This is a genomic window from Pseudomonas alliivorans (genome assembly GCF_017826695.1).
Classification (GTDB): Bacteria; Pseudomonadota; Gammaproteobacteria; order Pseudomonadales; family Pseudomonadaceae; genus Aquipseudomonas; species Aquipseudomonas alliivorans.
On the sequence record NZ_JAFFZW010000012.1, the window covers coordinates 1 to 114,521 of the forward strand.

General features: G+C 58.4%; 105 protein-coding genes, 2 tRNA genes, 2 pseudogenes and 1 riboswitch (1 of these 110 running past the window's edge). Of the genes and pseudogenes, 40 read left to right on the plus strand and 69 right to left on the minus strand.

Annotated elements, in window-relative coordinates; genetic code table 11:
- Positions 1-8: 8 nt before the first annotated feature.
- The 4 genes from JTJ32_RS23410 to mksB all read right to left on the minus strand — a co-directional run bounded on the left by JTJ32_RS23410 (position 9) and on the right by mksB (position 6,145).
- Positions 9-1,171, minus strand: a protein-coding gene (locus JTJ32_RS23410; protein WP_210043474.1) for an IS3 family transposase whose coding sequence is annotated in 2 segments (ribosomal slippage) — positions 9-916 and positions 916-1,171 — 1,164 coding nt in all. Because the reading frame shifts where the segments join, the coding sequence is not laid out codon by codon here.
- A gap of 189 nt (positions 1,172-1,360) precedes the next feature.
- Complete coding sequence (gene mksF / locus JTJ32_RS23415; protein ID WP_210043475.1) at positions 1,361-4,180, minus strand: Mks condensin complex protein MksF; 2,820 nt, start codon at positions 4,178-4,180, stop codon at positions 1,361-1,363.
- On the minus strand, positions 4,177-4,878 hold the full coding sequence (mksE, locus tag JTJ32_RS23420) for an Mks condensin complex protein MksE (RefSeq protein WP_004879893.1): 702 nt from the start codon (positions 4,876-4,878) through the stop codon (positions 4,177-4,179). Before mksE ends, mksF begins: the two co-directional genes overlap by 4 nt.
- Positions 4,868-6,145: an Mks condensin complex protein MksB gene (gene mksB, locus JTJ32_RS23425; RefSeq protein ID WP_210043476.1), complete on the minus strand. Its 1,278-nt coding sequence runs from the start codon at positions 6,143-6,145 to the stop codon at positions 4,868-4,870. Before mksB ends, mksE begins: the two co-directional genes overlap by 11 nt.
- A 144-nt stretch (positions 6,146-6,289) precedes the next feature.
- On the opposite strand from mksB, the gene JTJ32_RS23430 reads away from it, so the two are divergent.
- Positions 6,290-7,087 carry an energy transducer TonB gene (locus JTJ32_RS23430; RefSeq protein WP_099226996.1) on the plus strand — a complete coding sequence of 266 codons (798 nt, stop codon included), beginning with the start codon at positions 6,290-6,292 and terminating at the stop codon, positions 7,085-7,087.
- Entirely contained in the window at positions 7,080-7,532 is a 453-nt protein-coding gene (rimI, locus tag JTJ32_RS23435) for a ribosomal protein S18-alanine N-acetyltransferase (protein ID WP_004879887.1), read from the plus strand. Before JTJ32_RS23430 ends, rimI begins: the two co-directional genes overlap by 8 nt.
- A 9-nt stretch (positions 7,533-7,541) precedes the next feature.
- Here rimI and JTJ32_RS23440 read toward each other — a convergent pair whose 3' ends face one another.
- Positions 7,542-7,949 carry a hypothetical protein gene (locus tag JTJ32_RS23440; RefSeq protein ID WP_004879885.1) on the minus strand — a complete coding sequence of 136 codons (408 nt, stop codon included), beginning with the start codon at positions 7,947-7,949 and terminating at the stop codon, positions 7,542-7,544.
- 173 nt (positions 7,950-8,122) lie between these two features.
- On the opposite strand from JTJ32_RS23440, the gene can reads away from it, so the two are divergent.
- Positions 8,123-8,761, plus strand: a complete 639-nt coding sequence (can, locus tag JTJ32_RS23445) for a carbonate dehydratase (RefSeq protein ID WP_004879883.1) — start codon at positions 8,123-8,125, stop codon at positions 8,759-8,761.
- Between the two features lie 58 nt (positions 8,762-8,819).
- Here can and JTJ32_RS26860 read toward each other — a convergent pair whose 3' ends face one another.
- From JTJ32_RS26860 to JTJ32_RS23455, 3 genes and pseudogenes are all read right to left on the minus strand, one after another.
- A complete protein-coding gene (locus JTJ32_RS26860) occupies positions 8,820-9,683 on the minus strand; it encodes a methyl-accepting chemotaxis protein (protein ID WP_408004629.1) in 864 nt (287 codons plus the stop codon).
- A pseudogene (locus JTJ32_RS26865) lies at positions 9,678-10,544 on the minus strand (MCP four helix bundle domain-containing protein); the annotation flags it as partial. The pseudogene JTJ32_RS26865 and the gene JTJ32_RS26860, both read right to left, overlap by 6 nt.
- Positions 10,545-10,626: 82 nt before the next feature.
- Positions 10,627-11,286 (minus strand): HD domain-containing protein, encoded by a 660-nt coding sequence (locus tag JTJ32_RS23455; RefSeq protein ID WP_210043477.1) that lies wholly within the window; start codon positions 11,284-11,286, stop codon positions 10,627-10,629.
- Positions 11,287-11,445: 159 nt separating this feature from the next.
- Here JTJ32_RS23455 and JTJ32_RS23460 point away from each other — a divergent pair, with 159 nt between their 5' ends.
- The 3 genes from JTJ32_RS23460 (at position 11,446) to JTJ32_RS23470 (ending at position 13,799) form a co-directional block, all read left to right on the plus strand.
- The gene (locus JTJ32_RS23460; RefSeq protein WP_180274265.1) at positions 11,446-11,787 is read left to right on the plus strand and encodes a zinc ribbon domain-containing protein YjdM; all 342 of its coding nucleotides are present in this window, start codon (positions 11,446-11,448) and stop codon (positions 11,785-11,787) included.
- Positions 11,788-11,872: 85 nt separating this feature from the next.
- A complete protein-coding gene (locus JTJ32_RS23465; RefSeq protein ID WP_210043478.1) occupies positions 11,873-12,316 on the plus strand; it encodes a thiol-disulfide oxidoreductase DCC family protein in 444 nt (147 codons plus the stop codon).
- Positions 12,317-12,590: 274 nt separating this feature from the next.
- A complete protein-coding gene (locus JTJ32_RS23470; RefSeq protein ID WP_210043479.1) occupies positions 12,591-13,799 on the plus strand; it encodes a sugar transporter in 1,209 nt (402 codons plus the stop codon).
- Positions 13,800-13,861: 62 nt separating this feature from the next.
- Here JTJ32_RS23470 and pcsA read toward each other — a convergent pair whose 3' ends face one another.
- Both pcsA and JTJ32_RS23480 read right to left on the minus strand, forming a co-directional pair.
- On the minus strand, positions 13,862-14,581 hold the full coding sequence (gene pcsA, locus JTJ32_RS23475; protein ID WP_099226992.1) for a phosphatidylcholine synthase: 720 nt from the start codon (positions 14,579-14,581) through the stop codon (positions 13,862-13,864).
- An 88-nt stretch (positions 14,582-14,669) separates the two neighbouring features.
- Entirely contained in the window at positions 14,670-16,679 is a 2,010-nt protein-coding gene (locus JTJ32_RS23480) for a metallophosphoesterase family protein (RefSeq protein WP_210043481.1), read from the minus strand.
- Between the two features lie 280 nt (positions 16,680-16,959).
- On the opposite strand from JTJ32_RS23480, the gene JTJ32_RS26955 reads away from it, so the two are divergent.
- Entirely contained in the window at positions 16,960-18,600 is a 1,641-nt protein-coding gene (locus JTJ32_RS26955) for a methyl-accepting chemotaxis protein (RefSeq protein ID WP_184318417.1), read from the plus strand.
- A 44-nt stretch (positions 18,601-18,644) separates the two neighbouring features.
- Here the strand turns inward: JTJ32_RS26955 and JTJ32_RS23490 are convergent, their stop codons facing one another.
- The 4 genes and pseudogenes from JTJ32_RS23490 to JTJ32_RS23505 form a co-directional block, all read right to left on the minus strand.
- Positions 18,645-19,082 (minus strand): GNAT family N-acetyltransferase, encoded by a 438-nt coding sequence (locus JTJ32_RS23490; RefSeq protein WP_210043483.1) that lies wholly within the window; start codon positions 19,080-19,082, stop codon positions 18,645-18,647.
- Between the two features lie 94 nt (positions 19,083-19,176).
- Positions 19,177-20,373 (minus strand): GGDEF domain-containing protein, encoded by a 1,197-nt coding sequence (locus JTJ32_RS23495; RefSeq protein WP_099226989.1) that lies wholly within the window; start codon positions 20,371-20,373, stop codon positions 19,177-19,179.
- 176 nt (positions 20,374-20,549) lie between these two features.
- Positions 20,550-21,065, minus strand: a pseudogene (locus JTJ32_RS26880) (methyl-accepting chemotaxis protein); the annotation flags it as partial.
- A 1,417-nt stretch (positions 21,066-22,482) separates the two neighbouring features.
- Positions 22,483-22,559 (minus strand) — tRNA-Met (locus JTJ32_RS23505).
- Positions 22,560-23,122: 563 nt separating this feature from the next.
- On the opposite strand from JTJ32_RS23505, the gene JTJ32_RS26960 reads away from it, so the two are divergent.
- Both JTJ32_RS26960 and JTJ32_RS23515 read left to right on the plus strand, forming a co-directional pair.
- A complete protein-coding gene (locus tag JTJ32_RS26960; protein ID WP_210043486.1) occupies positions 23,123-25,180 on the plus strand; it encodes a methyl-accepting chemotaxis protein in 2,058 nt (685 codons plus the stop codon).
- Positions 25,181-25,482: 302 nt separating this feature from the next.
- A complete protein-coding gene (locus JTJ32_RS23515) occupies positions 25,483-26,382 on the plus strand; it encodes a glycosyltransferase family 2 protein (protein ID WP_210043544.1) in 900 nt (299 codons plus the stop codon).
- 77 nt (positions 26,383-26,459) lie between these two features.
- Here JTJ32_RS23515 and JTJ32_RS23520 read toward each other — a convergent pair whose 3' ends face one another.
- The 22 genes from JTJ32_RS23520 to JTJ32_RS23625 form a co-directional block, all read right to left on the minus strand.
- The gene (locus JTJ32_RS23520; protein ID WP_210043487.1) at positions 26,460-28,025 is read right to left on the minus strand and encodes a glycosyltransferase family protein; all 1,566 of its coding nucleotides are present in this window, start codon (positions 28,023-28,025) and stop codon (positions 26,460-26,462) included.
- A gap of 91 nt (positions 28,026-28,116) precedes the next feature.
- Positions 28,117-28,518, minus strand: coding sequence for a GtrA family protein (locus JTJ32_RS23525; RefSeq protein ID WP_210043488.1), 402 nt, complete (start codon positions 28,516-28,518; stop codon positions 28,117-28,119).
- A 4-nt stretch (positions 28,519-28,522) separates the two neighbouring features.
- Positions 28,523-29,476 (minus strand): WxcM-like domain-containing protein, encoded by a 954-nt coding sequence (locus JTJ32_RS26640; protein ID WP_210043489.1) that lies wholly within the window; start codon positions 29,474-29,476, stop codon positions 28,523-28,525.
- Positions 29,463-30,413, minus strand: coding sequence for a glycosyltransferase family 2 protein (locus tag JTJ32_RS23535; protein ID WP_210043545.1), 951 nt, complete (start codon positions 30,411-30,413; stop codon positions 29,463-29,465). Before JTJ32_RS23535 ends, JTJ32_RS26640 begins: the two co-directional genes overlap by 14 nt.
- The gene (locus JTJ32_RS23540; RefSeq protein WP_210043490.1) at positions 30,410-31,513 is read right to left on the minus strand and encodes a DegT/DnrJ/EryC1/StrS family aminotransferase; all 1,104 of its coding nucleotides are present in this window, start codon (positions 31,511-31,513) and stop codon (positions 30,410-30,412) included. Before JTJ32_RS23540 ends, JTJ32_RS23535 begins: the two co-directional genes overlap by 4 nt.
- A 14-nt stretch (positions 31,514-31,527) precedes the next feature.
- Entirely contained in the window at positions 31,528-33,405 is a 1,878-nt protein-coding gene (locus JTJ32_RS23545) for a glycosyltransferase family 39 protein (protein WP_210043491.1), read from the minus strand.
- Positions 33,406-33,468: 63 nt separating this feature from the next.
- Positions 33,469-38,100: a glycosyltransferase gene (locus JTJ32_RS23550; protein ID WP_210043492.1), complete on the minus strand. Its 4,632-nt coding sequence runs from the start codon at positions 38,098-38,100 to the stop codon at positions 33,469-33,471.
- Positions 38,093-39,457, minus strand: coding sequence for an ABC transporter ATP-binding protein (locus JTJ32_RS23555; protein WP_210043493.1), 1,365 nt, complete (start codon positions 39,455-39,457; stop codon positions 38,093-38,095). The genes JTJ32_RS23550 and JTJ32_RS23555 overlap by 8 nt, the downstream gene beginning before the upstream one ends.
- Entirely contained in the window at positions 39,447-40,274 is an 828-nt protein-coding gene (locus JTJ32_RS23560) for an ABC transporter permease (protein ID WP_210043494.1), read from the minus strand. The genes JTJ32_RS23555 and JTJ32_RS23560 overlap by 11 nt, the downstream gene beginning before the upstream one ends.
- Positions 40,274-40,567, minus strand: coding sequence for a hypothetical protein (locus JTJ32_RS23565; RefSeq protein WP_210043495.1), 294 nt, complete (start codon positions 40,565-40,567; stop codon positions 40,274-40,276). The genes JTJ32_RS23560 and JTJ32_RS23565 overlap by 1 nt, the downstream gene beginning before the upstream one ends.
- Positions 40,568-41,069: 502 nt before the next feature.
- Positions 41,070-41,981, minus strand: coding sequence for a glycosyltransferase (locus JTJ32_RS23570; protein WP_210043496.1), 912 nt, complete (start codon positions 41,979-41,981; stop codon positions 41,070-41,072).
- Between the two features lie 45 nt (positions 41,982-42,026).
- Positions 42,027-42,917, minus strand: coding sequence for a glucose-1-phosphate thymidylyltransferase RfbA (gene rfbA, locus JTJ32_RS23575; RefSeq protein ID WP_083185467.1), 891 nt, complete (start codon positions 42,915-42,917; stop codon positions 42,027-42,029).
- Complete coding sequence (gene rfbD, locus JTJ32_RS23580) at positions 42,914-43,819, minus strand: dTDP-4-dehydrorhamnose reductase (RefSeq protein ID WP_210043497.1); 906 nt, start codon at positions 43,817-43,819, stop codon at positions 42,914-42,916. The genes rfbA and rfbD overlap by 4 nt, the downstream gene beginning before the upstream one ends.
- Positions 43,820-44,893 (minus strand): dTDP-glucose 4,6-dehydratase, encoded by a 1,074-nt coding sequence (gene rfbB, locus JTJ32_RS23585; RefSeq protein WP_210043498.1) that lies wholly within the window; start codon positions 44,891-44,893, stop codon positions 43,820-43,822.
- A gap of 262 nt (positions 44,894-45,155) precedes the next feature.
- Positions 45,156-46,256, minus strand: a complete 1,101-nt coding sequence (gene ychF / locus JTJ32_RS23590; protein WP_210043499.1) for a redox-regulated ATPase YchF — start codon at positions 46,254-46,256, stop codon at positions 45,156-45,158.
- A gap of 21 nt (positions 46,257-46,277) precedes the next feature.
- On the minus strand, positions 46,278-46,862 hold the full coding sequence (pth, locus tag JTJ32_RS23595) for an aminoacyl-tRNA hydrolase (RefSeq protein ID WP_099226971.1): 585 nt from the start codon (positions 46,860-46,862) through the stop codon (positions 46,278-46,280).
- A gap of 164 nt (positions 46,863-47,026) precedes the next feature.
- Positions 47,027-47,635 (minus strand): 50S ribosomal protein L25/general stress protein Ctc, encoded by a 609-nt coding sequence (locus JTJ32_RS23600; protein WP_099226970.1) that lies wholly within the window; start codon positions 47,633-47,635, stop codon positions 47,027-47,029.
- A 138-nt stretch (positions 47,636-47,773) separates the two neighbouring features.
- Positions 47,774-48,715 (minus strand): ribose-phosphate pyrophosphokinase, encoded by a 942-nt coding sequence (locus tag JTJ32_RS23605; protein ID WP_002552145.1) that lies wholly within the window; start codon positions 48,713-48,715, stop codon positions 47,774-47,776.
- A gap of 45 nt (positions 48,716-48,760) precedes the next feature.
- Positions 48,761-48,835 (minus strand) — tRNA-Gln (locus tag JTJ32_RS23610).
- Positions 48,836-48,872: 37 nt separating this feature from the next.
- Positions 48,873-49,721 (minus strand): 4-(cytidine 5'-diphospho)-2-C-methyl-D-erythritol kinase, encoded by an 849-nt coding sequence (gene ispE, locus JTJ32_RS23615; protein WP_210043500.1) that lies wholly within the window; start codon positions 49,719-49,721, stop codon positions 48,873-48,875.
- Positions 49,722-49,723: 2 nt separating this feature from the next.
- Positions 49,724-50,341 carry a lipoprotein insertase outer membrane protein LolB gene (gene lolB, locus JTJ32_RS23620; protein WP_099226968.1) on the minus strand — a complete coding sequence of 206 codons (618 nt, stop codon included), beginning with the start codon at positions 50,339-50,341 and terminating at the stop codon, positions 49,724-49,726.
- Between the two features lie 4 nt (positions 50,342-50,345).
- Positions 50,346-52,073: a tetratricopeptide repeat protein gene (locus JTJ32_RS23625; protein WP_210043501.1), complete on the minus strand. Its 1,728-nt coding sequence runs from the start codon at positions 52,071-52,073 to the stop codon at positions 50,346-50,348.
- Positions 52,074-52,299: 226 nt separating this feature from the next.
- Between JTJ32_RS23625 and hemA the strand changes: the two genes are divergently transcribed.
- From hemA to JTJ32_RS23655, 6 genes are all read left to right on the plus strand, one after another.
- The gene (gene hemA / locus JTJ32_RS23630; protein ID WP_099226966.1) at positions 52,300-53,577 is read left to right on the plus strand and encodes a glutamyl-tRNA reductase; all 1,278 of its coding nucleotides are present in this window, start codon (positions 52,300-52,302) and stop codon (positions 53,575-53,577) included.
- Positions 53,574-54,656 carry a peptide chain release factor 1 gene (gene prfA / locus JTJ32_RS23635; protein ID WP_099226965.1) on the plus strand — a complete coding sequence of 361 codons (1,083 nt, stop codon included), beginning with the start codon at positions 53,574-53,576 and terminating at the stop codon, positions 54,654-54,656. The genes hemA and prfA overlap by 4 nt, the downstream gene beginning before the upstream one ends.
- Complete coding sequence (gene prmC / locus JTJ32_RS23640; RefSeq protein WP_099226964.1) at positions 54,657-55,490, plus strand: peptide chain release factor N(5)-glutamine methyltransferase; 834 nt, start codon at positions 54,657-54,659, stop codon at positions 55,488-55,490.
- A complete protein-coding gene (locus JTJ32_RS23645; RefSeq protein WP_210043502.1) occupies positions 55,484-56,254 on the plus strand; it encodes a molybdopterin-synthase adenylyltransferase MoeB in 771 nt (256 codons plus the stop codon). Before prmC ends, JTJ32_RS23645 begins: the two co-directional genes overlap by 7 nt.
- Complete coding sequence (gene murI / locus JTJ32_RS23650) at positions 56,247-57,062, plus strand: glutamate racemase (protein WP_184318464.1); 816 nt, start codon at positions 56,247-56,249, stop codon at positions 57,060-57,062. Before JTJ32_RS23645 ends, murI begins: the two co-directional genes overlap by 8 nt.
- Before the next feature lie 118 nt (positions 57,063-57,180).
- Positions 57,181-57,699: an acyloxyacyl hydrolase gene (locus JTJ32_RS23655; RefSeq protein WP_004879792.1), complete on the plus strand. Its 519-nt coding sequence runs from the start codon at positions 57,181-57,183 to the stop codon at positions 57,697-57,699.
- A 73-nt stretch (positions 57,700-57,772) separates the two neighbouring features.
- Here JTJ32_RS23655 and JTJ32_RS23660 read toward each other — a convergent pair whose 3' ends face one another.
- The 12 genes from JTJ32_RS23660 to JTJ32_RS23715 all read right to left on the minus strand — a co-directional run bounded on the left by JTJ32_RS23660 (position 57,773) and on the right by JTJ32_RS23715 (position 67,971).
- Positions 57,773-58,087, minus strand: a complete 315-nt coding sequence (locus tag JTJ32_RS23660; protein WP_032632501.1) for a YkgJ family cysteine cluster protein — start codon at positions 58,085-58,087, stop codon at positions 57,773-57,775.
- Positions 58,084-58,596 carry a DUF2878 domain-containing protein gene (locus JTJ32_RS23665; RefSeq protein WP_210043503.1) on the minus strand — a complete coding sequence of 171 codons (513 nt, stop codon included), beginning with the start codon at positions 58,594-58,596 and terminating at the stop codon, positions 58,084-58,086. The genes JTJ32_RS23660 and JTJ32_RS23665 overlap by 4 nt, the downstream gene beginning before the upstream one ends.
- A complete protein-coding gene (locus JTJ32_RS23670) occupies positions 58,589-59,857 on the minus strand; it encodes an SAM-dependent methyltransferase (protein ID WP_099226960.1) in 1,269 nt (422 codons plus the stop codon). The genes JTJ32_RS23665 and JTJ32_RS23670 overlap by 8 nt, the downstream gene beginning before the upstream one ends.
- Entirely contained in the window at positions 59,844-60,644 is an 801-nt protein-coding gene (locus JTJ32_RS23675) for a DUF1365 domain-containing protein (RefSeq protein ID WP_210043504.1), read from the minus strand. The genes JTJ32_RS23670 and JTJ32_RS23675 overlap by 14 nt, the downstream gene beginning before the upstream one ends.
- Positions 60,641-61,888 carry an NAD(P)/FAD-dependent oxidoreductase gene (locus tag JTJ32_RS23680; protein WP_210043505.1) on the minus strand — a complete coding sequence of 416 codons (1,248 nt, stop codon included), beginning with the start codon at positions 61,886-61,888 and terminating at the stop codon, positions 60,641-60,643. Before JTJ32_RS23680 ends, JTJ32_RS23675 begins: the two co-directional genes overlap by 4 nt.
- Positions 61,885-62,685, minus strand: a complete 801-nt coding sequence (locus JTJ32_RS23685; RefSeq protein ID WP_099226957.1) for an SDR family NAD(P)-dependent oxidoreductase — start codon at positions 62,683-62,685, stop codon at positions 61,885-61,887. Before JTJ32_RS23685 ends, JTJ32_RS23680 begins: the two co-directional genes overlap by 4 nt.
- A complete protein-coding gene (locus JTJ32_RS23690; protein ID WP_184318472.1) occupies positions 62,682-63,107 on the minus strand; it encodes a nuclear transport factor 2 family protein in 426 nt (141 codons plus the stop codon). The genes JTJ32_RS23685 and JTJ32_RS23690 overlap by 4 nt, the downstream gene beginning before the upstream one ends.
- On the minus strand, positions 63,100-64,548 hold the full coding sequence (phrB, locus tag JTJ32_RS23695; RefSeq protein WP_210043506.1) for a deoxyribodipyrimidine photo-lyase: 1,449 nt from the start codon (positions 64,546-64,548) through the stop codon (positions 63,100-63,102). Before phrB ends, JTJ32_RS23690 begins: the two co-directional genes overlap by 8 nt.
- 9 nt (positions 64,549-64,557) lie before the next feature.
- Entirely contained in the window at positions 64,558-65,460 is a 903-nt protein-coding gene (locus JTJ32_RS23700; protein WP_184318476.1) for a MerR family transcriptional regulator, read from the minus strand.
- A 2-nt stretch (positions 65,461-65,462) separates the two neighbouring features.
- Positions 65,463-66,425 carry a YbgA family protein gene (locus JTJ32_RS23705; RefSeq protein WP_099226953.1) on the minus strand — a complete coding sequence of 321 codons (963 nt, stop codon included), beginning with the start codon at positions 66,423-66,425 and terminating at the stop codon, positions 65,463-65,465.
- Positions 66,426-66,772: 347 nt separating this feature from the next.
- Positions 66,773-66,988 carry a TIGR02450 family Trp-rich protein gene (locus JTJ32_RS23710; protein WP_004879770.1) on the minus strand — a complete coding sequence of 72 codons (216 nt, stop codon included), beginning with the start codon at positions 66,986-66,988 and terminating at the stop codon, positions 66,773-66,775.
- Positions 66,985-67,971 carry an NAD(P)/FAD-dependent oxidoreductase gene (locus tag JTJ32_RS23715; RefSeq protein ID WP_184318480.1) on the minus strand — a complete coding sequence of 329 codons (987 nt, stop codon included), beginning with the start codon at positions 67,969-67,971 and terminating at the stop codon, positions 66,985-66,987. The genes JTJ32_RS23710 and JTJ32_RS23715 overlap by 4 nt, the downstream gene beginning before the upstream one ends.
- A gap of 300 nt (positions 67,972-68,271) precedes the next feature.
- Here JTJ32_RS23715 and JTJ32_RS23720 point away from each other — a divergent pair, with 300 nt between their 5' ends.
- Complete coding sequence (locus JTJ32_RS23720; protein WP_184318482.1) at positions 68,272-69,174, plus strand: TIGR01777 family oxidoreductase; 903 nt, start codon at positions 68,272-68,274, stop codon at positions 69,172-69,174.
- Between the two features lie 23 nt (positions 69,175-69,197).
- Complete coding sequence (hemH, locus tag JTJ32_RS23725; RefSeq protein WP_210043507.1) at positions 69,198-70,220, plus strand: ferrochelatase; 1,023 nt, start codon at positions 69,198-69,200, stop codon at positions 70,218-70,220.
- Positions 70,221-70,339: 119 nt separating this feature from the next.
- Here the strand turns inward: hemH and JTJ32_RS23730 are convergent, their stop codons facing one another.
- Positions 70,340-71,617: a uracil-xanthine permease family protein gene (locus tag JTJ32_RS23730; RefSeq protein WP_099226948.1), complete on the minus strand. Its 1,278-nt coding sequence runs from the start codon at positions 71,615-71,617 to the stop codon at positions 70,340-70,342.
- A 4-nt stretch (positions 71,618-71,621) separates the two neighbouring features.
- Positions 71,622-72,260 carry a uracil phosphoribosyltransferase gene (gene upp / locus JTJ32_RS23735; protein ID WP_004879758.1) on the minus strand — a complete coding sequence of 213 codons (639 nt, stop codon included), beginning with the start codon at positions 72,258-72,260 and terminating at the stop codon, positions 71,622-71,624.
- 213 nt (positions 72,261-72,473) lie between these two features.
- Between upp and JTJ32_RS23740 the strand changes: the two genes are divergently transcribed.
- From JTJ32_RS23740 to JTJ32_RS23750, 3 genes are all read left to right on the plus strand, one after another.
- The gene (locus JTJ32_RS23740; protein ID WP_002552171.1) at positions 72,474-73,031 is read left to right on the plus strand and encodes a hypoxanthine-guanine phosphoribosyltransferase; all 558 of its coding nucleotides are present in this window, start codon (positions 72,474-72,476) and stop codon (positions 73,029-73,031) included.
- A 70-nt stretch (positions 73,032-73,101) separates the two neighbouring features.
- Positions 73,102-73,596, plus strand: a complete 495-nt coding sequence (locus JTJ32_RS23745; RefSeq protein ID WP_210043508.1) for a hypothetical protein — start codon at positions 73,102-73,104, stop codon at positions 73,594-73,596.
- A gap of 66 nt (positions 73,597-73,662) precedes the next feature.
- A complete protein-coding gene (locus tag JTJ32_RS23750) occupies positions 73,663-73,950 on the plus strand; it encodes a PA4642 family protein (RefSeq protein WP_210043509.1) in 288 nt (95 codons plus the stop codon).
- Positions 73,951-74,081: 131 nt separating this feature from the next.
- On the opposite strand, the gene JTJ32_RS23755 is transcribed toward JTJ32_RS23750, so the two are convergent.
- Together JTJ32_RS23755 and JTJ32_RS23760 are read right to left on the minus strand one after the other, a co-directional pair.
- Complete coding sequence (locus JTJ32_RS23755) at positions 74,082-74,909, minus strand: amino acid ABC transporter permease (protein ID WP_099226945.1); 828 nt, start codon at positions 74,907-74,909, stop codon at positions 74,082-74,084.
- A complete protein-coding gene (locus JTJ32_RS23760; protein WP_210043510.1) occupies positions 74,906-75,727 on the minus strand; it encodes an ABC transporter substrate-binding protein in 822 nt (273 codons plus the stop codon). Before JTJ32_RS23760 ends, JTJ32_RS23755 begins: the two co-directional genes overlap by 4 nt.
- A 110-nt stretch (positions 75,728-75,837) precedes the next feature.
- Here JTJ32_RS23760 and JTJ32_RS23765 point away from each other — a divergent pair, with 110 nt between their 5' ends.
- A complete protein-coding gene (locus tag JTJ32_RS23765) occupies positions 75,838-76,734 on the plus strand; it encodes a homocysteine S-methyltransferase family protein (protein ID WP_184318491.1) in 897 nt (298 codons plus the stop codon).
- Between the two features lie 84 nt (positions 76,735-76,818).
- On the opposite strand, the gene mqo is transcribed toward JTJ32_RS23765, so the two are convergent.
- Both mqo and JTJ32_RS23775 read right to left on the minus strand, forming a co-directional pair.
- Complete coding sequence (gene mqo / locus JTJ32_RS23770) at positions 76,819-78,327, minus strand: malate dehydrogenase (quinone) (RefSeq protein WP_184318493.1); 1,509 nt, start codon at positions 78,325-78,327, stop codon at positions 76,819-76,821.
- A 724-nt stretch (positions 78,328-79,051) separates the two neighbouring features.
- Positions 79,052-79,285 (minus strand): hypothetical protein, encoded by a 234-nt coding sequence (locus JTJ32_RS23775; protein ID WP_099226942.1) that lies wholly within the window; start codon positions 79,283-79,285, stop codon positions 79,052-79,054.
- Between the two features lie 204 nt (positions 79,286-79,489).
- On the opposite strand from JTJ32_RS23775, the gene JTJ32_RS23780 reads away from it, so the two are divergent.
- Complete coding sequence (locus tag JTJ32_RS23780; RefSeq protein ID WP_025993200.1) at positions 79,490-80,074, plus strand: YajG family lipoprotein; 585 nt, start codon at positions 79,490-79,492, stop codon at positions 80,072-80,074.
- 73 nt (positions 80,075-80,147) lie between these two features.
- On the opposite strand, the gene JTJ32_RS23785 is transcribed toward JTJ32_RS23780, so the two are convergent.
- Positions 80,148-80,354, minus strand: coding sequence for a hypothetical protein (locus JTJ32_RS23785; RefSeq protein WP_099226941.1), 207 nt, complete (start codon positions 80,352-80,354; stop codon positions 80,148-80,150).
- A gap of 221 nt (positions 80,355-80,575) precedes the next feature.
- A complete protein-coding gene (locus JTJ32_RS23790) occupies positions 80,576-81,739 on the minus strand; it encodes a 1-acyl-sn-glycerol-3-phosphate acyltransferase (RefSeq protein WP_180274262.1) in 1,164 nt (387 codons plus the stop codon).
- A gap of 105 nt (positions 81,740-81,844) precedes the next feature.
- On the opposite strand from JTJ32_RS23790, the gene JTJ32_RS23795 reads away from it, so the two are divergent.
- The 4 genes from JTJ32_RS23795 to JTJ32_RS23810 all read left to right on the plus strand — a co-directional run bounded on the left by JTJ32_RS23795 (position 81,845) and on the right by JTJ32_RS23810 (position 83,925).
- Entirely contained in the window at positions 81,845-82,027 is a 183-nt protein-coding gene (locus JTJ32_RS23795; protein WP_025996322.1) for a CPXCG motif-containing cysteine-rich protein, read from the plus strand.
- Positions 82,027-82,290, plus strand: a complete 264-nt coding sequence (locus JTJ32_RS23800) for a putative signal transducing protein (protein WP_004885160.1) — start codon at positions 82,027-82,029, stop codon at positions 82,288-82,290. Before JTJ32_RS23795 ends, JTJ32_RS23800 begins: the two co-directional genes overlap by 1 nt.
- A 32-nt stretch (positions 82,291-82,322) precedes the next feature.
- Positions 82,323-82,952, plus strand: a complete 630-nt coding sequence (locus JTJ32_RS23805; protein WP_099226939.1) for an SOS response-associated peptidase — start codon at positions 82,323-82,325, stop codon at positions 82,950-82,952.
- A 154-nt stretch (positions 82,953-83,106) separates the two neighbouring features.
- Positions 83,107-83,925, plus strand: a complete 819-nt coding sequence (locus JTJ32_RS23810) for a M48 family metallopeptidase (protein WP_029242107.1) — start codon at positions 83,107-83,109, stop codon at positions 83,923-83,925.
- Positions 83,926-83,984: 59 nt separating this feature from the next.
- Here the strand turns inward: JTJ32_RS23810 and JTJ32_RS23815 are convergent, their stop codons facing one another.
- The 3 genes from JTJ32_RS23815 to JTJ32_RS23825 form a co-directional block, all read right to left on the minus strand.
- A complete protein-coding gene (locus JTJ32_RS23815) occupies positions 83,985-84,569 on the minus strand; it encodes a TMEM165/GDT1 family protein (protein ID WP_099226937.1) in 585 nt (194 codons plus the stop codon).
- Between the two features lie 69 nt (positions 84,570-84,638).
- Positions 84,639-84,777, minus strand: a riboswitch (yybP-ykoY riboswitch).
- A gap of 38 nt (positions 84,778-84,815) precedes the next feature.
- Complete coding sequence (locus tag JTJ32_RS23820) at positions 84,816-85,814, minus strand: methyltransferase (protein WP_210043511.1); 999 nt, start codon at positions 85,812-85,814, stop codon at positions 84,816-84,818.
- A gap of 177 nt (positions 85,815-85,991) precedes the next feature.
- Positions 85,992-86,960, minus strand: a complete 969-nt coding sequence (locus JTJ32_RS23825) for a 2-hydroxyacid dehydrogenase (protein ID WP_184318498.1) — start codon at positions 86,958-86,960, stop codon at positions 85,992-85,994.
- An 86-nt stretch (positions 86,961-87,046) separates the two neighbouring features.
- Here JTJ32_RS23825 and JTJ32_RS23830 point away from each other — a divergent pair, with 86 nt between their 5' ends.
- From JTJ32_RS23830 to JTJ32_RS23850, 5 genes are all read left to right on the plus strand, one after another.
- Positions 87,047-87,676, plus strand: a complete 630-nt coding sequence (locus tag JTJ32_RS23830; RefSeq protein WP_210043512.1) for a LysE family translocator — start codon at positions 87,047-87,049, stop codon at positions 87,674-87,676.
- 183 nt (positions 87,677-87,859) lie between these two features.
- A complete protein-coding gene (locus JTJ32_RS23835; protein ID WP_099226933.1) occupies positions 87,860-89,542 on the plus strand; it encodes a fatty acid--CoA ligase in 1,683 nt (560 codons plus the stop codon).
- 360 nt (positions 89,543-89,902) lie between these two features.
- Complete coding sequence (locus JTJ32_RS23840; RefSeq protein ID WP_184318502.1) at positions 89,903-91,840, plus strand: DUF1302 domain-containing protein; 1,938 nt, start codon at positions 89,903-89,905, stop codon at positions 91,838-91,840.
- Between the two features lie 30 nt (positions 91,841-91,870).
- Positions 91,871-93,235, plus strand: coding sequence for a DUF1329 domain-containing protein (locus JTJ32_RS23845; RefSeq protein WP_210043513.1), 1,365 nt, complete (start codon positions 91,871-91,873; stop codon positions 93,233-93,235).
- A 221-nt stretch (positions 93,236-93,456) separates the two neighbouring features.
- Complete coding sequence (locus tag JTJ32_RS23850) at positions 93,457-96,189, plus strand: winged helix-turn-helix domain-containing protein (protein WP_210043514.1); 2,733 nt, start codon at positions 93,457-93,459, stop codon at positions 96,187-96,189.
- Here JTJ32_RS23850 and JTJ32_RS23855 read toward each other — a convergent pair.
- The 6 genes from JTJ32_RS23855 to rutA form a co-directional block, all read right to left on the minus strand.
- Positions 96,186-97,385 (minus strand): cyclic di-GMP phosphodiesterase, encoded by a 1,200-nt coding sequence (locus JTJ32_RS23855; protein ID WP_210043515.1) that lies wholly within the window; start codon positions 97,383-97,385, stop codon positions 96,186-96,188. The genes JTJ32_RS23850 and JTJ32_RS23855 overlap by 4 nt on opposite strands.
- A 320-nt stretch (positions 97,386-97,705) precedes the next feature.
- Positions 97,706-98,239 (minus strand): NADH-dependent FMN reductase RutF, encoded by a 534-nt coding sequence (gene rutF, locus JTJ32_RS23860; protein ID WP_184318511.1) that lies wholly within the window; start codon positions 98,237-98,239, stop codon positions 97,706-97,708.
- A 12-nt stretch (positions 98,240-98,251) separates the two neighbouring features.
- Positions 98,252-99,031 (minus strand): pyrimidine utilization protein D, encoded by a 780-nt coding sequence (gene rutD, locus JTJ32_RS23865; RefSeq protein ID WP_210043516.1) that lies wholly within the window; start codon positions 99,029-99,031, stop codon positions 98,252-98,254.
- Positions 99,032-99,072: 41 nt separating this feature from the next.
- Positions 99,073-99,456 (minus strand): pyrimidine utilization protein C, encoded by a 384-nt coding sequence (gene rutC, locus JTJ32_RS23870; RefSeq protein WP_004885146.1) that lies wholly within the window; start codon positions 99,454-99,456, stop codon positions 99,073-99,075.
- Positions 99,457-99,466: 10 nt separating this feature from the next.
- Positions 99,467-100,207 (minus strand): pyrimidine utilization protein B, encoded by a 741-nt coding sequence (gene rutB, locus JTJ32_RS23875; protein ID WP_099226926.1) that lies wholly within the window; start codon positions 100,205-100,207, stop codon positions 99,467-99,469.
- A complete protein-coding gene (gene rutA / locus JTJ32_RS23880) occupies positions 100,207-101,289 on the minus strand; it encodes a pyrimidine utilization protein A (RefSeq protein WP_210043518.1) in 1,083 nt (360 codons plus the stop codon). Before rutA ends, rutB begins: the two co-directional genes overlap by 1 nt.
- Positions 101,290-101,573: 284 nt before the next feature.
- Between rutA and rutR the strand changes: the two genes are divergently transcribed.
- The 6 genes from rutR (at position 101,574) to JTJ32_RS23910 (ending at position 107,995) form a co-directional block, all read left to right on the plus strand.
- Positions 101,574-102,317, plus strand: a complete 744-nt coding sequence (gene rutR / locus JTJ32_RS23885; RefSeq protein ID WP_210043520.1) for a pyrimidine utilization regulatory protein R — start codon at positions 101,574-101,576, stop codon at positions 102,315-102,317.
- A 240-nt stretch (positions 102,318-102,557) separates the two neighbouring features.
- Positions 102,558-103,649, plus strand: a complete 1,092-nt coding sequence (locus JTJ32_RS23890) for a BMP family ABC transporter substrate-binding protein (RefSeq protein ID WP_184318521.1) — start codon at positions 102,558-102,560, stop codon at positions 103,647-103,649.
- Positions 103,646-105,160, plus strand: coding sequence for an ABC transporter ATP-binding protein (locus tag JTJ32_RS23895; RefSeq protein WP_210043522.1), 1,515 nt, complete (start codon positions 103,646-103,648; stop codon positions 105,158-105,160). Before JTJ32_RS23890 ends, JTJ32_RS23895 begins: the two co-directional genes overlap by 4 nt.
- Positions 105,153-106,268, plus strand: coding sequence for an ABC transporter permease (locus tag JTJ32_RS23900; RefSeq protein ID WP_210043524.1), 1,116 nt, complete (start codon positions 105,153-105,155; stop codon positions 106,266-106,268). Before JTJ32_RS23895 ends, JTJ32_RS23900 begins: the two co-directional genes overlap by 8 nt.
- Complete coding sequence (locus JTJ32_RS23905) at positions 106,268-107,194, plus strand: ABC transporter permease (RefSeq protein ID WP_210043525.1); 927 nt, start codon at positions 106,268-106,270, stop codon at positions 107,192-107,194. The genes JTJ32_RS23900 and JTJ32_RS23905 overlap by 1 nt, the downstream gene beginning before the upstream one ends.
- A gap of 96 nt (positions 107,195-107,290) precedes the next feature.
- The gene (locus JTJ32_RS23910; RefSeq protein WP_004885138.1) at positions 107,291-107,995 is read left to right on the plus strand and encodes a YiaD family glycine zipper/OmpA-like lipoprotein; all 705 of its coding nucleotides are present in this window, start codon (positions 107,291-107,293) and stop codon (positions 107,993-107,995) included.
- Positions 107,996-108,129: 134 nt separating this feature from the next.
- On the opposite strand, the gene JTJ32_RS23915 is transcribed toward JTJ32_RS23910, so the two are convergent.
- From JTJ32_RS23915 to JTJ32_RS23925, 3 genes are all read right to left on the minus strand, one after another.
- Positions 108,130-109,029 (minus strand): 1-acylglycerol-3-phosphate O-acyltransferase, YihG family, encoded by a 900-nt coding sequence (locus tag JTJ32_RS23915; RefSeq protein WP_184318532.1) that lies wholly within the window; start codon positions 109,027-109,029, stop codon positions 108,130-108,132.
- 62 nt (positions 109,030-109,091) lie between these two features.
- Positions 109,092-111,182, minus strand: a complete 2,091-nt coding sequence (pta, locus tag JTJ32_RS23920; protein WP_210043527.1) for a phosphate acetyltransferase — start codon at positions 111,180-111,182, stop codon at positions 109,092-109,094.
- Between the two features lie 77 nt (positions 111,183-111,259).
- Complete coding sequence (locus tag JTJ32_RS23925; RefSeq protein ID WP_180274261.1) at positions 111,260-111,565, minus strand: DUF3565 domain-containing protein; 306 nt, start codon at positions 111,563-111,565, stop codon at positions 111,260-111,262.
- A 13-nt stretch (positions 111,566-111,578) separates the two neighbouring features.
- Here JTJ32_RS23925 and JTJ32_RS23930 point away from each other — a divergent pair, with 13 nt between their 5' ends.
- The 3 genes from JTJ32_RS23930 to JTJ32_RS23940 all read left to right on the plus strand — a co-directional run bounded on the left by JTJ32_RS23930 (position 111,579) and on the right by JTJ32_RS23940 (position 113,965).
- Complete coding sequence (locus JTJ32_RS23930; RefSeq protein WP_004885134.1) at positions 111,579-112,064, plus strand: FKBP-type peptidyl-prolyl cis-trans isomerase; 486 nt, start codon at positions 111,579-111,581, stop codon at positions 112,062-112,064.
- 131 nt (positions 112,065-112,195) lie between these two features.
- Complete coding sequence (locus tag JTJ32_RS23935; RefSeq protein ID WP_099226916.1) at positions 112,196-112,684, plus strand: glutathione peroxidase; 489 nt, start codon at positions 112,196-112,198, stop codon at positions 112,682-112,684.
- Positions 112,685-112,861: 177 nt separating this feature from the next.
- Positions 112,862-113,965, plus strand: a complete 1,104-nt coding sequence (locus JTJ32_RS23940) for an NADH:flavin oxidoreductase (RefSeq protein WP_099226915.1) — start codon at positions 112,862-112,864, stop codon at positions 113,963-113,965.
- Here the strand turns inward: JTJ32_RS23940 and JTJ32_RS23945 are convergent.
- A protein-coding gene (locus JTJ32_RS23945; RefSeq protein WP_210043529.1) for a glycosyltransferase family 4 protein crosses the window boundary here: on the minus strand, positions 113,934-114,521 show its 3' portion. Its footprint extends 633 nt past the window's final position; 588 of the gene's 1,221 nt are visible here — the last part of the coding sequence; the start codon falls outside the window, past its right edge; its stop codon occupies positions 113,934-113,936. The genes JTJ32_RS23940 and JTJ32_RS23945 overlap by 32 nt on opposite strands.

Sequence of the window (114,521 nt, forward strand, 5' to 3'; positions counted from 1 at the left end):
TGTAGTGGTCAACTGATCCCGGACACGACGTTAAGTCTTTTTTCGGACTGAGCTGGTGCCAGTCCGTTATTGAACTGGTGTGGCCGAATCCAGTTATAGCGATGCATCAGATAATGACTGATATCGCGCTGAGCCTCTTGGGCCGTCATGTAGCCCACGGTCGGTATCCACTCAGTTTTCAGGCTCCGAAAAACACGTTCCATCGGCGAGTTGTCGTAGCAATTACCTCGGCGACTCATGCTCTGATTGATGCGGTATCGCCAGAGTCGCTGGCGAAAGTGGCGACTGCCGTATTGCGAGCCCTGGTCGGAGTGAAACAGCAGGCCTTGAGGCTTGCCCCGTTGCTCATAGGCCATGTCGAGCGCCTTGATCACCAAGTCCGAATCCGGTTTGTTCGACAACGCCCAGCCCACCACCCGGCGCGCGAAGAGATCCATGACCACGGCCAGGTAATGCCATTTCCCTTGTGCCCAGATGTAAGTGATGTCGCCACACCAGACTTGATTGGGCGCGGGCACATCGAACTGTTGATTCAGAATATTCTGAATGTCTGGCCGCTCCACCGTTGCCTTTTTATAGGCATGCGAACCCGGTTGTTTGCTGATCAACCCCAGCTCTCGCATCAGGCCGCGCACCTTGAACCGGCCGATCTGCTCGCCATCTTCTTGCATCATCGAAACGATGCTGCGACTACCGGCAGCGCTTCGGCTTTGCGTGAACAGCTCGTTGACTCGACTGCGTAATCGAACCCGCTCAACGTCTGGAGTCCGGCGTCTGAGGCGATAGTTGTAGTAGCACGAACGTGGCACTTCAAAGGCTTCGCACAACAACTCTACCGACTCACGAGCACTCAGTTGATCAATCAGCGCATGCGCTCGTGTTCTTCCGACATCAAGAGCGCGGTAGCCTTTTTTAAAATGGATTTCTCCCGCTCAAGACGAGCGATCCGAGCTTCCAGCTCCTGGATTTTCTGCTGTTCGGGCGTCAGGGCTTTGCTCTGAGGCGTGACGCCATTGCGCTCTTGCTGAAGCTGGTTGACCCAGCGACGCAGCGCGGATTCGACAACCCCAAGTGAACGGCTGGCTTCGATATGGCTATAGCCTTGATCGAGCACGAGGCCTGCGGCCTCGCGTTTGAATTCAGCGGAAAAGGTACGGCGTTGTTTGGTCATCAGACACCTCTATCTGGCGAGCATTCTCGCCTAAATGGGTGTCCGGTTTCATTAGACCACTACACATACCTGATCAGTAGCTCACAACTCCCGTGTCGATCCTATTCACTACCTCGACGATGAGACCCGAACGCCGCTCACAAAAAAGGCCGCATCCACATGCGGCCTTCTCGTCACAGCTATCCAGACTTACGAAGCCAGCTCTGGAGACTCTTTCTTCACTTCGTCGCGACGCTGGATGTACTTCCAGTCAGCCTCATCGATATAGATCCCGTTAGGGCCGCTGCCGCCTTCCAGATCGATAGCGACATGGGCGGAGACTTGAGGCTTCACACTCGCAAGGATAGGCACAAAGCCCAGTTGCAGGCTTGTTTCCAGCAAAGCTGCCTGGTTCTTCTCGTCGATGTCTGCGGCTTCGTCAAGGTAGTAAGGCAAGCGCACTCGGCCAGCCTGATCGCGATCCATCAAGTGCAGCAACAGGTACATGTTGGTCAGCGCCTTGATGGTCATCGTCGTGCCGTTGGACGCAGCACCATCGATGTCAGTGTGAATAACCGGCTGGCCATTGACCTTGGTGATTTCGAAAGCCAGTTCGAACAGATCCCTGAGACCCAACTGGTTATGGTTGGCCGCCACCAGACGTGCCAGGTATTCCTTGGCCTCTTCGTTCTTGTTGTCCTGTTCAGCGCTTTGACTCAGATCGAAGACCGACAGCGTTTCGCCTTCTTCGTACTGACCTGCGCTGTGGATGATCTGATCAATGTGCTTGAGTGCTTCCTTGTTGGGAGCAAGCACAATACGGAAGCTTGCCAGGTTGGACACCTGACGCTTGTTGATCTCTCGGTTGAACAGGGCAAGCTGATGCTCAAGGCTGTCATAGTCGCTACGGATGTTGCGCAGCGTGCGGGCAATGTCCGTCACGGCGGCGCGACGTGCCTTGCCCAGCGTCAGCGCTTCATCGGTGCGGTGCGCATAAGCATTGATCAGCAACTGCAGACGACGCTCCATGTCGTCTTCACTGTCGAACTTCGCCACGCCTTTGAGGCGCACTTGGGCGTACAGCGCTTCAATCTGACCATCGCTGCGCAGCAAGCCCTGCCAGCTGTCCTGGTAGTCATTAAGCAACGGCAGCAGGTTGTCCATCGAATCGTCGATCGGGTCCATGAAGGGCGTTCCGAACGGTAAATCCGCCGGCAACAGCTGGCGACGACGCAACGCATCGTCCAGCGTGCGTTGCCTGGATTCCAGATCGCCAATCTGCCGTGCAACCAGTTGCAGTTTGGCCGACAGTTGCTGGACCCGCTCTGTGAACGCATCGCTTGAGCGTTTCAGCTCGTCCTGAGCGGCTTCCATCTGCGCCAAGTCTTCAAGCTTGGAAGACTCCTCTGCGCTCAGCGTCTGGCAGCGACGGAAATCTTCCAACGCTTTTTGCGCGTCCAGTACCTGCTGATAAAGCGCTTCGGTCTGTGTCTTGCTCGCCGAGCGATCCGCCGCTACCGCCTGCTGGGTCTTGAGCTGCTTCAGCTCTTTTTCCAGACGCTCTTTCTGGTCACGCAATGCTGCGCGATCGGCCAGCGCCTGAAGAGCAGGAGGCTCAATGCTCGACAGGTTGATCGTCAAGCCCGGTACGGAGAACTGATCGCCCTTGAAGCCATCCAGAATCGTTTCCAGCGATTTGACCCACGCGTCACCATCGTCCAGCGCAATACCCTGTTCGCCAAGCGGCAGACTGAATAGCGAGCTGTTGAACAGGCGCATCAAGCGCTCTACATCCGGTTGCGAGAACTCTTCACGCAGGCGGGCATAGCTGTTGTTGTCCGCATGATCGAGTTGCTGCTTGAGAGACTTGAGGCGTTTTTCCAGGTCCCGCAGCCGCTCGTCCAGATCCTCGGCGCTGAACTGTCGAGACTGTGCCAATGCTCCGGCCAGTTCGTCATGCGCGTCCTTGGCCGCCAGCAACTGCTGTTCCAGCACCTTCACGTCGTCGACCAGAGCAAAACGATTCTTCAGGACCGACAGCTCACCGACCCAGCGCTGGATACCGCTGATCTCGCGCTCCAACCGCATCAGTTCCTGAGTGCTGGAACGTTGTTCGTTCTGCATTTCATCCTGCTGGGCACGGTAGTGCTCGGCCTGGATAACCAGCTCCTCCTTGCGTGCACTGGAGTAGTCCGACCAGGTGCCCAGCAAGGAATCAAGAATCGGTGAAAGACGATGCAGCTTGCCGCGCAACAGATCGCGCTGCTTCACGCCTGCGGCCAGTGCTTCGACCAGCGGACCGGCCAGCACCAGCGAGTTGTAATCCTGTTCCATGCGACGCACGTCGCGGAAGGCCTCTTCACACGCGGCAATGTAGTCGACGCTGCCGGAGCGAAGGCTGTGCTCGAAAGCATCGAGGAACAGTTGCTTGAGCTTGGCAGCAGTGATCTCGCGCATGTGCAGCAGATTGATGAACAGTGCCCGAAAAGTCTTCAGGCTCTGTTCACTGGTCGAGCGCAGCGGAATCAGCGTCAGGTCCAGCGGGATTGAGGTGTGACCACCCACCAGCAAGCGCCGCAGTTCGTCCGGCTTGAGCTCATAGGCCTTGAGGCCTTTGCTTTCCAGGTTGCTGAACAGCTCTTTCTGACGCAGACAGGTGTCGTTCTTCTGGTAATGGCCCAGGTCCAGCTCGCCTGCGTAGGCGAAGAACTGATGCCCGAAGCCGCCACCCGGGCCGCGACCGACCACGCCTATGACATGCGGGCCATGAGGCAGAGAGACTTCCACCAGAATGTAGCTGGTGTCCGAGGCGAAGTAGAAGCGTCGGGATTGTTCCAGGCTGTACTTGCCGAAGCTCATGTCCGACATGCGCGCCAGAATCGGGAATTGCAGCGCGTTGATCGATGCACTCTTGCCGAGGTTGTTCGCGCCGTACACCGACAGCGGATTCTCCAGCGGAAACAGACCCAGGCTGTAGCCTGCGGTATTCAACAGGGCGAAACGGCGAATGCCAAAGCGTTCCTGGCTCATGCGTCCAACTCCTGTTCATCGGCGATGGCACGAGCCAAGGCCTCTTCTTCGGTTTCTTCGCTGAATTCGGCGAGGTCCAGGGGATCATCGGTTTCCAGCAGCTTTTCATCGCTGTCGTCATCGATGAGTACCGGAGTCGGCAAGGGCAGGGCGCTGTGCAGGCTGGCCGCCAGATCACGGTCCTGCTGCACGGAAAGGCACACGTCGAGAAAGCGATGCATGGGCGGCAGGAATCGATAGATACCGACCTCTTCACTGGCGAAGCCGAGCTGGGTCATACGGCGCATGATTTTCTCCTCCAGCTCTTCCTGGGTCTGAACCTCGGCCTGCAGAAACAGATCGCGGTACTTCTCCAGCATTGATGGCAGCTCGTCGCGGCCCAGACTGCCGCCATCCAGCACGGCCATCGGATCGCGGCCCTGATCGGCCAGATGCTCGACCAGGATGAAGGTAAACAGGGCCAGACGCTGTGCAGTCTTGTTCACCTGCGCCGCAGCAAGATCCGGCACAAAGTAATAGAAGCCTCGGGTGTCGCACACCAGTTCGAAGCCCAGCGCCTTGAACAGCGCACGGTACTGGTCCTGGAAGTTGGAAAGTTGGGCGTACAGCTCTGGATCACGGCGGCTGACGTGGTAACCCTTGAACAACTCGCGAAAGATCGGGGCGAGCTGGGACATTTCGGATAGATCAAGATGCATGAACAGTGCTCTCGGAATTCTCTGGCTGCGAGCCTGCGGGGGCAAGCAGGGCAAAGGAGCGCAGGCTGACGCGGTGCTCCCGTGTGTAATAGTCGCGGCGCTCAAGGCGTTCGCGCGCAAAGCGCTTGTCGCGGGACAGGCGCGAAAACCAATACAGCAACTCTTCTGTTTCGCCGTTCGGCTCCTGCTCCAGCAACCAGTCCATCAGGTCTGGCATCGGCAGGGCGTCTTCGCAACGCTCAAGCATTTCCTTGACCGTACGCGGCGCGCGGGCAGGTTCGCCCTTGCGGATGCCGCTGGCCTTGGGGAAGCGTGCTGGCTTGGGCTCAAAGCGCGCCAAGGCGTAGACGTAGGCTTCGACCTGGCTTGCGCTGCCCAGAAAAGTGCTTTGCGGACGGGTGAACATTGGCATCGCAGCCTGCGGCACGGCGTCCAGCCCTTTACGGCGAATGGCTGACAACGCCAGCGCTGCGCCACGGGTGACTGCGTTGTGGCGACGTGCTTCTTCACGCAGCGGCAGCAGCAACTCCCGTGCATGACGCAGGGTGAGCTGGGCGCTCGTCTGCATTTCCAGAATGCGCGCATGGGTGCGCAGCAGCATATCGTCATCGACCAGATGACCCAGGCGCTGTTGTTCGGTCAACAGACGCAGCAGGACATTCTCGACCTTGCGTACGCCTTGCTCGAAAGCCCCATCGGCGTTCACCAGTTGAATCATCGGCTCGACGTATTCATCCCAGGTCGCCAGCACTTCCGCATAGCGTTGGCGAAGCGGAATCTGCCGGTCGCTGGTCTTGGCACGATCAGCGACTGCTACCAGTGCCTGCTCGTCATTGGCGAGCTTTTTCAACACGTCACGCACGCGCATATCCAGCAATCTAAGCTGCCTGGCCAGATCATTGGCGTCGCGAATCTCGAAGGCGTCCTGAATGTAACCGGCCAGGCGTTCGAGGTGGCGCAGGTAGGCTTCGATCTCCAGGCACAGCCCCAGGCGGTGCTCACGACGCAGGTATGACAGGAAGTCATGGATCTGCGCATTGAGTTCGAAACGGTTCGGGCTTTTGGCGACAGGCACCAGAATGTCCAGACGGATCCACACGTCCAGCAGATTGGTGATGTCTTGCGGTGTGCTGTCCTGTTGTTGAGCCGCAAGCTGCAGGCGCAGCTCGCTCAGGCTCAAGGTGCCCTGGTCGAAGTGTTCGCATAAGGGCTCGAGTAGCGCCCAATGCTCGGCAAGGGCGCGCAGGACGCGCTTGGGTTCGATCATGGATAGGCCGACTGTTGGCGAATGAAAGGCGGCGATTGTACTGCATCATTCACTCAAGATTTCACCTGGGCGCGATATGCTTCAGCACGAAAAGACGAACAACGCTAGAATTGCGCGCCTAACTTATCCACAGGTGACCGACCCTTGCTCAATGAGTCCCGTCGCCGCGCTTATTTGACTGCCATGCAGGTGGTCAACTGGCTGCCGCGCACTGAACTGCCGTTTGCTGCACCCTCCCGTCCGGAACTGCTCGCGCCGTTGCCGCCGCCGGTCGAGGTGCAGAACGAGTTGCCAGCGGTGTCCTCGCCTGCGCCAGTGGTGGCGGACAACGTCGTGCCTATTGAAAGGCCGGCCGAACGCCCGAAAATCGAGGTGCCGCGACCCTCGCTGGCCAGCACGCGCACCGTCGCAGCGGCTGTCGAAGACGCTGAACCCGCGCCGCCCAAAGCCGTGGTCGTGCCGCCGCCGCGCTTCTCCCTGCAATTGTTGCGCGCCGGGCGTTGCCTGCTGCTGGTGGAGTTATCCACGGGCCAGCCGTTCCAGAGTCGCGACCCCTCCTATCTGTTGCTCAAGGACATGCTGCGCGCCGCCGGTCTGCCGGACAGCCCGCAGATTATTGGCGAGCCTGTGCGCTGGCCGCTGCTGGTTCGTGGTCAGATGGACCAGGGGCCTGAGGCCGCGCGTGATTTCGTACAGGGTTTTGTCGGCGCAAGGCTCGAAGATGAACCGTGCACCTGCCTGTGGTTGGTAGGCCTGCCCGCCATGAAGTTCGCGGGCGAAGCCGATGCCGAATCCTATTATCAGGACTTGCAGGTAAACGGGCTGGGCACTGTCTGGGCGCTGCCGGGGCTGGAATTATTGATGGACGAGCCTGAACGCAAGGCTGATGTCTGGAAAGCCATGCGTCGGCTGATGACGCGCTGGAAATCAACTGATGAGTGATGCAATAAGCTTTCGGCCCATGACCGAGGCCGATCTGGATGCCGTGCTGAAAATCGAATACGCAGCCTTCAGCCATCCCTGGACCCGAGGCATCTTTCTGGATGGGCTCAAGTCATACGAGATCTGGCTGATGTTCGAAGGCGCCCAGCAAGTAGGGCATGGCGTGGTTCAAGTCATCATCGATGAAGCGCATCTGCTCAATATCACCGTGAAGCCGGAAAGTCAGGGCCGGGGACTGGGTCTGCTGTTGCTGGATCATTTGATGAAGCGTGCGTATCAGCTCAATGCCCGCGAGTGCTTTCTTGAGCTGCGCGACAGCAACCGGCCAGCCTATCGTCTGTATGAAAACTATGGTTTCAACGAGATAGGCCGGCGGCGTGATTACTATCCGGCAGTGGGCGGTCGTGAAGACGCCGTGGTCATGGCCTGTACACTTCTGGAGTGAGACCCGGCCTCAGCGTCCGGCCTTGCCATCCAGCGGGTCGACGATGGCCATTTCTTCTTCATCCAGACCATCGCCACCTCCGATATCGTCTTCATCCACGACAGTCAGGTCCAGGTCAGCTGGATTGTCTTCACCGCGCTCGCTGGCCGAGCGGGCACCGTCTTCATGAATCAGCGTTTCCGGCGAAAGATCATCGTCGGTCGGCTGGTGGTCGTCGGTGGAGGCACCGGTCATGCCGGCTTCGCGCACGCGCTCATCCGGTATTTCATGTTGCAGCTCGTCTTCAGGCATAAGATCACCGATACGGGCGGTCTCGTCATCTCTGAAGTTCAGCTCTTCCATGGAGCCCATGCGGTCTTCATTGTCGTCGATGGGTTCCGGTTGGGTGGCATCGAATGGACGGCGTGAATCGTTCATGACGAATCCTCATTGCAGGTGGTCGTATTAGGTGGACCGGTGGCAACTTTGAAGATTCCTTTTTTATCCGTGCGGTTTGTCATCAAGGGTGATATCAGGTAGTGGCACAAGGACGTGACTTCCGGTGTCAAAGGCCAGTCCAAGGCTGAGCATCATAAACGAGGCATCAAAGCATGAACGAGCTACAAGACCTGATTGATAACAATGCACGTTGGGCCGAGGCGATCAAACAGGAGGACCCTGACTTCTTCGCCAAGCTGGCTCGCCAGCAGACCCCGGAATTTCTTTGGATCGGTTGCTCGGATGCGCGCGTTCCCGCTAACGAGATTGTCGGCATGTTGCCGGGCGATCTGTTCGTACACCGCAACGTGGCCAACGTTGTGCTGCACACGGACCTGAATTGCCTGTCGGTGATTCAGTACGCCGTGGATGTCTTGAAGGTCAAACATATTCTGGTGACCGGTCACTACGGCTGCGGCGGCGTGCGCGCCTCCATGCAGGACCGTCAGTTCGGTCTGATCGACGGCTGGCTGCGCACGATTCGTGATTTGTATTACGAGAATCGCAACGTGTTGGCGCAGCTGCCGACCGAAGAAGAGCGGGTCGACCGTATGTGCGAACTGAACGTGATTCAGCAGGTTGCCAACGTTGCCCACACCAGCATCGTGCAGAACGCCTGGCATCGCGGCCAGAGTCTGTCGGTGCACGGTTGCATCTACGGCATCAAGGATGGTCGCTGGAAAAGTCTGGACACCACCATCAGCGGCTTCGAGCAGTTGCCGCCTCAGTACCGCCTGCGTCCGCAGGACTGATCGAGCCAGAAGACTGGTCGGGCGCTGTGCTGCCTCCAGGGCACGCAGCGCCCGATTCTTACAGCACGAATCGTTGCACCATCAGGTTCAGATCCGTCGCCAGCATCGATAACGCGTTGCTGGCGACTGTGGTCTGCTGGGCGCCGGAGGCAGTCTGCGATGACAGGTCGCGAATACTGCTCAGGTTACGATCCACTTCACCGGCGACTTGGGCCTGCTGTTCCGCCGCGCTGGCAATCAGCAGATTGCGGCCATTGATGGTGCCGGTCGAACTGATGATGACGTTGAGCGCTTCACCCGTCGCAGCGGCCTGCTCCAGGGTCAGGCTGGCTTGTGATGCCGTATGGCGCAGCGAGCTGGCAGTCTGCTGAGTGCTTTGCTGGACTCCACTGATCAGGCCTTCGATTTCTGTCGTCGAGGCACTGGTACGTTGCGCCAGGGAGCGAACCTCATCGGCGACCACGGCAAATCCACGCCCGGCTTCACCGGCACGTGCAGCCTCGATAGCCGCATTGAGTGCCAGCAGATTGGTCTGGTTGGCAATGGCGCGAATCACGTCCAGGATGCTGCTGATGCTCTGGGTACGCTCGGCCAGCCCTTCGGCCTGATGCGATGAATCCAGCACGTTCTCGGTCAGTTCCTTGATCGAACGAATGGTCGCCGACAGTTTGACCTGACCCTGCGCAGCCGCCTGCGTGGACGCCTCGGATTCGCTCACCGTGTTGCTGGCATTGCCCGCCACTTCGACGGCAGCCTGACTCATCTGGTTGACCGCTACCGCCGCCTGTTCGATTTCATTGTTTTGCAACTGCAGGTTGAGGGCACTGGCTTCAGCAATGGTGCCCATTTCCTGAACCGATTGTGACAGTTGCGTGGCCGCGGCATAGATCTGGTCGATGGTACTGTGCAGGTTGTTGCGCATGCGGCCCAGCGTCGTCAGCAGTTGCGCGGTTTCGTCTTTGCCGTCTGGAATGTCATGACGGGTCAGGTCGCCGTCGGCAATGGTGCTTGCAATGTGCAGTGCGTGGCGAACCGGGCGGATAATACTGACGCTCAGACGCCATGCCAGCAGCAGGGTGAGCGCAAGGGCGATAGCAATGGCACTCAGCGCGATGACACGCGTCTGCTCGTAACTGGCGCTCGCGGCTTCGACGGCGACAGCAGCGCTCTGTTTGTTCAGTTCGCGCAGCAACTGCACCTGCATGTCCATCAGGTCGCCCTGCATGGACAGCAGGGTGTTAGCCAGGAGACGCGCTTCATCCAGCTTGTTCTGTTCGATCAGTGCCATCTGGTCCTGCAGGCCTGGCATGAACGCCTTGTAGGCATCCTGCAGAGCGATGATCGAATCATGCTCGGTGCCCGCCGGGACACGTGCCAGGTAGTCCGTGAAGCCTTTCTCGACTTCGTTCTTGAGCTGTTCGACGTTGATCTTGCTGCTGATCACCGCGCCAGGATCGTCGGCATTGGCAATCAGGCGAGTGGTTTCACTGCGCAGCTTCACCAGTCCGATGGCGATGGCGTCGGCCATGGCGATACTTGGCAAGGCGCCGCTTTCGACGGCCTCGCCCTGACGGCGGATTTCCTGCATTTGCAGCAGACAGAAAGCGCCCAGCGACACCATCAGCAGGGCCGTGGTCCCGAAGCAGATGACCAAACGTGGCGCTATCCTGAAGCGGCGCAGTACCGTTACCCCGGACTTTTGACGCAAGAAACGAGGCAGGAGATTTTTCACAGCAGATGACCTCTTTGAACGGACCCTTTCGGAGAGCCGTTTATAAGGCACGTGTGTGATGTCTTTATGACATGTCTACGATGTTTCGCACCAATGTCGCGTCGATGTCTGCTGATGCCGTCCCCCGCTGGTTTCAGTCACTTGGCGCGCCGATTTCTTCCATCAGCTCATCCAGGCAGCGCTTCAATCGATCATGCCTGACGCGGGCCAGCGAGGTGCCGGTCCGCGTCTGAAAACTGTCGGCCAGGTGCAACAACTTGGTGTGAAAGTGATCGACCGCGAAGTTCTGGTCGTCATAGGGACGCTGAGTGGACTGTGGGTCTGCCGGGTCGTAGAGAAAACGGCCCATTCGGCCTGACACATAAAACACGCGTGCGACTCCGATCATGCCCAACGCATCGAGGCGGTCGGCGTCTTGGAGGATTCTGGCCTCCAGGGTCAGGGGAGTGACCTGGGCCGAGAAACTATGGGCTTCGATGGCATGGGCGACCGAGGCCACGCTTTCCTCATCCCAGCCCATCCCGGTCAGCAGTTCGGTCGCCTTGGCGGCGGCGAGTCGCGATGCGCTGGAGCGAAAGGGCGAGTTCTTTTCGACCGCTACGCAGTCGTGCAGCAGCGTGGCAGCCAGCAGTAATCGGGCGTCTCCACCTTCATGATCGCGAATGGCGCAGACGTTTTTCCAGACTCTTAGCAAATGCGAAATGTCATGCGAGCCGTCGATCTTCTCCGCGTGAGTGTGTGGAATCAGCAGGCGAGCCAAGTCCTCGAATGGGGCGAAACGGTTTGCGAACATTGGATTCTCCTGATGCGTCTGCTCTCTGAGCATTGTAGAAAATCATGCCCTGCCAGGCAGTGAGAACAAGAGGGTATGTATGCGTGATCACGTGTGATCCACCTGAAAGCGGAAAAGCCCTTTATAATCCATGGTTTTTACCCCGATGCGAGATCCCCTGTGAGCTTACCGTCCTGCCCGAAATGCAATTCCGAATACACCTACGAAGACGGCTCCTTGCTGATCTGCCCGGAATGCGCCCACGAATGGTCCGCTGACGGCGGCAGCAGTGAAGCGTCCGAAGACGTCAAGGTCATCAAGGACTCCACCGGAAACGTGCTTCAGGACGGCGATACCATCACGGTGATCAAGGACCTGAAAGTCAAAGGTTCATCGCTGGTGGTGAAGGTAGGCACCAAGGTCAAGAACATCCGTCTGGTGGAGGGTGACCATGACATCGACTGCAAGATTGATGGTATCGGTGCGATGAAGCTGAAATCCGAGTTCGTCAGGAAGGTTTGATTCCTCGCGCTTCACGTTTTAGCCTGAACGCCTCGCCGGTCTCATGATCGGCGGGGCGTTTTCTTTTCTACAGCAGGGTCTGCTCATGCCGAAAACTCCCGCCCCCTATCTCAAGCCCGATGAGTGCGTCGTGCTGTTCGACGGCGTCTGCAAGTTGTGCAACGGCGTGGTGAAGTTTCTGATTCGCCACGATCCTGAGCGGCGTTTACGGCTGGCTGCCGTGCAGTCCGAAGAAGGCCAGGCGTTGCTGAAATGGGCAGGTTTGCCGCTGGACGAGTTTCACACGATCGCGGTGATCCAGAATGGTCGCGTGTACCTGCGCTCGGATGGCTTCCTGCACATCATGCGTCTGCTGCCCGCGCCGTGGCCGCTGCTGAGTGTGTTGCGCGTGTTTCCACGTTTCCTGCGCGACTGGGCCTACAACCGAATCGCGCTCAACCGCTATCGACTGTTCGGTCGTTACGATCAGTGTCTGCTGCCGTCACCCGATCATGAAAAACGCTTTCTCGGCGACGCCACGTCCAGATAAGCGCTTGTGTTTGCCGACCGGCGGTCACTTGCCTGGGGTGCATGTGATGGATGTGTTGTGATCAACCGTCCCGGTCCGTAGAATTCCACGTATTCGGCTGCATCCCCCCATATCGACAATAATCCACTTCGCACACTGCGCTCGGTCCTGATCATTGAGCGGGGCGTCTTCGCGTTGTTTTTTCATAGGGGCGCATGCCTTGGTTTACAGGTGCCACGCGTGTTTGTGTGGCGATAGACCCTTCGGGTCGCAACCCACTTCGAGCGTTGTATATTTGATGACTACACCACCGAATGCACATGCCGGTAGCTGGCTTGGCGTACTCGCTCTGGCCATGGCTGCCTTTATCTTCAACACCACAGAGTTTGTGCCGATCGGCCTTCTGAGCAACATCGGCAAGAGCTTCGACATGACCACGGCCCAGGTCGGCCTGATGCTGACCATCTACGCCTGGGTCGTGTCGCTGATGTCGCTGCCGATGATGCTGATGACGCGCAATATAGAGCGGCGCAAATTGCTCATCGTCGTGTTTGCGGTGTTCGTGGCCAGCCACGTTGTCTCGGCCATGGCCACCAGCTTTACCGTGCTGCTGATCAGCCGGGTGGGTATTGCGTTTGCGCATGCGGTGTTCTGGTCGGTCACCGCCTCCCTGGCGGTACGGATCGCGCCGCCCGGCAAGCAGGTGCAGGCCTTGGGCTTGCTCGCGACCGGCACATCGCTGGCGATGGTACTCGGCATTCCGTTGGGCCGCGTTCTGGGCGAAGCATTGGGCTGGCGTACTACATTCATGGGCATCGCAGGAGTCGCAGCATTGGTCGTGGTGCTGTTGACCCGCTCGCTGCCTTTGCTGCCGAGCCAGAACTCAGGTTCGCTGAGAAGCCTGCCAATGTTGTTCAAGCGCCCGAAACTGATGGCGGTCTATCTGCTGACCGTACTGGTGGTGACCGCTCACTTCACCGCCTACAGCTACATCGAGCCCTTCACCGAGACCGTGGCGCACCTCAGTGGTGAGGTCACCACGGTTCTGCTGCTGGTCTTTGGTGGCGCAGGAGTCATGGGCTCGATCGTGTTTAGCCTGTTCAGCGATCGCTTTCCAAATGGCCTGCTGATCACGGCGATCGGCACCATTGCGGTGTGTCTGCTGATGCTGCTTCCGTTGTCGGGCGATGCTGTGACACTGGGAACGCTGACTGTGGTCTGGGGCATGGCGATCATGAGCTTTGGCCTGCTGCTGCAGGCCCGCGTACTGTCGCTCGCGCCGGATGCAACAGACGTGGCCATGGCGCTGTTCTCGGGGATCTTCAATATCGGGATTGGCGGCGGGGCGCTGCTCGGCAGTGTCGTGAGCAGTCAGTTGGGCGTGTCGAGCGTGGGGATTGTCGGCGGCCTGCTGGCCTTGGGCGGGTTGGGGCTGTGCAGCTTCACCACGTATCACTTCGGCAAGTCGGCCATTGCAGCCGAGCCTCAAGCCGAAGGCAGATAAAACAGATTCTGATCAGGTCGTTCGCTCGCTGACCGGCATGTGCGGTCAGCGAACGAATCAGCTCAGGCTTTGAGACGGCCCAGCCATTCCAGCGACGTTCTCCAGATACAAATCCCCAGAAAATATGCCGACATCGCCAGCCACAGTCCCATGACCACCGGACCATTGTGCGGATGATTGATGATCAACAATGCGCTGGACAGCAACCAGACCGCCGTGACCGCAATGTTGATCGGCATGAAGCGACGTACCCGGAACGGGTGCAGGAACTTCATGCGGGTCAGGGTCAGCAGCGCCAGCGCAATGATGGTGATAAAGGTCAGCCAAGGGCTTGGCGAAAGGATGTAAAGGCACAGCACGACAACGTTCCAGGCAGCGGGGAAGCCTTGGAAATAATTGTCCTTGCTCTTCATGTCCACGTTGCAGAAACAGAACAGCGACGAAACCAGAATCACCGACACACTCAGCAGCAGTGTGTAATCCGGGACCGGGATGTAGCGATAGAGGAACAGTGCGGGAATGAATACATAGGTCAGGTAGTCAATCACCAGGTCCAGCACCGAGCCGTCGAAGTGCGGCAGGACCGACGTGGTATTGACCTTGCGTGCCAGCGAACCGTCCACCCCATCCACGATCAGGGCGGCACCGAGCCAGAGCAGACAGGCTTTCGGTTCATTATTGAACAAGGCAATGGTCGCCAGGAACGCAAGGACCACGCCGGTGGCGGTGAAGCCATGCGCGCCCCAGGCGTTGAGTCTGGCTATGCGTTGATTGGTTATCACGGGGGCGCTCTCCAGGAAATAATGCTTGTCAGGGTTTGCCGTAAACCTGACCGGTAGCAACTATCGACCCGGCAATCGGCGATAAGGTTCAGCGGTGACTATCGCTCGTTTCCCTGTCGTTTTCCAGAAAACGGCGATCCGTATCCGGCCGCTCGTCTCTGTATCCTTCCGGTTCGACGAAGCGGGTAGGCGGTGCGCCGTTAGCGTTGAGCTGGTTGATCAGCGTTGGCTGGCCCCGGTCGTTGAACCATACCTGGCCCACACCCGCTGAATTCCACAGCCGTTCACCCGCCTTGCTGTGTTCTGGCGTGCGCGGGATGACTTTCATCTGACGACGTTGGGTGAACCAGTTCAGCGGTGAACGCGGTGAGTATAACCACCGATTCAACCGATCAAAAGTATCCAGTAGGCGTCGGGGGAATTCATTTTTGATGCCGCTGCTGGTGACTTGCCAGATGCGCGGACCGCCACTGCGGTGCCGGATCAGGATTTCGTAGACGAACGAGTAGTGAACATCCCCCGACAGAATCACGTAATTGCCCGGCGTTCGGGAGTGCCGAAAGATGTTCAGGATCACCTGCGCTGCGCCGCGATGCGCCATCCAGTTTTCCGCATCCACCAGAAGCGGGTAGCCGCACCAACTGAATACGCGCTGGATTGCCTCGATCAGCTTGACCCCGAAGATCGGTGCCGGAGAAACAATGATGGCTGATTTGTGATCGATCAGCTCCTGCTGCAATTCGCAGAGTGCTTCCCAGTCCATCAGGCCGGAAGGGTGGTTGAAGTTCGACTGACTGCGCCAGCGACGCGTCCGGGTGTCCAGGACCACCAGCGCCGGACTCGTGGGTAACACATAATGCCATTGCTGGAATTTCAGCAACTGATCGATCAGCGCGTCCTGGGTCCCGCTGTTCAACTGGTTGTCACGGCTGACGGTTTCATCGCTCAAGGCCTGTGCCTGCGCGACAAGTTCGTTCAGCGCATCAGGGTTGTTGCCCCAGCCCTGACAGAGCAGGTAGGCCACCAAAGCATTGCCGATGATACGTTTCGAGAACGGATGTCCATAGGCGGTCTCTTCCCAGTTCGCCGACAGGTTCCAGTCGTCCGTAATGTCGTGGTCATCGAACATCATCATGCAGGGTAGATGCGCCATGGCTCTGGCGACATTACCCAGGCCGGCCCTGAAGTCATCGATCACCACCTGTTCCCGCGCGTAACGCTCGGACTCTTGCGCATCGAGTTGCGGCATGTCCGGTGTGACGAGGGACCACGGGACCGGTGACCAGACCAGCAGGTACATTGCCATGACTTCCGCCAGCGTCACCAGATGGTTGTCTGCAGTGGCACTGGTGAACACCGGTTTGCTGGTGCCGCCGAAGAAGCGGTCACGCAAGGTGTCGTTACTTTTCAGGGCAGGCAGCAGGTCGGCGCGCTGGTAATAGCTGGCCGGATGGTCATACAGACTCTGGCTGTCGTCGACTACGGCACCTTCCAGTCTCTCGTCGAACAGCCCAAGGCGGTCGATCAGCGAATGGACCCCACGCAGCATGGGGCCTGCGACATCGTCGGCGTAGACCTGGTCGCCGCTCATCATCAGCAAGGCCGGGCGCTGCAGTGGATCAAGTGTGTCAGCCAGCAACTGATCGACACATAACAGCCCATCGACAGAGCCATGATGCGGCTTGCGGCACGAGCCGTGGAGTATGTGGTCGATCCTGCTGCGCACCACGAAGTTGGGGTAGTTGGTGCCGCTGTACAGCAGATGGGGCGCCCAGTCGGCAATACCGGTCTGCGCGTCGTCTATACACAGGTCATAGTCGATCAGCCGGTCTTTTGGCAATTCGCTGTCCAGACGCACGTCGATCAGATGGATGAACGCACGTTTGCCTATCGCGACGACCTGGCATTGCTGGTCATCAAGCGGATAGTCCGTAAACGCCGCATCCGCCAGCCCATCAACCCGCAGACGCAATGTCAGCGGCAAAGGACGCGAGCCCACCAGCCACAACACCAGACGATCGGCTTCCTGTCGACGCAGCAGCGGACCGGCAAGAACGGCGGGTAACGAATCATGCTGTGAGGTGAGCGAGGGGGGCATCCTGGGTTCGGGCTCTGGCTGAACAATGGCTGGAAATAGTAACGCAGCGCAGGTGGAAAGTTCCTGTTACACAAAACCGCATTGCTGTCAGCATGTTTCAAAGATCCGCACGTGCGGGGTATTTGGTCAGAAAAATCTGACGTTTCTACGAAAACTGTCGCTCACACTCTCCAGTGGTCTCGCACATTGCCGATAGAACCTGTTGCAAGGAGGTTCGCGTCGACGCATGCACGCGTCTGTAATGGAGCTTCCCCCAGCTTTCTCGACCAAGGATCCTGTCATGAACTGGTTCTACAACGCCAAACTGTCCACCAAGCTGTTCATCTCGTTTGCACTCTGTGCGCTCATCACGCTCGTGGTAGGCATCATCGGCAGCCAGGGTATCGGCGACCTTTCGAACAGCCTCAAACTCACGTTCTCCAATAACCTGGTCTCGGTCGCCAAGACCAGTGAGACCAAGGCCAATGCCATCGCTCAGAATCGTGATCTCTACCGTCTGCTGTCGGCAGTGGCCGCCGACGCACCTCAGAGTGCGAAAGATCAGGTCGTTGCCAACTTGCGTGAAAACCGTGCTCAGGCGGAAAAGGCGTACGCCACTTATCGCGCGACGCCGCTTGAAGATGATGAACGTGCTGCTGGCGATCTCATGGATAAGGACTGGCCTGCGTATCAGGCTGCGATTGATCGAGCCGTCAGCGTTGCATTGGCTGGCGATGTCGGTGCGGCAAGAACGCTGGTGGACGGAGAGGTTCGTGACATCTACGTCAAGATCATGAACGAACTGAACATCATGGTGGACTCCAACGCCCGGCAAACGGGCGAGGGCGCAGTCGCTGCCGGCAAGACCGAGTCTGCTGCCAAGCTCAATCTGTATATCGGTATCGGCGTGGCGTTCGTGGCTGCGTTCCTGCTCGGTCTGTTTATCAGCCGCGTCATCAGTCGACCGATTGCGTCCGCTCTGGTCAATGCCCAGCGCATTGCAGGCGGCGACCTGACACAGCCAATTGTCAGCCTGCATCGTGACGAGGCCGGACTGATGCTGTCTGCGCTCGGTGAGATGCAAAACAGCCTCAAGAACACCATCGGGCAAATTTCCAGCGCGGCCGACCAGCTCGCCTCTGCCGCCGAGGAACTGAACGCTGTCACCGAAGAAAGCAGCCGCGGCCTGACGCGTCAGAATGACGAGATTCAACTGGCGGCTACTGCAGTCACGGAAATGACCGCAGCGGTCGAGGAAGTGGCGCGCAACGCTATCTCCACCTCCGATGCATCCAGGCTGACCAGCACCGAGGCGGCGACCGGTCGCGATCAGGCACGTGAAGCCGTGAACGCGATCAACACGGTCAGCACCGAAATCAGCAGTTCCACTGCAATGGTCGAAGAGCTGGCTGGACGCGTTCGCGAAATCGGTCAGGTGCTGGACGTGATTCGCGGTATTGCCGAGCAGACCAACCTGCTGGCGCTCAACGCCGCCATTGAAGCGGCCCGTGCGGGTGAGCAAGGACGTGGTTTTGCCGTGGTAGCCGATGAAGTGCGTGCCCTTGCGGCCCGTACTCAGGCATCCACCGGCGAGATCGAAGCGATGATTGGCAGCGTACAGAGCAGCGCTGATCAGGCGGTTCGTGCGATGGGCAACAGTCGCACGCTGGCCAGCAACACTCAGTCACTGGCCCAGGCCACAGGCCAATCCCTGGAACGCATCGCCCAGAGCATCGCTGAAATCAACGACCGCAACATGTTGATTGCCACGGCGTCGGAAGAGCAATCCCACGTTGCGCGTGAAGTGGACCGTAACCTGATCAACATTCAGGACCTGTCCACCCAGACCGCTGCGGGTGCCAATCAGACCAGCGCGTCCAGCCAGGAACTGTCGCGACTGGCGATTTCGTTCAACAACCTGGTGGGCAAATTCAAGGTCTGATCTTTGAACGCGGGGTCAGCGTTTCACGACGCTGCCCCGGTCCTTCAAACGGCTTGAAGGTTAAGGCGCTTTTGAAAGAAGAAGCGCTTGTGGCCGGGCGGGTAGTCGTCGATCTGCGCAAACTCGCTGAAACCGTGACTGCGATAAAAGTCCGGGGCCTGGAAGTCGAAAGTATCCAGCCACATCCCGACGCAGCCTTTCTCGATGGCCAGATCTTCGGCCATCTGCATCAGGCGCGAGCCTGTTCCCTGCCCCCGGGTCTGCTCGGGCACGACCAGCAGTTCGATGAAGAGCCAGCGATAAAAGACACGGGCGTGCAAACCGCCAATGATGTCTCCTGTTTTGTCATCCCTCACCAGCAGCGCTACCTTCTCGGACTGCCCGTCACCGGCCTGTTCGGCGTTATAGCGCCTCAAGGGCTCTAGAATGGCCAGGCGATCTTCTTCCGAAGGATCGTTTTTGACTTCAATGTGTACGCTCATGCGTTAGCTCCCGGCCGTCGATTGCAAATCGGCAGAGTAGAGCGCCGGTTGACCGGGGTAAAGCTCAGGACGGGTTCACGCCTACGATTGAGTATCAGGCTGAGCGGATGCAGTTACGACCGGCATGTTTGGCGGCGTACAGCGCAACATCGGCGGCATTGATCAGTTGGTCGGCCGTGGCCATGGGGGCTATGGCCGCGGCGACACCCAGGCTGATGGTGACCAGCGCGCCTTCGCCCTGAGCCGGATGCGGCAACTTGAGCGTAGCCAGTGCAGCTTTCATGATCTCGGCAAGTGCCTTGGCCTGGCTGACATCGGTGTTGACCATCAGGATCAGAATCTCTTCGCCGCCATAACGAAACGCCACGGCGCCGTGTTGCTGGGCATTTTGCTGGATCACTTGGCTCATCAGCTTCAGGCAACTGTCACCCTGAGGATGGCCATAGTTGTCGTTGTAGGATTTGAAGTGATCGATATCCAGCAGAATGAACGCCACGTTGGTTGGCGTCTCTCTGGAGCGTTCCCAGATGGAGCTCACCAGCTCGTCCAGATACCGTCGATTGAACAGCCGGGTCAGCGCATCGGTGCGCGCAACTTCCATTAACTGAACATGCAGCAGCCGTCCGCGCAGAGCAAACAGGTAGCTCAGACGGGCGCCTCGCTCCAGAAAGTAGGAGGCCATCAGCAGCAACGCAACGGTAGACACGAATAACAAGGCATTGGCCTGCCAGGTCAGAAAATCCGCAAAGTCTGCCAGATAGGTTGTGACCAGTTGAATGGCCAGCATGCTCAGCGTCGCCACGGTGGCATAGCGAAACGGCAGTTGCTGGATCATGGTGCAATACACCATGACCAGCAGCATCCCCAGTTGGTAATGGAGCTGGTGCGGACTCTCGCTGTAGGTCATGACCACCATCGGCATCAGCGAGGACAACACAGTGCCGACTGCCGCGGTTGTTTCCAGCGCCCGGCGGGACGTCATGCGCTGAATCAGTAAAAGCAAAGCGATGAACATCGGTGTGATGACGAACAGCCGGCCGATCGCGACGTAGAAAAACATGTCACGCAACATCAACCAGTCGCTGAGCAGGTAAAGGTTGTAGATCAGTCCGCCGCCAATGCCGACTGCCGTAATGAATCGACGTCGCTGTTGCTGGGTGTCCGCTTCGTAACGTTGTTCAAGTTCACGGCTGAACCGCAGTGTGCCAACTCCCGAGGCAATGGTTCGCTCAACTTCGACAAGCGTCTGCGAGTCTTCCTGGGTCGGGCGATCAAGGGCGGGAGTGAGCATGTGGCACCGGGTTCATCACATCGAATCCATTAGGACAGCGCTCGATATGTCTTAGTGCCACTATCAGTGGCTTGAGGTGCAGATAAATGAAAATAAATGTGCATACAGTGATTCACCAAGCTGACGTCATGCTCAACGTCAGCTCAGGCTCGTGCGTTACGTGACAGCATAAACCATCAGGCGCCGCCCACTTTGAAAATGGCAACCTTTTGTGCAAGTCGATCTGCCAACTGTTCCAGCTCCTTGCTGGCGGACGCGACCTGCAGCGATCCACTGGCGGACTTGATGGTGGAATCGTGAATGCGGCTGACGTTGACTGCGACGTTTTCGGCCACAGCACTCTGCTGGACAGCAGCGCTGGCGATCTGGGCGTTCATGTGATTGATTGCGCCCACTTCCTGACTGATTCTGGTCAGTACGCTCTGGGCAGTGCGGGTCTGAGAGACCGTCTGGGTCACCCGCTCACAGCAGTCACGCATGGTTTGTGCGGCGGCTTGGGTTCCGCCCTGCAAGCGACTGATCATCTCGCGGATTTCCTGAGTCGACTGCTGGGTGCGAGTCGCCAGGGAGCGCACTTCATCGGCCACGACCGCAAAGCCTCTTCCATGCTCTCCGGCGCGGGCGGCCTCAATGGCGGCGTTCAAGGCCAGCAGGTTGGTTTGCGAAGCGATGGAGTTGATTACCTCGATGACCGTCTCGATCTGCTCGCTGTCTTTGGAAACCTGCTCGACCGTTGTGGTGGTTTGACCCAGCGTCACCGCCAGCTCTTCGATCGCCTGAGTGGTACCCGCAACCAGGCGGTTACCGCTCTCGACCTCATTGTCGGCTTCACGGGTCGCGTTTGCCGCTCTGGAGGCATAGTCAGACACCTCGGTGACCGACGCCGCCATTTGTTTGATCGCCGTCGCAACCTGCTCGGCCTCACGGGTCTGAAGGCTGATGTGGTCGTTGTTGCGCGTGGAGGTCGCCGAGAGCTGGCTGGAGGAATGATTCACCTCCTGTGCCGCCTTGCGAACCTGAGTGATGGTGTCGGCCAATCGATCAAGCGCGGTTTTCAGGACACCCATCACACTGTCGGGGTAATCAGTGACGATGGTCTGTTGCAGGTCGCCCGCAGCCAGCCGCCGGATCGCTTCGGCCACCTCGACAGGTTCTGCGCCCAGAGTGGATTTCACGAAGCGAATGATGACGGTCGCCATGATGATGCTCAGCAACAAGGCCGCACCGGTTGCCAGCAGCATCAGACCGGAAAACCGGCTGGCGGTGGTCTGCACTTCATTGAGCTGAACCTTGATCGTGGCTTCCTCGTAATCAATCAGCGCGTTGATGCGCTTCAACCATTCGCTGTAGTCGCCAGAGGCACGACTCAGCAACAACGCCTGAGCGCCCGCAATGTCGCCAGCCCGGCGCAAGTCGACAACCGCTTTGCTGGACGCAAGGGTCTTCACTTCGATTTCCTTGATGGCGCGCAGCAATTCCTTCTCGTCATGTGTCACCCCGGCCTGGCCGATCAACTGGTCCATGGGCTGTGCGGAGTCGGTATAGGCCTGCTCCAGGCTCGCCACCTCGGCCAGGTGAAACGCAAGATCGCGGTCGTTGTTCACCAGCACCGCATCGCGCACGGCAATGGCGCGGTTATGGACACTGCCCCGAAAATTGATGGCGTAACGCTGAATCTTTGCCGCGTTGTCACTGACGTCTTGCAGAGTGGAATCGATGACGCCCACACGCTGCATGCCGACGGCGGTGATCAAAACGAGCAACGACACGATAGCGGCAAAGCCGAGACCGATACGGGTAGCGAGGCGGACGGGTGTTTTCATAGTCTGGGCTCGGATTTTCGGGAGGTTCAAGTGGTGATGGCGATGGGGCATCACTTGAGAGTTGCGACGATACGTGAGGGGAGGAGGGAGGACTATTAAGAATATGTAACCTGATCGTTAGCTTTTAGCTATTGAACGTTTTTTGTCGATAGTCGAGCGAGCGATGTTTATCAGAATTCAGATCGTGATCGGGTTGGCGTAATAAGTGAATAAGCGGGGGACCAGTAGGGCGTCAAGGACGCCCAAAAACAAAAAAGCCCGCACGAGGCGGGCTTCTTGTTGAACTTGGTGGCTACACAGGGACTTGAACCCCGGACCCCAGCATTATGAATGCTATGCTCTAACCAACTGAGCTATGTAGCCAAGTGGCGCGCATTATTCGCGCAGAACGGATATGTGTCAAGCGTCTGTGTGAAAAATAATTGCGTACGATCAACCGGTTAGGTCTCGCGTCTGAGCTCCTGCCTCCTCAAGGTGCGTCGGTCAGTGCTCCTTGACCCGATAACGTGCCGTGTCCCTCGTCCCCCTCCGTTACCTCCAGTGACGCTTGCGAATCAATGTTTCCGGCGCTTTTTCAGGTTTATGCCTGGCCTGCCGATGCAGTGGGCAATCAAATGTTCATTATCGCGATGCTAAATGATGGCTGGCGGCCGGGTCCGCAGAGGGTCGATAAGAAAAGGCATGCGTTTTCTTATCGACTGTCTGGCATTGCGATTCGCGGTCTGGAACTTGCTTGGGATTTCTCAAAACGACGTCCAGGTCGCGTTTTGTAAAAAACAGACCGGTGACCACGCTTTTTGACACGAAGAGAAGCGACGCGTATCGCCATAAAATCAATAACATGGCATTTTGCTTTCAGTGCTTTTTAAAAGAAGAACCGCGCCGGAATGTTCCAGGCGGCGGGAGTTCACGGGGAGTCGCAGGACATGAACAGTCTTTTGTCGCCGGGTATGCGCCTGATGGGGCATTTCGGTTTTGCTCGCAAGTTTCAGGTCTTGTTTCTGTTGTTCATGTTGCCGCTGGTGGGCAGCGTGTGGGTGATTGCGAGCGACTATAGAAACAAGCTGGCGGTGATCTCGGGTGAGCAGTCTGGCGTACGGCAGTTGTTGGCACTCGACGATTTGAACATCGAACTGGCAGCCCAGCGTGATCACGCGGCGCGCTGGAAGGCGGCCGACATCCTCAAGGAACCGACACCGGAAGCGAAAGCCGCGATGGCCAATGTCGATGCGGGCAATCCTCGCATCGCCAAGGCGCTGGAAAACCTCAATGCGGCCCTGATCAAGGAAAGCGCGCCTGCCGACACGATGGACCGGTACAAAGCGCTTCAGGCCTCGGTGTCGGGCATGGATACGGCATCATTGCGCACCGTGGGCTGGTGGCCGGACGGTTACGACCGCTTCACTGCCGCCTTGAATAATGTGCAGGCCTTGCGCGAGCAGATCGCGATGGACAGCGGTTTGATTCTCGACCCGTGGCTCGAGACCTACATGCTGATGCAACTTTCTACGCAGCAGGTGCCCGACCTCATCGAGCGTATCGGTCGCATGTCCAGTATCGGCCAGACCTCGGTCGCGTCAGGCCAGTTCAGTCTGCAAAGCCGGCTGCAAATGCGTGACCTGCGCAGCCGTATCGATGATGCCAGGGATCAGATGCACAAGGCAGGCGGCTTGCTGATGTCCAAGCTGCCGGCGCAGATGCAGCCTTGGGCCGATAAATACGCAGCGGTCACGCAGATGCTCAACGCCGAGCTGAAAGTGCTCGACGAGGGAGTGTTCGGCGGCAGCATCAAGCTCAAGCCGCAGGAGTTCGAGCGCAGCATCGATACATTGACCAAGGGCGTAGCGGACTTCAGAACCCAGTCGCTGAACGCACTGTACTATCGGCTGGATTACTACCACGACTCCTCCAACATGGAGTTCATCCCGATGGCAGTGGTGTTCGGCGTACTGATGCTGCTGGCCATGTACCTGTTCGCCTGTCTGCAGGCCTCGATCCGCCATAGCGCCAGCGGCATCACCACGCTGGCCGAGTCGCTGCGTGACGGCAACCTGTGTGTCGAAGTGGCGGTTGAGGGCCGCGATGAGCTGGCGGCCATCAGCCGTGCCTTGAACGTCGCGGTCGTACAGCTACGCGCCAGCCTGCTGGGCGTCAATCAGGAAACCGTGCGCGTCGGTGATGCGGTACTGACACTCAATGCCCAGTCCAGCGGAACGCTCACCGAGGTTGAAGACCAGCAACAGCAGATCAGTCAGATCGCCGCCGCTGCGACCGAACTGGCCGCGACCTCCCAGGGCGTCGCCAGAAGCTGCGAACAGGCATCGGCCAGCGCGCGACATACACGCCAGATAGCCGAGCAAAGCAGCCAGGACAGTCAACGCACCACCGACAGTATCCAACAGCTCAACCAACGCCTGACCGACACCGCCGCTGCGCTGGGGCGCGTCAGCGAGCAGGGCCAGCAGATTCAATCGGTTGTTGACGCCATTCGTGGCATCGCCGAACAAACCAACCTGCTGGCGCTCAACGCGGCCATCGAGGCTGCGCGAGCGGGAGAACAGGGCCGTGGTTTCGCCGTGGTCGCCGATGAAGTACGCAGTCTCTCGCAACGCACCCAGGCGTCGACTGCGCAGATTGCCGGCACCGTAGACAGCCTGCGCTCCACCGTGACCCAGGCCGTCGACCTGATGGAAGCCGCCTGCGGCCAGGCCGTCAACGATGCCCGCTCCGTAACGGGGCTCGGCGAACGGCTCGGCGAGATCGCCACGGCGGTGCAGGGCGTGACTGACACGCTGGTGCAGATATCCACCGCTGTTGAAGAGCAGGCGTCCACGGCAGACGAGGTCAGCAGCAATATTCAACAGGTCGATCAGGCTGCGGGTCGCTTGCTTGAAGGTGCACGAGCGGTGAACAGGGCAGCGGATACGCTGAGCCAGGGGAGCCAGGCGCTGAGTGGGAATACGGCGCGGTTTCGGTTGGGGTGAGTGCGCAGGTTCGCATGTGATAGCTGTACTGGCGCGCCGGGGCAAGACAGTCGGCCCGGTTCTTCTATATGCGTCGTTCCTTGAAAGCATGACACGAGCATGAAACTTCGATCAGCGGTGACGATGGGCGTAATCTATTGGCTGACGGAAGTCCGGGCAAAGCGTAAAATTCCGGGCTTTTGCAAGTGAAGATTTTCTTGAGAACCCAGTTTACCGAGAAAGACATGATCAGAAACGCGACTCAGGTTGAGGCACAGCCCCTTGAACAGGGTGCCGTTTGTCAGCCACACGTTGCGATACTGATGTGCACCTACAATGGTGGCGCCTATCTCAAGGGGCAGTTGGACTCATTCAATGGGCAGACCCTTCAGGACTGGACGCTTTACGTATCTGACGATGCGTCCACAGACGAAACGCGAAGCATATTGAGCGAATACCAGCGACGCTGGGGGGCTGATCGCCTGATCGTGTTCGACGGACCGTGCAAGGGCTTTGCAGAAAACTTCATCTCGCTGGTTCGCCGCCCGGAGCTCAAAGCCGACTACTTCGCTTTCAGCGATCAGGACGACGTCTGGTTCAAGGATAAGCTGGCACGCAGCGTCAGCCGTCTCGAGCTGCTAGGCAGGAAAAACCCAGCGCTGTATTGCTCAACGACCCGATTGGTCGATGCAGACAGAAATGTGATCGGTGTATCCAAACTATTCACCAGGCCTCCATCGTTTCAAAACGCGTTGGTTCAGAGTATTGCAGGCGCCAATACGATGCTGATCAACGGTGCTGCGCGGCAGTTACTGCTGCAACTGCCGGATCGGGCTCCTTTGATTGCCCATGACTGGCTGTCCTATCTATTGGTCACTGGGTGCGGCGGCAAAGTCATTTACGATGCTGAGCCGACGCTGGAATATCGTCAGCACAGCGGCAACCTTATCGGCGCCAACGCAAGCTCCCGGGATCGTTTAATCCGCCTGCGCAAGATGTTGTCCGGGCGCTTCGTCAAATGGAATGATGCCAACATCGTCATTCTCAAAAAAATGGAGCCATTGTTGACGGAGGAAAGCCGGGAGGTGCTTGCCTGTTTCGATCACGGCCGCAAACAGCGCTTTTTCAAACGCATGCGCATGCTTCGAAAGTCCGGTATCTATCGGCAGACCGTGCAGGGCAACTTGAGTCTCATTCTGGCGTCCTGCCTGGGAAAGGTTTGAGCTCGCCTGCACCGTTGTTCTCGTGATTGTTGACGAGGTTGTACAGTGTACGACCCCGTTTCGTCTGGTTACTTTGTCTAGTCCGCTCCCGGCGCTCTGTAGATCTGGTAAGCAGGGTTGGGTGAGTTCGGGACTGCTATAAAGTGAGAGCGAATGTAATCATTGATCAACCGATGTGAGTTCGAAAATCTCAGTTCTTCCCGCCCGTCCATGGCCATGTCGAAGATGAGCACGAAGCCTGGGTTGGACTTTTTGATCCGTTCAATTTCTGCTCGCTGAAAATCCTCACTGCGCGGGGACAGCGCGTAAATTTCCCAAAGTGGTGCGTGGCGTTCCAATAAAGGGTAAGCCCCGGGCCAGAAAGGCAATACCAGTACGGTTCTTCCATCCGGTGCATAGCTGTCGGTAAGGCTTCTCAAAAGATCCACCGCTTCGGCAGAGCTAGGGTCCATAGAGAGAGTTGAGCCGGAGACTGTGACCTCTTTCCATCCGTCCTGGGTCCGGGATAGTACGCCAGGTTGCCAGGCAGCAAGAATGAACAGGCTGGCTGAAGCTGTAAGAATGCCTAGCGCCATTTTTGACGCTTGCGATCTGACAGCCGCCAAAATAACGAAGATACCGAGAAGTAACGGGTAGATACCTTGCGCCAGATGCCCCACATCCGGACGAGCGAAGGCAAAGTGAGCGTAAGGTAACGCAGCGCAGGCAACAGCCACTACCTCCGGGCGCGCTGTGCGGTTGCAAAGCCGCTCTCTGAACACCCAGGCGAGCGCCCCCACGCCGAATACTAAAATCGCGATAAAACAGATGCCTATCAAAAACCATCTTGTTTCGATCACTACGCCGGCAGTACCGAAGCCTACTGTCCAAGGCCACGGTACAGGCAGGGGTAGATTGGTATTGCCCTGCTCTAGCATGAAAATAATCGTGTCCATGAAGGCGGCAAAGTAGCCCGGTATGATCAAGCACATTGCAAGTACTGGCAGATAACCTACCACCACACCGGCGATCCAAGTTGCGATGCCTTTCCAACGGTAGTCGGATTCCGGGGCTTTTATCGCGAGCCATCCCATGGCTGTGAAACTGGCGGCTGCAGCATAAACGCCATGGTTTCGGCCAAAAACCGCTGCGAGGCCCACAAGAACACCGAGTAAGAAATACCGTTTTGCCGAAGGCTTAAGCAGAAGGCAGGTGACCCCGGCAACAACGATCATTGAGATAGACATATCAATGATCTTGTGGCGCGGATACATCCAGGCCATGAGTGTGACGGCCGCAACACACAGATAAATGATATGTCTGGCAGCGGTTTGCTTCAACGCTATGGATATCGTCCACAGCCCGGCATAGATCCCCAAAAATTGAAACAATGTCAATGATGCACGCAGAGCAATTATGCCTGAATCGCCCCATAGTGAAAAAAAGCCTGCGGCCCAGTAGTACCGGCCAGGGTCATAAGCCATGAAATCTCGAATCGGAACTTCCCCAGCAGCGAGTTGCCTGGCACCGTACCAAAGATACCCCTCGTCCCACAGGTTGAAACCGTCATGGCCTTGCCATAAAAAATTAGCGATAACGAACAAGGCCGATATGACCAAAAGCACGAAGCTGTTAACCATTCGGTCTTTTTTAACATCATTCATGGTGTGTTCCGCATCGTATCGTGATGGCACGCACTATGCCTCTTAACGAAGGCTGGAGATAGGCATGCAGGTTCATGACCCTGACCGGGTGTCAGCGTGCTGTTTGCTTTGCAGCGAATGCCAGCTTTGACAGTAGAAAAGTCACTGGCAACGTGAGCGCAATGGCGACCAGTGGTGCTAGCCGGGCATCAAGTTCAAGCTTTTCGACCCAGCACCACAGAATAACCAGACTCAGACCGTACTGAATGAGGTAAATCAGCGGAAGCATGATGATGGAGCGCAGGCCTTGGTGGCTCTTGAATACAAAGAATCTATTCAGTACGTAAGCGAGCGCAATGCCTGTTAGATAGGAAATGGTGTAGCTGATGGCGTAAGGCAGGAACATCAACAAAACGAGATAAATCCCGTAGGTCAAGGCGGTATTGAAACCGCCTGACATCAGGAATCGCGCAAAGTCTTGCTTGAAGAATTTTGAGACAGCCTGATTCATCATCGGATCACTGTTCAGTGTTTTCGATCAGTGATTTAAACTCTTCATAGTTACGTACGTAATCAGCTGCATCGTAATAATGAGAAGCGAACACCAACAACACCGCGTCCTGGGAATAACGGTATTGAATACCCCACGTCATGGGGGGCAGATGAATACCCTTGTTTGGCTTATCCAGAACGAACTCTTCCCGGTTGACACCATCATCAGCGACTACATGAACCGAGCCCTTGACGGCTATCAGAAACTGGTGGCACTGACGGTGGGCATGCTCGCCTCGGGTTTCAGCTGTTGGTACGTCATAAACCAGAAAGTAGCGCTCGGACTTGAACGGAATCGAACGTTCAAATTCACCAGCAGACAAGCTGCCTCGAATGTCGGACACCTCATTCATGGTGTGTAGAGTCACGTCCTTCACCGAGGTAGCGGCCACGCCGATAGCTGCTTTTTCTGCGCGTGTCTCACTACCGGCGTTGACCGGTTTGGCATCCACGTAACCGATGATCTTTGCCGGATTGCCCACCACTATGGCATTGGGCGGTACTGACCGGGTCACTACCGCACCCGCACCGACCATCGCATTGATCCCGATTGTGATACCAGGAAGAATCGTGCAATTGGCCCCCAGCGACGCGCCCTTGCGAATGATGGTGCGAGCGAAACTTTGTGGATAGACTTTGCTGCGAGGGAACAGGTCATTGGTGAAGGTCGCGTTCGGGCCGATGAAAACATCGTCTTCTATAGTGATCCCGTCCCACACCTGCACGCCGCATTTCAACGTGACCCGATCACCGATGATGACATCGTTCTCGATGAACACGTTGTCGCATACGTTGCACTCACTCCCCAGTCGTGCGCCCGGCAGAATATGTGCGAAGGCCCATACACGGGAGTCCTTGCCGATGTTTTCCGACTCGCACAGCGCGTGGCTATGAACGAAAAAATCCTTACCGCTGCTCATTCGTCTCTCCAAATCCCTCTATCCGCATAGGGATCGCCAAGGGTCTGTTCTTTGTATTTTCGTAAGTGCGCCACGCGTAAGAGCCGACGATTCCCAAGCCCATAAGGTTCAGACAGCCGAGGAAGGTAATTGCCAGCATGATCATCGCGTAGCCGGGTACTTCAATCATGCCTTCAAGCTTCGCGATAAGCGTGAAGATGCCAAAAATAGCTGCCAGTCCCGCGCCAAAGGCTCCGACCCGCGTCAGTATCCGGATCGGCATGTCCGTGAACGAAAACACGCTATCCATGAGGTAGTTGACCTTCTTGCGAAAGGTCCAGGCGGACGTGCCATGCACGCGCTCCTGACGGGTGTAGGTCACCACTTCACGGCGATAGCCCATCCAGAAAATCTGCGCGATCAGCGAGCTGTGACGCTCCTCGAGGGTCAGAAGGGTATCTCTGAATGCCTTATTGCAGGCGAACATATCGACGCCACCCGGCGGAATCTCTGGGATGACGTAGCGCCTGTAGAAACCCCAAAACAGTTTAGACGCGGTGCGTGTGGCCCAGGGATCCTGACGACCCTCTCGTACACCCACCACCACGTCGATATCACCACGGGTCAGAACCTGATTCATTTCAAGAACCAGCTCCGGCGGCTCCTGCAAATCCGCCGCCATCACGGCATAGCGGTCACCGGTGCCATGCTGCAGACCGGTACGAATGGCCATGAACGAACCAAAGTTTCTCGAAAGCAGAATCAGCTTTGAGGTGAAGGGCTGCGAGGGCAGCTGCGCTCGCAGAATCTCGTAACAGCGGTCAGGGCTACCGTCTACCACGAACACCACCTCGAGCGCATGCTCAAGCTGCACATCCAGCGCCGTCACAGCAGCAAGCAGGTCTGGAAGATTGCTCTCGTTGCGATAAACGGGAATGACCAACGTCAGCAAAATTATTGCTCCTTGGAAAAGTAAGCGGTCACTGCTTCGATAACGCGTTCGACTTCTTCAGCGGTGAGGCCGGGGAAGCATGGCAAAGAGATGACGGTATCACATGCCTTCTCGGTTACGTCCAGCGCCACCGACGGGGCGGCCGCGTAAGCCGGTTGCTTGTGGTCGGCGATTGGATAGTGGATGTCTGTGCTGACCTGTCTTTCTTTCAGGGCGGCAGAGAATGCAGCCCTGTCATTAACGCGAACGACATACAGATGGCCCACATAATCCTCAGCTACCGAAGACGGTAGTTGCATGTCCAGACCCGCGAAGGCATCGCTGTAGCGCTTGGCAATCGAGCGGCGCTGTTCGTTCCAGTTGTCCAGATGCGGCAATTTGATACGCAGTATCGCGGCCTGCATTTCATCGAGGCGGCTATTGCGACCACCTGGGATGGCAACGCGGTATTTCTGATCCCAGCCGTACTGGCGCAGTTGACGAATGCGGGCGGCAAGTTGATCGTCGTTGGTTGCCACCGCTCCGCCATCACCCAATGCACCCAGGTTCTTGGTCGGGTAAAAACTGAAGCAGGCAATCGTACCGAAGCTGCCTGCCTGCTTGCCATTACGACGTGCACCATGAGACTGCGCGCAATCTTCAAGAACCGGAATGCCTGCCGCGGTAGCAATCTGAACGATTTCTTCGATGTTCGCCAACTGACCGTAAAGGTGCGTCACGATAATGACCGATGGACTCGACTCGGCGAGTACAGTGGACAGTGACTTTGTGCACAGTGTGAGAGTGTCTGGATCGACGTCCGCATACACAGGTTCTGCACCTACGGCATGGATCGCCGTGCTGCCGTAAAAGCCAGCGTTTGCGACAGCGACCACACGATCACCCTTGGAAACGCCCAAACCTCTGAGGGCCAGTTCAAGCGCGTCGGACCCATTGGCTACGCTGATGCAGTGCGAAACGCCAACGTATGCAGCAAACTCTTCCTCGAACAGTTTTACTTCGTTGCCCAGCACGTACCAATGGCTGTCCAGTACGGATTTTAGCGGGGTGGCGAAATCGAGCCCGGCGTTGGCTTTGACGGCGGAGAAGAGAGGAATGTTTTCCATGAGGGCTTCCATAATCAGTGAGGCGAACGATTGATAAGTTCGCACGCATTAGGCATCGCGAAAATTTTGAAGGTCGAGCTGACAGTGTAAAGTTTCAGATCGCATTTTCCGGGCAGTGCGGTAGTAGCGATAGGGCCTTCGTAGCCGCTACGAAGAGCAGCTTTGTCGCCAAGGGCTACAGCAACGTCCGGTCGCTTCACGTCAATACTCATCGCACCTACGACTTTACCGGCTTCCACCGCAACCAGATACTGAGGTGTGCCATTGGCGGGGGCGATATAGCTCCAGCCTCTGAATACCCAGCCATCGGCAGTCTTGCGCACTTCATCCAGGTTGCCGAGAGCAACTGTCTGGCTCTGCGGAGCCTTGAGCAGAAACTCCCCCTTTTCCAAAAACAGACGTTGAGTGAGCTGTTGAGCCTCGACCATGGCAACGCGCGGGTCTTTACCCGTCTCGCTGTCCTTTATTGCCTCGACAATCGGGCGTCCGATTGCCGACTTCTGGATATTTGTGGAATTGAGCGTGTTTGCACTCCACGACACCGCATTGGTCCAGGCCATCCAGGTCGCGAGCACGATAAGGCATTTCAGGTAGAACCGATCAGATTTCACGGCCCGTGCAACCGAGGCCGACGTCTGTGCACTCGAATAGCGGGTCGTTGCAATAGCAATGAGCATTGCCAGAAAAGGTAGGGTCACAAACAGGTACCGGCCTTGCGGTTGCGGCATCGAGTTCTGAGAGGCGAGCAAACTGAGCAGAATAATGGACGGAAACAGCCCCAGGATCATGATCAGTGGCAACAGGTTTTTCAGCAGAAAAGCCGATTTGTTGTCAGGCGAGTACACACGCAGTGTCTGGATGATCGCTGCCAGCACAAGCGCCATGAACAGCAGGGCAGCTACCGTGTAGTAAGGTGGTGAGATGAATATATTCATCCATCCGGTCACCGAGAAGTAGCTCATCAATGTAAGCGTGATCCACGGGGCAATGTTGCCCATTTCCAGAAGCTTGCCAGAGCAGCCGATGTAACACGTTCCAAAACCTGCCGCAGGGTTGGTCTTGTGCATCTCCACAAACTGAAGCTGCCCGGAAATTCCGGTTATCTCTCCAAATTCAAGGTAGGTGAACACGAGCATAGGCGCAGAGACAATGACCGCGACGAGCAGGATGGTTGCAATATGCTTGGTCAGCCTTTGCTTTCCGAACACTTGAGTTGCGGCAAACATAACGCCGGCAAAAACCAGAGCAGGCAATAAATACAGCTTTGCCATGAGCATCAGTGCGATGGACCCGCCCAGACAGATGGCCGTGTATTTCGCTGGCGTCTTCAGAAAACCCAGCAAGGCACTCAAAAGCAAAGCTACGCTCATGACACCATAAGCATCACTATTGAAATAGGAGAAAGCAAAAGATACTTGAGGGACCAAAGCGACTGCGAGAGCGCCCAGCGCTGCGGCTTTCTTTGGCATTCCGGCCCTGTGACCAATACGAAACAGGGCACATATGAATATCGCACCCAATATCCAGTTGAAGCACCGCACCGCCAGGTAAGCAAACTCGGATGGGAGCATCCAGCTCAAGCCATAGGAGCTGATCAGCGCGCCAATGACATGCGGAAAGGGCAGGCCGTGGTACCAGAAATCACCTGGCTGCCAGGTATGGCCCGAAATCGTTCCTGTGAATGCTTTGACTGGCTCCGCCGCGTCAGGCATCGAATGGTAAGCCTTTAAATACTCCAGCAAAAAGAAGTGCGTCGATTCATCAGGGGCGCCGTGGAAGGCTATTCCCAATGACCAGGCCGCCAATATCAAAAAATAGGTAACGGCCAGTACCCGTTGGTAACGGGTGCTGGACCAGCCTGTTTGATTGTCTGAATGAGTTGATTCAGGCACGTATATCCCCTACTACAGCCACCGTCTCAGTCATGCGGAAAGAAACCAGATTAATGAGATGAATCAATTTTTGACTCTCGGTGGCCAAGCCAGGCTGAAGTCTTCATGGTGCAGTGTCAGATTTGGACTGTACGCATAATCCACTTGGATGTTTGGCCAGCGGGCCTGGATGTACTGAATTTCCTGGCTGAACCGTGCCTGCTTTTGGGGAGTATCCTCCAGCCCTCGGGTTGCCGACTCATGGTGGTACAGCTCTGCGTAAGGGGTCCAGACATTGAGATAACCCGCTTCCTGAACCCGTAAGCAGAAGTCCACGTCGTTGAAAGCAATTTTCAGATTTTCCTCGTTCAATCCCCCGACTTCATCAAATACTGACTTCTTGATGATCAGACAGGCTGCGGTCACTGCCGAGAATTCCTGAATCAGTTCTGCCCTGCAGAAATATCCATGAACGCCTTTAGGCAGATACTTGTGCGCATGGCCCGCAACACCGCCGATCCCCACGAGAACCCCGCCGTGCTGCAACCGATTGTCGGGATACCAAAGGCGCGCACCGACTGCGCCGACTTTTGGTTGAAGTGCAATCGACACCATTTCACTCAACCATTCCGGCGTAATCACCTCAATGTCATTGTTTATCAAGCCAATGAGCTCGCCGTTCGCGATGCGCACTGCGCCGTTATTCAACGCGGAATAGTTGAATGGACCGTCATCCCGTAAAACGCGGACGTTCTCTTCCTGGTCAATTTGAGCGAAATACTCGAGCGACTCCGGATCGTCTGAACCATTGTCTATAAGAACAATTTCATAGTTTTTATACGTGGTCAGATTCTTGATGCTGTCGATGCACTGTTTCACGAGTGCATGAGCATTCCGCGTCGGTATGACCAACGTTACCAGAGGTAGCACTTCCGGCAGCGCATAATGAACGCGGTACATGCCGGTAGGCAGCAGTTCTGTTGATCCTATCCCGCCTTTGCGCTGCAGATGCTCATCCAGTGCCTTGACACCTGCAAGCGCTGCGTAAGGCTTTTCGTCGCCCGCCATCGCCGTACTACCGGCGTGAATTCTCCAGTGGTAAAGCACTCGAGGAATGTGAATGATCTGATTGCGTTCGAGCTTGTCTACGCAACGCAGCGCAAGATCGTAGTCCTGAGCACCCTCAAGACCGACCCGAAACTTTCCTACCTGATTCACGAGGTCTCGCCGATAGGCTGCCAAATGACAGATCATATTCTGCGAGCGAAACAGAAACTCGTTCCAGTCCGATTTAAAGTAAGGTGAGCTACGATTGCCTTCGGTATCGATCTTGTCTTCATCGGAGTAGATCAGGCCTGCATCCGGGTTTTCGCGGATAGTGCGCGCAATCCAGTACAGAGCATGCGCAGGGAGCAGGTCGTCATTGTCCATCAGCGCGATGAACTGACCTTTGGCGACATCCAGCGCCGAATTGCTGGCCTGCGAGATGTGACCGTTGCTGCCTCGGAAAACGACTTTGATACGTTTGTCGCTTGCCTTCAGAGATTTCAGGTATTCGATGACGGCCGGATTGGTTGACGCGTCGTCAGCCAGGCAAAGCTCCCAGTTTGTATAAAGCTGTTTCCGGACGCTCTCTACTGCTTCTCGCAGGAAGTCCAGCGGGGGGTTATACACGGGCATTATGATAGAGATGAGTGGGTATTCGATCCATCTTCCCATATGCTCGGTGATGCGCTGGATATCGGCTTCGCCCAGCGTGTCGTAATACTCGACCCAGCGAGAATAGTCATGACGATCCGGAATTTCGCGGGTTTCTGCCCCTACAAATGCATGTTGGGCTTCGCCGCGTACCCAGCGAGCTTGCGCCATGACTCCGGCAAGCCCTCTCAGTCGCCAGACCTGATACGCCTTGACCGCAGTGCTTGAGACACCGCCCCCGCGTTGGATAACCGTTCTCAGCAATGCTGCCGCACGTTTTGCACGCTGCAACGATTTCCGAACCTTTCTTAGAGGGGCAGTCACTTTCCAGCTGTATGACGATTGCATGGCAATAATCTGCAGATTCAGGTTGTGAACGTGCGTGTCCTTATCGACCAATGCAAGGCGATGGCTTTCCTGAATCGAACGAGACGAGGCTTCGAACTCCGACAGCGCCTGAGCATGGCTTTCCTGAGCAGCCTGTTTGGCTGCTTCAAGTTCCTGAAGTGCGAGGCGATGGCTTTCCTGAGCTTCCATATTTGCGGTCTCGAGTTCCTTGAACGCCTGACGATGAGTTTCCTGTGCTTGAAGATTCGCCGCCTCAAGCTCTTGAATTGCCAGACGGTGGCTCTCTTGGCCACTTATGTTGGCCGCTTGAAGTTCTTGAAGCGCAAGACGGTGGCTTTCCTGGGCCTCAAGATTCGCGTCGCCAAGTTCCTTGAGCGCTTGGCGATGACTATCCTGTATCGCAAGTTTTGAGGCTTCAAGCTCTTCCAACGCGAGGCGATGACTTTCCTCGACCGCCAGATTTGCTATTTCCACTGCCTCGAGAGCTGAGCGGTCTTTGAGATTCAAATCCGATATAGACTCAAGCGCAAGCTTGAGCTCCTCTTCCTGTTGAAGGAGTCGTTCAGCGACCTGTCCTTCCGTGAATAAAGTAAACGCAATCTGTATTTTGAACGACTTCCCGCCTAATAGCGAATTGAGATCAACCGGCAGCACAATGTGCGGATCGTCATCAAGGGCCATGAACATGGTGCTGTCGTTGATCTCGTTATTGAACGCTGTTGTGCCGGCAGCCGTCAAAGGCGCTTCGGCACTGTCACGCCATGACCAGACCTCTGTATTGGCCATGTATATTTTTATGCTGTCGATCGAGAACGATTGCCTTACATTGGTCGGGTCGAACCGAAGTTTCGCACATCGCAGCGATGCCGGAATGGAAAACAGCAGCGTCTGACGTCCATCATGTACAAACTGGTTCTTGGTACGCTCTTCCGTGAAACTACCGTCCTCTGCGCCCAAGTAAAGCGTCGCCAGCCGTGGTGCTGTATTTTCCAGCGAGCCCATCTTCTGGATGGTAACGTCCGGGGACCAGTTCATAAAGGTGACGGCCTCACGACCTGTCACCCTTTCCTGGAACATCGCTTCCAGAACGATATAGCGATTGAGCTCTTCTTCAGTCACCGCCAAGCCGACACTGCCCATCAACTCGATAATGAAGTCGCGCCTGCTGATCATTGTCGTTGTTGGATAAAACGGAGTAGAGCAGGCAATCAACAACAGGAAGCCGCGCATCAGCAGGTGACCGAGCTCAACTCCCTCCTTCATCTCCCACTCGATGTCGATAAGGTGTGGCTTGCCCTCGGCATCGATAATAATGTTCTGTGGAACAGCATCGATGTAGTGACCAGGAAGTCGGGCGTCAACATGATCCAGTGTTGACAAGCTGCCTTCTGCCGCAACGAGTTGCCTGAGGCTGTCCAGATATTCGTTCAGGAACGGTGCGAATGTTTCAACAGTCCAGTTCTGGGTTGTGGTGGCTTCAAGAAAGCGTAGGCTGAGCAGGTTGCCTTTGGCATACCCGTGAGCCGGGGGGAGGATGAACCTGAACTGATCGGCGGGTCTGTCGACAGGCGTCGAGTTGCTGAGCCGTTGGTATTGCACCTCAATACCATCGGGCGTGGTGACAAACACGGAAGCTTTGCAGTACTCGGGATTACGACCTGTGCTGTAGTGATAAGCCAGCACATTTTCCGGGACGGACTGTTCTTGCGCGCAGGAAGCGACAACCAGAAACGAGTTCGCCAGGTCCATGCCTAGCTGATTATCGATAACGACAGGCCAGGCCTTTTCAAGGTTGAAGGTTGTATTTGAAGGCAGTTGAGGGTCTTTGCGAGTGTTTTGTGTCGCCAGCGCCGCCGCATCAAAATTTTTCGACTTGAAGCCGTTTTCAGTGACCAGGGAGTTGGGGATCTTGTAGTCAGGGTAGGGCGACAAGAAGCTTGATGACGCAAAGCCTGCGCGCGCTACGAGCGCTTCCAGTTCTCTGCGGCCAAAGGTCTTGGGCTGGCGATCGGCATAGCGTCCTTCGATGCCGTACATGGCTACGCCGACATGATCTTCCGGAGCTCCGGCAAAGTACTTGAGGCCGAGTTGGTTCTCGATGGCGATGAACAGGTGCCCATCAGGCTTCAGCAACTTGCGAACCCGCGCCAGCATGCCGTATGCCGGATCTGCGTCATTGCTGAACATACTGGCATATTCAAGCACGCCTATCAGCGTGACCACATCGAACTGCTCATCGACCTTGAAGTCGTCGAACCTTTCTGCGAGCACTGTAACGTTATCAAGGCCCCGAGTCCGGCTGGCCGCTATTGCGGCGCGGCGCGGGCTGCCCTCCAATGAAAGTACAGTGGCCCCTGCCTCTCCGAGATAGCGGCTGATAGCCCCGCAACCTGCGCCGATTTCCAGAACCGATTTGCCTTTGAGCAAGTGTTCGAAAGGGCGGAACAGGTTGCCGCGACTTGAACTCAAGTGATAAAGCTTGGCCCAGTCAGTGCAGTACATTGGCAACTCGGTAGACAGCACCGAAACATCATTCGCTCCACGAACAATCGCGGCCAGTTCATTCTCGGCCTTGTCACCATCGCTATAGGCAATGCCTTGATAATCCGAGCGCACCCAAACTGCCGTGTCTGCGTCACGGGTATAGCCAAATTTATCAAGATCAAGCATTAGCGATTACCGATTCAATGGCCATAGAGGCGCCAAGGTCTATCAAGCCCAGAAGCTTTGGAGTGGGTTCGACGATGAAATGTATGGAGTCATAGCGCCTGTCGTGAGGAATAACCTCTTCGCCTTGCCGAGATGCAATTCCAACAGAGATGAAGTAGTCGCCTGTTGCCAGAGCGTTCCTGAACCTCACACAGGCCTTTGCCTGAGTGCCGGGACTTCCTATCAGGCCAACACCTTCGCACTCCTGCATATAAGAGTTGGTGCCGTAGACGGTCACACCTTCCTTGGTCTTGATGGTGAAACCGATGATCGGATTGACGACCATGCGGTTAAACCCCAATGCCAGGTTGAACACGATTTCTTCACCTGACTCTATGCTGTTGGGAAACTCTCGGCCTGACGCGCTCATATGGAAATCAAGCAGCGTCGCAGCACCGTCACCCCATCGGTATTCATGTGGGTTGTAGCCAGGTCGGCTGGCGTAGACGTCCTCGTCAAACCGCAGTGCTACGGTGTCGCTTTCAACCGGAGCAATCTCGACTCGCTCGGCTTCTGCCAGGTCCAGACTTTTGTCCGTGATCGGGCTCTTGTCACGTCCGAACAGCAGATCTGTGTAGCGATTGATCACGGGGCGTGACTCGCCGATCATCTCGATCCTGCTCTGTTCCAGCAGAATGGCGCGGGAACAGTGAGTGACCACTTGCTCACTGGAGTGCGTGACCAGAAGAATACTGGTGCCGCTCTCCTTCAACTGCCGAAGACGTTCGAAGCATTTGGCTTGGAATCGGGCGTCGCCGACGGACAAGGCTTCGTCGACGACCAGAATTTCCGGGTCTACCTGGGCCTGAACCGCAAAGGCCAGGCGCACCGCCATACCGCTCGAGTAGGCTTTGACGGGCTGATCGAGGAACTCGCCGATGTCGGCAAAGCCCGCGATGGCATCGAATCGTTCATCGACCTCGTCACGCGTCAGACCCAGTACGGCAGCGTTCAGATATACGTTTTCACGGCCAGTGAATTCGGGGTTGAAGCCCGAGCCCAGTTCAAGCAAGGCTGCCACCCGACCGCGAGTCTGGATCTCGCCGATAGTGGGGTTCAAAGTCCCGCAGATTATCTGCAGCAAGGTCGACTTGCCCGAGCCGTTGCGGCCGACAATGCCTACGGTCTCGCCTTTTTTGACCTCGAAGCTGATGTCTCGCAACGCCCAGAACTCTTTGCCGTAGGTGGTGGCCTGCTTGCCGGACCAGCGTTGCAGCCTGGGCACCAATGCTTGCTTGAGGCGTTCATGAGGTTTGTCGTAGGTATAAAAACACTTCGACACGTTATTCACGCTGATAACCGGTTGATCAGATGACATCAGCGAATCCTTTACGTGTCTTTTGGAAGAACCAGAAACCGATGGCTGCCATCACGGCGCCGATCAGAATCGCTACGCCAAGGCTGTCCCAATGGGGAAGGTTACCGAACAGCAATACGCTGCGGCTTTCTTCGATGATGTAAGTCAGCGGGTTCAGTTGCAGCCACGGCCGATAGACTTCCGGCAGTGCCGCAACCGGGTAAAGAACCGGAGACAGGAAAAGCAGAACCGTAGTCAGTACGGTGATCACATGGCCTACATCTCGCAAATACACTCCCAATGAAGCCAGCAACCAGCTGATACCCAGTGTCCCAAGAATCAGCGGCACAAGAATCAAGGGAAACAGCAAAGCGGTCCAGTAAAGTGTGTGCGAAATCAACAACTGTGCGATCACCAGCACGACGAGGCTGATGCAGCTGTGGAAAAGCGCTGAGCCCAAGGTGATAACCGGCAGGATCTCCAGCGGGAAAACCACTTTCTTTACGTAGTTGCTGTTGCTCATCACCAGCGAAGGCGCTCGGTTTGCGCATTCGGCGAACAAGCCGTGCACAATCATGCCTACAAACAGAAGAATGGCGAAACCGCCTTTGCCTGTGTCCACCCCTACCCAGCGTGCGCTGAAGATCTCGGAAAACACAAAGGTATACACCGCCAGCATCAATACAGGGTTGAAGAACGACCAAGCCAGTCCCATGACCGAGCCACGATAACGTCCGATAACTTCGCGTCGGGTCATCTGCGAAATCAATGAGCGGTTCGTCCAGAGGCTTTGCACCAGGCGCAACGGCCCGGCGGATGGCGTCATGTGAGGATTCATCAGGCAGATACCTCAGCGTTTCCTGAACCCGGCATTTTTTGAGGCAGGCTTTTGCTGAGAAAACCGAGATCATCACCAGGTGAATTTGGCTTGAAAACGATGACGTCGGTAAAGATGAGGCAAGGTGCGATCATGTGTAACGTATCTCCGAAATACTGACCAGAACCGGTTGACGCCGTTCTGGTTGAAAAAAGCGTCTGACGGAAAATGCCGTCAGTTGTCTGAGATGCGAAGGTGTCGAGCAAATGTGGTGGGGCGATGGTTTGCCCGCGCGTTGAAAAAGACACCGGCATTCGAGTCCGGCGAAAGGCTTCCGCACGGAGTGGGGGGCTGGCGCAATGGTCACTGCAGGGTACGTTGCACGCATCGTTGTTCTAGGTCTTTTCGATGTGATTCCGACGATGAGTAACACGAAGGTTTTCATGGCAGGACAATGGTTGCGAAAGAAACTCATCCGGTATTCGTTGCCTCGGAAAACAGAGTTCTGCAGTCCTTCCATCGCAGATCAGGCCCGTAAATCTGTGCCTTTGACACCGCTTTTGTCTGGTCGTGCCGTACCGCGTGGTTGAGTTCTTTACGCTGTAAACAAAGGTGCGCACATTAACATAAGCAGCACTTGGAGAACATTCGGCAGCAGGGAATTTAACCGTTGTCAGGCTAACGGTTTCCCAGTGATGACTGTACTTTTTCCGGGCACATCAGCCTGCTCCGGATCGGATGCATCGCATCCTGCCCTTATCTATCAAAGGGTTGCGTGGTTTCATCGAAATATAGGTCCCCGCAAAGGGCACTGCGTCACTTTACGGCAAGCGCGGCTGCCAGGCAGGCTATGATGAAAAAAGCTTTATCACGAGGGCGTCTGCGACATTGCCGTGCCTTGAGAACCAGGCCAAGGAACAGAGCCCGGGCAGAAGCTGATTTTCGACGCGACAACACCTGGCTACCGCCGATGAGACGATCAATCAGTAGCACCTGCTCAGGCCACCAGCCGTCGGTGATTTTGTCCAGGCGAGTCTTGAATGCCGTCAGTCCCGTATTGGCGCCGACCTGATTGCCTGCGTGCTGGCGGTAATCCATGCTCGGGGCTGAATCAATGTGCCAGAGGAATCCATGACTGCGAGCGAAGGCGTAGCAGTACCAGTCATGCAGGCCGACATCCTGAGCCGCAGCCCAGTGTTCAAGAAGTGAAGCCTTGAATGCATCAGCAAGTGTGCGGTTCAGTACGTAGGTGCAGCCGGGGCCGGCCGCTTCGAACACGTGATCCCACTCGACCTGCGGCTGTGCCTTGTCGAGCAGCATACGTCTGCCATCGGGCCAGAAGGCCGTGACGTTACTGGAGTAGGCGTCATGATCACCTGAGCTCAGGCGTGAAGTCGCTCGGTCGAGCTTGTCGGGGTGCCAGATATCGTCCTGATCAGAAAACGCCACATAGTCGAATGCGCAGAAGTCGACATCTTTGATCAGGCGGAAAAAGTTGCGAGATGCCCCGCCAAACGGACCTGCTTCGGGAAGCAGAATGACGTTCGCGTGGTTCTGTGCGTAGGACACGCAGCGTGCTTCAGTGCCATCCGTGGACGGGTCGACACTGATGAAGATGGCAACGCTGACATTGATCTGATTCAGAATGGAATCAAGTTGCTCCTCGATCCACTCCATACCGTTGTAGGCGGCCAGCAGCACGGCAACCCTGGGAAAAACAGAAGACATGCTGTCCATCGCCTTGCGGTATGAAGTGTAAAGAGGGCCCGGAAATCAGAACGATCCCAGATCCAGCAGTTTCTGCAGGTACTGCCCGTAACCGGTCTTCTTCAGCTTCTGAGCCTGTTCACCCAGTTGCTCCGAAGTGATCCAGCCATTGGTGTACGCGATCTCTTCGAGGCAGGCCACTTTCCAGCCTTGACGCTGTTCGATGGTGTGCACGAAGTGGCTCGCTTCCAGCAGCGATTCGTGGGTGCCGGTATCCAGCCAGGCGAAGCCACGGCCCAGGATTTCCACGGTCAGGCTTTTCTGTTCGAGGTAAGCACGGTTCACGTCAGTGATTTCCAGCTCGCCGCGTTCGGAAGGCTTGATGTTCTTGGCGATCTCGACGACCTGGTTGTCGTAGAAATACAGGCCGGTCACCGCGTAGCTCGATTTCGGTGCCGACGGTTTTTCTTCGATGCTCAGGGCGCGGCCGGTCTCGTCGAACTCGACAACACCAAAGCGCTCTGGATCGGAAACGTGATAGCCGAATACGGTTGCGCCGCTGGTCTGCTGGCTCGCGGAGCGCAGGTTTTCCGAGAAGTGCTGGCCGTAGAAAATGTTGTCACCCAGGATCAGGCAGCAAGGGTCCTTGCCGATGAACTCTTCACCGATGATGAAGGCCTGAGCCAGGCCATCAGGAGTCGGTTGCTCTGCGTAGGTCAACTGAATGCCGTACTGGCTGCCGTCGCCCAGAAGCTTGCGGAAGGAAGGCAGGTCTTCCGGTGTCGAGATGATCAGGATTTCACGCATGCCGGCCAGCATCAGCACCGACAGCGGGTAGAAAATCATCGGCTTGTCGTAGATCGGCAGCATTTGCTTGGACACGCCGAGTGTCAGGGGGTGCAGACGAGTCCCCGAGCCGCCGGCCAGGATGATGCCTTTACGATTAGTCGTTGTCATTTATTCAGAGATTCCATGAGCATGCGGGTTACGCCGCTTTGCCAGTCCGGCAAATGCAGAGAAAAGTTGTGACGCAACTTTTCTGTATTCAGACGCGAATTCAGTGGGCGTTGCGCAGGTGTCGGGTATTCGGTTGTGGCGATTGGATTGATCGTTTCCACAGCCAGCGGTTCCCCGTTCGCTCGAGCAAAGTCGATGACGAATTGGGCGTAGGCGTGCCAGGAAACCTCTCCAGCGGGCGCAAGATGGTAAATCCCGCACACTTCCGGACGTTTCAGCGCCTGCTGCAGTGCAGCTGTGGCTATATCGGCCAGAAGCTCCGCGCCTGTAGGAGCACCAATCTGATCGGCGATCACGTTCAGGCTCGCGCGGTCTCTGGCGAGGCGCAACATCGTTTTGGCGAAGTTATTGCCTCGTGCGGCATAGACCCAGCTGGTGCGGAAAATCAGGTGCTTGCAGCCCGAGGCAACGATCAGCTGTTCGCCCTCGAGCTTGGTCGCGCCGTAGTAATTGACCGGCGAGACCACATCGGTCTCTTTCCACGCCTGGTTGCCGGTACCGTTGAAGACATAGTCGGTCGAATAGTGGACCAGCAATGCATCCAACTGAAGGGCTTCTTCTGCCAGAACCTGACTGGCCAGCGCATTGACCGTGCGGGCCAGTGCCTGCTCGGTCTCAGCCTTGTCCACGGCCGTGTAGGCGGCAGCATTGACGATCACTTGCGGTTGAACCTGACGAATCGTTTTGCGCAGCTCGTCGAGGCTGGACAGGTCACCGGAAATCTCGCCATAGGCCGTCGAGGCCACCTGACGGTCCAGAGCAATGACTTCGCCCAGCACGGCGAGGGAGCGTTGCAGCTCCCAGCCCACTTGGCCGTTTTTACCCAGCAGAAGAATTTTCATTTATTTATCGGCACGAGCTGTGTAGTTCTTGTCGATCCATTGCTGGTAGCTGCCGCTTTTCACGTGAGCAACCCACTCCGGATTGTTGAGGTACCACTCCACCGTCTTGCGGATGCCGGATTCGAAGCTCTCTTCCGGAACCCAGCCCAGCTCGCGCTGGATCTTGCTGGCATCGATAGCGTAGCGCAGATCGTGACCAGGACGATCCTGAACGTAAGTGATCAGGCTTGCGTGCGGCAGATAAGCCGAATCCGGACGCAGTTGGTCGAGGAGGGCGCAGACCGTGTGGACCACTTCGATGTTCTGCTTTTCGTTGTGACCGCCAATGTTATAGGTCTCGCCGATCTCGCCTTCGGTCACTACCTTGTACAGTGCGCGAGCGTGGTCTTCGACGTACAGCCAGTCACGAACCTGATCGCCTTTACCGTAGATCGGCAGCGGCTTGCCTTCCAGCGCGTTGAGAATGATGAGCGGGATCAGTTTCTCAGGGAAGTGGCACGGGCCGTAGTTGTTCGAGCAGTTGGTAACCAGCGTAGGCAGACCGTAGGTTCTGCTCCAGGCACGAACCAGGTGGTCAGAACTTGCCTTGCTGGCCGAGTAGGGCGAGCTTGGCTGATACGGTGTTGTTTCGGTGAACAGATCTTCCGGGCCTTCCAGGTCGCCATACACTTCGTCAGTCGAAATGTGGTGGAAACGGAAGTTGCTCTTGCGTGCTTCGTCCAGTTGATTCCAGTAGGCACGTGCCGCTTCAAGCAGCGTGTAAGTGCCGATGATGTTGGTCTGGATGAACTCGGACGGGCCGGTGATGGAGCGGTCTACATGAGACTCGGCGGCCAGGTGCATGATCGCGTCTGGCTGATGTTCCTTGAACACCTTGTCGATCGCTTCCCGGTCACAGATGTCCACGTGCGCGAAGGCATAGCGCTCGCTGTCTTCAACCGATTGAAGCGACTCGAGGTTGCCTGCGTAGGTCAGTTTATCGACGTTGATGACCGAATCATTTGTATTGGAAATGATATGGCGGATAACTGCCGAGCCAATGAAACCAGCACCACCTGTTACTAAGATCTTCAAAAGAATATTCACCTTGGTTCGAGACAAGGCTTTGCCCGGTCCGTGGAGTTGATCTGGATTATGTCGCAACCATTGAGTGCCCGTCTGAACAAATGTTCACCCAGACGCAGCGATGGCGAAAGGAAAGTGCGTATTTTACATAGAAAGATATGTGATCCCCATCAAATAATTCAGGGGCAGCAGAAATGCAAAAGCCCCGGTTACGGGGCTTTGCAGTAATCACTCGAATGAGGGAGCAAGGTCTTCGAATGACCCTGTTTGGTTACACGTTGAAACGGAAGTGCAGCACGTCACCGTCCTTGACGATGTAGTCCTTGCCTTCCAGGCGCCATTTGCCCGCTTCCTTCGCACCGCCTTCACCCTTGTACTGAATGAAATCGTCGTAGGCGATGCACTCGGCGCGGATGAAGCCTTTTTCGAAGTCGGTGTGGATAACGCCTGCGGCCTGAGGTGCAGTTGCGCCGACGCGGACGGTCCAGGCGCGGACTTCTTCGACACCGGCGGTGAAGTAGGTCTGCAGGTGGAGCATTTCGTAGCCTGCGCGGATCACGCGGTTCAGGCCGGGTTCTTCTAGACCCAGGGCTTCGAGGAACATGTCTTTCTCTTCACCGTCATCCAGCTCGGCGATTTCCGCTTCGATCTTGTTGCAGACCGGCACCAGCATCGCGCCTTCTTCTTCGGCGATGGCACGAACCACGTCCAGAAGCGGGTTGTTCTCGAAACCGTCTTCCGCGACGTTGGCGATGTACATGACCGGCTTGGTAGTCAGCAGATGGAAACCACGGATGACGGCTTTCTCGTCATTGCTCATGGACTTCATCAGACTGCGTGCCGGCTTGCCTTCGGTGAAGTGGCTGATCAATTGCTCGAGCAGGCCTTTCTGGACCACTGCGTCTTTGTCGCCGCCCTTGGCGTTGCGAGTGACTTTCTGCAGTTGCTTTTCGCAGCTGTCGAGGTCGGCGAAGATCAGTTCGAGGTCGATGATCTCGATATCGCGCTTGGGATCGACGCTGTTGGAGACGTGAATCACGTTCTCGTCTTCGAAGCAGCGCACCACGTGAGCGATGGCATCGGTTTCGCGAATGTTGGCCAGAAACTTGTTGCCCAGACCTTCACCCTTCGAGGCGCCGGCAACGAGGCCCGCGATGTCGACGAACTCCATGGTGGTCGGCAGGATGCGCTTGGGGTTCACGATGGCGGCCAGCGCGGCAAGGCGTGGATCCGGCATTGGCACGATGCCGCTGTTCGGTTCGATGGTGCAGAAGGGGAAGTTCTCCGCTGCAATACCGGACTTGGTCAGGGCGTTGAACAGAGTGGATTTGCCGACGTTGGGCAGGCCGACGATGCCGCAATTGAAGCCCATGGTGTTTCCCCTCGAGTGATGTCAGGCCTTCTGGCTGTGCAGGTTTTTCATCGCCCGGTTCCATTCACCGGCGAAGATATCCGGCAGCACGCCGAGGGCAAAATCGATACTGGCGTCCAGCTTATCCTGTTCGGCGCGCGGCGCTCGACCCAAGACAAAGCCCGACACCTTGCTGGCGTCGCCCGGGTGGCCGATGCCAAGCCGCAAGCGATGAAAAGTGTTCTGGTTACCCAGTTGCGCGATGATGTCGCGCAGTCCGTTATGACCACCATGGCCGCCGCCCACTTTGAGTTTGGCAACGCCCGGAGGCAGGTCGAGTTCGTCGTGTGCCACCAGTATCGAGTCGACCGGGATGCGATAGAAGCCGGCGAGTGCCGCCACGGCTTGGCCGCTGCGGTTCATGTACGTGGTGGGGATCAGCAGACGAACATCCTGACCCTGATGCGAGAAGCGTCCGGTCAGGCCAAAGAATTTGCGCTCGGGAACGAGGTTGACTCGTTGCGCCGCAGCTATACGCTCAACGAAAAGAGCCCCTGCGTTATGCCGGGTCTGTTCGTATTCTGCGCCTGGATTTCCCAGGCCAACGATCAGTTGTATGGCGGTCACGACAAGGGCCCTTCCTTTGGAGTTGTGGTCAAACCGCTTGCGACAGCGGCAATGTGGACGAAAAGTGCTCATTTACCATGATGTAAACTCCGCGATTCCGCCCGCTTTGCCTGCTATCGCTCGCGATGTTTCCTGAGCAACTCCGACGCTACACAGTAATGAAATTACTCTGCGGCGCCTTCTTCTGCGTCGGTGTCTTCAGCAACAACACGTGGTGCGTGAACGTTGGCGATTGCCAGGTCAGTACCGTGTGCCAGCGCTACGAACTCAACGCCTTTAGGTGCTTTCAGCTCGGACAGGTGAACGTTCGAACCGATTTCCAGCGCGCCCAGGTCAACTTCGATGAACTCAGGCAGGTCTTTCGGCAGGCAGGTCACTTCCAGCTCAGTGGTAGTGTGCGAGATCTCGCCGCCTTTCTTGACCGGAGCTTCTTCGTTGATGAAGTGGATCGGCACGATAGCGGTCAGTTTCTGACCCGCGATAACGCGCACGAAGTCAGCGTGCATCACGTGGCCTTTGGCCGGGTGACGCTGCAGGGCCTTGATCAGAACGTTTTGCTTCTTACCAGCAACGTTCAGTTCGATAACGTGGCTGAAAGCAGCTTCGTTTTCGAGCAGTTTTGCAACTTCCTTGGCCAGCATGCTGATGGACTCAGGGGCTTTGTCGCCACCGTAGACAACAGCTGGAACCAGGCTAGCGAGACGACGCAGGCGGCGGCTCGCACCTTTCCCCAGGTCGGAACGCTGTTCAGCATTCAGAGTAAAATCGTTCATGTTGTTTCTCCAAAATAACCACATTCACAATGGCGTTTGCGACCAGCGCCAGAGCGATATGGGCAAAAAAGCCCCGCCCTGACCGAATGCCAGGGCGGGGCGCTTTTCGTCGACGAAATGCAGGCTTAGGGAGAACCCTTAGCGGAACATCGCGCTGATCGATTCTTCGTTGCTGATGCGGCGAACCGCTTCGGCGACTACCGGTGCAATATCCAGTTGGCGGATACGGCTACAGGCTTGTGCTGCAGCGGACAACGGGATGGTGTTCGTCACCACCAGTTCGTCCAGCACGGAATTTTCAATGTTTTCGATCGCCCGACCCGACAGCACAGGGTGTGTGCAGTAGGCAAAGACCTTGGCAGCGCCATGCTCTTTCAGGGCCTTGGCCGCGTGGCACAGGGTGCCGGCGGTATCGACCATGTCATCGACCAGAATACAGGTGCGCCCTTCGACATCACCGATGATATGCATCACTTCGGAGTGATTGGCTTTCTCACGGCGTTTGTCGATGATCCCGAGATCGACGCCCAGGGATTTGGCCACTGCACGTGCACGCACGACGCCGCCGATATCCGGGGAAACGATCATCAGGTTTTCAAAGCGCTGGTCTTCGATGTCATCCACTAGAACGGGGGAGCCGTAGATGTTATCTACCGGGATATCGAAAAAACCCTGGATCTGGTCAGCATGAAGATCAACCGTGAGAACACGATCGATACCCACCACGGTCAGCATATCGGCGACGACTTTCGCGCTGATAGCCACACGTGCGGAGCGCGGACGGCGATCCTGACGGGCATAACCAAAGTAGGGAATCACAGCAGTGATTCGGGACGCTGAGGAGCGGCGGAAGGCATCAGCCATCACGACGAGTTCCATCAGGTTGTCATTTGTCGGAGCGCAGGTCGGCTGAATGATGAAGACGTCTTTACCGCGGACGTTTTCATTAATCTCAGTGCTGATTTCGCCGTCGGAGAACTTACCAACAGAAACATCACCCAGTGGGATATGCAGCTGACGTACTACACGCCGAGCGAGATCGGGGTTAGCATTCCCCGTAAAGACCATCATCTTGGACACGCGCAGTACCTAGAGGCTGAGGGTAACCTGGATGAGTATAGAAAATGGCAGGGGCGGCTGGATTCGAACCAACGCATGGCAGGATCAAAACCTGCTGCCTTACCGCTTGGCGACGCCCCTGTATTGAATCAATCGAGTGCCTTGCACTCAATTCCTGCTACAGATCTTGAAGCTTGCGATGCAACATCGAAATGTTACTTCCTTTCGCGACAAACCCTGTAAGGGTCTCTGTAAGAAGGGCCGAGACTTTATCAGCTTCAGCTTTGTTTGGGAAGGCCCCAAACACACAACTTCCAGTTCCGGTTAATTTTGCTTCGGTAAAATTACCTAACAAATTCAAAGCGTTACGTACTTCAGGGTAACGCCTCTCTACAACCGCTTTACAGTCATTTCGACTGTTTCCCTTGGGAACGGGGCGCACTTTAATGGGCGGCGAGTCGCGTGTCAACAACGGATCTGAAAAAATTTCTGCTGTACTTACAGCGACTTGCGGAACAAGCACCAAATACCAAGGTTCTTCAGGGCTTACGGGGGTGAGAATTTCTCCGACGCCTTCTGCGAACGCCGCGTGACCACGGACGAAAACCGGTACGTCGGCACCGAGCGTCAGGCCCAGAGCGGCGAGGCGATCCTCGTCCCAGCCAAGACCCCACAAGTGATTCAGACCCAGCAGGGTGGTCGCGGCGTCGGAACTGCCGCCGCCGATGCCGCCCCCCATGGGCAGGCGTTTTTCGAGCCAGATATCCATGCCGAGCTTGCAACCCGATTGTGCCTGAAGCGCTCGCGCGGCCCGGACGATGAGATTGCTGTCGTGTGGAACGCCCGGCACATCGGTCTGCAGACAAATTTTTCCGTCTTCGCGGATGGCGAAGCCCAGTTCGTCGCCGTGATCGAGAAACTGAAAGATCGTCTGCAACTCGTGATAGCCGTCAGGGCGACGTCCCAGAATGTGCAGCATCAGGTTCAGTTTTGCCGGGGCGGGCAGAACCAGTTGAGGTGTATTCATGCTCACTGCCCCAGTTTGCGAGGCTGCCAGTCCTTGATTACCAGCGTGACGTCGAGGTCCTGGCCGTGCAGTTTCACGCGCTCGGGCAGCCAGTAACCGTTCTGTTCGACGTAGCTCAGGTACTCGACCTGCCAGCCGTCCTGATCAAGGCTCGCCAGGCGGCTGTCGCCGTCCAGAGTGACCTGGCTTTTGCTGTCCGGTGCGGGAAGGCCGCGGACCCACCACACAAGGTGAGAAACAGGGAGCCTCCAGCCGAGCTGGTCTTGCAGAAGTTCTTCAGGCGTCTTGGCTTCGTAGCGGCCCTGATTGGCCACTTCGAGTGCAACGGCACCGGGTCTGCCGGTCAGGCGCGCCGCGCCGCGTCCCAGCGGGCCGGAAAGGCGGATGTCGTAATAGTCCTGACGCTGCAGCCAGAACAGCGTGCCGCTGCCGGAATCTTTCGGCGCGCGAATGCCGACCTTGCCGTTGATCTGCCAGCCGTCGAGGCTGCTCAGTTGCTGTTTGTGTTCGCGCCATTGCGCGGAATCGCCCTTGCCCTGAACGGACTCTCGCGAGGTGAGGCCGGCGCAGCCGGCGAGCAGGGCGATGAGGCTGAATACAACTACGTGGCGCAAAAACATAACGTCAAAGGGTCTCTGATCCGGTCAAGCGCCGCAGGGTGCTGCGCAGAATAGGGCTGTCGGGTTGCTGTTCCAGGGCCTTGGCCCAGACTTTGCGGGCTTCGCTCTGTTGGCCTTTGGCCCAGAGCACTTCACCCAGGTGAGCGGCAACTTCGTGGTCGGGGAAGCGTTCGAGGGCCTTGCGCAGCAGGCGTTCGGCCTCGTCCAGATTACCCATTCGATAATTGACCCAGCCAAGGCTGTCGAGAACGGCCGGATCATCGGGGTTTATCGAGTGAGCCTTTTCGATCAGCGCTCTGGCCTCGGCGTAGCGCGTGGTCCGGTCTGAAAGTGTATAGCCCAGCGCATTGAGGGCCATGGCGTTTTCAGGCTCGCGCTTGATGATGGCGCGCAGATCCTTTTCCATCTGCGCCAGGTCGTTGCGCTTCTCGGCGAGCATCGCCCGGGTGTACAGCAGATTGATGTCGTCAGGGTATTGTTTGAGCGCCTTGCTCAGGACCTGCCAACCGCGGTCAGCATGATCATTGCTGGTCAACGTTTCGGCTTCGATCAGATAAAGCTGTATGGCATATTCGGGCTGAGCGTCGCGGGCTTCGGCCAGACGCTTGGACGCTTCTGCCGCGTTGCCATTGCTGATCAGGATGTCGCTCTGGCGCAATTGCGCTGTCAGGAAGTCTGTACCCGGTCCGACCTGCGCATATTCGTCCAGCGCACTTTGCGGATCATCGCGTTCCTCATGAATGCGGCCCAGATTCAGGTGCGCCGAATCGACGTGGGCACCGCGAGCGATCAGCTCTTCCAGATAACCTGCCGCTTCATCCCAGGCCTTGGCTTCCAGACAGACCAGTGCCAGTGAAAAGCGCAGGTCATCGTCTTCTGGATACTGTTGCAGAAGGCTGGAGAACTGCGCTTTTGCGTCATTCATGCGGTTCTGTTCCACCAGCATGCGGGCATAGGTCAGGCGCAGGCGCTTGTCTTCGGGGTATTTCTTGATGCTTTTTTCAAGGATCGGCAGTGCTTCCTTGCCGCGACCCATGCTTTGCAGCAGGCGGGTGCGCAGCAGGATTGGCGCGACTTCGCCTTCCTTGGGAGGATTGTCTTCCAGCAGCTTGAGCGATTGTTCGGAGTCGCCGTTCTGTTGAAGCAGCAGAGCCTTGCCGAAGATCAGCTGGCCGTTATTCGGGTATTTGCCCAGCAGCCGGTCAAAGCTTTTGAGCAGACCGTTACGCGTATCCGAATCGGTTTCCGCGGCGGAGAGCGCCAGAAAATCGAAATGCGTGTCGCCCTGACCCTGCAGAACCTTCTCCATGTAAGCCATGGAGTCGTCATAGCGGCCCGAGCGCGCCAGTTGAATGGCGGCGGCCCGTTGCGCCTCGAGGTTCTTCGAATCGTTTCTAGCCCAGATCAGCGCGGTGTCCAGCGCCGACTGGTCGGCACCCATGTACTCGGCGATGCGATAGGCGCGTTCGGAAACCCCGGGATCCTGAGTCTTGATCGCCTGGGTCACGTAGTTGTCCAGGGCGATGTCGAAACGGTTGCGTTGCCCAGCCAGTTCCGCGCTCAGCAGGCTGACGAGGGTCTCCTGAGTGAACGAACCGTAAACCTGCGGCTTGGTTTCAGGCGCGGGAGGGGTGTCTTTCTGCGCAGTATCAGGCTGCGACGCAACGGGGGTCATGGACTGACAGCCGCCTAGAAAGGCCAGGGCGAGGAACAACGCGGAGAATCTATTCATATATAAGAAGGGCGGCTTACCTGCGGTTTGGATCATCATGACACAAGGCTGTTGGCAAACCCACAGCCGTCGGAAAAAGTACTTCAATGCTTATTTTAGCGGTGCTGCAGACCTGCACAGGCGGCCTGCGATGAGCGATTCTAGTGGGACAATAATATGCGGTGGTTGTTCTGAGCTTATTGAAGTAGGACAATTGCCGGCTTCATGTCACAACCAGCGACCCTGAATGGCCTTCCTTGCACTTGGCATCAACCATAAGACCGCCTCGGTCGACGTTCGCGAGCGCGTGGCATTTACGCCCGAACAGTTGGTTGAGGCCCTGCAGCAGCTGTGTCGCCTGACGCATAGCCGTGAAGCGGCGATCCTCTCGACCTGTAATCGCAGTGAGCTGTACATCGAACACGATGAGCTTGCGGCCGACCAGATTCTGGCCTGGCTCGCCGATTATCATCATCTGAGCCTGGATGAGCTGCGCGCCAGCGCCTATGTCCACGAGGATGACGACGCTGTGCGGCACATGATGCGGGTCGCGTCGGGTCTGGATTCTCTGGTATTGGGTGAGCCGCAGATTCTCGGCCAGATGAAATCGGCGTACGCTGTCGCCCGCGAGGCAGGTACCGTCGGTCCGTTGCTCGGCCGACTGTTCCAGGCCACGTTCAGTGCTGCCAAACAGGTGCGCACGGACACCGCCATTGGCGAGAACCCGGTATCGGTAGCGTTCGCCGCCGTCAGTCTGGCCAAACAGATTTTCAGCGATCTGCAGCGCAGTCAGGCGTTGCTGATCGGCGCGGGCGAGACCATCACGCTGGTTGCCCGGCATTTGCATGACCTTGGCGTCAAACGCATCGTGGTCGCCAACCGTACGCTGGAGCGCGCGAGTATTCTGGCCGCCGAGTTCGGTGCCCACGCGGTGTTGCTGTCGGATATTCCCGCCGAGCTTGTCAACAGTGACATTGTGATCAGCTCTACGGCCAGCCAGTTGCCGATCCTGGGCAAGGGCGCTGTTGAAAGTGCGCTGAAGCTGCGCAAGCACAAGCCGATCTTCATGGTCGATATTGCCGTACCCCGGGATATCGAACCGGAAGTCGGCGAACTGGATGACGTGTATCTGTACAGCGTCGATGACCTGCATGAAGTCGTCGCCGAGAATCTCAAGAGTCGTCAGGGGGCGGCGCTGGCGGCTGAACAGTTGGTCAGTGCCGGAGCCGAGGACTTCATGTCCCGCCTGCGCGAACTGGCGGCGGTCGATGTGCTGCGCGCCTATCGTCAGCAGAGCGAGCGGCTGCGGGACGAAGAGCTGAGCAAGGCCCAGCGCATGCTCGCCAACGGCAGCAATGCCGAAGAGGTGCTGGTGCAACTGGCGCGCGGTCTGACCAACAAATTGCTGCACGCCCCGAGCGTTCAGCTCAAGAAGCTGTCTGCCGAAGGCCGCGTCGATGCGCTGGCCATGGCTCAGGAACTTTTTGCCCTCGGTGAGGGCTCGACGGATAAAACCCCGCAATGAAAGCTTCACTGCTCAACAAGCTGGATGTGCTCAGCGACCGCTTCGAGGAACTGACTGCGCTGCTGGGCGACGCAGAGGTCATCAGCGATCAGACCAAATTTCGCGCCTATTCTCGTGAATACGCCGAGGTAGAGCCTGTTATTGCGCTTTACAATCAGCGCATCAAGCTGGTGGCCGACCTTGAAGGTGCGCAGGCACTGCTCAAGGACAGTGATCCGGACATGCGTGAAATGGCGGTCGAAGAAGTTCGGGAGACCAAACTGCAGCTTGTCGAGCTGGAGGCTGAGTTGCAGCGCATGCTGCTGCCCAGGGACCCTAACGATGGCCGTAACGTGTTTCTGGAAATACGCGCTGGCACCGGCGGTGACGAGGCGGCGATTTTCTCCGGCGACCTGTTTCGCATGTATTCGCGTTACGCCGAGCGGCGTGGCTGGCGCGTGGAAGTGCTGTCCGAGAACGAAGGCGAGCATGGCGGCTACAAGGAAGTCATTGCCCGCGTCGAAGGCGAGAACGTTTACGGCAAGCTGAAATTCGAGTCCGGGGCGCATCGCGTGCAGCGCGTGCCCGAAACCGAATCCCAGGGCCGCATTCATACGTCTGCCTGCACGGTGGCGGTGTTGCCGGAGCCCGACGAGCAGCAGGCGATCGAGATCAATCCGGCTGACCTGCGTGTCGACACCTACCGTTCTTCCGGTGCCGGTGGTCAGCACGTCAACAAGACCGACTCGGCCATCCGCATCACCCACTTGCCGTCAGGTATCGTTGTGGAGTGCCAGGAAGAGCGTTCGCAGCACAAGAACAGGGCGCGTGCGATGTCCTGGTTATCTGCCAAACTCAATGACCAGCAGACCAGTGCCGCTGCCAATGCGATTGCCAGCGAGCGCAAGCTGCTGGTGGGCTCCGGTGATCGCTCTGAGCGTATTCGCACGTATAATTTTCCTCAGGGGCGAGTAACGGATCACCGCGTGAACCTGACCCTGTATTCGCTGGATGAAGTCATGGCCGGTGGAGTCGATGCAGTGATAGAGCCGCTACTCGCTGAATATCAGGCTGATCAACTTGCGGCACTGGGTGAGTAAATGACCATCATCGCCAGCTTGTTAAGAAGCGCTGAGCTTCCCGATTCCCCAACCGCCCGGCTGGACGCCGAGTTGCTGCTGGCCGCTGCCCTGGGTAAGCCCCGCAGCTTCCTGCACACCTGGCCCGAGCGTATTGTCAGCACCGAAGCGGCGCTGGCGTTCTCGGGGTTCTTGCAGCGTCGCCGTACCGGTGAGCCTGTCGCCTATATTCTGGGTCAGCAAGGCTTCTGGAAGCTCGACCTCGAAGTCGCGCCGCACACCCTGATTCCGCGCCCGGAGACTGAAATGCTGGTCGAGGCCGCGCTGGAACTGGTGCCTGCCTTCGCACCCGCCGAGGTGCTGGACATGGGAACGGGCACCGGAGCCATCGGTCTGGCGTTGGCCAATGATCGTCAGCAATGGAAAATCACCGCCGTTGATCGTGTGCCTGAAGCCGTGGAACTGGCCGAGCGCAATCGCCAGCGCCTGCAACTGGACAATGCCGTGGTCATGAACAGCCACTGGTTCAGTGCGCTGGAAGGTCGGCAGTTCGATCTGATCATCAGCAATCCGCCCTATATCGCCGAAACTGATCCCCATCTTTCGGCCGGTGATGTGCGTTTCGAACCGAGCAGTGCGCTGACCGCAGGTCCCGACGGTCTGGACGATCTGCGCACCATTATCAGCCAGGCACCCGATCACCTGAGTCCGGGCGGCTGGTTGTTGCTGGAACATGGCTATGATCAGGGCTCTGCGGTGCGGGAATTGCTGATCCGTAGTGGCTTCGAGCGTATTCAGACCCGCCGTGATCTGGGTGAGCACGAGCGCATTACCTTCGGATGCATGCCGTGCTGAGTGATCAGGAACTGCTGCGCTACAGCCGCCAGATTCTGCTGCAACACGTCGATATCGAAGGGCAATTGCGTCTCGGCAAAAGCCGTGCGCTGGTGGTCGGGCTTGGCGGGCTGGGTTCGCCGGTTGCGCTTTATCTTGCCGCTGCCGGGGTCGGAGAGCTGCACCTGGCCGACTTCGACACCGTCGACCTGACCAACCTGCAACGTCAGATCATTCATGACACACAGAGCGTCGGCATGGCCAAGGTGGATTCTGCCATCGCCCGTCTGACCGCCATCAACCCGCAAATCAGTCTGGTCGCTCATCGTAAAGCGCTGGACGTTGATTCGTTGAGCGCTGCCGTACAGGCCGTGGATCTGGTCCTCGACTGCTCCGATAATTTTTCCACCCGCGAGGCGGTCAATGCAGCGTGCGTGAAGGCCGGCCGGCCGCTGGTCAGCGGCGCGGCCATTCGGCTCGAAGGACAGTTGTCGGTGTTCGATCCGCGGCGCAGCGAGAGCCCTTGCTACCACTGTCTGTATGGGCATGGCAGCGAGGCCGAACTGACCTGCAGTGAGGCCGGTGTCATCGGCCCGCTGGTCGGACTGGTGGGCAGTCTGCAGGCGCTTGAAGCCTTGAAGTTGCTTGCAGGTTTTGGCGAGCCGATGGTGGGGCGTCTGTTGCTGATTGATGCCTTGACCACTCGTTTTCGAGAGCTGAAGGTCAAGCGTGACCCCGGTTGCAGCGTATGCGGTGCGGCGAACGGGCAGGGCGAGCATGTCTGACGTTCACATGAGCTATGGCTGCGACGCTCCGGTCGGGGTGTTCGATTCCGGCGTCGGCGGTCTGTCGGTGCTGGGCGAGATTCGTCAGAGGCTGCCCCACGAATCGCTGATGTACCTGGCCGATTGCGGCCACATTCCATATGGCGAAAAAAGCTCCGAGTACATCATCGAGCGCTGCCTGACCATTGCCGGCTTCTTTCGCGAGCAGGGTGCCAAGGCGCTGGTCGTTGCATGCAACACCGCCACGGCAGCAGGCGTTGCCCACATCCGTCAGGTATATCCGGACTGGCCCATCGTGGGCATGGAGCCTGCGGTCAAACCAGCGGCCGAGGCGACCCGCAGCGGCGTCGTGGGTGTTCTGGCAACGACCGGAACATTGCAGAGCGCCCGCTTCGCGGCCTTGCTCGACAGGTTTGCCAGTGATGTTCGTGTGGTGACCCAGCCGTGCCCGGGGCTGGTCGAACTGATTGAAACCGGTGATCTGCACAGCCCGCAGATTCGCCAGTTGCTCGGTCGCTACGTGGAACCGTTGTTGGCCGAGCGTTGCGACACGGTCATTCTGGGCTGCACGCATTACCCCTTCCTCAAACCGCTGTTGCAGCAAATGCTTCCCGAGTCGGTCGCCCTGATCGATACCGGTGCTGCGGTGGCGCGTCAGCTTGAGCGTCTTCTGGCCGCCAATGCGCTGCTCGCCCATGGAACTGCGCGCGAGACGTTGTACTGGTCCAGTGACGATCCTGAAAAATTCAGAAAAGTCCTACGCAGCCTATGGAAAACGCCCAGTAATGTGAGAAGCTTCCATTTGTAAAAAAAACGTGAAAAAAAATTGTTCCGGGGCTGAACTAACGCCTCGTCTGCGATTTCTATAAACGCGACTGATCACAATTTCATACTGATAGCACTTCATACAATTTAGGGCGTTTCTCATGAAGAGATTCTTTTGCATGGCTGTTTTTTCAGCCATCCTGGCGGGGCAAGTTTCAATGGCGCAGGCTGATGGCGTCGAGTTTTCGGTCGGTCAGACCGGCGAATCGACCATGACCTATCGTCTGGGCGTTCAATTTGATTGGGACAAGAGCTGGCTGCAAAGCGACGTGGGTCGTCTGACCGGTTACTGGGATGGTGCCTACACCTACTGGGACGGCAAGGATTACAAAGACAACCACAGTCTGTCGTTCTCTCCGGTTCTGGTCTATGAGTTCGCAGGCGGCAGCGTGAAGCCTTACATCGAGGCTGGTATCGGCGTTTCCGTGTTCTCGAACACTCAGGTTGAAGATCGCAAGTTCGGCTCTGCTTTCAACTTCGAAGACCGTGTCGGTTTCGGTCTGCGTTTCGCGGGCGGTCATGAGGTCGGCATCCGTGCCACTCACTACTCCAACGCCGGCATCAAACAGCCAAACGATGGTATCGAGAGCTACGCATTGCACTACAAAATGCCGTTCTGATTTCAAGCCTGATCGTGCCAATGTGCCGCATTGGCGCGCGTCCGGCAAGCTGCAGGTCTCACCTGCAGCGCCATCAAAGATAAGCCGTCGCAATCCCCTTGCGTTCGTTCAGACAATCCTCCGCACCCGCCTCGAATTCCCGACAGATCAACGGTCGTTTCTCATAGATCGTGCACATCATCGTGTTGCGATCCAGCGCCGCGCACCAGCCGTCGTCCAGGCGCAGCATGACCTCGCCACCCCAGTCATCGGTATCGATATAGCGCTCGGGCACGCCTGTGTCGGTGATGAGCATCACCTCCAGTTGGCAGCAACAAGCCGCGCAGGTGGAGCATGTCACGGGTTCCTCGTCGATGACAGGTACGAGCGGGATGAGAGTGTCGTTCAGAGGGAAGCTCCTGAGTGTCTGGCGCGCACGCTTGCTGCCAGCCACTGAAGCAGGGGGAACACAGCTGCCCAGATCAAGGCAAGCAGCGCCATGCTGGGCCAGAACCCGAGCGGAAGATGAACCTGCGCCAGTTGTGAGCCGGCATAGTAAGACATCGGGCCGCCAATAGCCCCCAGAACCGCCGCCCGCCAGATGGGCAGTGCTGTCCAGGCAAGGCAATGGTTGAGCGTGGTGCCCAGAACGGCCCACAACACAATCAGCCACAGCGGAATCAGATAACCGCCGGTTCCGAAATCGAAGACCCCAAGCGTCATCAGCACACTGTCCAACACCATGCCCGCCAGCGTCACCAGCAATACCAGTCGCCCTTCGGCCGCCCATGAGCTGATCCACAGAAAATGAATCAGCAGTGCGCCGACGGCAATCAGCAGCCAGTAACTGTTGCTGCCCAGCACGCACGCGAACCAGCCCGCCTGGAACAGCAGCGCGTTGGCGACTGACTTAAGCATTGAAACGCCCTAATAGCGGTTCGCGCAGGGCTTCGGGTTTGGCCAGCAACAGTTGAGCGGTGCCGATAGTGCGCTCCAGGAAGCCGCCTTCGCAGTAGCACAGGTAGAACTCCCACAACCGCAGGAAATACTCGTCATAGCCCAGTTCGGTCAGCCTGACGTGGGCGTGCCTGAAATTGTCGTACCACATGCGCAGCGTGCGCGCGTAATGCAGGCCGAAGTCTTCCATGTGCAGCAGATTCATGTCGGTGTCGGAGCCGACAATGTCGAGCATCTTCGCCACCGATGGCAGGGCACCGCCGGGAAAGATGTAACGCTGGATGAAGTCCACATTGCGCCTGGCCTGTGCGTAACGCTGTTCGCGAATGGTGATGGCCTGCAACAGCATCAGCCCGTCGCTCTTGAGCAGGTTGGCGCACTGCTTGAAGTAGGTGGGCAGAAACCGGTGGCCCACCGCTTCGATCATTTCGATGGACACCAGCTTGTCGTATTCGCCAGTCAGGTCGCGATAGTCGGTCAGCAGAAGCGTGACGCGATCTGTCAGGCCAAGCTCGTTCAGGCGTCGTTCGGTGTAGGCGAACTGCTCGGCCGACAGCGTCGTGGTGGTAACCCGGCATCCATATTGCTGCGCCGCATAGATGGCCATGCTGCCCCAGCCCGTACCGATTTCCAGCAGGTGATCGGTCGATTTGAGCGCCAGCTTCTGGCAGATACGTTCCAGCTTGTTCAACTGGGCCTGTTCCAGAGTGTCGTCCGGGTTCAGGAACTGGGCGGCGGAATACATCATCGTCGGGTCGAGGAATTGCTCGAACAGCGTGTTACCCAGGTCGTAATGGGCTGCGATATTTTTCTGCGAGCCTTTGCGCGTGTTGCGGTTCAGCCAGTGCAGGCCATGAATCACCGGGCGCGTCAGGCGGGCGAAACCGCCTTCCATGGCATCCAGCACATCCAGGTTGCTGACGAAGATTCTGACCACGGCGGTCAGGTCCGGCGTGGTCCAGTAACCGTGGATGAACGCCTCGGCCGCACCGATCGAGCCGGTGCTGGCAATCATGCCCCAGGCAGCGGAATCCAGAACGTGCACCTCACCTTGAATCAGGGCGCCAGCCTTGCCGAATGTGAGGCGTTCGCCACCTTCGATAACGACCAGTTGACCATTGCGCAGGCCTGCCAGTTGTCGAAGCACACCTCGACGCAGGATGCTGGCGGTCAGGCTGTTGGTACCCAGATTGGCAGAAAAACTACTGCTACTGCTTTTCATGGCGTGAATCCTTGGGTTGCGCGGCGGCAGCACGGTACTCGCCGTCGGCGGCCTGATGGGAAAAGATCGGTATGCGTTTGGCGAACAGGCGGATGGCCTGCCAATAAATCGCCAGACAGGTTTTTGCGGTCATCCAGGGAAACGTGATCAGGTAGCGGTGCAGCGTTCGACGGCTCAGGCTCTGGCGCGTCAGGTTGAGCGTGGCGTCGAACATTTTCAGCTCGCCCTGCCAGTCGGCCATGTGCACGCCGATCCGTTCGGCGGGCTGGCTGAAGCTCATGCGGTATTCGAGGTCGCGAGGCAAAAACGGTGAAACATGAAAGGCCTTGGCCACGGCAAAATGTTGATGCCCTTCGCCATCGGCGGGCAATACATAGCTGTAACGTTCGCCCCACGGGGTGTTGGTGACTTCACACAAGATGGCGGCCAGCGTGCCGTCCGCTTCATGGCAATAGAAGAAGCTCACCGGATTGAACGACAGGCCCCAACTGCGCGCCTGGGTCAGCAGGCAGACGGAACCGGTTGGCGTGCGGCCCAGCGCAGCACTGACCCGCTCGCGCACGGCCTCGATCAGCGACAGACCTCGGCCTGTCAGTTCCGGCAGATAATCGCGTTCACGGAACGAAAACGGCGCAAAGCGTTTGCTCCCTGCCAGCGGCGATAGCCCGAGCACGCTGGCCTGTTCATCCAGATCCAGGTACAGCAGACCGATGCGATAGGTAAACGCATGCGATCGGGGAGCAAATCGCCGATGCGAGATCCAGCCGCTGTAAAGCGCGCTGTTCACAGGGCTTCCCCGAAGGCTTTGGCTACGCGCAATCCGCTGACCACGCCGTCTTCGTGAAAACCATTGGCCCAATACGCGCCACAGTACCAGGTGTGATCGAGGCCGTTGATTTCTTCCCAGCGGGCCTGGGCTGCAACGGCCTGCAGGCTGTATTGCGGATGAGCGTAGTGGTAGCGGCCGATGACTTTTTCAGGGTCGATGGCAGCGCTCTGATTCAGGCTTACGCAGAAGGTGGTGTCGCCTTCGATGCCCTGCAGGATGTTCATGTCATAAGTGACGGCAGCCAGTTGCTGCTCTGCGCCGCCCAGCCGGTAATTCCAGCTTGCCCAGGCTAGACGACGGTCAGGCAGCAGGCGGGTGTCGGTGTGCAGTACCACATCGTTCTCGGCATAGCGCAACGCGCCCAGAACGCTCTGCTCGGCACTGGAGGGCTCGGCCAGCATGGCGAGTGCCTGGTCGCTGTGACAGGCGAAGATCACCTGGTCGAAGCGCTCGGTGCCCATCGCGCTGTGCAGTGTGACGCCGTCCTGATCGCGCTCGACGCGGGTGACCGGGCAGGACAGATGAATCTTCTCCCGGAACGATGCCGTCAACGGCTCGATATAGCCTCTGGAGCCGCCTTCGATCACGCACCACTGCGGACGATTGGTGACTGACAGCAGGCCGTGGTTCTTGAAAAAGCGCACGAAAAACTGCAGCGGAAACCCCAGCATGTCCGCCAGTGACATCGACCAGATCGCCGCACCCATCGGCACGATGTAGTGGTCGATGAAGCGTTGACCGTAGCCACCGTTCTTCAAGTACTCGCCCAGCGTGGTGTCAGCGGCGATACGCTGGTTTTCCAGGTCTTCTATGGCCAGGCGATTGAAGCGCAGGATGTCGCGCAGCATGCCCCAGAATTTCGGTGACAGCAGGTTGCTGCGCTGGGCGAACAGGCTGTTCAGGTTATTGCCGTTGTACTCCACCCCGGTATGCGGATCGTGTACCGAAAAACTCATTTCAGTGGGTTTGAACGCCACACCCAACTGGCCGAGCAACTTGATGAAGTTCGGGTACGTCCAGTCGTTGAATACAATGAATCCCGTATCGATAGCGTGATGACGCCCATCGACCTGCACATCGACCGTATGCGTGTGCCCGCCGATCCAGTCGGACGACTCGAACACCGTCACGTCGTGCGAACGATTGAGCAGATAGGCACTGGTCAGTCCGGCAATACCGCTGCCGACTACGGCGATTTTCATTGAATGTCCTTATTCGATGTGGCGCCGGATTCCGAAGAGCGTGCCATGCGCCTGCCGATGGCGAGTCTTGCGCGGGCCGGCAGCATTGCCAGCAGTCGCATGCTGAAAATGAAGGCGGCAGGGAAGGCGATCTCCAGCGGACGTTTCTCGCGTGCCAGATGCTGTGCGATGTGTCTCGCTGCCTTGCCGACCGGCCAGCGCATGGGCATCGGGAAATCGTTTTTTTCAGTCAGGGGCGTGTCAACGAAACCCGGGCTGACGATGGTCACGTCGATGTTCTCGCTGGCCAGATCCAGCCGCAGCGCTTCGAACAGGTAGCGCAGGCCGGCTTTGGAGGCACCGTAGGCTTCGGCGCGTGGCAGGGCCAGGAAGGTCACGGCACTGGCCACGCCAACCAGGTGCGGGCGACGCCCTTTGCGCAGCAGCGGCAGGGCTTCCTGTATGCAGAGGCTGCTGGCCAGCAGGTTGGTGCGCACCACGCGCTCGACCATTGCCGCTTCGAATTGCCTGACATCAATATACTCGCAGGTGCCCGCGTTGAGGATCGCCGTGTCCAGTGCACCCCATTCCTGAGCGATCAGGTCCGCAATGGCAGTGACTTGCATGCCATCGGTGATATCACCGGTCGCCAGCAGCACTTGAGTCGGGTATTGAGCCGCCAGGTTCTGCAACGGCTCCAGCGTGCGAGCAGTCAGCGCGACACGATGGCCTGCCTTGAGCAGTTCGATGGCAAGCGCGAGGCCGATGCCGCTGCTTGCGCCAGTCAGCCATATACGTCGAGCAACAGGTGTGTTCATGCCAACCTCTTCTTGAGCCAATTGATCACCCGACCCATGACGGGCAAATGCTCATAGAGCAGTGCGCCAGCGTCGAAGTAGTCCTGGTGCCGATAAACCTTGTCGTCGCGCCACTTCAGATGCGAGCAGCCCTGGACATGGATGGTGCACCCATTGGCCAGACGCGGATGTGAGTAATGCATGGTCCAGAGCAGATAGCCTTCACCGGGCCTGACTTCGTCGAACGCGTGGAAGTCGAAACGCAGGTCGCTGACGTTGGCATACAACCCGGCGAAATAGCGCCGCATGGCTGTCAGGCCATGGATGTCGTGCATCGGGTCGCTGAAGGAGACGTCGTCGCTGTACAGCTCGCCGACCCGATCAAGGTTGTCCTTGTTCAGCGCAGCAAAGCCTTCAGCGAACCGATGCAGGAAATCAGTCATCCGCTTTCTCCGTCGCCGACTGGCGACCGGGCAGGGCCTTGAAGGCCGCCAGCGCACGGGCGCGGCTTTTGCTCAGGTCCACGATGGGGGCCGGATAGTCCGCGACGCCGAACAGGCCACCGGCAGAGGCCGGGTTGTGGACCTGCTTCTTGTTCAGATCAGCCAGTTCCGGCAGCCAGCGTTTGAGGAATATGCCTTCAGGGTCGAATCGCTCGGACTGTGACAGCGGGTTGAAAATGCGGAAGTAGGGCACCGAATCCGTCCCGGTAGACGAACTCCATTGCCAGCCGCCATTGTTGGCGGCGAGGTCGCCGTCGATCAGGTGACGCATGAAAAAGCGCTCGCCTTCCCGCCAGTCGATCAGCAGATTCTTGGTGAGGAACATCGCGACGACCATCCGTAGTCGGTTATGCATCCAGCCGGTCTCCAGCAACTGACGCATGGCCGCATCGATGATCGGCAGACCGGTTCGCGCCTCTTGCCAGGCCAGCAGTTCTTCAGGTGCATTGCGCCATTTCAAGGCTTCGGTTTCCGGACGGAAAGCGCGATGCCTTGAAACACGTGGATAGCCGACCAGCGTGTGTTTATAGAACTCCCTCCACAGCAGTTCATTGATCCAGGTCACGCTTCCTTCACTGCCGGTCTCGAATTCACCATGATTGCTGGTCAGCGCTGCGTGCAGGCATTGACGCGGCGATACCACACCCGCTGCAAGGTAAGCCGACAACTGGCTGGTGCCAGGTCTGGCCGGGAGGTCGCGTTCAGTCTTGTAATAGTGGATCTGATCGTCAGTGAACTCGGACAGACGCCGATGGGCCTCGTCTTCACCCGCAGGCCACAGATCGCGCAGTGCCTTGGACGGCGCAGAAAAACCGTTGACGGCGTCCGGAATCGTGTCACTTTTGATCGAAAGCGGCTCCTGTGGCGCGGGCGTGCGCACAGTACGCGGCATCGCTTCGTGCAGTCGCGAGTAGCAGACTTTCTTGAACTGGCTGAAGACCTGAAAATAATTGCCGGTCTTGGTCAGAACACTGCCGGGCTTGAACAGCAGTTGGTCCAGATGGCTGTGGAAATGAATGCCAGCGTCTTCCAGCGTTTTTTGCACCGCCTCGTCGCGGCGGGTTTCGTTGATGCCGTATTCCTCGTTGGCGTGGACCGCTTCAATCTTGAACTGTCTGCACAGGTTCGACAGAACCTCGGGCGCCTTGTCCCAGGTGTCAGCTTCGCGGATCAACAGCGGCACATTGAGCTTGCCGAGCGCCTTTTCCAGCTCGACCAGATTACGCAGCCAGAAATCGACCTTGCAGTCTGCGTCGTCATGGCTTTGCCACTGGGCCGGACTGATCAGATAGACCGCCAGTGTCGGTCCCCGCTCCATGGCGGTGCTCAAGGCAGTATTGTCATGAACGCGCAGGTCGGTGCGCAGCCAAAGCAGTTGCATGTTGAGTCCTTAGATAATGCCGAGCCTGTTGAGCTCGATCTGAGCACTGAGCGGGTCGTCGACGAGGGTCAGACCTGCAACCTCGTTTGCACTTACGAGCAACTCGGCGTTATGGATCTTCACCGTTGGTCCACCCAGCACCACCGGGCAGGCAATATTGGCCAGCAAGCGTGGAAGATGGGTGACGTTCAAGGCCTTGCTCGAATACAGCACGATGCCGCGCGGCTGCAGGTATTCGGCCGCCAGCGCCAGCTCACCGGGGGGCAGGGGCCAGTCGAAGACTTCGACCGGGCAGTCGGCGCTGCTGACCAGCCAGGCGGTGAGCCACAGGTGTGGTTCGAGCGGAAGGTCGGACTGGTTGACCAGCAGCACGGGCTTGCCGCTGAGCTGGCGATTGTTGTGGTAGATGCGTGCGCCGAACTTGCTGCGCAGCCAGGAGTAGAAAAACGTGCGCTCCAGTTGAGCGCCGAACTTGCCTTGCCAGCGCTGTTCCAGTTCCGCCAGCAGCGGCATCAGCAATTGCTCACACAGCGTGCGTGGCGGGTACAGCGACATGGCCTGGTTGAACACATCATCGACCCGACGCTCGGCCAGTTCGCCGATTGCGACCAGTAACGTCTGGCGCAGCGCATCCCAGTCGCTCGAAGGCGGTGTGGCGTCCTGTCGGTCGTCGTCGAGCAAGGCCTTGACCTGGCTGACCGATACGCCACGGTTCAGCCAGGTGAGAATCATCATCACGCGCTGAACGTGCTCCTGTGAATACAGGCGATGACCCTTCTCGGTACGGTGCGGAACGATCAGGCCATAACGCCGTTCCCACGCGCGCAGAGTGACGGCATTGACGCCGGTCTGGCGTGCAACCTCGCGGATCGGCAGCCAGTCGTCCGGCGCGTCCTTATCCAGCTCATTCATAGTCAAATCGCATTTCGCAGACTGAGGTTTTCAGGATGGGGCTGCATGTATACCTGCAGCGCCACATACGGATCCGGGTGTTGGCGGAAATGATGCTTTAGCAGGGTCAGCGGCACGATCAAGGGCACGATCCCCTGATGGTACTGGCCGATCAACTGCTGAATTTCCTGTTTGTCCTCGGCACCTATGGTCTGCTTGAGGTAGCCAGCCAGGTGCTGAAGTACATTGGTGTGGGTGCGACGTGTTGCGCATTTCTTGAGCGCGGTCATCAGGTCGCTGAAATACTGCGGGGCGATGTCTTTCGGATCGCTGCGGCCCATGCTGCCGAGCATCTTGCCCAGCGCCTTGTATTGCACAGGATCGTTGGCCATCAGTTGATATTTGTAGCGCGAGTGGAATTCGGTCAGGGCGCGTCGCGTGACGCCTTCGCGCAACAACTGTTGCCATGCCGAATAAGCGAACACACGTGTCACGAAGTTTTCCCGCAGCACGGCGTCGTTGAGACGTCCGTCTTCCTCGACCGGCAGATTGGGATGGCGCTCGCAGAAAGCCTTGGCATAGATGCCAGTGCCTCCTCCATCGACCGGCGCGCCGTTCTCGCGGTAGACCTTGACTCGCTCAAGGCCGCAGGACGGAGACTTCTGCATGAAGATGTAGCCGCAGATGTCGCCCAGTTCGTCGGCCATCTGCGTGCCGTAATCAGCCAGCGCCTCGGTGACGTCAAGTTCGCGATTGACCGTGCCCAGCGCCCGTGGATTTTCCGCATCGCCGACCAGCCGGATAGGCTCGCGCGGGATGCCCATACCGATCGCGACTTCAGGGCAGGCCTGGACGAAATCAAAGTATTGGCTCAGTGCGCGTGTGCATAGATGCGATTCCTTGTGGCCGCCATTGAAGCGAACCTCGGCGCCCATCAGGCAGGCACTGATACCGAGTTTGGGCTTTTCGATTACGGGCGTTGACATCACCAACCTCTACAGAAGACTTGTACAGACAAAATGCTCTGTACAACTTGCACTCATCATAGGTGCATAGCTGTACAAGTCAAATTGTTTGTAGAGGGTTTGAAAGGGGCGTTTGAGACGGTGATGGCTGGATGCCAGGATGCGCCTTAATCTCTTCGATGCAGTGCCGTCGCTCGGCAAACACAGGAATGTGGGAGACCGCTACGCGGTGTGTGAGAAATTCGCGTCATCGTTCATCGTCGGCAAGCCGCCTCCCCGCAGAACACAGCGCTTCTTCAATGGGGTATGTGTTGTTGGACAAGCGGCAGCCGTGCTTCAGGAGGGTGTGTGCCGAGTGAAAGGCCGCCTTACTTCCAGCCCATCCGCCACACGTCCGCTGCCTGCAGCACCTGCCAAGGCAGGCGCTCGCTACGCTGGGTCAGCACCGCCTGCAGTTCGATTTCCAGGACCGTGCCTTCTTCGTCCTTGAACAGTTCGGTCACCATAAAATGCTTCTCACGATTGACCGGGGTGGCTGCTGTCCATTTCGACAGCAGCAGTTTGCGTGGATTGATCTGGTTCATTGCGCGTGTTCCAGCAGTCGGCGTGCGGCTTCCTGACCACTGAGCCATGCGCCTTCGACCCGGCCCGACAGGCACCAGTCGCCGCACACATAAATGCCCAGGTCGGCATCGGAAAGTGCGCCCCATTCGTGAGAACCTGCAGGCCGCGCGTACAGCCAGCGATGGGCAAGAGTGAAGACCGGTTCAGGCATCGTGCAGTCGATCATTTCTGCAAATGCGCCCTGCAGATGCTCGATGACCTCTTCCTTGGGCATGTCCAGATGCTGCCGGCTCCAGTTGCTGGTGGCATGCAGAATCCAGGTGTCCAGCGTGTCGTCACGCTCGGGCTTGCTACGATTGCGCGCCAGCCAGTCGACCGGGCTGTCCTGTACGAAGCAGCCTTGCATGGGCGTTTGCAGCGGCGTGCTGAATGCCAGCGCGATGGCCCAGGTCGGGTCCATCTTGACCCCGGCCACGACACTGGCCAGTTTGGGGGCCGCTGCCAGCAACGGCGTGGCCTGAGGGGCTGGCGTGGCAATGATGACGTGGCTGAACGGGCCATGGCTCTCGCCTTCCGCGTCCAGCAGGTTCCAGTGCTGTTCACCGCGAAACACCTCGGTGATGCGGCACGAGAACGAGACGGGCAGATCACCCCGCATGGCGCGGGTGATGGCGCTCATGCCGGGCTTGCCGACCCAGCGAACCTGTTCGTCGGGCGACGGGCTGAGCCTGCCGTTCTGAAAGTTGTAGAGCGAAGGGGTCCACTCGGCCACATGGCCCTGGGCCTGCCACTGTTTGACGGCCGTCGCAAAGCGCCGGTCGCGAGCGGTGAAATACTGCGCACCCATGTCCAGCGAGCCTGCGTCGCTGCGTTTGCTGGACATCCGACCGCCGCTGCCGCGGCTTTTGTCGAACAGGTGTACTTCATGCCCGGCCGCAGTGAGCGCCTGGGCAGCTGAAAGTCCGGCGATACCGGTACCGATGATTGCGATAGGGACAGTCATAGGGGCCTCGTTACCTTGTCTGTACAGACTACGCCGTAGTTAAAACCTGTACAATCTTCTTGTCTGGTATAACTTGCAGTGGTTCTCGATTCTGTTGTGAGTCACTCTGCAACCTTGAAGGTCGAAGACGTTCAGTCTGCTGCCAATCGACAATGGGCCAACCACCCGAGCGGGGCAGTAAAGCGCCAGTCCGTTCAGGTGTGGCCTAAGGTTCAGTCAATGGTCTGGTTGTCTGAATAAGCGTCACCCGTAAAAAATAGACTACTCAATTGCCACGAACGCCACGCGAGGTTACCTGCCATGCACATATTGCTGACCGGCGGTACTGGTTTGATAGGACGAGCGCTCTGCCGACACTGGACTGCTCAAGGTCATCAGTTGACCGTCTGGAGCCGACGGCCTGCTGACGTTCCCAAGCTCTGCGGATCTTCGGTGAAGGGGATTGCCCGTCTCGATGAACTGGGCGATCAGCCCGTCGATGCTGTCGTCAATCTGGCAGGCGCCCCGATTGCCGATCGGCCCTGGACCCGCAAGCGTCGATTGATGCTGTGGGACAGCCGCATCGGCCTGACCGAGCAGTTGCTGGCGTGGATGGGCAAGGCGACACAAAAGCCCGCGTTGATGATTTCCGGGTCTGCGGTGGGCTGGTATGGCGACAGTGGCGAGCGTGAGCTGGACGAAACCTCTCATCCCGCCAAGGAAGACTTTGCCAGCCAGTTGTGTGGGGCATGGGAAGAGACCGCGCTGCGTGGTGAAGCCTTGGGCGTACGTGTGGTGTTGATACGCACCGGTCTGGTGTTGTCCGACCGTGGCGGCTTTCTGCAGAAACTGTTGCCACCGTTCAAGTTCGGCATGGGTGGCCCGATTGGCAACGGCCGGCAATGGATGCCCTGGATTCACGTCCAGGACCAAATTGCGGCGATTGATTTTCTGTTGAATCTCGACGATGCCCGTGGCCCTTATAATCTTTGTGCGCCTGCGGCTGTGCGTAACCGTGACTTTGCCAAGACCCTTGCCGGCATCCTGCATCGGCCGGCCTTCATGCCCATGCCGTCGCTGGCGCTCAAAGTGCTGCTGGGCGAGTTGTCGGTGCTGTTGCTGGGCGGGCAACGGGCGCGACCTGATCGCTTGCAGCAAGCCGGTTTCACGTTTCGTTTCACCGATCTGAAAACCGCCCTGCAGGATCTGCTGGGTCGACACTGAAAGCCATTGAATTAGGAAGTTGCATGACCGATCACGCGTTGTTGCTGGTCAACCTGGGTTCGCCTGCGTCTACCCAGGTGGCAGATGTGCGTAGCTACCTCAATCAGTTCCTCATGGACCCTTACGTCATCGACCTGCCGTGGCCGGTGCGCAGGCTGCTGGTGTCGCTGATCCTGATCAAGCGCCCGGAACAGTCTGCTCACGCCTACGCGTCGATCTGGTGGGATGAGGGGTCGCCGCTGGTGGTGCTGAGCAAGCGTCTGCAGCAGGCCATGAAGAAGGAATGGGATCACGGGCCGGTGGAACTGGCGATGCGCTATGGAGAGCCGTCCATCGAAACCGTGCTGACGCGCCTGGCAGAGCAGGGCATCAAGAACGTTACCCTCGCGCCCCTGTATCCACAGTTTGCCGACAGCACCGTTACCACGGTCATCGAAGAAGCCAAGCGCGTTGTGCGGGCCAAATCGCTGAAGATGCAGTTCTCATTGTTGCAGCCGTTCTTTGATCAGCCTGAATACCTCAATGCCTTGGTCGAAAACGTGCGCCCACATCTGGAGCAGCCGCACGACCACTTGCTGCTGAGCTTTCACGGCCTGCCAGAGCGTCACTTGCACAAGCTTGACCCGACCGGGAAACATTGCTTCAAGGAAGACTGCTGCATGACCGCTCCCGCAGAAGTGCTCGCCACCTGCTACCGCGCGCAATGCCTGCAATCGGCTGCGGCGTTTGCCAAGCGCATGGGTATTCCTGATGGCAAATGGTCGGTATCGTTCCAGTCGCGTCTGGGCCGCGCCAAATGGATCGAACCCTATACCGAAGCGCGCCTTGACGAGCTGGCGGCGCAGGGCGTGAAGAAGCTGCTGGTCATGTGCCCGGCATTTGTCGCCGACTGCATCGAGACACTGGAAGAGATTGGCGACCGGGGGGCCGAGCAGTTCAAGGAGGCGGGCGGGGAGGAGCTGGTACTGATACCTTGCCTGAACGATGATCCGAACTGGGCGAAGGAGCTGAACAGGCTTTGCGAACGTGCACCGTTGATGTTGTAAGGCGCTGATTCACATGGGACGCAGAGCGTCCCGGACTGCAGGCTCACACGGAGCGTGATCACGATCAGTTTGTATCTGATCGTGACCACGTCCGCATGACAACGCCTTTCAGGGCGTTACTAAGGCAACTGATCATCCAGTTGCTTGTTCTTCCAGCTGTCATTACCCGGCAGGATCAGGTTCAGCACGATGGCGGTCACGGCGCACAGGGCGATGCCTTTCATGCCGAAATCATCCGGGCCAGTGCCTGTACCGATCAGCACGCCCCCGATACCAAACACCAGCGTCACCGATACGATTACCAGATTGCGCGCTTCCGACAGGTCGATCTTGTGACGAATCAGGGTATTCATACCCACCGCCGCAATGGAGCCGAACAACAGGCACAGAATCCCGCCCATTACCGGCACCGGGATGCTTTGCAGCAACGCACCGAACTTGCCAATAAACGCCAGGGTGATCGCGAATATCGACGCCCAGGTCATGATTTTCGGGTTGTAGTTCTTGGTCAGCATCACCGCTCCCGTCACCTCAGCGTAGGTGGTGTTGGGCGGACCGCCGAACAGGCCGGCTGCGGTAGTGGCGATACCGTCACCGAACAGCGTGCGATGCAGACCTGGCTTTTTCAGGTAATCGCGACCGGTCACACTGCCTACCGCGATCACGCCACCGATGTGTTCAATGGCCGGAGCCAGCGCCACCGGCACGATGAACAGGATCGCCTGCCAGTTGAATTCCGGCGCAGTGAAATGCGGGATCGCCAGCCAGGGCGCCTCGGCAATCTTTACTGTGTCGACCACGCCGAAGTAGAACGACAGCGCAAAACCCACAAGAACGCCCGAAATGATCGGAACCAGCCTGAAGATGCCTTTACCGAACACCGCCACGATCAGCGTGGTCAGCAGGGCAGGCATCGAAATCAGCATCGCCGTCTGGTAATGAATCAGCTCGGCGCCATCTCCGGATTTGCCCATCGCCATGTTGGCGGCAATCGGCGCCATGGCCAGGCCAATGGAAATGATCACCGGACCAATTACGACCGGCGGCAACAAGCGGTCAATGAAACCGGTGCCTTTGATCTTCACGGCCAGGCCGAGGAAGGTGTAGACAAAACCCGCCGCCATCACGCCGCCCATGGTCGCGGCGAGGCCGAACTGACCCTTGGCGAGAATGATCGGGGTGATGAAGGCAAAGCTCGATGCCAGAAAGACGGGCACCTGGCGGCCGGTCACGATCTGGAACAACAGCGTGCCCAGGCCTGCGGTGAACAATGCGACGTTGGGATCGAGTCCGGTGATCAGCGGCATCAAGACCAGCGCGCCAAAAGCCACGAACAGCATTTGCGCACCGGAAAGAACCGTACGCCACAGTGGATCGTTGAACTCGTGCTGCGTCATCGGGTTATGCGTCCTTCTGTTTGGTGCCGAAAATCTTGTCACCGGCATCGCCCAGGCCCGGAATGATGTAGCCGTGCTCGTTGAGGCGCTCATCGATGGATGCGGTGTAGATCATCACGTCGGGGTGCGCAGCTTCCACAGCGGCAATGCCTTCAGGCGCGGCAACCAGCACCATGGCGCGGATCTCCTTGCAGCCAGCTTTTTTGAGCAGGTCGATGGTGGCAACCATTGAACTGCCGGTGGCCAGCATCGGGTCAATGATCATCGCCAGACGCTCGTCGATTTCCGGGACCAGCTTTTCCAGATAGGTGTGGGCCTGCAGCGTTTCTTCATTGCGGGCCACGCCCACGGCGCTGACCTTGGCGCCCGGAATCAGGCTGAGCACGCCGTCGAGCATGCCGATACCGGCGCGCAGAATCGGCACGACAGTGATTTTCTTGCCGGCGATCTTCTCGACCGACACCGTTCCGGCCCAGCCCTGGATGTCATAGTTTTCCAGCGTCAGGTCGGCAGTGGCTTCATAAGTAAGCAGAGCACCCACTTCCTGAGCCAGCTCACGGAAATTCTTGGTGCTGATGTCTGCGCGGCGCATCAGGCCGAGCTTGTGGCGGATCAGCGGATGACGGATCTCACGAATGGGCATAAGGAAAGGCTCCAGCGGGGGGCAAAAAAACGGCCTAGATTAATCTATTCAGCAGACACTGTCTTACGATGTGTGCAGTATTGTTCTTTGCCTTGGACGTTCGCAGCTTTTAGAAGACACTCACAACGCTAGTCCAGAATCGCTTGCTCTGAGTCGAATGGATGCGTACCTTTGCCCGCTTTTCTTACACTGCCCCCACCTGGAGAGCGCTTCATGTCTGCTGATCTCGAGCATATCCGTCAAATCATGCGCGAGGCTGACTGCCTGTACACAGAAGCCGAAGTCGATGCTGCCATCGCTCGTGTCGGCGCGCAGATCAATGCCGAACTGGCTGAACGCAACCCGGTTGTGTTTTGCGTGATGAACGGCGGCCTGATCTTTTCGGGCAAGCTGTTGACCCATCTCAACTTCCCGCTGGAAGCGTCCTATCTGCACGCGACACGCTATCGCAACGAAACCACCGGCGGCGACCTGTTCTGGAAAGCCAAGCCGGAAGTCTCGTTCATCGACCGCGACGTGCTGATCATCGACGACATCCTTGATGAAGGCCACACGCTGGGCGCGATCATCGACTTCTGCAAACACGCCGGAGCCCGTGCGGTTCATACTGCCGTGCTGATCGACAAGGACCATGACCGCAAGGCGCGGCCGGACCTTAAAGCCGATTACGTCGGCCTGCCGTGCATCGACCGTTACATCTTCGGCTTTGGCATGGACTACAAAGGCTACTGGCGCAACGCGGCCGGTATCTACGCCGTCAAAGGCATGTAACGATGGCTGATCGCTGCTCTGGCGAACGTCCGGGGCAGCGTCTATCCGCACCTCTCAGGGACCACTCTGCATGAAGCCACTGATTCCGGGCGCCTTTGCGCTGGCGCTGTTGTCGGGTCTGACCGTCGCGGTACCGGTGTCAGCCAGCCCCATGCATGAGCAATACCTGCCACCCGATGAGTCGAGCCTGCGTGCCGGTGAGCCCGAACAGCAGCAATTGATGCGGGTCACCGAGTACACCATCGTCGCCGGGAATCAGAGAACCTCGAGCCAGCAGCCCATTCCGGTCACCTCATCCCTGCTGTTGCGCCTCAAGGGCAAGTCCTTGAACAAGGGCGCCTCCATCTCACAGGTGCTGGTGCACTTTGATGCGGGCGACAGCAAAAGTCTGAAGAAGCCCGCTTACGATGAGCCTTCGCGCACGTTGACGCTTTACTACCCGCTGGCCCAATACCGGGTGCTGGTGGACCTGTTGCGCAACGAAAAGGTGTATTGCCAGTTTCTCAGCTACGCCAACGGCCATATCTGGGCCGACCTGCACACCACGCCTGCACGCGCGCGTTGAGCCGCACGCTCACGCGGGGGTAAACTGCCCGCCCGTAAAAGTGTCTGCGACCAGGTGGAGCCCGCAATGCGTAAAGACAAGAAACAGTTGATTGGCGATGAGATCGGTGACGAGCAGATCAAACTGTTCCTGAATTTCGAACCCTACGACGCCACCTCGCCTTCGCTGCACAAACTGATCAAGGCCTATCGAGGTCTGCGGATCAACGATTTCGAGCGCTTTCTGGTCTTTTTCAAGGAAGCCGGTCATGACTTCGACGGCAAGGATGAGCAGGGCAACGACTTCATCGCCCTGATCAAGTACCAGCGTAACGCCGATGAATACATCGAACTGATTGAACAGGCGCGTGGCTGAGGGCGGTTCAGGTCAGTGCTCGTGCCCATCGCTCTGCGTGGGCATGCACTGTGACGCTCTGCATCACATCCGACGCGCAGCGTCCTGAGCGGCGTACGCGGAGCCCGGGAGCGATCTAAAGCGACTCCGAGTTACTTCCGGGCCTTGTAAGCCTTGCCGTAGTGCCGTTCCAGTCTGGATTGTAACAACTCCAGCCCGATCGACATGATCCAGTACAGCACCGCAGCGGTGGTCAGCATCTCGATGTAACGATAGCTGGAGCGGCCATAGGATTGCGCCAGAAACATCACTTCCCAGACGCCCATCACTGAAATCAGTGACGAGTCCTTGAGCATCGAGATGAACTGGTTGGTCGTTGGCGGGATGATGGTGCGCATGGCCTGGGGCAGGGTGACGCGCCAGAATATCTGGGTGGGGCGCAGCCCCAGCGCCAGTGCCGCTTCGCTTTGTCCGGCGGCAACACCGATGATGCCTGCGCGAAAGATCTCGCTCAGGTAGGCCCCGTAGTTCAGCGACAGGGCGATCACGCCCGCCATGATCGCACCCGGCACAATACCCACCTGTGGCAAGCCCAGGTAGATAAGCAGGATCTGGATCAGCAGCGGTGTGCCACGAAAGAACGACGCGTAGAAGCTGGCGATGCCGAACGCCACAGCGCTGCTGGACAAGCGTGCCAGCGCAGTGACGAAGCCGAGCACCACCGACACGATGATCGAGCACACAGACACGAACAGTGTCAGCGCTGCGCCTTGCAGAAAACCGTTGGGCGCCAGGTGCAGGCCGATCAGATTGGGCAGCTTGTCGAGAATGATCGACAGCTTCAGGTCGAAACTCAGGAAGAAGCCCGCAAACAGCATGAACATGACCAGCCAGGTCAGGTACAGCCGCGTGCGGAAACCGAAGATGCGCTTGAGCAGGCCTTGATCAGCCTGCTCGGGTGGGCGTGGGAAGGAAGTCATTTACTGATATCGGCGCCGATCCACTTCTGCGACAGCTTGCTCAGGGTGCCGTCCTTTTTCAGCTCGGCGAACACTTCACGCACCTTGGCGTCCCACTCGGGATCGTTCTTCTCGATGGCGACGAAGTTGGGTTCTTCATACAGCGACTCGCCGGCCAGCTTGAAGCGCTTGTCCTGATCCAGTCGCGGTTTGGCGGTCACCAGATTGGTCAGCACGGCGTCCAGGCGAACACCTGCGCCCAGGCCCAGATCCTGGAATGCAACATTGTCGTTGTCGTACGGCGCGATCTGCACGTTCTCGAACGGGTATTGCAGCGGCTTGTCTTCCGCTCCTTCGATCACCAGGTTTTTGTTCAGGTAACTTTCATAACTGGACGCGCTGGTCAGACCGACCTTTTTGTCGCTCAGGTCCTTGGCCGAATGAATGCGGTCATCCTTGGCATTGACCACGATCACGGCAGGTGATGCGTAGTACTCGACCGGGAAGTTGAACACTTCAGTACGGGCCTTGCTCGGGGTCATCGAGCAGACGCAGATGTCATAACGACCGCTCCAGCGACCGGCAGCGATCACGTCCCAGGAGGGTGTTTCCAGGCGCAACTTGACGCCCAGCTTCTGCGCCACAGCCTTGGCAACGTCGACGTCAAAGCCGTCCAGCTCGTTCTTGTCATTCAGAAAAGAGAAGGGTGGGTAACTTTCCATGAGGACGTTGACCAGCTCTTTGTTCTTCTGCACGCGGTCCAGTGTGGCGCCGGCCAGGGCTTGAGTGGAGGCGGCCAGAGTAACCAGGCCAATGCCCAGCAAAGCGCTAAGTTTCACAGATGTCCCCTGAGAAAATGTTTGTAGTTTGATGAAAGTGCCGTATTAAATACGTTATACAAGACTGACTCATAATGAGTTTTTTTCATATACATATAAGTAGATCACATATGACCCAAGGCTCAACTGTAATTCTTGATGGCGGCATGGGCCGCGAACTACAGCGTCGCGGCGCGCCATTTCGCCAGCCCGAATGGTCTGCGCTGGCCTTGAGCGAAGCACCCGAAGCCGTCAGCGATGTACACGCCGCTTATATCGAAAGTGGTGCTCAAGTGATTACAAGTAACAGCTACGCGGTGGTGCCGTTTCACATTGGCGAAGAGCGTTTTGCGAAGGAAGGTCAGGCATTGGCCGCCCTGGCCGGGACACTGGCGCGGGCATCGGCCGATGCGTCCGGTGGTCGTGCGCGCGTGGCAGGTTCGATTCCGCCGTTGTTCGGCTCCTATCGTCCGGACTTGTACAAGCCGGAGCGGGCTGCCGAAATCCTGCAGCCGCTGGTGGCCGGTCTGACGCCCTATGTAGATCTGTGGCTGGCCGAAACCCAGAGCTGCATCCTCGAAGCGCAGACCATTCGCGCAGGTCTGCCGGCGGACGGCAAACCGTTCTGGCTGTCGTTCACGCTGCAGGACGAAGACACGGATGAAGTTCCACGCCTGCGCTCAGGCGAGCCAGTGGCAGAGGCTGCCCGCGCAGCGGCCGAAATGGGCGTTGCGACACTGCTGTTCAATTGCAGTCAGCCGGAAGTGATCGGCGGTGCCATTGATGCCGCGCGTGAAGTGTTCGAGTCGTTGAACGTCGATATCGCCATCGGCGCTTACGCCAACGCTTTCCCGCCGCAACCCAAGGACGCCAAGGCCAACGATGGTCTTGATGAACTGCGCGAAGATCTCGATCCGCAGGGTTATCAGCAGTGGGCGGCAGACTGGGTCAAGCGCGGCGCCACGCACATCGGCGGCTGCTGCGGCATCGGTCCTGAGCACATCGCGGTACTGTCGCGCAGCCTTTGATCCTTCGCTTTTAACGCGCAAAGAAAAACCCCGTGGCTCGTTCGAGTCCACGGGGTTTTTCAATTCAACGACCCGCACTCAGCGTCAGGCGAAGCTCTGTTCCTGATTGGTCTTTTCAGTCAGTTCCAGGTGCTCGTCATTCTGGCTGCTGACGCGCTCGTACAGCTCTGCGTCGGTTTCCAGCGCCTTTTCCCTCGCCGGGAAAATCTCGTTGAGCTTGGCAGCCCACTCGGTGCGGGTTTTTTCCGGGAAGCAGCGTTCGATCAGTTCCAGCATGATCGATACGGTCACCGAGGCACCCGGCGAAGCGCCAAGCAATGCCGCGAGTGAACCGTCTTTCGCCGAGACCAGTTCGGTGCCGAACTGCAGCACGCCGCCTTTCTTGGCGTCTTTTTTGATGATCTGTACACGCTGACCAGCCACTTCCAGGCGCCAGTCTTCAGCTTTCGCCTCCGGATAGAAGCGACGCAGAGATTCCAGACGCTGCTCCATGGACTGCATCACTTCGCTGACCAGGTACTTGGTCAGGTCCATGTTGTCACGGGCCACCGCCAGCATCGGCTTGATGTTGGCCACGCGCACCGACAGTGGCAGGTCGAGGAACGAACCGTGCTTCAGGAACTTGGTGGTGAAACCGGCGTAAGGTCCGAACAGCAGGGATTTCTTGCCATCGACTACGCGGGTATCCAGGTGTGGCACCGACATCGGCGGCGAACCCACCGCTGCCTGGCTGTAAACCTTGGCCTGATGGTGTTTGACCACTTCCGGGTTGTCGCAACGCAGCCACTGGCCGCTGACCGGGAAGCCGCCGAAACCCTTGCTCTCTTCGATGCCGGACATCTGCAGCAACGGCAGTGCCGCGCCGCCCGCACCGAGAAACACGAATTTGGCGTCGATCTGGCGGGTACCGCCGCTGTTCACGTCCTTGATGGTCACGGTCCAGCCATCGCCCTTGCGGGTGAGGTCGGTAACGCGTTTGCAGTACTTGACCTGGGCGTCAGGCGCGCTGGAAAGATGTTTGAGCAACTGATTGGTCAGCGCACCAAAGTTGACGTCGGTGCCATTCATCATGCGCGTCGCGGCGATTTTTTCGTCCGCCGGACGGCCCGGCATCATCAGCGGCATCCACTCGGCAAGTTTGGCCTTGTCTTCGGTGTACTCCATCGACGAGAACGCGTGATGCTTGCGCATCGCCTCGAAGCGGGTCTTGAGAAACGAAATGCCGTTTTCGCCCTGAACGAAGCTGAGGTGCGGAACCGGGTTGATGAACGACTTCGCCGAACCGAAGGTGCCTTTGCGGGCCAGATAGGCCCAGAACTGCTTCGAGACTTCGAACTGGGTATTGATGTGCACCGCTTTCTTGATGTCGATGGAACCATCGGCAGCGGGCGGGGTGTAGTTGAGTTCGCACAGGCCAGCGTGGCCGGTGCCAGCATTGTTCCAGGGGTTGGAACTCTCAGCAGCACCGGAGTCCATGAGCTCAACGACTTCCAGCTTGAGGCCGGGGTCGAGCTCTTTGAGCAGTACGGCCAGCGTGGCACTCATGATGCCAGCTCCGACCAGTACTACATCGACTGCTTCGTTATGCGCCATTAACGCGTCTCCAAAATCTGCAGCACCAAATTGACGGCATACGATCCTGAGGCTGTGTGCCGGGATGTCGGGGCAAGGGTCTGGGTTGTGCCCATCGCTTCCCGGCCAGGATCGCCTGTCCGATTCTTCGCAATTTTTCGCATCTCTCGCGCAGGTCCCGGTCAGGCTCGATCAAGGTTCATCAATGAGGCATGAACGCATGTTCGACCCTGCTCGGCCATTCGACCATCGTCACGGTACAAGTCACGCAGGCGACCTGAACCTGACGAGCGTCGTCAGGCCCCGGTAATGGAGGCGCAGTCGCGGTCAGTCCTGTTCAAAAGGGCCGGTTCAGACGCTGATGGTGCATTTACAAACGCGTACCTATTCATTTGCTCGCCACACTCTTGTGAAGTAGTGAAACCGTTTTTCACGTTCTTTTGGAAACGCGAACCAAACCTCAAAATGGCTGCGATAGCAGCGCTGGCAGATCGATGCATACAAGGTGAGGCGCTGACAGACCAGAAAGGTTCGATAGGATTCGAGCGATTCTGCAACATTCATCGAGCACACCGGCGTGCAATGACCTGTGTGGGCGGCTCTCTGTGGGCAGAACGGAGGCGCTAATGCGACGATTAGCAATGCTGCGAGGCCCGATCAGGAGACGTCCTTATAATCGGGGGGAGATTATAGCGATGAAACGACTGAAATTGATCGGTTTAAGTGACTTTTATTCGTGATCGGGTCAGGCAGTGATTAATTGGCGTCGTGTCGCTCTCACGTCACGCTGCGCAACACGGGCGCTGGCGGGCAGTGGCAGGTTCAACCAGTTGAGTCGCTGCTCGGTCACTTCGACCCAGTCATGTCCTGACGGACGTTCGACGCAGTGCTTGAAAGCGCGGCAGATGCCAGCGTGGTCCACGCGCGCGTAATGACGATGCTGGGGGCGTGCGGTGAAGAGGGACCAGAAGAGATTCATGGCGCAGCTCCTTTCGTGAGTGAGCGTCGAGGCAGTGAAGGCAAGTCTGCCGCCTTGTTATGACGCCCTGATTACATCTCTCGCACCTGAACCATCGCCGATTTATGAATGTCCCAGCCTTGTCGGCTGGTGGACACTGGTTTGCCGGTGTTGCACGCCGCTATACTGCGGCACATTTAGTGTCTGGTCCTTGGAGAGATGAGCATGCTGCGTCGCCTTTTGTTCGGTTTGCTTGCTGTAAGCAGTTTGACCCTGGTGGGCTGTGCCCACAGCCCGCAACAACTCAGCCCGCAACCCAAGCTGAATGCACAACTCGCGCCTGTCGGACGCGGTCAGCCGGTCATCGTGCGCGTGGTAGACGGTCGTCCTGGTCCGACGCTGGGCACGCGTGGCGGCATGTACCCGGAGACGAGTTCGATCAGCGTCAGCGGCAACGACATCGTGCCAAAGCTGCAGGCTCAGGCGGAAGCCGCCGTGCGTCTGCTGGGCTTCACCCCGACTCAGGGTGGCGGCAACGCACCTCAGTTGACGGTGACCCTTGCTGACCTCAAGTATCAGTCGCCGAAAGAAGGCCTGTACGTGACCGAAGCCACCATCAGCTCGACCTTCCGCGCCGATGTTCGCAACAACGGTCGCAATTACAGCGGCCGTTATGCCGCATCGCTGGATCAGCGTTTCGGCATGGCGCCGAACCAGGAGACCAACACCAAGCTGGTGAGTGATGTCCTGAGTGACGCGCTGACGCGTGTCTTCCAGGACCCGACCATCGGTTCGACCCTGTCGCAGTAAGTCATTGCGAAGAAAAAGCCCGGCCCTCGATGAGAGGGCCGGGCTTTTTTACATCTGCAGATCGCTGGCGGGATCAGGCTGCCTGCTGATAGAAGTCCAGAAAACTGAAGCCGGTTACCTGATCCACGTCCGGCAGATCATGGTGGATATGCCCGCCCAGAGCGCAGTAGACCAGCCAGTGGCGGTCTTGAACGTTGAACGACAGGGCATCGATCAGCTCCTGCTGTTCATCGCTCTGCGCGATCAGATAAAGGCGGTCCTGGTTTTTTGCATGCAGCATGACAAGCTCCAAAAGGAAGGAAGTCCGTTTCTTGAGGAGCCACACAATGCCGAGGGCGCGTTACGGTTAGGTGACAGCGCGAAGGAAACTTCTTACAGGATGATTCAAGCTGTGCGCTTGGCTCGCCGGGTTCGCCATCTTCGCTATTTGTGCCGCAGAGCGGTACAGGATGCACGCCCACTCCATGTGGGCGTGATCAAACTGGCGCAATCGCTGGCAATCTAAAGCGCCAACCCTGCCTTGACCCGATACTGATTACGCACCGGCGTCGCGTACTGCTGCACCAGATACGGCCGGTGTTCGGCGGGCACGCCAGCGAGTCTGCTTTCCCACTCATCTTTTGCACGATTGAGTTCATCGGCCGGGAACAGGTCTGCAGCCAGCGGCACGCTCAGGCTCGGGTCAGCGTCCGTCCACTGCGCGTAGGCCAGATAGTGCACCGGGAACAGACGGTAGCCGCCAAGGATCTGCCGGTCCATTTCGACGGCCAGTTGCTTGGTGTCTTCGAAATGCTCGGTGATCGGCGGCGCGAAGTTCACGTGCACGCGACCTTTATAGCCGGTGATGCCCAGCGCGATGCTCACGTCGTCCTCGCCCGGCGTCTTGGTGTAGACGCCCGTGGTGGCACGGATATACAGCTCGCGCGCCTTGGCCTGATCGCAAGGATCGTATTCGTAGCTGATCGACACCGGGATCAGGTTAAGGGAACGAATCACGTCGCCGAAAGGCTCATCCTTGCGGCTCATGTGGAACATCTTGAGGATCGCCGACTCGGTACGGTCATCTCCGTCCTTGGCGCGTCCTTCAGCCTGAGCAATCCAGATCGACTGGCAATCCTTGGTGATCGAATGGTTGATGTACGCCGATAGCAACTGATAGGCCGCCATCTTCTCGCGACGCCCGATGATCGAGCGGTGCACGATAAAGCTCTTGTTCAGGCGCATCAGGTCGCTGACAAAGGGCTTCTGCAGAAGGTTGTCGCCAATGGCAATGCGCGGCGTCGGCAGGCCGGCGTGATACACGGCGTAGTTGACGAACGCAGGGTCCATCACGATATCGCGGTGGTTGGCGAGAAACAGATAGGCGCTGCCGGACTTGAGTTGCTCGACGCCAGTGTAGGTAACGCCGTCGGTGGCGCGCTCAATGGTGTGGTCGACGTAGTACTCGACCTTGTCCTGAAGCGTGGCAACCGAATCGATACCGGCGAACTCTCGGCGCAGCTTGCGGGCCAGGGTCGGTTGCAGAAACCAGCCGAACGCAGGCGCCAGACGAGGAAAACGGAATTTGGTCAGAATCGCGAGAAAGGCTTTATCACTCAGCAGACGTGCCAGAACGGCTGGGACTTCTGAATCGTTGTAAGGTCGGATGGCATCGAATTCGCCCATCATGCTCTCTTGTTGGAATCGGATAGGGTAAAAAGAAGGCAGGTTTTTCACGACAACCTTCAAAGAATGGCGCAATTATACGCACAACTGATCTCGGAGACCGCGATGCAGGAATTACAGAGTTACGACTGCCCTTACTGCGGCGAGCCCGTCGAGGCGCTACTGGATCTGTCCGGTGGTGATCAACAGTATATTGAAGACTGTCAGGTCTGCTGCCGCCCGATCGTATTCGACCTCCAGACCGACGGCGAGCAATGGACGCTGGATGTACGCACCGAGAACGAGTGATGCAGAGAATCTACGAGCCGGAAAACCTCATGGAAGGTGAGTTGCTCCAGGGCATGCTGGCCAGCGAAGGGATCGAAGCGGGCCTCACGGGCCGCGATCTTCTGGGCGGGATGGGCGAGCTGCCCGTGTTCGGCCTGCTGTGGATCACCGTCGATGACGACAAGGTCGAGCGCGCACGGGAACTGATCACTGCGTACAATGCAGCCTCGCCTTTGTCCGGTGGCGACGAGCCGGACAGTTTTCCCGATGTACTGGTGTGCTGAGCGCCTTCCTTTAAAGAGTCCGATTACCCCTCATGTGTGGACGTTATGCCCTGTTTCGCTGGACACCCGCTTTTGCGGCCTTGCCCGGTTTTCCGGCTGACCAGCAGGCGCAATGGAATATTTCTCCGGCCGACTGGGTATTGATCATGCGTGCTGCCGAGGGCGGTCGTGATGTGGAACTGGTGCGTGCCCGCTGGGGCCTGACACCCGCCTGGCTGACCGATCTGTCGAAAACCCCGGCTCATGCACGCGCTGAAACCGTGGCCGAGCAGCCCATGTTTCGCGAAGCCTTCAAGCAGCGGCGTTGTCTGCTTCCCGCCAATGGCTTCTATGAATGGCGCGGCACCTCGCGCAAACGCCCGTTCTGGCTCACGCCGGGCGAGGGCTCGGCATTGTTTTTTGCAGCGATCTGGGAAGCGTACCCGGTGCAGGGCCATACCTACCTGAGTGTCGCAGTGGTGACCCAGGCCGCCGCCACTCAGCGCCGTCCCTTGATTCTGGATGCTGAAGGTCAGAAAGCCTGGCTGTCACCCGACACGTCGCTCCCTGAACTGCAAGCCTTGCTGGCCGCGCCGCAGGTAGCGCTACGCGAACGGCCACTGGCCAATTTCGTGAACGACCCGAAACTCAATGCGCCTGAGTGTCTGACGCCGCTGAGTTGATAAATGTGTATAAGCTGACACGCGCCTGATACACACCTGACATACCCAAGGAACCATTTACCACTGGCATGTACCAATATGGCAATTGGCTGGTATCTGGCGCTGGGCGTATTCACGTCCTAGGATGACCGCCTCACGAACAAGGAGATCCACCATGCGTCAGTCATTTGCCCTCTGTGCCTTGAGCGCTGCGTTACTGCTCGGCGGGTGTCAGGCCGTCAATACCACGACCGGTGATTCGGTAGGTGTCGAGCGCAAGCAGTACATGTTCAGCATGCTGTCCACGGATGAAGTGAACAAAATGTACGCCCAGTCCTACCAGCAGACGGTAGGCGAGGCGAGCAGCAAGGGCGTGCTGGACACCACCAGTTCAGACGCCAAGCGCGTCAATGCGATTGCCAAACGACTGATCGCGCAGGCGCCGAAGCTGCGTCCCGACTCGGCGCAATGGCAGTGGGAAGTGAACCTGATCAAGAGCGATGACCTGAACGCCAACTGCGGTCCTGGCGGCAAGATCATTTTCTTCACGGGCCTGATCGATACCCTGAAACTGACGGACGACGAAATTGCGGCGGTCATGGGCCATGAAATCGCCCATGCCTTGCGCGAGCATGGCCGTGAAGCGATGTCCAAGGCCTACGGCGTGGCGATGGCCAAACAGGGCGCTGGCGCCTTGCTCGGTCTGGGTCAGGACACCATGGCGCTCGCCGACACCGCGGTTAATTACAGCATGACCCTGCCCAACAGCCGCAGCAACGAAAACGAAGCGGATCTGCTGGGCCTTGAGCTGGCGGCGCGCGCCGGTTACAACCCCAACGCGGCCATCACTCTCTGGCAGAAAATGACCCAGAATTCGGGCGGTTCCCAGCCTGAGTTCATGAGCACTCACCCGGCTTCGGAACACCGCATTGCCTCTCTGCAGGCTGCGATTCCCAAGGTGATGCCGCTGTATCAGAGCGCTCCCAAGTCCTGATCGATCTCCCTGAACGGCGCGTTGCCTGAGACTTGCAACGCGTCTGATCCAGTCAAACGTCAAATCCAGCCACTGACCTGCATGGCTTTGTAAACCGCGACCAGCGCCAGCACGAAGAAGGCACAGGCGGCCAGTCGGCGAATCATCGTGAGCGGGAGTTTGTCTGCTGCAAAATTCCCCGCCAGCACCACCGGTACGTTGGCGATCAGCATGCCGACCGTAGTACCGATAATCACCAGCCAGAGATGCGAATACTGCGCTGCCAGCATGACGGTGGCGATCTGCGTCTTGTCGCCGATTTCAGCGATGAAGAAGGTGATGAGGGTGGTCATGAACGGGCCGAATTTACGTGCCGTGCTGGCTTCGTCATCGTCCATCTTGTCCGGAACCAGTGTCCAGAGCGCGGTGGCGGTAAAGCTTGCTGCCAGAATCCAGTGCAGGACGGCGTCAGAAAGGAAACTGCTGAACCATGCCCCTACTGCGCCGGCGGCCGCATGGTTGGCCAGGGTCGCGGCGACGATGCCGGCGATGATGGGCCAGGGTTTGCGAAAGCGTGCGGCGAGGATGAGCGCGAGCAATTGCGTCTTGTCACCGATCTCGGCGAGCGCAACAACTGCGGTAGGGATTAAGAGTGATTCCAGCATCAGGTTTCCTAAGGGGCGGGTCGACACGGCTATGACACGTACAGCCTTCCCGCCCCGGGTAAGGTGTTCGTGTCATAGGTCTTGTCAAACCACCGATCCGTCTGAGCGGATTCTGGGTCGCACGCACCATGGTCTGAGGACCAAGTATGTTGATACGTGCCGGACGAGCGTGAGGCTCGTGGGAGACTACTCCCCTAGGACGGAGCGGATTCTGCCCTTGCAGAATCCTTTCGGCAAGCTCTTATTTCAGGAACGTTTGGCGCTGTAGATCTTGAAACCGTTGCCCTGGGCACGGACCTCACAGGCGCCGACATGCTCTTCGATCAGCGGCTGATAGCGCAGGAAATTGTTCGCAACCAGACGCAGTTCGCCACCCAATTTCAGATGTTGGCGTGCTTTTCTCAGCAGGTTTTCGGTCGCCATGTAGTCGGTATGAACACCGACATGAAATGGCGGATTGCTCAGAATCGTGTTCAATCCCATGGGTGCAGCGTCGATTCCGTCACCGGTCAACACCTGTGCTTCAAGACCATTGGCTGCCAGCGTCAGACGCGAACTGGCCGCAGCGAAGGCGTCCACATCCAGCATCACCACTTCGTTGTGCGGATAGCGACGCTTTACCGCAGCACCGAGAACGCCCGCGCCACAGCCGAAATCGAGCAGATTGCCGCTCGGGAGTTTGTCGATGTTTTCCAGAAGCAAAGCCGAGCCCCGATCCAGACGGCCGTGGCTGAATACGCCAGGGAGACTGATGACCGCGAGCGGGCCATCCTGCAGGTCAATCTGATAAGGCTTGGCGAGGCTTTCCAGGCTGACCGCCTGCGGGGCAGTTTCAACGGTGACCTGCCAGAGCTGACAGTGACGCGCGCTGTCCAGCTTGCGGGCCCGACCGAACGGGCTCAGTTGCCGGGCGGCGGCTTCGATACCGCCGCGTTTCTCGCCGACCAGAAACAGCTCGCGACCCTGAAGCCGGGAGGCCAGCGCGTTGAGCAGGTAGTCGGTCAGGTCGCGGGCCTTGGGCAGGAACAGCACGGCGGCTTCGAACGGCTCTTCCGGCGCCTCGACACCGAAGTGCGTGCGTCCGTCGAAACGTGCATCCAGTGCCGACTGATCACCGGCGTGCCAGCACCAGCCACGGGCCTGCGGCAGCTTCCCGAGCAGGTCATCGGCAGGCAATCCGGCCAACAACAGCGAGCCCTGAAACAGCTCGGCCTGACGGAGTAACACTTCACTGCGCGGGTCCATGGAATGGCTCCTGAAAAAGCGCGCAGTTTAACAGGATTGGCGAGCGGGCATTCTGGAGAACGGCGCAGAACCGCCAGCCTCTGACCCTTTTGTGCCTGTCATGCAGAGCGTCACGGGCCGCATGCCCATGCCGCTCAGGATGCTCCGCGTCCCTGCACGGTGCGCCGCCGTGCAGCATCACCCACTCACAACCCTGACCGGCGCACCCGCGAAGAACGCCCGGGCGTTTTCGGTGACCTGGCTGACGATACGCTGGCGGGCTTCCTTCGCGCCCCAGGCGCTGTGCGGGGTGATGATCAGGCGCGGAATGTCGCCTGCGAGCAGCGGATTGCCTGCCACTGGAGGCTCCACGCTCAGCACGTCCGACGCTGCGCCGCCCAGGTGGCCGTTGCGCAGTGCGTCAGCCAGGGCCTGTTCATTGATCAGTCCGCCGCGTGCGGTGTTGACGATGAGGGCATGAGGTTTCATCAGGCTCAGTTCGTGCGCGCCGATCATGTCGCGGGTGTTGTCGTTGAGCGGGCAGTGAAGGGTGAGGGCATCGACCTGAGGCAGCAGTTCTGCCAGTGGCAGACGATCCGCCCGCGCTGGCCGGCCTGGAACCTGACCCAGCAGCACGCGCATGCCGAATGCCTCGGCCAGTCTTGCCACCGCACCGCCCAGTTCGCCATGGCCCAGCAGGCCCAGCGTCTTGCCTTGCAGCTCGACGATCGGAAAATCCAGCAGGCAGAATTGTTTCGACTTCTGCCACAGGCCCTGATGCACAGCCTGCTGGTAATCCGGCAGGCGAGTCGCGAGGGCCAGCAGCAGAAGCAGCGTGTGCTGGGCCACCGACGGCGTGCCGTAGCCCTGACAGTTGCACACCGTCACCCCGTGTTCGCGAGCGGAAACCAGGTCGATATTGTTGGTGCCCGTCGCGGTGACCAGAACCAGTTTGAGGTCCGGACACGCCGCGAACGTACTGGCATCGATCACGACCTTGTTGCTGATTGCGACCTGAGCACCTTTCAGGCGCTCCACCACCTGCTCAGGTCCCGTGCTGGCGTACAGCACCAGTTCGCCAACACTTTCACGCAACGTTGCCAGATCCAGATCGCCCAGATCCAGCGACGTGTGGTCGAGGAAAACTGCTCTGCCGGGATTGCTCATAGCTGTACCTTTTGCCGGGAAGTTGAAAAGCGTAGTGTGATCAGCCTATCAGAGCCAACGCTCATCACTCTTCCCTGGGAGGCTTCATGTACTGGCCGGAATTTCTTACCGTTGCACTGATCCATCTGCTGGCCGTGGCCAGCCCCGGTCCCGATTTTGCGGTGGTGGTGCGCGAGAGTGTTACCCACGGTCGCAAGGCGGGCACCTGGGCGGCGCTGGGTGTCGGCTCGGCGATTTTTGTGCATGTGGGCTATTCGCTTCTGGGCATCGGAATCATCGTTTCGCAATCCATCGTGCTGTTCAACGCCTTGAAGTGGGCGGCGGCGGCGTACCTGCTGTACATCGGCTTCAAGGCCCTGCGTGCCAAACCTGCCAGCGCGTCGGATGACGTCATCAAGGCCCCTGTGGGCGAACGCACGGCAAAAGGCGCTTACGTGAGCGGTTTCGTCACCAATGGCCTCAACCCCAAGGCCACGCTGTTCTTCCTGTCGCTGTTCACCGTCGTCATCAACCCGCACACGCCGTTGTTGGTACAGGGCGGATACGGCGTCTACCTCGCGGCGGCGACTGCCTTATGGTTCTGTCTGGTCGCCCGTCTGTTCAGTCAGGCACGGGTGCGCGCCGGTTTTGCACGAATGGGCCACTGGTTCGACCGCGCGATGGGCGGGGTGTTGATCGCGCTGGGCATCAAGCTTGCGCTGACCGAGATGCGTTGAGTTTCGGGTAAATGAACGTGCAGGTTCGTGTGGCAGAGTGCGTTGGATGCAGCGGAGAATGGCTGGCCAGACGCCTGCATGGCTTGGATGAACAAATCATCATTTTGGCTGATTTGGCTGGCGAGGCGATGTTCTAGAGTCCATATTTCAGGCTTGGCCTGTGAACTTTGGAAAGGGACTCATATGTTACAGACTCGCGTTCTTCCGCCAGCCGATGGCGCTTATCAGTACCCTCTGTTGCTCAAACGGCTTCTGATGTCCGGCAGCCGCTATGAAAAAACGCGTGAAATCGTTTACCGGGACTCACTCCGCTATACCTATGTGGAACTCAATGAACGTATCTGTCGCCTTGCCAATGTGCTGACAGCGGCCGGGGTAAAGGCTGGCGATACGGTGGCAGTCATGGATTGGGACAGCCACCGGTACCTGGAGTGCATGTTCGCGATTCCGATGATTGGTGCGGTGATACACACCGTCAACGTGCGACTCTCGCCGGAGCAGATTGCCTACACCATCAACCATGCCGATGACCGGGTTGTGCTGGTCAATAGCGAATTTACTGGCCTTTACAACGCTATCGCCGGGCACCTGACCACCGTCGAAAAGACCCTGCTGCTGACCGATCTGCCGGAAAAGACGGCGGATTTGCCGAATCTGGTTGGCGAATACGAGGAACTGCTGGCCGCGGCGAGCCCCGAGTATGAATTCGAGGATTTCGACGAAAACTCGGTCGCCACCATGTTCTACACCACGGGCACGACAGGTAACCCCAAGGGGGTGTACTTCACCCACCGGCAACTGGTCCTGCACACCATGGGGGTCGCGACCATCATGGGGTGCATCGACAGTGTGCGGCTGTTGGGCACCGATGATGTCTACATGCCGATCACCCCGATGTTCCATGTGCATGCGTGGGGGATTCCCTACGCCGCGACCATGCTCGGGCTCAAACAGGTCTATCCCGGTCGTTACGATCCTGAGCTGCTGGTCGAGCTGTGGCGCAAGGAGAAGGTGACGTTCTCCCATTGTGTGCCGACCATCATGCAGATGCTGCTCAACGCCAAGTCTGCTGCTGACATTGATTTCGGCGGCTGGAAGATCATCATCGGCGGCAGCTCGCTTACGCGCACGCTGTACAAGGCGGCCAAGGCGAAAGGGATTCAGCTCACGGCGGCTTACGGCATGTCCGAAACCGGGCCGCTGATTTCCGTGGCGCACATCAACGAAGAATTGAAAGCGGGCAGTGAAGACGAGCGCATCACCTACCGGATCAAGGCGGGTGTGCCGGGAATGCTGGTGGACGCGGCGATCGTCGATGAGAACGGCAACTTTCTGCCGACCGATGGCGAAACCCAGGGCGAATTGGTGTTGCGTGCGCCCTGGCTGAGCGAGAGCTACTACCGGGAGCCTGAAAAGGGTGCCGAGATGTGGGCGGGCGGCTGGATGCACACGGGAGACGTTGCGACGCTGGACGGCATGGGCTTCATCGACATCCGCGACCGCATCAAGGACGTGATCAAGACCGGCGGCGAATGGATTTCCTCCCTCGCGCTTGAAGACCTGTGCAGTCGCCACCCCGCCGTGCGCGAAGTGGCCGTGGTCGGTATTCCTGATCCGCAGTGGGGCGAGCGGCCTTTTGCGTTGCTGGTGGTGCGCGAAGGGCATGAGCTGGACGCCCGGATTCTGAAGGAGCATCTCAAGCCTTTCGTCGAGCAGGGACACATCAACAAGTGGGCCATTCCCAGCCAGATCGCGCTTGTTACTGAAATTCCCAAAACCAGTGTCGGCAAGCTCGACAAGAAGAAGATGCGCCTGGACATCGTCCAGTGGCAGAACAGCAACAGTGCGTTTCTTTCCACGCTCTGACTGATTTTCACGCTGCGCACCTGCCGCGCAAGTCAGTGCGGCAGGCACTTACGTCGAGGACACCGCTCTGCGCCTTGCCAAATCGCCAATATCAGCCATTCTCCCCTCCAGGCCTGTCGCACAGTTCCTCCGGAACAGGCGGGCCAGAGGCGTTGATGCTGCAAATCACACTTTAGAGGGATATGGCATCAGCGCCTGCTGGATATAGTCGGCATAGGGAATGCGCAAGAGCGGAAGTACATTTTGTGTTGGCGCCATCCAGGCTGCCTGATGAGTGTTGCCAGTCAGTTTGATTCGACTGCCGAGTCGTTTTTGAAATTTCCCACTGCCATAACAATAAAAGCACATGGAGTAGCGTCGATGACAACAACCAACCCCTTCTGGCGCCGGGCAAAGTTGCCCCTGGCCGTCAGTCTTGCCTCTTCGCTCGCCGGTCCTGCTTTCGGCGTTTCCTTCAACATTGGCGAGATTGAAGGCAGTTTCGACTCCTCGCTCTCTGTGGGTGCCAGCTGGTCGACCGAAAAGGCCAACAAGAACCTGATCGGCGCCAACAATGGCGGGCGCGGGCTGTCGCAGACGTCAGACGATGGCCATTTGAACTTCAAGCGTGGGGAGACGTTCTCGAAGATCTTCAAGGGTATCCATGACCTGGAACTGAAGTACGGCGACACCGGCGTGTTCATGCGTGGCAAGTACTGGTACGACTTCGAGCTCAAGGACGAAGGTCGCGAGTTCAAGGACATCAGCGATTCGAACCGCAAGGAGGGCGCCAAGTCGTCCGGGTTCCAGTTGCTGGATGCTTTCGTCTATCACAACTATTCGATCGCTGATCAGCCAGGCTCGGTCCGTTTCGGCAAGCAGGTCATCAGTTGGGGTGAAAGTACCTTCATCGGCGGCGGTATCAACAGCGTCAACCCTATCGACGTGTCCGCGTTCCGTCGGCCTGGCTCGGAAATCAAGGAAGGCCTGATTCCGGTCAACATGTTCTATCTGTCGCAGAGCCTGACCGACAACCTGTCGGCCGAAGGTTTCTACCAGCTCGAGTGGGACCAGACGGTCACCGACAACTGCGGCACGTTCTTTTCGCAACCTGACGTCATCTCCGACGGCTGTGACAACAACCTCGCCGTACTGCGCAGCCGCAGTGGTCTGAACACCTCACTGGCCGCAGCGGGTCTGCCGGCTGCAGCGCGCGGTGCCGTGTTCAACTCGCTGAGCCAGCAGGGCGTGGTGTTCGGCAATCCTGACGAAGGCGCGATCGTGCGCCGTGGCCCTGACCGCGATGCGCGTGACAGCGGCCAGTTCGGTTTCGCCCTGCGTTACAACTATGAGCCGCTGGATACCGAGTTCGGCGCCTACATGATGAACTACCACAGCCGTGCGCCGATCTTCAGCGGACGCGGCGGTTCGGCAGCCTCTTTCAGCCCGGCCGGTCTGGTGGGGTCGCTGGTGCGCAACGGCATTCCGCAGGCCACGGCCGCGCGTCTGGCACCGACCTTGCTGCCTGTCGTGGTGGCCGGTAACTCCAGCTATTACGTCGAATACCCTGAGGACATCCGCCTGTACGGCCTGAGCTTCTCCACCACACTGCCTACCGGCACCGCGTGGAGTGGTGAAATCAGCTACCGTCCGAACGCGCCGGTTCAGGTCAACACCACGGATATCCTGTACTCGGGCATTTCGCCGCTCAACCCGAACGTTTCGCTGCTGAACGGTCAGCCCAACACCGACCAGCCAGGTTATCGCCGCAAGGAAATCACTCAACTGCAGACCACCTTCACCCAGTTCTTCGATCAGGTCATGGGGGCAGAGCGTCTGACTCTGGTGGGCGAGGTAGGCTTTACTCATGTCGGCGGTCTGGAAAGCACTTCCGAGATCCGCTATGGCCGTGACCCGGTCTACGGACCCGGACCGTTGCCGGGTGGCCAGTGCGCCACACTCAACGCCGGTACCCTCACTGGTGCCGATCAGAACAACCTGACCCGCTACTGCGAGAACGATGGTTTCACCACCTCCAACTCCTGGGGCTACCGCGCTCGCGCCATCTGGGACTACAACAGCTTCTTCGCCGGAGTAAACCTGCGCCCGAGCGTGGCCTGGTCGCATGACGTCAAGGGCTACTCGCCAGGCCCTGGCGGCAACTTCGAGGAAGGACGCAAGGCGGTCAGCCTCGGTCTGGATGCCGAGTACCAGAACACCTACACCGCAGCCCTTTCCTACACCAACTTCTTCGATGGGAAGTACACCACGGTTGATGACCGCGACTTCGTTGCGCTCAGCTTCGGCATGAACTTCTAAGAACACGGTTTTTTCGGGATGACGATAAATATGAAAATAACAAAGGGTCTGTTGCAAGCCGGTCTGTTGAGCATGTCGCTGTTGGCGACCAGCGTGATGGCGGCAGTGTCTGAATCCGAGGCAGCAAAACTGGGGACGTCCCTGACGCCCATGGGGGCAGAAAAGGCGGGCAACGCGGCGAACACTATTTCGGCCTGGGCGCCGATGCCGAAAAACGCCGGAGCAGTCGATAGCAAAGGGTTCCTGGCCAATCCGTATGCCAGCGAAAAGCCGTTGTTCACCATCACGGCGGCCAACGTCGAGCAGTACAAGGACAAACTGGCACCCGGCCAATACGCAATGTTCAAGCGCTATCCGGACAGTTACCGGATTCCGGTGTATCCGACGCACCGTGGTGCGACCGTGCCGGACGAGGTCTACGCAGCCATCAAACGTAATGCGACCACGACCAAACTGGTCGGCGGCGGCAGCGGTCTGGAGAACTTCGATACCGCCATCCCGTTTCCAATCCCTGCCAACGGCGTCGAGGTGATCTGGAACCATATCACCCGCTACCGTGGCGGGAGCGTGAAGCGACTGGTGACCCAGGCCACTCCACAGCCCAACGGCTCCTACAGTCTGGTGTACTTTGCCGACCAGTTCGTATTCCGCGACAAGATGCGCGATTTCGATCCCAAGAATCCGGGCAACGTCCTGTTCTACTTCAAACAGGAAGTGACCGCGCCGGCACGGCTGGCCGGTGGCGTGCTGTTGGTCCACGAAACACTCGATCAGGTGAAAGAACCGCGTTCGGCCTGGCTGTACAACGCGGGGCAGCGTCGCGTGCGCCGTGCTCCGCAGGTGTCGTATGACGGTCCGGGCACTGCATCTGACGGCTTGCGCACGTCCGATAACCTGGACATGTACAACGGCGCGCCGGATCGCTACGACTGGAAACTGATCGGCAAGCAGGAAATGTACATCGCCTCCAACAGCCACAAGCTGGACGATCCGACGCTCAAGTACGCCGACATCATCAAGGCCGGTCACATCAACCAGGACCTGACCCGTTACGAGCTGCGTCGTGTCTGGCACGTGACTGCAACCCTGAAGGAAGGCCAGCGCCATATCTATGCCAAGCGTGACTTCTTCATCGACGAAGACACCTGGCAGGCGGCGGTGATCGACCACTACGACGGTCGCGGCCAACTGTGGCGCGTCGCGGAGGCTCATGCCGAGAACTACTACGACAAGCAAGTGCCGTGGTACGCCATTGAAACCCTGTACGACCTGCAATCGGGCCGCTACGTGGCGCTGGGCATGAAGAACGAAGAGAAACGTGCCTATGAGTTCGGCTTCACGGCTGGCACCAGCGACTTCACGCCAAACGCGCTGCGTCAGGAAGGCGTTCGTTAAGCATCGGTTTGTAGCGCTTGCGGATACACGCAGCGCGTCCACGGAAACCGTTTGAACAGTAAAGCCCCGTCCGCGGGGCTTTTTTGCGTATGGCCTCATGCCTTATAAGTCGTAGGAATTTTGTTACAGTCTTTTCAATGATGACCTTCAAAACGATCCGCTAACCCGCTAGTCTCCGAGCACTGCCAAGCCGAACAAATCGATTCATACAAGAGCCGGCCATGACTGATCTGTCCCGTATGCAAGGGTTCGCAGACAGCGCGATTCCTGCGTTGGAAGGGCGATTCTTCCGACCGCCACTGCCCGATGGCTATGTTCCCAGACCCCGATTGTGCCAGCGCCTTCACGAAGGTTTGTCTGGGCGATTGCTGCTGGTCTGCGCTCCGGCAGGTTTTGGCAAAAGCTCGCTGGCGGTCGAGTTCTGTCAGGCGTTACCAGACAAATGGCAAAGCGTGTGGCTGGGGCTGAGCTCCAGAGACCACGATCCCGGGCGTTTTCTGGAGCGTCTGCTGGCAGGGCTTCAGCAGTTTTTTCCGCAGTTGGGCGCACAGGCAATGAGCTTGCTGAAAATGCGCCAACGCCATCAGCCCTTTGCATTCGAACCCTGGCTCGACGGGCTGCTGGACGAACTGGCCGTTCACCTGATGCTTAGCCGGCCGCTATTGCTGGTCCTCGACGACTATCATCTCGCCCAGGGCAGCGTGCTCGATCGTTGCCTGCAATTTCTGCTCAACCATCTGCCGGCCGGTCTGGTGCTGATGGTGACGAGCCGTCAGCGACCTGACTGGCATCTGGCACGCCTGCGTCTTTCACGCCAGTTGCTTGAAATCAACGAGCATGACCTGAGGCTTACGCATGCCGAGTCCATGGCATTGCTGGACCAGCACAGTCGCTCGCTCGACAACGAAGCGCTGCAAAGACTGATTCAGCGCAGTGAGGGCTGGGTGGCGGGGCTGCGTTTCTGGTTGCTGGCGGCCGCCGAAGCCGGTGATGACAATGCATTGCCTCAGTCACTGCACGGCGGTGAGGTGATGATTCGGGAATACCTGCTGGAGGAAGTCATCGATTGTCTGCCGGCCGAGGCTCAGGCCTTTCTCTACGAAACGGCGTGCCTGGAACGTTTTTGCAGCGCCCTGTGCGACGCGGCCCGGGACACCCATGACAGCGCCGAGATGCTGCGCTACCTGCAGGCGCATCAGGTCTTTCTGGTGCCGCTTGACGAACAGGGCCACTGGTTTCGTTATCACCATCTGTTCTCCGACCTGCTGCGCACCCGGCAGGCCAGCGGTCCGCAGCAGACACGGCTGCACCTGAATGCCTGTCGCTGGTTCAGCGGCCAGGGCCTGCTTGATGAAGCGGTTGAACAGGCCTTGCGCGCCGGGCACCTGGATGTCGCAGCCAACCTGGTGCAGAACCTATCCGAAGAACAGTTGTTGGCCGAACAGAACGTCGGCATGTTGCTGCGCTGGAAGATGGACTTGCCCGACAGCCTGCTGACCAGCACACCGCGATTGATCGTGCTGTACGCCTGGGCACTGGGGCTGGCCTGCCAGCTGGACGCCGCTGAAGAACTGGCCAACCAGTTGAGTCGTTTCCTGCCCGCGCCCTCGGCTACCGCGCAAAAATCCATGCTGGCCCAGTGGCTGGCGCTGAGCGGTGTCATCGCTCGCGGTAGAGGCGACAGCGACAGGACGCTGCGTTATTGCGGCGAAGCCCTGCTCAGTCTTCCCGAAAAACGTTATGGGCAGCGTCTGGTCTGCCTCTCGACCCTCGCCAATCTGGCTATCGCCCAAGGCGACCTCTGGCGTGCCCGTGCGTTGAATCGCGATGCACTGGAACTGGCGCAACGGGTCGCAAACCCGCTGTTCGAGGCGCTCGCTCACTATGATCGCGCCAGAGCCTTGCAGGCGCGGGGCGAAATTCTCCGGGCGCTTGACGAAGTGCGTCAGGGGCTGCAACGCCTCAAAGGATTGTCCCCGTCTCGTCTGTATGCGGTCCGGGCTCGCCTGACCTTGTATGAAGGCTATCTGCTGACGTTGCGCCTGGAGGTTGACGCCGGGCGTGCCAGGTTGCTCGCCGGTCTGGCTGAAGCCCATGCCTGCCGCGACATCAGCGTGCTCATCGGTCATTGTGTGATCGCCACGATGGAAGGCTGTGCAGGGCGTTTTGCTGAAGCCTTTGCTGAACTGGCCGAGGCTGAACGGTTGATGCATATCTGGGATGTGCCGCCGATTTATTACCTGGCAATGATCACGCTGGTCAAATGCGAACTCTGGCTGGTGCAGGGCCGCATCGATCTGGCCGAGGCCTGGTTGCTGCGCCTCACTCAGACCTACACCGGCGAGCTGGCGGCGGGCGCGCCTGAATGTCACCCTCAGTTGCCCCAGCAGATCGAGTTGCAGCGCGCCATGCTGGAACGGATTCACGGCGACCCTTGCGCCAGCGAGAAACGTCTGCGGGCACTCGAAGAGCACGCTCATCGTATCGGTGCGCAATTGGTCGGCCTCGTCGCCGTGACCCAGCATATCGGCCTTCTGCTCGACGCCGCCCGGTACGATGAAGCACAGGACCGCCTGGTGCGAAGCCTGAAGACGGCCGCTGGCGGTGCGTTGTTTCCGTTCCGCACTTTGCTGGGCGAGCACCCGCAATGGCTTCGCGAACACTTGCTTCAGGCGCCGCCCTGCGCTGTGCGTGATGCGTTGCTTGATCAGCTTCCGGCATCCCCGGTGCCTCCCGCCGCAGAGTTCATGCACGGCAGCGACTGCCTGAGCCTGCGCGAACTGGACGTGCTGCGATTGATCGCACAAGGCTGTTCGAATCAGGAGATCAGCGAGCAGTTGTTCATCTCGCTGCATACGGTCAAGACCCACGCCAGCCACATCAACAGCAAGCTGGGCGTTGAGCGTCGGACCCAGGCTGTGGCGAGAGCCAAGTTGCTGGGGCTGTTGAGCTAGTCCGAAGCCGCCTGACCGGGCCTGATGCCTGACCAGAGGTGGTCGACGCTGTCCAGGCCCCAGTCGGCGGGGAGTTCGATCTTGATGATAGCGTCCCGGTCCTCGCTGCTCGCCAGATCTATGATCTGCGGTGCGAAGGTCTTGCGGGTGCGTGCGGACATGAAGACCTTGACTTTGGGCGTCAGCAGCGACGTTTCACTCTGCTCCATGACCACGCCCAGCCGTCCGCTTTCCAGACGCACCAGCGCACCCACCGGATAGATGCCCACGGTCTTGACGAAATTCTGGAACACCATGTCATCGAAGTGGCCTTTCCAGGAAGCCATCTCGCGGATCGAATGTGCAACACCCCAACCCTTTTTGTACGGCCGGTCCGAGGTGATCGCGTCATACACGTCGCAGACCGCACTCATTCTGGCGAAGATGCTGATGTCCGACCCTTGCAATCCATCGGGGTATCCCGAGCCGTCGACCTTTTCATGGTGGTGCAGACAGACATCCATCACCAGCGCCGCGACTGGCAGGTTCTCCTCGAGAATTTTCAGACCCTGTTCGGGATGGGTTTTCATCAGGGTGAATTCTTCGACGGTCAGCCTGCCGGGTTTGTTGAGGACTTCCGGAGCAATCATCATTTTGCCAACGTCATGCATGAGTCCCGCTACGCCGGCCTCCCTGACCTGTTCAGTCTTCATCCCCATCCGCTTTGCGAGCGCCACCATCAGTGCGCAGACGGCAACCGAGTGCATGTAGGTGTATTCATCCGATGTCTTGAGGCGGGACAGGCTGATCAAGGCGTGAGGGTGTCGCAGGATCGAGTTGGAAATTTCCTCGACCATCAGGTCCACATTGTCCATCTTCATCGCCTGACCCATCCGGGCCTCGGTGAACATGTTCATCACGACATCACGGGCTTTGCCGCAGATGGCTTTGGCGCGTTCGACCTCCTGCTCCAGGCTGACCGTTGCCTTGTCATCATGCGCCGGAGTCGGTGCGGGCGCCGACATATGATCATGACCCTGGCGCGTGTCGATCCACACCTCGAGCGTATCGGAGGACTGAATGCGTTTGAGCACGTCGCTGTCGTGAAGAACGGTTTCTACATGGGTTACCCAGAAAGGGTCATTGTTCCAGGGACGACAGAACTTGTGGATGTGCATGCCGAGGCTGAGTTCGGAAACGGGAATTTTTTTCAGCATGCTCAGTCACCCAGACCCTGTTCGATAGAACAGCCTGTGCATGAACTGCACGTAACGGAGCCTTTGGATTGTCCGGCCTGATGGATCGACATGACTTCACCTTATTGACTGCAAGGATCATCCTGATCTCGTAATGCCAGTATAAGCAGTACTTCAGGAAAAAATCTTGTGTATTTACCTGACGCCAATAAGTTGTTTTTTCTGTTTTTATTCTTTTAAATCAGTGGGTTGTGGCATTAGTTGTTTTCGCGTCCAGCGCTCGATAAAAACAATCAATGACCGTGTCGGAGTGGTCGGCGATTTAAAGCGCCGACCTTGTTTCAACGCGTTGGCAGGACACCGGGCAGCGGATGATATTGACGCCCGAAGTACACCAGCGCATCCGATTGGCTTTCATGCCGGATATCCTGCACTTCACAGAACAGAATGTCGTGGGTGCCGACACTCACTGACTGGCTGATTCGGCAGTCCAGCGCCAGCTTGGCGCCGTCGAGTAACGGTGCGCCGGTCAGACCTTCCAGCCATTGGCCGCTGGCGAAGCGTTCGGCCTGAGAGGTCTTGCCGCCGAACAGGTTGGAAAGTGCCTGCTGATCATGCCCCAGCGTGTTCACGCACAGAGTGCCGTTGCCCACGAAGGCGTCGTACACCGATGCGCTGCGGTTGATGCAGACCAGCAAAGTGGGCGGCTGGTCGGTCACGCTGCAGACCGCTGTCGCCGTGAACCCGGCCCTGCCATGCGGGCCGTCGGTGGTGATGACGTTGACTGCTGCAGCGAGGCTGGACATGGCATCGCGAAATTCAAGTTGAGTGACGGCAGTGGCTGCGGTTGTGCATGGCGCTGATTGGGTTTGCATGGCTACGGTCCTTCAGGCCTGGGCGCTGAGAAAGTCGAGCAGGGCTCGGTGAAAGGGCTGTGGGTCAGTGATGTTCGAGGCGTGACCGCCGTATTCCAGAAGCTCCAGCCTGGCATCGGGGAGCGTTTCGGCCAGATGCTGTGAGCGCTGCCACGGCACCAGCATGTCGTCGCGGTTGGCGATCAGCAGCGTCGGTGTGCGAATGTCCGCAAGGCTCGCCTCAATGTCGAAGCTTTCCAGTGCGTGGATCCGCCGCAGCAAGTTGTCGGTGTCGGGGAAGTGCGCCAGCGCGTGCGCCTCGTCGCTGGAAAGCCGCGCAGTGTTTGCGGCGATCCAGTCGGCCGGATAAAGAAACAGCGCCTGGGCTTGCACATAGGCTTCGGGTCCGCTGTTCAACAGCAGCTTTTTGCGGACCGAAAAACAGCGGGCACTGTGCGGATTCGGGCTGCTCCAGGCGTTGATCAGCACCTGACTGTTCAGCAGTTGGGGGCGTAGCAGCGAGAGCTCGAGGCCGATCAGCCCGCCCAGCGCATGGCCCATGAAGTGGCAGCGCTGAATGTCGAGCGAGTCGAGCAGCTCCAGCAGTTCGAGCGCCATATGTCGAATGGAGTAATCCGGCGGCAATACGGAGGGGCTGCGTCCGGTGCCTGCATGGTCGTAGACCAGTACCTGATAGTCACGGCTCAAGATCGTCAGGTCATCGACCCAGTATCGGCTGGAACCGCCCAGCCCCGAACTGAGTACCAGTATCGGGGCGTCGGTCTTTTGCGAAACATGAAGTTCATGGAACATGCAGGCGCTCCAGGTGGGCGGCGAGCGCCCACGTTCGAGGTTCAGCCGATGTGGGCGATGCTGGCGATTTCAATGAGTGCTTCGGGCTTTACCAGGCCGCACTGGATGCAATAGCGCGCCGGCTTTTCGCCTGCGAAGTACTCGGCATACACTTCGTTGACCTTGGCGTAATCGGCCCAGTCGCGAATCATGATCATGTTGAAGGTCACGTCATCCATCGTGCCGCCTGCGGTTTCGATCACGCTTTTGATGGTTTCCAGCACGTGGCGGGTCTGGGCAGTCGCATCGCCGACATGCACGACGTTGTTGTCCTTGTCGAAGGGCAGGGTGCCTGACACGTAGAGCACGCCGTCGGCCATCGAGCCCGGTACGAACGGGGCAATCGGCTTGGTGGTGCCAGCAGGAATGATCGCTTTCTTGGTCATGCGGAGATCCTCACGAAGGTTGCCCGACCGGGCTGAAGGTGGTGCAGAAGTCATCGACGCTGGAGACCCAGCCGAAGAAGGTTTCAATATTGAACAGGGCGGCCTGCTGAGCGAATTCGGGGCCGGCCTGATGAGTCGCGTCGGCCAGTACTACGCCGAAATATTCCAGGTGAAAGCCGTCACGCAAGGTCGATTCCACGCACACGTTGGTGGCGATCCCGGTGAACACCAGGTTCCGAATGCCACGGCTGCGCAGCACGCTGTCGAAACTGGAATTGAAGAAGCCGCTGTAGCGGATTTTCGGCACCACAATGTCACCCGGTTCGGGCGTCAGTTCATCGACCAGTTGATAGTCCCAGCCGCCCTTGGCCAGCAACTGACCTTCAAGTTCGGGGCGCTTGCGCATGGTTTTCAGCGCATTGGATTTGTGCCAGTTGGGCGAGCCGGGACCGCCTGCTTCCACATAGGCCGGATCCCAGCCGTTCTGGAAAAAGATCACCGGGATACCTGCCGCACGTGCGCAGGCGCAGGCCTTCTTGATGTTGGCAATGACAGGTCCCGTGCTGCTGACATCGAACCCGGCCAGGTCCAGATAACCGCCGAGCGAGGCGTAGGCGTTCTGCATGTCGACCACCACCAGCGCCGTTTCGCCAGCTTTCATGCGCAAGGCTTCGGGGCGTGCAGGCAGGTCGCGGGCGGGCTGCAGATCAAGCGGCAAATCCACACCGGCAATCGTTGCGGGCGCATTCATCAAACCACCTCCTTGAGCGGCAGGACATGACTGCGGCTGCTCATCAATGGCTGAATCTTCTGGCCGAAATCTTCGACGCCTTTCACGAAATCATCGAAGGTCAGCATCACGCCCTGAGTACCGGGAACGCTGGCCACTTCGTCGAGCATCTTCGCCACATTGGCCCAGGAGCCGACCAGTGTGCCCATGTTGATATTGACTGCTGAAGTCGGGTCGGCCATCTGCCTCAGGTTCGAGCCTGCGCTTTTGTCGGCCGAGCCCTTGTCGCTCAGCCAGGCGATGGCTTCCTCGTCAGCCCCTTCCTTGATGTGCTCCCAGCGAGCCCGTGCGGCTTCGTCGGTGTCGTCGGCAATGATCATGAACAGCACGCAGGAAGTGACATTGCGCCCGGTCTGCTTATTGGCCTCGATCAGTTTCTGCGCGGTGGGCGCGAACGCGGTCGGTGTATTCACGCCTTTGCCGAAGCAGAAGTTGTAGTCGGCGTACTGGGCCGAGAACGCCATGCCGGCTTCACTTTGCCCGGCACAGATCAGCTTCATGTCGGCCTGCGGACGAGGGCTGACGCGGCAGTCCTGCATGCTGAAGTGTTCGCCCTTGAAATCGCTGCTGCCGGTGGCCCACAGGTCACGCAGCACCTGTGCGTATTCGGCCAGGTACTCGTAGCGAGTGTGGAAGAACTCATCGCCGGGCCACAGGCCCATTTGTTCGTATTCGGGTTTCTGCCAGCCAGTGACCAGATTGATGCCAAAGCGCCCATTGGAAATCGAGTCGATGGTCGAGGCCATTCGTGCGGCAATCGCGGGCGGGATGGTCAGAGTCGCGACCGTGGCGAACAACTGGATCCTGCTGGTCACGGCGGCGAGTCCGGCCATGAGGGTGAACGACTCCAGGTTGTGTTCCCAGAACTGCGTCTTGCCGCCGAAGCCGCGCAGTTTGATCATCGACAATGCGAAGTCAAAACCGTAATGCTCGGCCTTCTGCACGATCTGTTTGTTGAGGTCGAAGGTGGGCATGTACTGCGGTGCGTTGCTGGAAATCAGCCAGCCGTTGTTGCCGATGGGGATGAAGATACCGATGTCCATATGAGGCCTCTCTGCGATAGTCGATGCGTGCCCCAGGGACAACGGGCGGCACTTGAACCGAGCTTGCATGGAGCGGGCCAGCTTTATTTTGTTGTTTTTATTCAGTGGCTTAAGAAAATAAAGCGAGTTTTTCGGACCATTTGGTCTGGATTAGAGCACTTGGTTTGTGCAGTGCGCACGCTGATGGGGCATGGGGCGGATAAATGCGCGGCGTGGTTCGCATCCATATCGACAAAGTGTGTCCGCCCGTTAAGATGCCTGCTCATTTAGGGATCACTGGTTGGATGTGCGTGAACAAGAAACCTCCCGTGACTGAGCCCGCGAGCAAACGCGTGCGCAAGGTCAAGCCCGACAAGGCAGTCAAGGCGACCCGCGAGCCCAGTGCGTCCGCCCTCAAGCGACGCCTGCGTCTCATGGAAGGCAAGCGCAGTGTGATCCTCGATGCTGCGCTGGAAATCTTTTCCCGTTACGGCGTGCATGGCAGCAGTCTTGACCAGGTGGCAAGCCTGGCGGATGTCTCCAAGACCAACCTGCTGTACTACTTCAGCAGCAAGGATGACCTGTACCTGAACGTGCTGCGCCAGTTGCTCGAGGTGTGGCTCAGCCCGCTGCTGTACTTCACCGCTGACAAGGATCCGCAGCAGGCCATCGCTGCCTATCTGAAGGCCAAGCTGGAAATGTCCCGCGATCATCCGGCCGAGTCCCGGCTGTTCTGCATGGAAGTGATGCAGGGCGCGCCGCTGATACAGGGCGAATTGCAGCATCCGTTGCGCGACACGGTTCAGACCAAGGTGGCGGTGATCCAGCACTGGATTGACAGCGGCCAGCTGGCGCCGATCAATCCGCATCACCTGATCTTCTCGTTGTGGGCAACCACCCAGCATTACGCAGACTTCCGCACGCAAGTCGAGGCGGTCACCGGCAGGACGCTGGACGATCCCGAATTCTTCGAAGAAGTCCTGGAGAGCCTGCGCAGCATGATCCTGGACGGCATCCTGCCGCGTGGTGCTTCGTCAAAAAGGCCTTAAGCCTCGGACGAAACGCCTTCCATGGTTTGTCGTTTGCCTTACGCACCCCGGCTGAGCAGTAACCGATCATTCTGCACAAACCAAGTGCTCTGAATCGGACCATCTGATCCGTTTTTGGCGTGTTGTTTTCTACAGCTCCTTGTTTCATAACGTCTTTTCTGCAGTGGCATGGATGCTGCTATGGCCTGCAGGGTCGGCCCCGCGCTGTTCTTGCAGGCCATTACCCTCAGGAAAACGTCTATGTACAAGAAACTGTTGCCCGGGACTTTGTGTGCGGCTGTTGCGTTCGGAATGGGCAGTCTTGCCCAGGCAGAAGGGCTGACCCTTAAAGGCCCGGCGAAAATCGCCATGGTGTACATCAGTCCGCGCAACGATGGAGGCTGGACCCAGGCATTCGACGAGGCCCGGCAAAAGCTGGAAAAGGATCTGGACACAAAAATCCAGTATGTCGAAAGCGTTCCTGAAAACGCGGCAGCCATTACGCCCGTGGTGGATCGCCTGATCGCACGGGGTGCGAACATCATCGTCGGCACCGCGTTCGGTTACTCCGACACCTTCCTGACGCTGGCCAAAAAATACCCTGAAGTGGCGTTCCTGAACGGTTCGGGTACCACCAACGCGCCCAACCTGGAATCGTTCTACGGCCGCACCTACGAAAGCCAGTATCTGTGTGGCATGGCGGCAGGTGCGGCGTCGAAAACCGGCAAGCTGGGCTTCGTTGCGGCCAATCCGTTCGGTCAGGTCAACTGGACCATTAACGCCTACGAGCTGGGCGCGAAGCAGATCAATCCGAAGGCCACGCTCACGGTTGTCTACACCGGGGCCTGGAACGATCCGGTCAAGGAACGTGCGGCGACCATGGCGCTGATCGACAACGGGGTCGATGTGGTCGGTCAGCACGTTGACAGTCCGACACCGCAGATCGTCGCCCAGGAGCGCGGCATTCACGGCACCGGCCACCACCGCGACCTCAGCGAATTCGCGCCCAAGGCCACCGTCTGTTCGTCGGTCTGGGTCTGGGACCGTTTCCTGGGGCCTGAACTCAAGAAAGTCATCGCGGGCAACTGGACGCCCGCCGCCAATGGCGCACTGCTGTCGATGGAGCAGGGCGGCACTGACATCAGCCTGACCAAGGATCCGATCATTTCCGCGGAAGACCGGCAGAAGATCGAAGCCGAGCGCGCCGAGTTGCTGGCAGGCCGAAAAATCATTTACAGCGGGCCGATGTCGGATCGCGGCGGCAAGGAACGAATCGCCGCCGGGCAGCATCTGTCCGACCCTGACCTGTGGAAAATGGACTGGTTTGTCGAAGGCGTGATGACTCAGCAATGAGCCAGGTCAACGCGCTTCAACTCACCGGTATCAGCAAGTCTTTCGACGGCTTCAAGGCGTTGATCGATGCTGACTTCACCGCTCACTGGGGCGAGGTTCATGCGCTGCTCGGCGAAAACGGTGCAGGCAAGTCATCGCTGATGAACATTGCCGCCGGGCTTTACGCACCGGAAACCGGCTCGTTGCTGATCGACGACAATCCGGTCCAGTTGCAAGGCCCCAAGGACGCGAGTCGCTATCGGATCGGCATGGTGCATCAGCATTTCAAGCTCGTGAAACCGTTCACGGTGGCGCAGAACATTCTGTTGGGGCTTCGTGAACAACCGGGCGAGGGCAGTTATCGCAAGCGTCTGCGGGCGCTTGAACAGGAGATTGCCGCCAAGGCCGGGGAACTGGGCTTTGCGCTTGACCCGAGCCGCAGCGTCGACAGCCTGTCGGTGGCCGAGCAGCAACGCGTCGAGATTCTCAAGGTGCTGCTGGCCGGTGCGCGGATTCTGATTCTTGATGAGCCCACAGCCGTGCTCACCGATCAGGAGGCCGAGCGTCTGTTGATGACCGTGCAGGCCTTTGCCCGGCAAGGTGCGGCGGTGATTCTGGTGACGCACAAGATGGCCGATGTGAAGCGCTATGCCGATCGGGTGACAGTGATGCGCGGCGGCAGAACGATCCAGACTCTCGACCCGCAAAGCGTCAGCGTTCAGCAGCTGGTGCAACTGACTGTCGGTGATTCTGCGCCGGTCAGCGAGCGCAGTCCGGCCATGCCCGGCGAGGTCCTTTTACAGGTCAGAGACCTGCGCAGCGTTGCAGGCAATAACGCGTTGAACGGCGTGAGCATGACCTTGCGTGCCGGGCAGATCTACGGCATCGCAGGCGTCGGCGGCAACGGTCAGGCGGAACTGGCCAACGCGCTGATGGGCCTGCCACAACCCACCGAGGGTGAGATTCATCTGGCGCAGTTCGGTGATCTGCGCACCGCATCGACCGAACAACGGCGTCAACTGCGTATTGCGTCGATTCCGGCGGATCGCTACGGCGCGGCGTTGGCGGGTTCGCTGTCGGTGGCCGAGAACTTTGGCGTGGGCAACATCCATGGCGGCCGGTACGGCTCGTTCTGGCGCATGCGCTACTCGCGTCTGAAGCAGGACGCGCAAAAGGCCGTCACGGATTTCGATGTGCAGGGTGTGCGTTCGCTCGATCAGAAAGCCGCGTTGTTGTCGGGTGGTAATGCACAAAAGCTGGTGATCGCCCGCGAGTTCAGCCGCGACCCGCAATTGGTGCTGGTCCACAGTCCCAGCCGGGGCCTGGATGTTCGCGCCACACAGGCCGTGCACGACCGGCTGCGGGCGGCGCGTGATGCTGGCGCCGCCGTGTTGGTGATCAGTGAAGACCTGGACGAAGTTCTGACCCTGTCTGACCGGATCGGCGTGATGAACGGCGGGCGCATCGTCGCCGAGTTCGACCATCCCGCCGACCGCCAGGCCATAGGCAAAGCGATGGTGAGTCATGACTGAATCGACTGTTGTCCACGCAGGCAGTGCGCCACGAGGCCCCTTGCTGTCGCGACGTTATACGCTGGAAATACGGCAGCAGACAAGCTGGCCGCTGCAAGCGCTGATCATTGCGCTGGCGTTGCTGGTCGGCCTCGCAATCTGCACCGCGATACTGATCATGGCGGGTGTGCCGGCGGATGAATTGCTCAATGAGTTCGTCATGCAGACGGTATTCGATGCGCAGAACTTCAAAGCCGTGCTGTTTCAGGCCTCGCCCATGATCATGGTCGGTCTGGCAGGCTGCATGGCATTCCGGGCAAGGTTCTGGAACCTGGGGCTGGAAGGTCAGATGATCTGGGGCGCTATCGGCGCCACGGCCGTTTCGCTGTTCGATGTGGGGCCGGACATGCTGCGCCTGCCGTTGATGATGGCGGCGGCCATCGTCTGCGCGATGCTCTGGAGTCTGGGACCGATCCTGTTGAAGCTGAAATGGCAGGTCAACGAAATCATTTCGACCCTGATGCTCAATTACATCGCCGCCAACTTCCTGCTGCATCTGGTGTACGGCAGTTGGAAAGACCCGAGAGACAACTTTCCGTATTCGCCTGCGTTGCGCAGTTTCGAGCGTCTGCCGGACGTGTTTGCCGGGTACAACGCGGCCATCGTGCTGGCGCTGCTGGTCATGCTGCTGACGCTGTGGTTCATCGGTATTTCCCGAGCCGGTCTGTACCTGCGCTTTGTCGATGCCAATCCGAAGGTGGCCGGTGCCGTAGGCGTGCCGGTGCGCAAGATGATCATGGGCACGGTTCTGCTATCGGGCGCACTGGCAGGGCTTGCCGGGTTCGTCGTGACCTCGGGGCAGGAAGGCCGTTTGACCCAGTCGTTCTATCAGGGCTATGGGTTCTCCGGGATTCTCATCGCGTTTCTGGCCCGTAACAATCCGGTGGCGGCGGCGATTGTGGCGTTGCTGATCGCCATGCTGTTCGTGGCAGGGCGCAACCTGCAGGTGTTCTACCAGATCCCGTTTTCGATGGTGCAGTTGATCCAGGCGATTCTGGTGATCTGCGTGGCCTCGTCCGACTTCTTCATTCGTCATCGCCTGCGACGTATTCAGGCAGGAGCACGCTGATGGATCTTCTTTCGCATTGGCTGGGCAGCGCGCCGGATTTCGCCGTGCCCTTCGCGTTGGCCGCGCTTGGCCTGATCCTGATCGAACGTAGTGGTGTGCTGGCGCTGGGCGTCGAAGGCATGATGCTGGTGGGCGCGCTGGCGGGCATCGGCATGCAGTTGAGTCTCGGCTCTCCCGGCATTTCGCTGCTGGCGTCGATGGTTGCAGCGGGTGTGGTGTCGTTGCTGTTTGCCTTGATGGTGCTGGTGTTGCGGATCAATCAGGTCATCGCAGGGCTGGCGCTGGTGTTTTTCTGTCAGGGGTTGACCGGATTGCTGGGCACGCTGCTGGGCTGGACCAATCGCCCGGTCAGCGGTCTGCAGGCTGTGGAGTTGTGGCCTCTGTCTGAGCTGCCCGTAGTGGGCAAAGTCTTTATCCAGAATCCGCTGGTGTACCTGACCGTAGTGATTTTTATCGCTGTGGTCTGGTTGCTGGAGCGCACGCGCACTGGTCTTCGTCTGCGTGCGGTGGGCGAGAATCCCCAGGCCGCCGACGCAACGGGCATTTCGGTGCTGGGCTATCGGCTGGCGGCCATTGTGGCAGGCTCGGCGCTGATGGGCCTGGCGGGCGGTTTCATTGCGGTGCTCAGCACCAAGATGTGGATCGCCGACATGACGGGCGGTCGCGGCTGGATTGCCGTTTCACTGGTGATTTTTGCGCGCTGGTCACCCTGGCGTGCCCTGGCCGGAGCATTGCTGTTCGGCGGTATCGAAGCATTGATCCCGCAATTGGCAGCGACCGGCGTGAAGCTGCCGCAGTACTTCGTGTTGATGACGCCCTACGCTGTCACGCTGCTGGTGATGATCTGGGTGGCCGCTGGCAAGCGACAGTCTTCAAGCCAGCCGGGTGCGCTGGGTGAGCCCTACATTCGCGAAGAGCGGCGATAATTCTCAAGGGAGACGGTTCAGGCCGGGTTAAGGAATTTTTGACAGGCGCCATGCTCTAATCGGTCATTAGCGTTCGTCCAACCCAGGAGCTTCTGAATGTTCATGTCTCGTCGTTTGATTATTGCAGCCACCGCTGTGGCGATGCTTTCCGGCTGTGCGACGTCCAATCCCTATGACAATCAGGGTCAGGCTCAAAGCTCCGGTGGCATGAACAAGACTGCCAAATACGGCGGGCTTGGTGCTCTGGCTGGCGCGGTAGCGGGTGCGGCCATCGACCACAACCATCGTGGCAAAGGCGCGTTGATCGGCGCAGCCGTGGTGGGGGCTGCATCGGCAGGCTATGGCTACTACGCGGACAAACAGGAAGCGGCGCTGCGTGCGAGCATGGCCAACACGGGTGTCGAGGTGCAGCGTCAGGGTGATCAGATCAAGTTGATCATGCCGGGCAACATCACCTTCGCAACCGACTCTTCGGCCATTGCCAGCAGCTTCTATTCGCCACTCAACAACCTGGCCAATTCGCTCAAGCAGTTCAACCAGAGCAACATTGAAATCATCGGCTACACCGACAGTACCGGCAGCCGTCAGCACAACATGGACCTGTCGCAGCAGCGTGCGCAGAGCGTCGCGACCTACCTGACCTCACAGGGCGTCGATCAGGCTCACCTGTCGGTACGTGGTGCCGGGCCTGACCAGCCGATCGCCAGCAACGCCGACGCCAACGGCCGCGCCCAGAACCGTCGTGTAGAGGTCAACCTCAAGCCGATTCCGGGTCAGCAGTACCAGCAATATCAGCAATAACTGCCCCCGCTGATGATCGTGCCCATGCGCCGCATGGGCATGCATCCCGGTACCCTCCGCGTCACATGGGGCTGGTCACACCGATACGTGAGAGCCTCGCGCATGGACGCGCCGCGTCCTGACAGGTGCGGTGGTTACCTGCGATATTGCTCGTGCATACGCTCCAGCAATTGGTCTTTCTCTTCCCACAGCGCATTGATCCACTGCTGGAATTCCAGGCGGTATTCACCGTCCTGGTCGTAATTCTTACCTACGAAGTGCTGCGGGATTTTGATTTCTTCGAAGTGGGCGACCACGTCTTTCACTCTGCCGCACAGCAAGTCCCAATAGCCCGGACGGCCAGCGGGGTAGTGAATGGTCACGTTGATGATCGATTCCAGTTGTTCGCCCATTGCATCCAGCACGAAGGCAATGCCGCCCGCCTTGGGTTTCAGCAAGTGGCGAAACGGCGAGTTCTGCTCGGCATGTTTGCCCGGCGTAAAACGCGTGCCTTCCGCGAAGTTGAAGATCCCCACCGGGTTATGGCGAAATTTCGCGCAGGTGCGGCGTGTGGTTTCCAGGTCCTTGCCTTTCTTTTCCGGGTGCCTGGCCAGGTACGCCTTGGAATAGCGTTTCATGAACGGAAAGCCCAATGCCCACCACGCCAGACCAATCACCGGTACCCAGATCAGTTGCTGCTTGAGGAAGAACTTCAAAGGCCGGATTCGACGATTCAACACGTACTGCAAGACCATGATGTCGACCCAGCTCTGATGGTTGCTGGTCACCAGGTACGAGTGCTTGTAGTCCAGGCCTTCGAGGCCGGTCAGGTGCCAGCGGGTGTTGCACAGCAGCCTGATCCACGCATTGTTGTTGCCGATCCAGGTTTCCTGAATGTGGCTCATCATCCAGTCGGTGAGGCGCTGGGCGGCAGAGAAGGGCAGGCAGATCTTGAAGATCGTGACCACGAACAGCACCGTGCAGCAGACGATGGTGTTCAGCGCCAACAGCAGCGAGGCAATGACGCCGCGCAATGGGGCAGGCAGGAAATCCATGAAGGATAAAGCTCCGCAGAAAGTGGGATGCCGCAGATTGGCCTGCGGCACCTGAATGTTCCTCAGGCCAGTGTGTCGGCCTGAATGGCAGTCAACGCAATGGTGTAAACGATGTCGTCGACCTGAGCACCGCGCGGCAGATCGTTGACCGGCTTGCGCAAGCCTTGCAGCATCGGCCCCAGGCTCACGCAGTCGGCACTGCGCTGCACGGCCTTGTACGTGGTGTTGCCGGTGTTCAGATCCGGGAACACAAACACGTTGGCGCGTCCTGCGACCGGGCTGTCAGGTGCCAGTTGCCGGGCGACGTGCTCGTTGGCGGCGGCATCATACTGCAGCGGCCCGTCGATCAATAGATCACGCTTGGTTTCGCGGGCCAGTTGCGTGGCTTCGCGGACCTTCTCGACCTCTTCACCACTGGCCGAGTTGCCGCTCGAATAGCTGATCATCGCCACGCGAGGCGAGATGCCAAATGCGATGGCGGAATCGGCGCTCTGAAGGGCAATCTCGGCCAGTTCGCTGGCGCTCGGGTGCGGGTTCATGATGCAGTCGCCATAGACCAGCACCTGCTCGGGAAACAACATAAAGAACACTGACGACACCAGCGTGCAGCCCGGCGCGGTCTTGATCAGTTGCAGTGCCGGGCGGATGGTGTTGGCAGTGGAGTGAACGACGCCCGACACCAGTCCGTCGACCTCATCCAGTGCCAACATGACCGTACCGATTACCACAGGATCTTCCAGCTGCTGCTCGGCCATGGGCGCGTTCAGGCTTTTGCTTCTGCGCAGATCCACCATCGGCGCAACGTAGCGTTCGCGAATCAGGTCCGGGTCGAGAATTTCCAGCCCCGGTGGCAGTTCGATGCCGTGGGCCTGTGCAACGGCATGCACTTCCTCAGGCTTGGCCAGCAGCACGCAGCGCGCAATGCCACGGGCCTGACAGATCGCCGCCGCCTGAATGGTTAACGGCTCGTTGCCTTCCGGCAATACGATGCGCTTGTTGGCTGCCTGCGCACGCTGGATCAACTGATAGCGAAATACCGCAGGTGACAGACGCAATTCGCGCGGTGTGCCGCAGCGCTGATGAAGCCACTGGGCATCCAGATGACTGGCGACGAAATCCGTGATGATTTCCGCACGTTCGCGGTCATCGATGGGGATTTCCTTGTTCAACTGATTGAGGCGGTTGGCCGTGTCGTAGGACCCGCTACTGACGGACAGCACCGGCAATCCCGCCTGCAACGCGCCGCGGCACAATTCCATGATGCGCGGGTCGGGTACGGTATCGCTGGTCAGCAACAGTCCCGCCAACGGCACGCCGTTCATGGCGGCCAGGCTCACCGCGAGAATGATGTCGTCGCGGTCGCCCGGCGTCACCACCAGCACGCCCGGCTTGAGCAGCGGCACCGTATTGAGCACGGTTCGCGCGCAGATGATGATCCGCGACATACGGCGCTGATCGTAATCGCCCGCGTTGAGTACCTGAGCGCCCAGCAGTTCGGCCACGTCGCGGGTACGCGGCGCGTTGAGTTCGGCCTGGTAGGGAATGCAGCCCAGCAGACGGAAATCGCCGTTGCGCAGCAGTGGCGAATGTTCCTTCAGACGAGCAGCGAAGACTTCCATGCTTTCGTCGGTGCGGACCTTGTTCAGGATGACGCCAAGTACCTTGGGGTCCTTGGGACCGCCGAACAACTGGGCCTGCAACTCGACCCGTCCGGACAGCTCGGTCAGCACTTCGTTTTCCGGCGCGGACACCAGAATCACCTCGGCATCCAGACTCTTGGCCAGGTGCAGGTTGACCCGCGCGGCATAGCTGGCGCTGCGCGTCGGCACCATGCCTTCGACCACCAGCACATCCTTGCCGACGGCTGCCTGCTGGTAGAGATTGATGATTTCCTCAAGCAGCTCGTCGAGCTGCCCGTCGCCCAGCATGCGTTCGACGTGCGCCAGAGCCAGTGGTTTGGGCGGTTTGAGGCCATGGGTGCGGGCCATCAATTCGGTGGAGCGTTCCGGGCCAAGATCGCCCGGATGCGGCTGGGCGATCGGTTTGAAAAAACCGACCTTCAGGCCGGCGCGCTCCAGAGTGCGCACCAGCCCGAGGCTGATGGAGGTCAACCCCACGCCAAAATCCGTGGGGGCGATGAAGAACGTCTGCATACTGGCTTCTCGATTGAGCAGTGCAAGGGGTGTGGCGAAGGTGAACAGCCGACAACCATAAAAAGACCGGGAACCGTCTAATGCGGATCCTCTTTGCCAAGACTATCGTTATCCGCAGCTTTCGCACACCAGCCGCAGTGAAAGCCCTGGCCTATTTTTTGTTGGCGTTGAACGGGGTCCAGCACCCAGGCGCGCGATTGCCACGGTGGCTGGTGACGAAGATGCTGAGTGTGCCCGCAGGACAGGGCTGCAACCCAGTGTCCATCCTCATCCTGCCGGAAACCGATAAGCGTTGAATTTTCCAATTGGGCCCGTCTGTCAGAGTTGCGTTCGCTTTCGGGCGATGGCTTGGTTAAACTTGCTCGTTCTTCAATCTTAAGCAAAGGTCTTGTCCCCATGCCGATCGCCGCCAATAAGGCTGTCTCCATTGACTATACCCTGACCAACGACGCTGGTGAGGTCATCGACAGCTCCACCGGTGGCGCGCCGCTGGTTTACTTGCAAGGTGCTGGCAACATCATCCCGGGCCTGGAAAAGGCGCTGGAAGGCAAGAATGTCGGTGACGAGCTGGATGTCGCCATCGAGCCGGAAGAGGCCTACGGCGAGTACTCCGCCGAACTGGTCAGCACCCTGAGCCGCAGCATGTTCGAAGGCGTCGACGAGCTTCAGGTCGGCATGCAGTTTCATGCTTCCGGCCCTGATGGCGGTATGCAGATCGTGACCATTCGCGACCTGGATGGCGACGACGTCACTGTCGACGGCAACCACCCGCTCGCCGGTCAGCGTCTTAACTTCAAAGTGAAAGTCGTGGACATTCGTGATGCCAGCGAAGAAGAAGTAGCTCATGGCCACGTTCATGGCGAAGGCGGCCATCATCACTGATTTGTGCTGCTAAGCTCAGATCACTGACAAAAGGCGCTCTGGCCGTTCTGCGATGACGACTTTCGTTACGCGTACGGTCAGTGCGCCTTTTCAGGTTCTGGCGCAAGGTTCGGGTTTCAAGGGGGTTCTTCATGAGTGCTTTTCACGACATCAAGCTGAAAGCGCTGGACGGCCAGGAGCTTTCACTGGCTCCGTTCAAGGACAAGGCGGTTCTGGTTGTCAATGTCGCTTCGAAGTGCGGGCTTACGCCGCAATATGCAGCGCTTGAGAACCTGTACCAGCAATACAAGGACAAGGGCCTGATGATTCTCGGCCTGCCGTGCAATCAGTTTGCAGGTCAGGAGCCGGGCACCGAGCAGGAAATTGCCGAGTTCTGCGAGCTCAATTACGGCGTGACCTTTCCGTTGGGCGAAAAGCTCGAGGTGAACGGGCCGCAACGTCACCCGCTGTATCGCCTGCTGGCGGGCGAAGGGGCCGAGTTTCCGGGTGACATCACTTGGAACTTCGAAAAATTTCTGGTTCGTAAAAGCGGGGAAGTGATTGCACGTTTCTCGCCGCGTACTGCGCCTGATGATCCTGCTGTCATTCTGGCAATCGAAAAAGCGCTGGGTCTGAACTGATCTGCGTTTCGGGTGGCCTGCAGCGCATTGGCCACCCCCTTGTCGTTACCACTTCTGTATGCCGATCAGTCAGATCAATAGTACTGGGCCTGCGCTCCCGGTCCACCCTATGCTGCGCCTCTGATCCGGCATTGTTCGCCGAATCGCCATCCCTTCAGCCTCGTCGGAGACCCGCGCATGCCGGTAAAAGCCTTGTTCAAACCCTTTCATCTGGGCAGCCTGGAATTATCGTCACGTGTGGTCATGGCGCCGATGACGCGCTCTTTTTCGCCAGGCCATGTGCCAAATTCGAAGGTGATCGAATACTACCGACGTCGCGCTGCAGCAGGCGTCGGGCTGATTATCACTGAAGGTACGACGGTGAATCACAAGGCTTCCAACGGCTACCCCAATGTTCCGCAATTCTTCGGTGAGGCACCGCTGGCGGGCTGGAAGAACGTGGTCGATGCCGTGCACGCCGAAGGCGGCAAGATCGCTCCGCAGCTCTGGCACGTTGGCGCGGTCCGTCGTCCTGGCACCGAGCCGGACGGCAGTGTGCCTGCCTACGGGCCGATGGAAAAGGTCAAGGACGGGCAAGTGCTGGTCCACGGCATGAGCAAGCAGGACATTGATGAAGTGGTGGCTGCGTTCGCGCAGGCTGCAGCGGATGCCAAGGCCATCGGCATGGATGGCGTGGAAATCCACGGTGCTCACGGCTATTTGATCGACCAGTTTTTCTGGGAGGGCAGCAACCAGCGCACCGACGAATACGGCGGCACTCTCGCCAACCGCTCGCGTTTTGCTATCGAATTGATTCAAGCGGTACGTGCTGCAGTCGGACCGGATTATCCGATCATCTTCCGTTTCTCGCAGTGGAAGCAGCAGGATTACACCGCGCGCCTTGTGCAGACGCCAGAAGCGCTAGGTGAATTCCTGCAGCCGCTGTCGGATGCGGGTGTGGATATCTTTCACTGTTCCACCCGGCGTTTCTGGGAACCTGAGTTCGAAGGTTCCGAGCTTAATCTGGCAGGCTGGACGCGCAAACTGACCGGCAAACCGACCATCACGGTCGGCAGCGTTGGCCTGGACGGCGAGTTTCTGCAATTTATGGTCAATACCGATAAGGTCGCTCAGCCGGCCAGCCTGGAAAACCTGCTGGAGCGGCTGGGCAACGACGAGTTCGATCTGGTCGCCGTAGGGCGTGCACTGCTGGTCGATCCCGATTGGGCTGTCAAAGTGCGCGAAGGGCGCGAGCAGGACATTCTGCCGTTCAGTCGAGAGGCACTGACGACGTTGGTCTGATGGTCTGACGAGCAGCCTTTGCGACCTCGACATCTGTCACACATTCCCGAGGTGTAGAGACGTCCAGCAGTTGCCGTTCGAATTGATCGATAATCGCAGCCCAGCCTTGACGACTCGCGTGCTGCCTGGCATTCAGGCGTACGCGGCGCAGGGTTTCGCTGTCTTCCAGCAGCCAGTGCGCGGCGTCTATAAATGCCGCTTCATCTCCGGGCATGGCCAGCGCGCCGTTATGGCCGTGACGAATATGCTGCCCGGCAGCCGCTTCATCGTAGGCGACCACGCCCAGGCCAGACGCCAATGCCTCAAGTACCACGTTCCCAAAGGTTTCAGTCAGACTGGGAAACAGAAACATGTCGCCTGACGCATAGTGCGTTGCCAGCCCCTCGCCACGTTGCGTGCCGCAGAAGATCGCCTCGGGTATCTGTTGCTCCAGCCACGCCCGCTGAGGCCCGTCGCCGACAATGATCAACTTGAGGTTGCGCTGCGGGTAACTCGCCTTCAATGTTTCGAAACTGGCTTTGAGCAGGCCCAGATTCTTTTCAGGTGCAAGTCTGCC

Bases quoted from the DNA above. Each gene is read 5' to 3' on its own strand.
- mksF (WP_210043475.1), bottom strand. From the start codon at position 4,180: ATGAGCCAGGAACGCTTTGGCATTCGCCGTTTCGCCCTGTTGAATACC.
- mksE (WP_004879893.1), bottom strand. From the start codon at position 4,878: ATGCATCTTGATCTATCCGAAATGTCCCAGCTCGCCCCGATCTTTCGC.
- mksB (WP_210043476.1), bottom strand. From the start codon at position 6,145: ATGATCGAACCCAAGCGCGTCCTGCGCGCCCTTGCCGAGCATTGGGCG.
- rimI (WP_004879887.1), top strand. From the start codon at position 7,080: ATGAGTGATGCAATAAGCTTTCGGCCCATGACCGAGGCCGATCTGGAT.
- JTJ32_RS23440 (WP_004879885.1), bottom strand. From the start codon at position 7,949: ATGAACGATTCACGCCGTCCATTCGATGCCACCCAACCGGAACCCATC.
- can (WP_004879883.1), top strand. From the start codon at position 8,123: ATGAACGAGCTACAAGACCTGATTGATAACAATGCACGTTGGGCCGAG.
- JTJ32_RS26860 (WP_408004629.1), bottom strand. From the start codon at position 9,683: ATGCGCAACAACCTGCACAGTACCATCGACCAGATCTATGCCGCGGCC.
- JTJ32_RS23455 (WP_210043477.1), bottom strand. From the start codon at position 11,286: ATGTTCGCAAACCGTTTCGCCCCATTCGAGGACTTGGCTCGCCTGCTG.
- JTJ32_RS23465 (WP_210043478.1), top strand. From the start codon at position 11,873: ATGCCGAAAACTCCCGCCCCCTATCTCAAGCCCGATGAGTGCGTCGTG.
- JTJ32_RS23480 (WP_210043481.1), bottom strand. From the start codon at position 16,679: ATGCCCCCCTCGCTCACCTCACAGCATGATTCGTTACCCGCCGTTCTT.
- JTJ32_RS26955 (WP_184318417.1), top strand. From the start codon at position 16,960: ATGAACTGGTTCTACAACGCCAAACTGTCCACCAAGCTGTTCATCTCG.
- JTJ32_RS23490 (WP_210043483.1), bottom strand. From the start codon at position 19,082: ATGAGCGTACACATTGAAGTCAAAAACGATCCTTCGGAAGAAGATCGC.
- JTJ32_RS23495 (WP_099226989.1), bottom strand. From the start codon at position 20,373: ATGCTCACTCCCGCCCTTGATCGCCCGACCCAGGAAGACTCGCAGACG.
- JTJ32_RS26960 (WP_210043486.1), top strand. From the start codon at position 23,123: ATGAACAGTCTTTTGTCGCCGGGTATGCGCCTGATGGGGCATTTCGGT.
- JTJ32_RS23515 (WP_210043544.1), top strand. From the start codon at position 25,483: ATGTGCACCTACAATGGTGGCGCCTATCTCAAGGGGCAGTTGGACTCA.
- JTJ32_RS23520 (WP_210043487.1), bottom strand. From the start codon at position 28,025: ATGAATGATGTTAAAAAAGACCGAATGGTTAACAGCTTCGTGCTTTTG.
- JTJ32_RS23525 (WP_210043488.1), bottom strand. From the start codon at position 28,518: ATGATGAATCAGGCTGTCTCAAAATTCTTCAAGCAAGACTTTGCGCGA.
- JTJ32_RS26640 (WP_210043489.1), bottom strand. From the start codon at position 29,476: ATGAGCAGCGGTAAGGATTTTTTCGTTCATAGCCACGCGCTGTGCGAG.
- JTJ32_RS23540 (WP_210043490.1), bottom strand. From the start codon at position 31,513: ATGGAAAACATTCCTCTCTTCTCCGCCGTCAAAGCCAACGCCGGGCTC.
- JTJ32_RS23550 (WP_210043492.1), bottom strand. From the start codon at position 38,100: ATGCTTGATCTTGATAAATTTGGCTATACCCGTGACGCAGACACGGCA.
- JTJ32_RS23555 (WP_210043493.1), bottom strand. From the start codon at position 39,457: ATGTCATCTGATCAACCGGTTATCAGCGTGAATAACGTGTCGAAGTGT.
- JTJ32_RS23560 (WP_210043494.1), bottom strand. From the start codon at position 40,274: ATGAATCCTCACATGACGCCATCCGCCGGGCCGTTGCGCCTGGTGCAA.
- JTJ32_RS23565 (WP_210043495.1), bottom strand. From the start codon at position 40,567: ATGCCGGTGTCTTTTTCAACGCGCGGGCAAACCATCGCCCCACCACAT.
- JTJ32_RS23570 (WP_210043496.1), bottom strand. From the start codon at position 41,981: ATGTCTTCTGTTTTTCCCAGGGTTGCCGTGCTGCTGGCCGCCTACAAC.
- rfbA (WP_083185467.1), bottom strand. From the start codon at position 42,917: ATGACAACGACTAATCGTAAAGGCATCATCCTGGCCGGCGGCTCGGGG.
- rfbD (WP_210043497.1), bottom strand. From the start codon at position 43,819: ATGAAAATTCTTCTGCTGGGTAAAAACGGCCAAGTGGGCTGGGAGCTG.
- ychF (WP_210043499.1), bottom strand. From the start codon at position 46,256: ATGGGCTTCAATTGCGGCATCGTCGGCCTGCCCAACGTCGGCAAATCC.
- JTJ32_RS23600 (WP_099226970.1), bottom strand. From the start codon at position 47,635: ATGAACGATTTTACTCTGAATGCTGAACAGCGTTCCGACCTGGGGAAA.
- ispE (WP_210043500.1), bottom strand. From the start codon at position 49,721: ATGAATACACCTCAACTGGTTCTGCCCGCCCCGGCAAAACTGAACCTG.
- lolB (WP_099226968.1), bottom strand. From the start codon at position 50,341: ATGTTTTTGCGCCACGTAGTTGTATTCAGCCTCATCGCCCTGCTCGCC.
- JTJ32_RS23625 (WP_210043501.1), bottom strand. From the start codon at position 52,073: ATGAATAGATTCTCCGCGTTGTTCCTCGCCCTGGCCTTTCTAGGCGGC.
- hemA (WP_099226966.1), top strand. From the start codon at position 52,300: ATGGCCTTCCTTGCACTTGGCATCAACCATAAGACCGCCTCGGTCGAC.
- prfA (WP_099226965.1), top strand. From the start codon at position 53,574: ATGAAAGCTTCACTGCTCAACAAGCTGGATGTGCTCAGCGACCGCTTC.
- prmC (WP_099226964.1), top strand. From the start codon at position 54,657: ATGACCATCATCGCCAGCTTGTTAAGAAGCGCTGAGCTTCCCGATTCC.
- murI (WP_184318464.1), top strand. From the start codon at position 56,247: ATGTCTGACGTTCACATGAGCTATGGCTGCGACGCTCCGGTCGGGGTG.
- JTJ32_RS23655 (WP_004879792.1), top strand. From the start codon at position 57,181: ATGAAGAGATTCTTTTGCATGGCTGTTTTTTCAGCCATCCTGGCGGGG.
- JTJ32_RS23665 (WP_210043503.1), bottom strand. From the start codon at position 58,596: ATGCTTAAGTCAGTCGCCAACGCGCTGCTGTTCCAGGCGGGCTGGTTC.
- JTJ32_RS23670 (WP_099226960.1), bottom strand. From the start codon at position 59,857: ATGAAAAGCAGTAGCAGTAGTTTTTCTGCCAATCTGGGTACCAACAGC.
- JTJ32_RS23680 (WP_210043505.1), bottom strand. From the start codon at position 61,888: ATGAAAATCGCCGTAGTCGGCAGCGGTATTGCCGGACTGACCAGTGCC.
- JTJ32_RS23685 (WP_099226957.1), bottom strand. From the start codon at position 62,685: ATGAACACACCTGTTGCTCGACGTATATGGCTGACTGGCGCAAGCAGC.
- JTJ32_RS23690 (WP_184318472.1), bottom strand. From the start codon at position 63,107: ATGACTGATTTCCTGCATCGGTTCGCTGAAGGCTTTGCTGCGCTGAAC.
- phrB (WP_210043506.1), bottom strand. From the start codon at position 64,548: ATGCAACTGCTTTGGCTGCGCACCGACCTGCGCGTTCATGACAATACT.
- JTJ32_RS23700 (WP_184318476.1), bottom strand. From the start codon at position 65,460: ATGAATGAGCTGGATAAGGACGCGCCGGACGACTGGCTGCCGATCCGC.
- JTJ32_RS23705 (WP_099226953.1), bottom strand. From the start codon at position 66,425: ATGTCAACGCCCGTAATCGAAAAGCCCAAACTCGGTATCAGTGCCTGC.
- JTJ32_RS23710 (WP_004879770.1), bottom strand. From the start codon at position 66,988: ATGAACCAGATCAATCCACGCAAACTGCTGCTGTCGAAATGGACAGCA.
- JTJ32_RS23715 (WP_184318480.1), bottom strand. From the start codon at position 67,971: ATGACTGTCCCTATCGCAATCATCGGTACCGGTATCGCCGGACTTTCA.
- JTJ32_RS23720 (WP_184318482.1), top strand. From the start codon at position 68,272: ATGCACATATTGCTGACCGGCGGTACTGGTTTGATAGGACGAGCGCTC.
- hemH (WP_210043507.1), top strand. From the start codon at position 69,198: ATGACCGATCACGCGTTGTTGCTGGTCAACCTGGGTTCGCCTGCGTCT.
- JTJ32_RS23730 (WP_099226948.1), bottom strand. From the start codon at position 71,617: ATGACGCAGCACGAGTTCAACGATCCACTGTGGCGTACGGTTCTTTCC.
- upp (WP_004879758.1), bottom strand. From the start codon at position 72,260: ATGCCCATTCGTGAGATCCGTCATCCGCTGATCCGCCACAAGCTCGGC.
- JTJ32_RS23740 (WP_002552171.1), top strand. From the start codon at position 72,474: ATGTCTGCTGATCTCGAGCATATCCGTCAAATCATGCGCGAGGCTGAC.
- JTJ32_RS23745 (WP_210043508.1), top strand. From the start codon at position 73,102: ATGAAGCCACTGATTCCGGGCGCCTTTGCGCTGGCGCTGTTGTCGGGT.
- JTJ32_RS23750 (WP_210043509.1), top strand. From the start codon at position 73,663: ATGCGTAAAGACAAGAAACAGTTGATTGGCGATGAGATCGGTGACGAG.
- JTJ32_RS23755 (WP_099226945.1), bottom strand. From the start codon at position 74,909: ATGACTTCCTTCCCACGCCCACCCGAGCAGGCTGATCAAGGCCTGCTC.
- JTJ32_RS23765 (WP_184318491.1), top strand. From the start codon at position 75,838: ATGACCCAAGGCTCAACTGTAATTCTTGATGGCGGCATGGGCCGCGAA.
- mqo (WP_184318493.1), bottom strand. From the start codon at position 78,327: ATGGCGCATAACGAAGCAGTCGATGTAGTACTGGTCGGAGCTGGCATC.
- JTJ32_RS23775 (WP_099226942.1), bottom strand. From the start codon at position 79,285: ATGAATCTCTTCTGGTCCCTCTTCACCGCACGCCCCCAGCATCGTCAT.
- JTJ32_RS23780 (WP_025993200.1), top strand. From the start codon at position 79,490: ATGCTGCGTCGCCTTTTGTTCGGTTTGCTTGCTGTAAGCAGTTTGACC.
- JTJ32_RS23785 (WP_099226941.1), bottom strand. From the start codon at position 80,354: ATGCTGCATGCAAAAAACCAGGACCGCCTTTATCTGATCGCGCAGAGC.
- JTJ32_RS23790 (WP_180274262.1), bottom strand. From the start codon at position 81,739: ATGGGCGAATTCGATGCCATCCGACCTTACAACGATTCAGAAGTCCCA.
- JTJ32_RS23795 (WP_025996322.1), top strand. From the start codon at position 81,845: ATGCAGGAATTACAGAGTTACGACTGCCCTTACTGCGGCGAGCCCGTC.
- JTJ32_RS23800 (WP_004885160.1), top strand. From the start codon at position 82,027: ATGCAGAGAATCTACGAGCCGGAAAACCTCATGGAAGGTGAGTTGCTC.
- JTJ32_RS23805 (WP_099226939.1), top strand. From the start codon at position 82,323: ATGTGTGGACGTTATGCCCTGTTTCGCTGGACACCCGCTTTTGCGGCC.
- JTJ32_RS23810 (WP_029242107.1), top strand. From the start codon at position 83,107: ATGCGTCAGTCATTTGCCCTCTGTGCCTTGAGCGCTGCGTTACTGCTC.
- JTJ32_RS23815 (WP_099226937.1), bottom strand. From the start codon at position 84,569: ATGCTGGAATCACTCTTAATCCCTACCGCAGTTGTTGCGCTCGCCGAG.
- JTJ32_RS23820 (WP_210043511.1), bottom strand. From the start codon at position 85,814: ATGGACCCGCGCAGTGAAGTGTTACTCCGTCAGGCCGAGCTGTTTCAG.
- JTJ32_RS23825 (WP_184318498.1), bottom strand. From the start codon at position 86,960: ATGAGCAATCCCGGCAGAGCAGTTTTCCTCGACCACACGTCGCTGGAT.
- JTJ32_RS23830 (WP_210043512.1), top strand. From the start codon at position 87,047: ATGTACTGGCCGGAATTTCTTACCGTTGCACTGATCCATCTGCTGGCC.
- JTJ32_RS23835 (WP_099226933.1), top strand. From the start codon at position 87,860: ATGTTACAGACTCGCGTTCTTCCGCCAGCCGATGGCGCTTATCAGTAC.
- JTJ32_RS23840 (WP_184318502.1), top strand. From the start codon at position 89,903: ATGACAACAACCAACCCCTTCTGGCGCCGGGCAAAGTTGCCCCTGGCC.
- JTJ32_RS23845 (WP_210043513.1), top strand. From the start codon at position 91,871: ATGAAAATAACAAAGGGTCTGTTGCAAGCCGGTCTGTTGAGCATGTCG.
- JTJ32_RS23850 (WP_210043514.1), top strand. From the start codon at position 93,457: ATGACTGATCTGTCCCGTATGCAAGGGTTCGCAGACAGCGCGATTCCT.
- JTJ32_RS23855 (WP_210043515.1), bottom strand. From the start codon at position 97,385: ATGCTGAAAAAAATTCCCGTTTCCGAACTCAGCCTCGGCATGCACATC.
- rutF (WP_184318511.1), bottom strand. From the start codon at position 98,239: ATGCAAACCCAATCAGCGCCATGCACAACCGCAGCCACTGCCGTCACT.
- rutD (WP_210043516.1), bottom strand. From the start codon at position 99,031: ATGTTCCATGAACTTCATGTTTCGCAAAAGACCGACGCCCCGATACTG.
- rutC (WP_004885146.1), bottom strand. From the start codon at position 99,456: ATGACCAAGAAAGCGATCATTCCTGCTGGCACCACCAAGCCGATTGCC.
- rutB (WP_099226926.1), bottom strand. From the start codon at position 100,207: ATGAATGCGCCCGCAACGATTGCCGGTGTGGATTTGCCGCTTGATCTG.
- rutA (WP_210043518.1), bottom strand. From the start codon at position 101,289: ATGGACATCGGTATCTTCATCCCCATCGGCAACAACGGCTGGCTGATT.
- rutR (WP_210043520.1), top strand. From the start codon at position 101,574: ATGTGCGTGAACAAGAAACCTCCCGTGACTGAGCCCGCGAGCAAACGC.
- JTJ32_RS23890 (WP_184318521.1), top strand. From the start codon at position 102,558: ATGTACAAGAAACTGTTGCCCGGGACTTTGTGTGCGGCTGTTGCGTTC.
- JTJ32_RS23895 (WP_210043522.1), top strand. From the start codon at position 103,646: ATGAGCCAGGTCAACGCGCTTCAACTCACCGGTATCAGCAAGTCTTTC.
- JTJ32_RS23900 (WP_210043524.1), top strand. From the start codon at position 105,153: ATGACTGAATCGACTGTTGTCCACGCAGGCAGTGCGCCACGAGGCCCC.
- JTJ32_RS23905 (WP_210043525.1), top strand. From the start codon at position 106,268: ATGGATCTTCTTTCGCATTGGCTGGGCAGCGCGCCGGATTTCGCCGTG.
- JTJ32_RS23910 (WP_004885138.1), top strand. From the start codon at position 107,291: ATGTTCATGTCTCGTCGTTTGATTATTGCAGCCACCGCTGTGGCGATG.
- JTJ32_RS23915 (WP_184318532.1), bottom strand. From the start codon at position 109,029: ATGGATTTCCTGCCTGCCCCATTGCGCGGCGTCATTGCCTCGCTGCTG.
- pta (WP_210043527.1), bottom strand. From the start codon at position 111,182: ATGCAGACGTTCTTCATCGCCCCCACGGATTTTGGCGTGGGGTTGACC.
- JTJ32_RS23930 (WP_004885134.1), top strand. From the start codon at position 111,579: ATGCCGATCGCCGCCAATAAGGCTGTCTCCATTGACTATACCCTGACC.
- JTJ32_RS23935 (WP_099226916.1), top strand. From the start codon at position 112,196: ATGAGTGCTTTTCACGACATCAAGCTGAAAGCGCTGGACGGCCAGGAG.
- JTJ32_RS23940 (WP_099226915.1), top strand. From the start codon at position 112,862: ATGCCGGTAAAAGCCTTGTTCAAACCCTTTCATCTGGGCAGCCTGGAA.